At 71.0% G+C, this 85782-nt stretch carries 63 protein-coding genes and 3 pseudogenes (1 of these 66 cut by a window edge); 39 read left to right on the forward strand and 27 right to left on the reverse strand.

What is annotated here, in order from left to right:
* Positions 1 to 449: the end of a FecCD family ABC transporter permease gene (locus ACN6LB_RS15160; RefSeq protein ID WP_445026317.1), read on the forward strand. The gene continues 526 nt to the left of window position 1, outside the view; 449 of the gene's 975 nt are visible here — the last part of the coding sequence; its start codon lies beyond the left edge, outside the window; its stop codon occupies positions 447 to 449.
* On the forward strand, positions 446 to 1246 hold the full coding sequence (locus ACN6LB_RS15165) for an ABC transporter ATP-binding protein (protein ID WP_445026259.1): 801 nt from the start codon (positions 446 to 448) through the stop codon (positions 1244 to 1246). Before ACN6LB_RS15160 ends, ACN6LB_RS15165 begins: the two co-directional genes overlap by 4 nt.
* 121 nt (positions 1247 to 1367) lie before the next feature.
* On the opposite strand, the gene ACN6LB_RS15170 is transcribed toward ACN6LB_RS15165, so the two are convergent.
* The gene (locus ACN6LB_RS15170; RefSeq protein ID WP_445026260.1) at positions 1368 to 1667 is read right to left on the reverse strand and encodes a hypothetical protein; all 300 of its coding nucleotides are present in this window, start codon (positions 1665 to 1667) and stop codon (positions 1368 to 1370) included.
* A gap of 302 nt (positions 1668 to 1969) precedes the next feature.
* Here ACN6LB_RS15170 and ACN6LB_RS15175 point away from each other — a divergent pair, with 302 nt between their 5' ends.
* Positions 1970 to 3526, forward strand: a complete 1557-nt coding sequence (locus ACN6LB_RS15175; RefSeq protein ID WP_445026261.1) for a serine/threonine-protein kinase — start codon at positions 1970 to 1972, stop codon at positions 3524 to 3526.
* An 87-nt stretch (positions 3527 to 3613) separates the two neighbouring features.
* Here the strand turns inward: ACN6LB_RS15175 and ACN6LB_RS15180 are convergent, their stop codons facing one another.
* A complete protein-coding gene (locus ACN6LB_RS15180; protein ID WP_445026262.1) occupies positions 3614 to 5452 on the reverse strand; it encodes an RICIN domain-containing protein in 1839 nt (612 codons plus the stop codon).
* Between the two features lie 45 nt (positions 5453 to 5497).
* A pseudogene (locus ACN6LB_RS15185) lies at positions 5498 to 5788 on the reverse strand (cellulosome protein); the annotation flags it as partial.
* A 513-nt stretch (positions 5789 to 6301) separates the two neighbouring features.
* Between ACN6LB_RS15185 and ACN6LB_RS15190 the strand changes: the two are divergent.
* From ACN6LB_RS15190 to ACN6LB_RS15225, 8 genes are all read left to right on the forward strand, one after another.
* Positions 6302 to 7342: a LacI family DNA-binding transcriptional regulator gene (locus ACN6LB_RS15190; protein ID WP_445026263.1), complete on the forward strand. Its 1041-nt coding sequence runs from the start codon at positions 6302 to 6304 to the stop codon at positions 7340 to 7342.
* 161 nt (positions 7343 to 7503) lie between these two features.
* Positions 7504 to 8745: a sugar ABC transporter substrate-binding protein gene (locus ACN6LB_RS15195; protein ID WP_445026264.1), complete on the forward strand. Its 1242-nt coding sequence runs from the start codon at positions 7504 to 7506 to the stop codon at positions 8743 to 8745.
* A 10-nt stretch (positions 8746 to 8755) separates the two neighbouring features.
* Positions 8756 to 9739: a carbohydrate ABC transporter permease gene (locus tag ACN6LB_RS15200; RefSeq protein WP_445026265.1), complete on the forward strand. Its 984-nt coding sequence runs from the start codon at positions 8756 to 8758 to the stop codon at positions 9737 to 9739.
* On the forward strand, positions 9736 to 10584 hold the full coding sequence (locus ACN6LB_RS15205) for a carbohydrate ABC transporter permease (protein WP_445026266.1): 849 nt from the start codon (positions 9736 to 9738) through the stop codon (positions 10582 to 10584). The genes ACN6LB_RS15200 and ACN6LB_RS15205 overlap by 4 nt, the downstream gene beginning before the upstream one ends.
* Positions 10585 to 10637: 53 nt before the next feature.
* On the forward strand, positions 10638 to 12386 hold the full coding sequence (locus tag ACN6LB_RS15210) for an amylo-alpha-1,6-glucosidase (protein WP_445026267.1): 1749 nt from the start codon (positions 10638 to 10640) through the stop codon (positions 12384 to 12386).
* Positions 12387 to 12433: 47 nt separating this feature from the next.
* A complete protein-coding gene (locus ACN6LB_RS15215; protein WP_445026268.1) occupies positions 12434 to 13546 on the forward strand; it encodes an ABC transporter substrate-binding protein in 1113 nt (370 codons plus the stop codon).
* A gap of 348 nt (positions 13547 to 13894) precedes the next feature.
* A complete protein-coding gene (locus ACN6LB_RS15220) occupies positions 13895 to 14530 on the forward strand; it encodes a TetR/AcrR family transcriptional regulator (RefSeq protein ID WP_445026269.1) in 636 nt (211 codons plus the stop codon).
* A gap of 16 nt (positions 14531 to 14546) precedes the next feature.
* Positions 14547 to 15191, forward strand: coding sequence for a TetR/AcrR family transcriptional regulator (locus ACN6LB_RS15225; RefSeq protein ID WP_445026271.1), 645 nt, complete (start codon positions 14547 to 14549; stop codon positions 15189 to 15191).
* Between the two features lie 25 nt (positions 15192 to 15216).
* Here the strand turns inward: ACN6LB_RS15225 and ACN6LB_RS15230 are convergent, their stop codons facing one another.
* Entirely contained in the window at positions 15217 to 15999 is a 783-nt protein-coding gene (locus ACN6LB_RS15230; RefSeq protein ID WP_445026272.1) for an LmeA family phospholipid-binding protein, read from the reverse strand.
* Between the two features lie 84 nt (positions 16000 to 16083).
* Positions 16084 to 16728, reverse strand: a complete 645-nt coding sequence (locus ACN6LB_RS15235) for a TetR/AcrR family transcriptional regulator (protein WP_445026273.1) — start codon at positions 16726 to 16728, stop codon at positions 16084 to 16086.
* A gap of 172 nt (positions 16729 to 16900) precedes the next feature.
* Here ACN6LB_RS15235 and ACN6LB_RS15240 point away from each other — a divergent pair, with 172 nt between their 5' ends.
* The 3 genes from ACN6LB_RS15240 to ACN6LB_RS15250 all read left to right on the forward strand — a co-directional run bounded on the left by ACN6LB_RS15240 (position 16901) and on the right by ACN6LB_RS15250 (position 20894).
* Positions 16901 to 18523, forward strand: a complete 1623-nt coding sequence (locus ACN6LB_RS15240; RefSeq protein ID WP_445026274.1) for an MFS transporter — start codon at positions 16901 to 16903, stop codon at positions 18521 to 18523.
* Between the two features lie 320 nt (positions 18524 to 18843).
* Positions 18844 to 19065 carry a hypothetical protein gene (locus tag ACN6LB_RS15245; protein WP_445026276.1) on the forward strand — a complete coding sequence of 74 codons (222 nt, stop codon included), beginning with the start codon at positions 18844 to 18846 and terminating at the stop codon, positions 19063 to 19065.
* Between the two features lie 179 nt (positions 19066 to 19244).
* Positions 19245 to 20894, forward strand: coding sequence for an aKG-HExxH-type peptide beta-hydroxylase (locus tag ACN6LB_RS15250; protein ID WP_445026277.1), 1650 nt, complete (start codon positions 19245 to 19247; stop codon positions 20892 to 20894).
* A gap of 7 nt (positions 20895 to 20901) precedes the next feature.
* On the opposite strand, the gene fxsT is transcribed toward ACN6LB_RS15250, so the two are convergent.
* From fxsT to ACN6LB_RS15285, 7 genes are all read right to left on the reverse strand, one after another.
* Positions 20902 to 25182 (reverse strand): FxSxx-COOH system tetratricopeptide repeat protein, encoded by a 4281-nt coding sequence (gene fxsT, locus ACN6LB_RS15255; RefSeq protein ID WP_445026278.1) that lies wholly within the window; start codon positions 25180 to 25182, stop codon positions 20902 to 20904.
* Entirely contained in the window at positions 25179 to 26300 is a 1122-nt protein-coding gene (locus ACN6LB_RS15260; RefSeq protein ID WP_445026279.1) for an AAA family ATPase, read from the reverse strand. Before ACN6LB_RS15260 ends, fxsT begins: the two co-directional genes overlap by 4 nt.
* Positions 26297 to 27769: a VMAP-C domain-containing protein gene (locus tag ACN6LB_RS15265; protein ID WP_445026280.1), complete on the reverse strand. Its 1473-nt coding sequence runs from the start codon at positions 27767 to 27769 to the stop codon at positions 26297 to 26299. The genes ACN6LB_RS15260 and ACN6LB_RS15265 overlap by 4 nt, the downstream gene beginning before the upstream one ends.
* Positions 27766 to 28758: a trypsin-like peptidase domain-containing protein gene (locus ACN6LB_RS15270; protein ID WP_445026281.1), complete on the reverse strand. Its 993-nt coding sequence runs from the start codon at positions 28756 to 28758 to the stop codon at positions 27766 to 27768. Before ACN6LB_RS15270 ends, ACN6LB_RS15265 begins: the two co-directional genes overlap by 4 nt.
* Before the next feature lie 73 nt (positions 28759 to 28831).
* The gene (locus ACN6LB_RS15275) at positions 28832 to 29185 is read right to left on the reverse strand and encodes a CU044_2847 family protein (protein WP_445026283.1); all 354 of its coding nucleotides are present in this window, start codon (positions 29183 to 29185) and stop codon (positions 28832 to 28834) included.
* Between the two features lie 204 nt (positions 29186 to 29389).
* The gene (locus ACN6LB_RS15280; RefSeq protein ID WP_445026284.1) at positions 29390 to 29869 is read right to left on the reverse strand and encodes a hypothetical protein; all 480 of its coding nucleotides are present in this window, start codon (positions 29867 to 29869) and stop codon (positions 29390 to 29392) included.
* Positions 29870 to 30000: 131 nt separating this feature from the next.
* Positions 30001 to 31764 carry a DUF6055 domain-containing protein gene (locus ACN6LB_RS15285; RefSeq protein WP_445026285.1) on the reverse strand — a complete coding sequence of 588 codons (1764 nt, stop codon included), beginning with the start codon at positions 31762 to 31764 and terminating at the stop codon, positions 30001 to 30003.
* A gap of 307 nt (positions 31765 to 32071) precedes the next feature.
* Between ACN6LB_RS15285 and ACN6LB_RS15290 the strand changes: the two genes are divergently transcribed.
* From ACN6LB_RS15290 to ACN6LB_RS15330, 9 genes are all read left to right on the forward strand, one after another.
* Positions 32072 to 34630, forward strand: a complete 2559-nt coding sequence (locus tag ACN6LB_RS15290) for a beta-L-arabinofuranosidase domain-containing protein (protein ID WP_445026286.1) — start codon at positions 32072 to 32074, stop codon at positions 34628 to 34630.
* A gap of 3 nt (positions 34631 to 34633) precedes the next feature.
* Positions 34634 to 34894 (forward strand): hypothetical protein, encoded by a 261-nt coding sequence (locus ACN6LB_RS15295; protein WP_445026287.1) that lies wholly within the window; start codon positions 34634 to 34636, stop codon positions 34892 to 34894.
* A 42-nt stretch (positions 34895 to 34936) separates the two neighbouring features.
* Positions 34937 to 35500, forward strand: a complete 564-nt coding sequence (locus ACN6LB_RS15300; RefSeq protein ID WP_445026288.1) for an FABP family protein — start codon at positions 34937 to 34939, stop codon at positions 35498 to 35500.
* A gap of 9 nt (positions 35501 to 35509) precedes the next feature.
* Positions 35510 to 35869: a hypothetical protein gene (locus ACN6LB_RS15305; protein WP_445026289.1), complete on the forward strand. Its 360-nt coding sequence runs from the start codon at positions 35510 to 35512 to the stop codon at positions 35867 to 35869.
* Between the two features lie 129 nt (positions 35870 to 35998).
* The gene (locus tag ACN6LB_RS15310; protein ID WP_445026290.1) at positions 35999 to 39097 is read left to right on the forward strand and encodes a type I polyketide synthase; all 3099 of its coding nucleotides are present in this window, start codon (positions 35999 to 36001) and stop codon (positions 39095 to 39097) included.
* A 123-nt stretch (positions 39098 to 39220) separates the two neighbouring features.
* Positions 39221 to 42577, forward strand: a complete 3357-nt coding sequence (locus ACN6LB_RS15315) for an SDR family NAD(P)-dependent oxidoreductase (protein ID WP_445026291.1) — start codon at positions 39221 to 39223, stop codon at positions 42575 to 42577.
* A 211-nt stretch (positions 42578 to 42788) separates the two neighbouring features.
* Positions 42789 to 43673 carry a fructosamine kinase family protein gene (locus ACN6LB_RS15320; protein WP_445026292.1) on the forward strand — a complete coding sequence of 295 codons (885 nt, stop codon included), beginning with the start codon at positions 42789 to 42791 and terminating at the stop codon, positions 43671 to 43673.
* Positions 43674 to 43826: 153 nt separating this feature from the next.
* Complete coding sequence (locus tag ACN6LB_RS15325) at positions 43827 to 44612, forward strand: cyclase family protein (protein WP_445026293.1); 786 nt, start codon at positions 43827 to 43829, stop codon at positions 44610 to 44612.
* Between the two features lie 46 nt (positions 44613 to 44658).
* Positions 44659 to 46299: a thiamine pyrophosphate-binding protein gene (locus tag ACN6LB_RS15330; protein ID WP_445026294.1), complete on the forward strand. Its 1641-nt coding sequence runs from the start codon at positions 44659 to 44661 to the stop codon at positions 46297 to 46299.
* A 33-nt stretch (positions 46300 to 46332) separates the two neighbouring features.
* On the opposite strand, the gene ACN6LB_RS15335 is transcribed toward ACN6LB_RS15330, so the two are convergent.
* Positions 46333 to 47310 carry a helix-turn-helix domain-containing protein gene (locus ACN6LB_RS15335; protein WP_445026295.1) on the reverse strand — a complete coding sequence of 326 codons (978 nt, stop codon included), beginning with the start codon at positions 47308 to 47310 and terminating at the stop codon, positions 46333 to 46335.
* A 96-nt stretch (positions 47311 to 47406) separates the two neighbouring features.
* Between ACN6LB_RS15335 and ACN6LB_RS15340 the strand changes: the two genes are divergently transcribed.
* On the forward strand, positions 47407 to 48468 hold the full coding sequence (locus ACN6LB_RS15340) for a saccharopine dehydrogenase family protein (RefSeq protein WP_445026296.1): 1062 nt from the start codon (positions 47407 to 47409) through the stop codon (positions 48466 to 48468).
* A 65-nt stretch (positions 48469 to 48533) separates the two neighbouring features.
* Here the strand turns inward: ACN6LB_RS15340 and ACN6LB_RS15345 are convergent, their stop codons facing one another.
* Complete coding sequence (locus ACN6LB_RS15345; protein ID WP_356136227.1) at positions 48534 to 49025, reverse strand: peptidylprolyl isomerase; 492 nt, start codon at positions 49023 to 49025, stop codon at positions 48534 to 48536.
* A 184-nt stretch (positions 49026 to 49209) separates the two neighbouring features.
* On the opposite strand from ACN6LB_RS15345, the gene ACN6LB_RS15350 reads away from it, so the two are divergent.
* Positions 49210 to 50937, forward strand: a complete 1728-nt coding sequence (locus tag ACN6LB_RS15350; protein ID WP_445026297.1) for a hypothetical protein — start codon at positions 49210 to 49212, stop codon at positions 50935 to 50937.
* Positions 50938 to 51042: 105 nt separating this feature from the next.
* Here the strand turns inward: ACN6LB_RS15350 and ACN6LB_RS15355 are convergent, their stop codons facing one another.
* From ACN6LB_RS15355 to ACN6LB_RS15380, 6 genes and pseudogenes are all read right to left on the reverse strand, one after another.
* Positions 51043 to 51684, reverse strand: coding sequence for a cutinase family protein (locus ACN6LB_RS15355; RefSeq protein ID WP_445026298.1), 642 nt, complete (start codon positions 51682 to 51684; stop codon positions 51043 to 51045).
* Between the two features lie 134 nt (positions 51685 to 51818).
* Positions 51819 to 53039: a PucR family transcriptional regulator gene (locus ACN6LB_RS15360; protein WP_445026299.1), complete on the reverse strand. Its 1221-nt coding sequence runs from the start codon at positions 53037 to 53039 to the stop codon at positions 51819 to 51821.
* Positions 53040 to 53161: 122 nt separating this feature from the next.
* Entirely contained in the window at positions 53162 to 54106 is a 945-nt protein-coding gene (locus ACN6LB_RS15365) for an alpha/beta hydrolase (RefSeq protein ID WP_356136235.1), read from the reverse strand.
* Between the two features lie 22 nt (positions 54107 to 54128).
* Positions 54129 to 58154: a beta-ketoacyl synthase N-terminal-like domain-containing protein gene (locus ACN6LB_RS15370; RefSeq protein ID WP_445026300.1), complete on the reverse strand. Its 4026-nt coding sequence runs from the start codon at positions 58152 to 58154 to the stop codon at positions 54129 to 54131.
* Positions 58151 to 59955 (reverse strand): annotated as a pseudogene (locus ACN6LB_RS15375) (fatty acyl-AMP ligase). Before ACN6LB_RS15375 ends, ACN6LB_RS15370 begins: the two are co-directional and overlap by 4 nt.
* A gap of 38 nt (positions 59956 to 59993) precedes the next feature.
* The gene (locus tag ACN6LB_RS15380; protein WP_445026301.1) at positions 59994 to 61544 is read right to left on the reverse strand and encodes an acyl-CoA carboxylase subunit beta; all 1551 of its coding nucleotides are present in this window, start codon (positions 61542 to 61544) and stop codon (positions 59994 to 59996) included.
* Positions 61545 to 61870: 326 nt separating this feature from the next.
* Here ACN6LB_RS15380 and ACN6LB_RS15385 point away from each other — a divergent pair, with 326 nt between their 5' ends.
* The 4 genes from ACN6LB_RS15385 to ACN6LB_RS15400 all read left to right on the forward strand — a co-directional run bounded on the left by ACN6LB_RS15385 (position 61871) and on the right by ACN6LB_RS15400 (position 68375).
* On the forward strand, positions 61871 to 63943 hold the full coding sequence (locus ACN6LB_RS15385) for a DUF1996 domain-containing protein (protein WP_445026318.1): 2073 nt from the start codon (positions 61871 to 61873) through the stop codon (positions 63941 to 63943).
* A 110-nt stretch (positions 63944 to 64053) separates the two neighbouring features.
* Positions 64054 to 64434 carry a DoxX family protein gene (locus tag ACN6LB_RS15390; RefSeq protein ID WP_445026302.1) on the forward strand — a complete coding sequence of 127 codons (381 nt, stop codon included), beginning with the start codon at positions 64054 to 64056 and terminating at the stop codon, positions 64432 to 64434.
* A complete protein-coding gene (locus ACN6LB_RS15395) occupies positions 64431 to 64898 on the forward strand; it encodes a peroxiredoxin (RefSeq protein ID WP_445026303.1) in 468 nt (155 codons plus the stop codon). The genes ACN6LB_RS15390 and ACN6LB_RS15395 overlap by 4 nt, the downstream gene beginning before the upstream one ends.
* Before the next feature lie 93 nt (positions 64899 to 64991).
* A complete protein-coding gene (locus ACN6LB_RS15400; protein ID WP_445026304.1) occupies positions 64992 to 68375 on the forward strand; it encodes a pyruvate carboxylase in 3384 nt (1127 codons plus the stop codon).
* Between the two features lie 3 nt (positions 68376 to 68378).
* Here ACN6LB_RS15400 and ACN6LB_RS15405 read toward each other — a convergent pair whose 3' ends face one another.
* On the reverse strand, positions 68379 to 69599 hold the full coding sequence (locus tag ACN6LB_RS15405; RefSeq protein WP_445026305.1) for a saccharopine dehydrogenase family protein: 1221 nt from the start codon (positions 69597 to 69599) through the stop codon (positions 68379 to 68381).
* A gap of 128 nt (positions 69600 to 69727) precedes the next feature.
* On the opposite strand from ACN6LB_RS15405, the gene ACN6LB_RS15410 reads away from it, so the two are divergent.
* Positions 69728 to 70453: a TetR/AcrR family transcriptional regulator gene (locus ACN6LB_RS15410; protein ID WP_445026306.1), complete on the forward strand. Its 726-nt coding sequence runs from the start codon at positions 69728 to 69730 to the stop codon at positions 70451 to 70453.
* Here ACN6LB_RS15410 and ACN6LB_RS15415 read toward each other — a convergent pair.
* The 4 genes from ACN6LB_RS15415 to rpmG all read right to left on the reverse strand — a co-directional run bounded on the left by ACN6LB_RS15415 (position 70434) and on the right by rpmG (position 72016).
* Complete coding sequence (locus tag ACN6LB_RS15415) at positions 70434 to 71240, reverse strand: DUF4097 family beta strand repeat-containing protein (RefSeq protein WP_445026307.1); 807 nt, start codon at positions 71238 to 71240, stop codon at positions 70434 to 70436. The genes ACN6LB_RS15410 and ACN6LB_RS15415 overlap by 20 nt on opposite strands.
* Positions 71241 to 71383: 143 nt before the next feature.
* Positions 71384 to 71506 (reverse strand): type B 50S ribosomal protein L36, encoded by a 123-nt coding sequence (gene ykgO, locus ACN6LB_RS15420; RefSeq protein WP_356136258.1) that lies wholly within the window; start codon positions 71504 to 71506, stop codon positions 71384 to 71386.
* 37 nt (positions 71507 to 71543) lie between these two features.
* Positions 71544 to 71804 (reverse strand): type B 50S ribosomal protein L31, encoded by a 261-nt coding sequence (locus tag ACN6LB_RS15425; RefSeq protein WP_445026308.1) that lies wholly within the window; start codon positions 71802 to 71804, stop codon positions 71544 to 71546.
* 47 nt (positions 71805 to 71851) lie between these two features.
* Positions 71852 to 72016 carry a 50S ribosomal protein L33 gene (gene rpmG / locus ACN6LB_RS15430; RefSeq protein ID WP_356136262.1) on the reverse strand — a complete coding sequence of 55 codons (165 nt, stop codon included), beginning with the start codon at positions 72014 to 72016 and terminating at the stop codon, positions 71852 to 71854.
* A gap of 205 nt (positions 72017 to 72221) precedes the next feature.
* Between rpmG and ACN6LB_RS15435 the strand changes: the two genes are divergently transcribed.
* Positions 72222 to 72554: a putative quinol monooxygenase gene (locus tag ACN6LB_RS15435; RefSeq protein ID WP_445026309.1), complete on the forward strand. Its 333-nt coding sequence runs from the start codon at positions 72222 to 72224 to the stop codon at positions 72552 to 72554.
* A gap of 47 nt (positions 72555 to 72601) precedes the next feature.
* Here the strand turns inward: ACN6LB_RS15435 and ACN6LB_RS15440 are convergent, their stop codons facing one another.
* On the reverse strand, positions 72602 to 73507 hold the full coding sequence (locus ACN6LB_RS15440; protein ID WP_445026310.1) for a glycoside hydrolase family 16 protein: 906 nt from the start codon (positions 73505 to 73507) through the stop codon (positions 72602 to 72604).
* 291 nt (positions 73508 to 73798) lie between these two features.
* Here ACN6LB_RS15440 and ACN6LB_RS15445 point away from each other — a divergent pair, with 291 nt between their 5' ends.
* The gene (locus ACN6LB_RS15445; protein WP_445026311.1) at positions 73799 to 75217 is read left to right on the forward strand and encodes a cytochrome; all 1419 of its coding nucleotides are present in this window, start codon (positions 73799 to 73801) and stop codon (positions 75215 to 75217) included.
* A gap of 46 nt (positions 75218 to 75263) precedes the next feature.
* Here ACN6LB_RS15445 and ACN6LB_RS15450 read toward each other — a convergent pair whose 3' ends face one another.
* The gene (locus tag ACN6LB_RS15450; protein ID WP_445026312.1) at positions 75264 to 76538 is read right to left on the reverse strand and encodes an MFS transporter; all 1275 of its coding nucleotides are present in this window, start codon (positions 76536 to 76538) and stop codon (positions 75264 to 75266) included.
* Positions 76539 to 76716: 178 nt separating this feature from the next.
* Between ACN6LB_RS15450 and ACN6LB_RS15455 the strand changes: the two genes are divergently transcribed.
* From ACN6LB_RS15455 to ACN6LB_RS15485, 7 genes and pseudogenes are all read left to right on the forward strand, one after another.
* Entirely contained in the window at positions 76717 to 77670 is a 954-nt protein-coding gene (locus tag ACN6LB_RS15455) for a LysR family transcriptional regulator (RefSeq protein ID WP_445026313.1), read from the forward strand.
* Positions 77667 to 78257: pseudogene (locus ACN6LB_RS15460) on the forward strand (GNAT family N-acetyltransferase). The gene ACN6LB_RS15455 and the pseudogene ACN6LB_RS15460 overlap by 4 nt, the downstream one beginning before the upstream one ends.
* 151 nt (positions 78258 to 78408) lie before the next feature.
* Positions 78409 to 78657 carry an acyl carrier protein gene (locus ACN6LB_RS15465; RefSeq protein ID WP_356136276.1) on the forward strand — a complete coding sequence of 83 codons (249 nt, stop codon included), beginning with the start codon at positions 78409 to 78411 and terminating at the stop codon, positions 78655 to 78657.
* 42 nt (positions 78658 to 78699) lie between these two features.
* Complete coding sequence (locus ACN6LB_RS15470) at positions 78700 to 81381, forward strand: aldehyde dehydrogenase family protein (RefSeq protein ID WP_356136278.1); 2682 nt, start codon at positions 78700 to 78702, stop codon at positions 81379 to 81381.
* The gene (locus ACN6LB_RS15475; protein WP_445026314.1) at positions 81378 to 83108 is read left to right on the forward strand and encodes a thiamine pyrophosphate-binding protein; all 1731 of its coding nucleotides are present in this window, start codon (positions 81378 to 81380) and stop codon (positions 83106 to 83108) included. Before ACN6LB_RS15470 ends, ACN6LB_RS15475 begins: the two co-directional genes overlap by 4 nt.
* Positions 83109 to 83119: 11 nt before the next feature.
* Positions 83120 to 84391, forward strand: coding sequence for a beta-ketoacyl-ACP synthase II (gene fabF / locus ACN6LB_RS15480; RefSeq protein ID WP_445026315.1), 1272 nt, complete (start codon positions 83120 to 83122; stop codon positions 84389 to 84391).
* Positions 84381 to 85721 carry a condensation domain-containing protein gene (locus ACN6LB_RS15485; protein WP_445026316.1) on the forward strand — a complete coding sequence of 447 codons (1341 nt, stop codon included), beginning with the start codon at positions 84381 to 84383 and terminating at the stop codon, positions 85719 to 85721. Before fabF ends, ACN6LB_RS15485 begins: the two co-directional genes overlap by 11 nt.
* The last annotated feature ends 61 nt before the right edge of the window (positions 85722 to 85782 follow it).

Raw genomic sequence — 85782 nt, forward strand, 5'->3', positions numbered from 1 at the left:
TCGCCGGCGCCCAGTGGAGCCAACTGCCCACCGTCACGGTCGTCGTACTGGCGAGCACGATCCTGCTGACCCTGTTCGGACGGCGGCTCAACGCCCTGCTCGCCGGCGACGAGTCCGCCACCGCCCTCGGCGTGGACGTCAACCGGCTGCGGGCCATCCTGCTCGTCATCAGCGCCCTGCTCACCGGCACGGTCATCGCCGTAGCGGGCGGAGTGGGCTTCGTCGGCCTGATGATCCCCCACCTGGTCCGCCTGACCACCGGCGCCGACCACCGCAGGCTCATCCCGCTGACCGCGCTCCTGGGCGCCGTCTACCTCGTCCTCGTGGACCTCCTCTCCCGCACCCTCACCCGCCCCAACGAACTCCCGCTGGGCATCCTCACCGCCCTGCTCGGCGCCCCCTTCTTCCTGTGGCTGCTGCGCCGCAACAAGGGCCTGGACACCGTATGAAACTGACCGTGGACCAGCTCCACATCACCCTGGACCGCCGGCCGATCCTCCGCGAGGTGAACCTGGAGGCCGCCAAGGGCGACATCGTCGGTCTCGTGGGACCCAACGGCAGCGGCAAGTCCACCCTGCTGCGCACGGTCTACCGCTCACTGCGCCCCGCCGGGGGAGTGGTCAGGGTGGGCGGCGACGACGTATGGGAGCTCTCCACCCGCACTGCCGCCCGCCGCACCGCGGCCGTCCTCCAGGACTCCGGCACCACCACCGGTCTGACGGTGACCGAGATCGTCGCCCTCGGCCGCACCCCCCACCACGGTCTGCTGGGCCGGGACGGATCCGAGGACCGCGAGGCCGTCGCCGAGGCGGTGGCGCGCTGCGGTGTCACCCCCTTCGCGGACCGGGACTACGCCACGCTCTCCGGCGGCGAACGCCAACGCGTCCTGCTGGCCCGCGCCCTGGCCCAGCGTCCACAGCTGCTCGTACTGGACGAGCTGACCAACCACCTCGACATCCGTGCCCGGTTCGAGCTCCTGGACCTCATCCGCAGTACCGGCATCACCACCCTGGCGGTCCTGCACGACCTCGACCTCGCCGCCCGGCTCTGCGACCACCTCGTCGTGCTCCACGACGGTGAAGTCGTGGCGGCCGGACCGGTCCTGGAGGTCCTGACGCCGGGCCTCCTTTGCGACGTCTTCGGCGTCCGGGGCGAGACGGAACGCCACGCGGACGGCGTCATCCGCATCACCTATGCCGCCCAGCCCCTCGCCGACGCCCGGGGGCCCGAGCCGGTGGATCGGTGACGCACACGTTCGCGCACGTGTTGTTCGGCTCGTACTGGCAGGCCATCCGGACGCCTGAACTACAGCGAACTCGAGGCCGAAATCCTTCAGTTGATCGTCGGAGCCCCCGACGAGAGTGTCCCTACGTTTCGCGCAGGAGACGGTCGCTCGCCTGGTACGGCCGGAGCTGTTCCGCGATGCCGCCGAGGACGAACTCACCGCGGATGCCCGGGCGGCGCTCGTAGCTGCCTGCGCGAACATCCTGACGATCAGTGCCGCCGAGCTGCACGACAAGCTCGCGACGATCTACGACGGCATCCTGGGCGATGACGATCTGGACACCGGACTCCTCACCGTCATCAGGGCGTTGGCGCACTGGCACAGCTTCCTGGAGCAGAACCGGCGCGGGGAGCTCTACGAACTCGCCATCCGGCGCGCGCATCCGCCGACTGCTGGACCCCGGAGCGGGTCAGCAACGCCGGACGACCCTCTCCATGTAGCCCGCCGAGGGGCCACCGCCTGCACCGGCCGTTGTGATGGTCGGATGCGGCGACGACTCGGCTGTCCGCTCTCGCGACTAGGCGGTCAGCCGTGGCCGCCCAGCCCCGCGTCGCGGGCAGGACGGCCGGCGCGACGGCAGTCATGGGGGCTCTGTGAACTTCCTGCAGGTGCGCGGGACATGGTCGATATTCCGTGGGATAGTTCAGGTATCCAACATGGTGGCGAGGCAGCACGGGGGTGCGCATGGCCGACCGGTTCAAACCGCTTACCGCCGACGATCCGAGAAGTGTCGGCGGATACGACTTACGCGCCCGGCTCGGCGCCGGCGGCATGGGCCGCGTCTATCTGGCCTTCACCCCGGGCGGAAGGGCCCTCGCCGTCAAGGTCGTACGGCCCGACTACGCCGAGGACGACGAGTTCCGGCGCCGCTTCCGCAAGGAGATCGACGCCGCGCAGCGCGTCCAGGGCCTCTACACCGCACCCGTCGTGGACGCCGACAGCAAGGCGGCGTTGCCCTGGCTGGCCACCGCCTATGTCCCCGGGCCCTCCCTGCACCAGGCCGTCACCGAGCACGGCCCGTTCCCGCTGACCACGGTGTTCCGGCTCCTGGCGGGTGTCGCCGAAGGGCTCACCGCGATCCACGCCTGCGAGCTGATCCACCGGGACCTCAAGCCCGCCAACATCCTGCTCGCCGACGACGGTCCGCGGGTCATCGACTTCGGCATCGCGCACGCCGCCGACGCCACCACCCTCACCAGCACGCATGTACGTGTCGGCACACCCGCGTTCATGGCTCCCGAGCAGATCCGCGGACATTCCGCGAGCCCGGCCGTGGATGTGTTCGCCCTCGGCAACCTCGCGGTGTTCGCCGCGACGGGACGGACCGCTTTCGGCGAGGGAAACCCGGAGGCCATGTTCTTCCGGATCATCAACGAGGAGCCGGAGCTGGGCGGTTGCGATCCCGAGCTCCGCGCGGTCGTCGAGCGGTGCCTCGCCAAGGAGCCGGGCAAGCGGCCGTCCGTCGGCGAGGTCATGGAGTACGCACGTGAGCGGATCCAGGGCGAGACCGTGAGCCTCGCCGGGTCCTGGCTGCCGGACACCGTGGCGACCTCGCTCGCCGGGTACGGGACGGCCAAGTACACGAAGACCATTGAGACCAAGAAGGTGGCCAAGAAGGCAGAGGTCAGGAGAGAGCCGGGCGTCACCCGTAAGGCCGGCGACGCCAAGTCGCCCACAGGCGGCACCACGCCCCCTTCCGGGCAGGACAACTCGCTTCTCACCGGAATCGGTTGCCTGGCCGCCCTGCTGTTCATCGTCGTCGTCGCCATCGGCCCGCAGAAAGTCCTCGACTGGGTCAAGTCCGACGGCGAGCCGTCCGAATCGCCGGGCTACTCGGCCCCCAGCTACACACCGACGACGGATTACACATCCGGCACGGACACGGATACGGGCACGGACGACGAGTCCACCGAGGAGGACACGACCGACCCCGGCTGCGAGCAGGCGTCCCAGGCGATCTCCTCGAACAGCGACACCTTCGACGACGCGTCGTCCGCCTCGCTGAGCGCGCTGGCATCGAACCTCGACTCCGCCGCGGACGCGGCGGAGGACTCCGAGGTGGCCTCCACGATCCGAGCCCTCGCCAACGACAGCCGGACCCTGAGCGACAGCGCGGCAGGGGCGTACTCCGCGCGCGACCGCGGCGACTCCACTCAGCTCGACACCTACCAGGAGGCCTTCAGCGCCGGGGTCGACCAGTGGGAGAAGGACGCGGAGACCTACAAGTCCCTGTGCGAGTGACGACAACAGGCCCGGCCGACGAGCCGCTCCGTGCTCCCCGGTCGCGTCGGGGAACACGGAGCGGGAGCGCATAGCCGGAGCGGAAGCTCAGGCTTTGCCCTGGAGCCGCCAGATCTGGTTCTTCTTGGTGCCGAGTGCGCCCGCGGAGTCGCAGGTCCACTGGTGGATCAGGGCCCGCGGCTGGGTGGAGACGTCCGAGACGTCGACGCACTTGCCGCTGTGCACGGCCACGAGCTGGTAGTCGTGGCTGTTGCCGAGTGCGGTGACGGGGTTGAGGGTGAACATCTGGTTGGTGCCGCCGTTGCAGGTGTACTGGCCGACGGAGGCACCCTCGGCCGTGGAAGCGCCCGCGACATCAAGGCACTTGCCGCTGAGCTCGTTGACGACGGTGTAGGTGTTGGTGCGGCCCGAGACCGGCTTGAAGTCCAGCATCTGCTGGTAGCCGCCTTCGCAGTAGTACTGCTGGTACTGCGTGCCGTTGGCGGTGCTCAGGCCGGTGTCGTCCAGGCACTGCCCGCTGTTCTGGCTGACGGCGACCGTGGAGACGGCGGTGTTGGACGGCGGCAGGAGCGTGACGGTGTAGCCGTCCTTGGCGTTGGACCAGGGGATGGACAGCGAGGCCGCGTTGTTGCTGACCGTCAGAGTGGTGTCGGAGATGGTCTCCGGGCCGGTCACCGCGGCCCCGTTGTTGTACGGGACGCGCTGGACGACGGCACGCACCTTGCCGCTCTCCACCGTCGAAGTCGTGTTCAGGCCGGTGAGGTTGACGGTGACCGTGCCGGTGTTGCCACTGCTGCCGAGCAGGATCTTGGCGTTCTTCGCGGAGTTGTCCTTGGTGGCCAGGCCGTCGGTTCCGGTACCCGGGACCAGGTTGACGATGTTGCCGGTCTGCGAGCCGTAGTAGCGGTACATGAACCACTCGCCGAGCGGCACGTACTGGCCGGCGCTGTTCTTGGTCAGCAGATTGGCCTCGTAGTCGTGCAGGTTGGTGCCCGAAGCCCAGTTGCCGCGCAGGCCGTCCGCCCCGGCCCGCTCCAGACGGCCCATGAACCAGGCGCCACCACCGGGGGACTGCATGGACGCCGTGGCGTACTCGTTGATCTGGTACGGCCGGGAGTTGGTCAACCCGGCCGCGGCGAGGGTGGAGTCGGCGCGGCCCACGTCGGTGACCGGGTCGCCCGGCTCGTCGTGCCAACTCCAGATGTCCGGGGCGACGTTGTTGGCCTTGGCGTACGAAAGGAACGTCGTCCACCAGGAGTTGGAGGAGTTCGGCTGACCCGCGATGCTGGGCCCGACGATCAGCCGGCCCGGGAACGCGGCGCGGACCTTGGCGTAGAACCGCGACCACATCTGCAGGTACTGGGTCTGCGAGGCTCCCCAGAAGCCACTGCCGTCCGGCTCGTTCCACAGGTCCCACTGGACGGTCATGTTGTTGGCCTTGACGTCCCCTATGAGCTGGGTGACAAAGGCGTCGAACTGCGTCCAGTCACCGTTGTCGCCGGGCCAGCCCTGACTGGTGGTGCCGTCGGCACCCCACAGGTCGTGCGGCAGCAGCACGAACGTGCCGCCGAGCGCCGCGGTCCGCTTGTACTGCGCGAGGGTGGACTTCCAGCGGGTCTGGTAGTCGGCGAGGCTGGTGGCGTAGCCCCCGCTGTTGAGCTGGGCGCCGCCGGCCCGCATGAGGTGCCACTTGATGTCCTTGAAGAAGTGGTCCTGGGGCAGCGAGCCGTCCGGGGTCATCCCGTAGATCATGCCGGAGGCGTGGTACGTGGGAGCGCCTCCGGCGGTGGCGAAGTCCACGGTGACGCCGGTGTCGGCGGCGTGCGAGGCGGTGGCCGGCAGCAGGCTCGCCGCCAGGGCTGCCAGCAGGACGGCCGCTGTGGAGAGTGGGCGTGGTGAACGCAGGCGCATGTGCGGCTCTTTCATCAGGGGAAGGGAAGGGAGGGAGGCGGAGAGGGGGAGCTATATCCCCTACTTCTCAGCGAGCGGGGTGACGGCGATCCGGTCGATGACCGGCGCGTACGGCGACCGCTGTTCGTACTGGTTGTAGGTGTCGCCGTTGAAGTCGGGCAGCTCGTCCGCGGTGAACGTGAGCCGGTTGGTGCCCTTCTTCAGCGTGAGCGGGACGGTCAGGCCCCAGAAGTTGTTGCCGTGGAAGGTCGTCGGGAACAGCACCCTGCGGGCCGGCCCGCCTTTGACCGAGAGGTCGGCGTGGCGGGCGATCGGGTCGGGGTTGCAGTGGGTCGCGGGCGCCTGTTCGGCGAGCCGCGGTAGATGTCCGTCAGGTGGATGCAGATGTCCTTGCCGCCGGAGTCCACGAACGACGGCAGCGCCTCCAGGGCGTCCGCTCCCGGATGCTGAGGCCCGTCCTGTGCCTTCGTGCGGCGAGGCCGCTACGGCGGTGGCACCGGCGTCAGCTCTTGTGCTGCTGCGTCTGCGTCGCACTGAGGTCTCCGTGGGGTGATCCGTCTGTCCCTGAATCGAACCGATTCGATCACTTGCGAGCCGGTTGACCCCGATGCAGCGCGGCCCCGCTTGGGTAAACGAGACGGTGAATGGGGCTGTGTCGAACCGGTTCGCCGGAAGCTAGCACCCTTGGAAACGGGCCAGCAATACTTCCGACATCAATCGGGGGGCGGTTTCTTGTAAGCGTGCGCAAGGTATTGACAACCGTCGAAGGCGCTCCTACTTTCCCTTCATCGAACCGGTTCGACAACTGGCTCGAACAGCCGGATCGAGAGTGAACCGGTTCGACTCGGTCGATGAAGGAGTGCCGTGAACATCGGTGAGATCGCCAAGAGGGCCGGTGTCTCGCGGAGCACCGTGTCCTACGCCCTGAGCGGTAAGCGCTCGGTGTCGGAGGAGACCCGCCGCAAGATCCAGCGGGTCATCGACGAGCTGGGCTACCGGCCCAACGCGAGCGCGCGTGCCCTGGCCAACGGCCGGACCAGCACCCTCGGTCTGGTCTTCCCGCCGGCCGGCAACCACTACACCGGCATGCAACTCGACTTCATCGGCAGCGTGGTGGAGGCGGCCGCGACCTTCGACTACGACGTGCTGCTCTCGCCGAGTGGCGTGGACAGCGACCGCTCCTTCCAGCGGCTGCTGGCCGAGCGTCGGGTGGACGGAGCGATCCTCATGGAGATCAGGCTGCAGGACGACCGCGTCGACCACCTCGTCGCCGAGGACTTCCCCGCCGTCTGCATCGGCCGCACCGAACACCCGGACAACGACTGGTGGGTCGGCCTGGACCACACCGCGCTGGCGGCTGCCTGCGTTCACCACCTCGCCGACCTGGGCCACCGAAGGATCGCCTTCGTGAACCGGCCCGAGCACCTGCTGCACACCGGCTACGAGTCGGCGCACCGCGGGCTGGACGGCTTCACCAAAGCCGCGGCCGAACGCGGACTCACCGCACGGACGTACTGCTGCGGTGACGATGCTTCCTCGGGCCAGGCGTGTGTGGAACGGATCCTGCACGACGATCCGGCCACCACGGCGCTGGTCACGCTGAACGAGGCGGCCCTGGGCGGCATTTACCGGGGTCTGGCTGTGGCGGGCCGCCACGTTCCGCGCGACTTCTCCGTCACCGGCGTCGTGGCCGAGCGGTGGGCGGAGACGATGACTCCGCAGCTCACCGCGGCGGACGTGCCGGCGGAGGAGATGGGGCGCCTCGCCGTGGATCTGCTCGTCGAACGACTCGACCGTCCCGGGACGGCGCCTCGCCATCACCTGTTGGCTCCACCGATCTCCCTGCGCGCCAGCACCGGGCCCGGCCAGGCCCTCCCGAGCGCCGGTTGCGACGCGAACATCTGACCCCGAACCCCTCCCAGTTCTGCGGCCCGTCGTCCCCGCGGACGATCCGCCGCCCCTTCACCGGCCTGCCTCAGCCGGCCACCTGTCGACCGCTCCGTCGGCATGCGCTTGCCGACGCATTTCCCAACTCCCAACCTGCCGACATCACAAAGGAACGCGCCATGAACAGAGTTACCGGACGGCGGCTCACCGCCGTGGCCCTGACCGTCGTCGCCCTCGCCACCGGCACCACCGCCTGCTCGTCCGGCGGCAGCTCGTCCGCGAAGGGAGACGGCGACGGCACGTACACCGTCTGGGATCCCTACCCGCAGTTCGCCAAGGGTTCGGCCTGGGCGAAGCTGCTGGACGGCTGTGGGAGCAAGGCCGGCGTCAAGATCAAGCGGACCGCGTTCGACACCAGCGACCTGGCGAACAAGGCGCTGCTGGCGGCCCAGCAGAGCAACTCCCCGGACGTGCTCATCGTCGACAACCCCGTGGTGTCGACCCTCGCGGAAGCAGGGGTTCTCACCACGACCGCCGACAACAAGGTGGACACCTCGAAGGTCGACCCCAACCTGCTCGCCGCGGGCCAGTCGGGCGGAAAGACGTACGGAACGCCCATCGGCGCCAACACCCTGGCCCTCTACTACAACAAGAAGGTCCTCAAGGCCGCGGGCGTCGACATCGCCTCGGTCAAGGACTGGTCGTCCCTGACGGCGGCCCTGGAGAAGACCAAGAAGGCGGGCAAGAAGGGCATCACCTTCTCCGCGATAGGCACGGAGGAGGGCAGCTTCCAGTTCCTGCCCTGGTTCTGGGGTGCCGGCGCGAAGCTCACCCAACTCGACTCCTCCCAGGGCGAGTCGGCGCTGTCCCTCTGGACCGACTGGGTGAAGAAGGGCTACGCCCCCAACTCGGTGCTCAACAACACCCAGACCACCAGCTGGCAGGAGTTCGCGACCGGCGACTACGCCTTCGCGGAGAACGGCACCTGGCAGCTGGCCAACGCCGAGAAGGCGGGCCTCGACTACGGGGTCCTGCCCGTCCCGGCCTCGGGCGGGGGCAACGCCGCGGCTCCGACCGGCGGCGAGTTCGTCACCGTCCCGGTCCAGGGCGACACCGGCCGCTACACCACCACACAGAAGCTGGTGTCCTGCCTGACCAGCACGGAGAACCTCTACCCCACCGACACCACGCTCTCCTACGTGGCCCCCACGAGCGAGGTGCAGGACAAGCAGGCGGCGGCCGACGCCAAGCTGAAGCCATGGGTCGAAGCGGTGAAGGCGGCCAAGGGGCGCACCAGCGACGACCTCGGCACCAAATACCCCAAGATATCCGAGCAGATGTGGAAGGCCGTCCAGTCCGCCCTCAGCGGGGCGAAGTCCCCGAAGGACGCGCTCAGTTCGGCGCAGTCAGCGGCCAAGTGATGTGGGCCCGATGAAGACGACACACCCGCCGGACCGCCGGCCCGCGCTCGACGGGCGCGCGGCGGCCAGCGTGAACCCGCGCTCGACCCGCCCCACACCACGGCGTCGCCGCCCCACCTCCCAGCAGTGGGCCGCCTGGGGATTCCTCGCCCCGGTGACCATCTACCTCGCCCTCTTCTACGCCTATCCGCTCTACCGCAACCTCGACCTGAGCCTGCGCAACTACACCGTCCGCTCCTTCGTCCAGGGCGACGCACCCTTCACCGGCCTCGCCAACTACCGCACCGTCCTCGACGACCCCACCTTCGGCCCGGCGCTCACCCACACCGTGGTGTTCACCGCCGTCTGCCTGTTCTTCCAGTACGCCATCGGTCTGGCCCTCGCGGTCTTCTTCAACCAGCACTTCAGGCTCTCCGCGACCCTGCGCGCCCTGTTCCTGGTGCCGTGGCTGCTGCCGCTGATCGTGTCGGCCTCCACCTGGTCGTGGATGCTGAACAGCGACTCGGGCATCGTCAACGCCCTGCTGGGCGCGATCGGTGTCGACCCGGTGAACTGGCTGACATCACCGTCGTGGTCGCTGGCCTCGGTGATCATCGCCAATGTCTGGATCGGCGTCCCGTTCAACCTGGTCGTCCTGCACAGCGGTCTGCAGTCGATCCCCGCGAGCCTGTACGAGGCGGCGGCCCTCGACGGCGCGAACGCCTGGCGCCGCTTCTGGCACATCACCTTCCCGCTCCTGCGCCCGGTGTCCGCCATCACCCTCCTGCTGGGCCTGGTCTACACGCTCAAGGTCTTCGACATCATCTGGATCATGACCAAGGGCGGCCCGGCCGACGCGTCCACCACCTTCGCCACCTGGTCCTACCGGCTCGGCTTCGGCAACCTGCTGCCCGCCTTCGGCCCCGGTGCGGCCGTCGGGAACCTGCTCGTCGTCGCCGCGCTGGTCTTCGGCCTGGTGTATCTGAGGGTCCAGCGAAAGCAGTACGCCTCATGACCACCGCGACCGCACCCCGCCCGCGCGGGGGCCGCCGGAGCACCTGGTGGAAGACAGCCACGGGTCTCGTGCTCACCGGACTCATGCTCTTCCCGGTCTACTGGATGCTCAACGTGTCCTTCACCCGCGAGCAGGACATGCGCAAGAGCCCGCCGGAGCTGTTCCCCGTGCACGGCACACTGGAAGGCTACCGGGCCGTCCTGGACCAGCAGTTGCCCTACCTCGGAACCAGCCTGGTGATCGGTGTGGGCACGGTCGTGCTGACCGTGGCACTCGCCGCGCCGGCCGGCTACGCACTCGCCAAACTGCGCCCCCGGGGCGGCGGCCTGCTCAGCTTCCTCTTCCTGGTCGCACAGATGATCCCCGGCATCATCATGGCGATGGGCTTCTACGCCATCTACCTCAGCCTCGGCCTGCTCCAGTCCGTGCCCGGCCTGATCGTCGCGGACTCCACCCTGGCCGTCCCCTTCGCGGTCCTGATCTTCACCGCGTTCATGTCCGGCATCCCCGGTGAGCTGATCCAGGCCGCCCAGATGGACGGGGCAAGGGCCCTGCGCACGTTCTGGTCCATCGTCCTGCCCATGAGCCGCAACGCCATCGTCACGGTCTCGCTGTTCGCGTTCCTGTGGTCCTGGTCCGACTTCGTCTTCGCCAGCACCCTCGCCAACGGCGGCGCACACGAGCCGATCACCCTCGGCATCTACCACTACATCGGCAACAACAACCAGGAGTGGAACGCCATCATGGCCACCGCCGTCGTGGCCTCGCTGCCCGCCACGGTCATCCTCGTCCTCGCCCAGCGCTACGTCGCCGCCGGCGTGAGCGCCGGAGCCGTGAAGGACTGACCACCTCCTGGCAGACCACCGGCGACCCCTGCTCAAGAAACGAGTAACTCTGCATGACCGAAGTCCGATCCGGTCCGGCCTTCTCCGTCCACGACATCCCGTTCAGCACCCACGGATCCTGGTTCGGCATCTCCCCGGTGCTGGCGGAGAAGACGTACGCCGAAGATCTCCACCTCGTCTCCCACCAGAACGGCATGCACGCCGCCCTGCGCCTCGTCCCCCTCGACCCCACGACGGGCGAGCGGATCGAGACCCGCGTGACGGCGACCCCGAGCCTGCTCAGCTGGACCCACGCGAGCGGGCGCATCGACCTCGCCTACGAGTCGCCGCAGACGGTTCGTCTGCGCGGCACCGAAACAGGCCTGCGGGTCACCGCGGCAGCGCACACCCTGACACCCTTCACCGGCACGTACTTCTTCCACGACCCGGTGGACGGGGCTCACGTGTTCACCTCGTACGAGACCGGGCGCCGCTACCGGCTCACCGTCCGGTCCGGCGTCGTGCGCGAGGTCCGCGGCAGTCAGGCCCTGGGCGCCGCGGAGCGCGGCCTCACGGTCACCGCGGATGCGGACGGCATCTGGGAGGCCGCCGTCGAGGAGCTCGACAGCGCGCGTCGGCCCGCCACCTCCTCGGCGACGTTCGACGAGGTCGTGGCCGCGGCGGAGGGTGCCTTCGGCGCCTTCGCCGACGCGGTGGCCCCCTGGCGCTCCGCCGCCACCCCGGCCGCCGAACTCGCCGCGTACGTCCTGTGGTCGGCGACGGTCGGCCCGGCGGGCCTGGTCACGCGGCCCGCGGTACTGATGTCCAAGCACTGGATGGACAAGGTCTGGAGCTGGGACCACTGCTTCAACGCGCTCGCCCTGGCGCCGGGAGTGCCCGCGCTGGCCTGGGACCAGTTCTCGCTGCCGTTCGACCACCAGGACGAGAGCGGAGCCCTGCCCGACTCGGTGACCCACTCGGAGGTCCTGTACAACTTCGTGAAGCCGCCCATCCATGGGTGGGCCCTGGCCCGCCTGCGCGGACGTCTCAGTGAACCCCTCGACCGCGCCGAACTCACCGAGGTCTACGACAGGCTGCGGCGCTGGACGGACTTCTGGCTCACCGCGCGCCGGGCACCGGACGCCGCTCTGCCCCACTATCAGCACGGCAACGACAGCGGCTGGGACAACGCCACCACCTTCGACCCCGAACGCGTGGTCGTCACCGCCGACCTTGCCGCGTTCCTCGTCCTGCAACTGCGCGAACTCGCCGCGCTGGCAGGGGAACTGGGGCTCGCCGACGACGCGCGGAAGTGGACCCGCGGCGCGGAGGAGGCCCAGGCGGCCATGCTCGACGAACTCTGGACGGGGGACCGGTTCGTCACCCGGGGCGCCGACAGCGGTGAGACCTGGGGCAGTTCCAGCCTGCTCGACCTCATGCCGATCGCGCTGGGCGAGCATCTGCCCGAGAGCGTCGCCAAGACCCTGGCCGCCCGGATCGAGACGCACCTGACTCTGTACGGACTGGCCACCGAGCTGCCCACCTCACCGCACTACCGCCCCGACGGCTACTGGCGCGGTCCGATCTGGGCACCCGCCACGGTCCTGATCGAGGACGGCCTGCGACGTGGCGGTCACGAGAGGCTTGCGGACGAGATCAGCGCCCGCTTTCGCGGACTGTGCGAGTCCCACGGCTTCGCGGAGAACTTCGACGCCCTGACCGGTACGGGGCTGCGCGACCGCGCCTACACCTGGACCGCCGCCAGCTATCTTCTTCTGGCCGAAGCGCACGAACTCCGGCACACGGCGACCGGGCACATGTGAGGGCCGCGCCCGGTGCCGTGTTCGTCGACACAGGGAGACTCCGACGCATGAACGCGCCACCATCGCGACGTGGGGCGGAACGCTCCGAGGGATCAGCCGTCCGGATCGGCGCTCTGGTTCCGCTGACTCCGCCGGGCTGGGTCGAGGCGGGCCGGCACCTGCTCGCCGGACTCGAACTGGCCGTGGGTGAAGTCAACGGGGCCGGCGGGATCGACGGACGACCGCTGGAGTTGGTGGTCCGAGACACCGCGGCCGATCCGCGGAGGGCGGCGGCGGCCGTGGACGAACTGGCCGGTCTGGGCGTGGCGGCCCTGGCAGGTGAGTATCACAGCGTCGTCGCTCGCGCCGCCGCCGCGCGGGCCGACGCTCTCGGCCTGCCGTTCCTGTGCTCGTCAGCGGTTCTCGACGCGCTCACCGAGAAGCCGACGGAATGGGTCGCGCGCCTCCCCCCGGCGCAGTCGCACGGCTGGCAGATCTACGCGGACTTCCTCCTCGGCGCGGGCCACAGCCGTATCGCCGTGGCAACCCAGCCGAGTGTGTACTGGGCGTCAGGAATCCGCATCCTTCGGGACCACCTCGCCCCGCGCGGCGGCACCGTGATCGAACTCGACGCGCGGGCACTCGCCCCCGCGGCGGTGTGCGACGAACTTGTCGAAAACCGCGCGACGGCCCTCCTGCTGTTGGTCGGCTTCCCGGAGCCTGCCGTGTCGATCGTCAAGTCCGTCCGCCGCGACCGGCGCCTCGCCGACATCATGATCGGTGCTCCGGCCGGGCAGCCGGAGTTCGCCGAGTGGTCGACGTCGCTGGGCGAGGACAGCGCCGCGATCCCGTTCCTGCGCTACCTGCCCGAGCGCCTCGGCCCACTCGGCGCACGGGTCGAGACGGCTCTGCGCGAGCGGCTGGCCGAAGCGCCGTCCTTCGTCGCGTTCGAGGGCTACGACACGGTCGCGGTCCTCGCCGACCTGCTGCGTTCCCACGGCTCGGATCGGACGCGCATCGCCGAGTCCTGGCCACGCGTGGCAGTCGAAGGCACCCGCGGGCAGATCCGGTTCTCCCGCACGCCAGGCATCAATGTGTGGCAGTGGGCCTGGGCGCCCACCCAAGTCGTGGACCGGGATCCGGCACGCCCCGACCGCTTCCGGGTCCTCCACGTCGGCTGAGCTCGACGCAGGCGTCGGGCATCGTGTTCGTGGTCCGCGCCGTTCTCACGCAGAGGTCCGTGCGGCGCGGCGTTCGGCGCCCAGGCGGGCGTAGTGGTCGATGAGTTCCGGGGGCCTGTTCGCTGGGGAGATCCTGATGGGCCGTCCTGGCGTCCGTGACGCCGACTGCGGTGACGCGGGTTTTGGACATGGCGTCCTCCAAGCACATAGCCGTAATGATGAAATCATCAATCCCGACTACTGCATCGTCAACGCCTGAGTCGAGTTCGGTGATGAATTCATCAGATGTGTACTGATTGATTCATCAGAACTGTGGCGGCGAGGGCTCTCGTGAGTAGACTCGCGCGTATGTCGACGTCAGCCCCACCCGGCAACCGTTTCGAACGGCGCCGCGCCGAGACCCGCCAGGCGCTCGTTCGCTCGGCCCGGCAGATCCTGGCCGAGACCGGGGACACCAGCGCCAGCATCCAGGCCATCGCGGAGCGCGCCGATGTCGGCTTCGGCTCCTTCTACAACCACTTCGAATCGAAGGCGGAGCTGTTCGACGCGGCGGTCGCGGACGCCCTCGAAGAGCTCGGGCAGACCTTCGACGAGCATCTGCGGAGCATCGACGATCCGGCGGAACTCGTCGCGGCGGGCTTTCGCCTCAGCGCGCGCCTGGCCGATTCCCGGCCCGAGCTGATGCAGGTGCTGCGCCACCGCGGCCTCGGCCACATCCACTCCGACTCGGGCCTGGCCGTGCGCGCCGCGCGTGACTTGGAGGTCGGCATCGCCTCAGGCCGTTTCGCCATGGCAGACCCGGCCATTGCCGTGACCGCCCTGGGCGGCTCCCTGCTGGCGTTGGTGGAGCTGCGTTTCGCCCGCCCGGATCTCGCGGGGGACGAGGCAGCCGCGAACCTGGCCGAGATGCTGCTGCGCATGCTGGGCGTCCCCGCGGAGGACGCCCGTGACGTCGCGCGGCGCCCGCTGCCCGACCTCGACTGACAAGGTGCTGACCGCCGTGCCCAAGCCTGTCGTCCGCGAACCGCTGCGAAGCAACTCGCGCTCCAACCGTGTCCGCATCCTCGCCGCCGCCCGGCAGGAGCTGGGCCGGAACCCCGACGTGACCCTGGAGGAGATCGCACGGGCCGCCGGTGTGGTCCGGCGTACGCTCTTCGGGCACTTCCCGGGGCGCGCGGCCTTGCTGGACGCCCTCGCCGAGGAGGCTTCCGAGGCACTGCGCGGCATCGCGGTCCGGGCGCCCGCCCCCGAGGAGACACCGCCGCACGCCCTGGCCCGCTTCGTCCTGTCGATCTGGCCCGTCGGGGACCGCTACCGGCTGCTCCTCGCGCTCGCCCGCCAGGACCTGGGCACGGAACGGGTGTCCGAAATCCTCGCCCCGGCCCGCAACGAGGCCACCGCCATCCTTGAGCGAGGGCAGGGCGCGGGCGTGTTTCACGACCACCTGCCGGCACCGGTGCTCAGCGCCGCCCTGGAAGCCCTGACCTTGTCGCTGCTGGAGAGCGTCAACGCGGGGACCTGGGAGGACGACGGGACGCGGACCGCGGTCGCCACGCTGGTCGCGGCGGGCGTGGCGGAGCAGTCGGCGACCGGGATCGTCAAGGACGTCGCGGCGGAGATGCGGGCCGGGACCTCCGACGGCTGATTGCTTCCCCGGCATTTCCCGCGAGTCACGCGGCCGACGGACCCGGGCGGAAGGTGACCTGCTCACCGGTGAAGCGCGCGTTGATGCCCTTCCCGGTGGTGGCGACCGACCTCAGCTGCAGTCCCTGGGGGATGTTGCGCAGCGGGAGGGGTTCTTCCAGGGCCTTGTCGAGCAGCGCCTCCACGGGAGGGATCAGTTCGCCCTGGGTGGCGCGGACGTCCGTGAAGGCGATGCGATTGCCGCCGGCTGCCGAGACCACGGTGCTCACGCTCACGTCGCCGACCAGCGGCAGACTGACGCGCACGTCGATCCGGCCCGGCCCGTCACCCTGCGAGACCTTCAGGCCGAGCGCCTTCGACACGTCCTCGTACGACAGGAAGGCGGTCGCGGCGACACTGCGCGCGTGAGCCTCCTCGGCGCTCCCCGAAGTCTTCAGTCCGTCGATTCCGACGGTCAGTGTCGTCACCGGCAGCGGTCGGGCCGTTCCGCTCGCCGGGATGTCATGCGCGGTGATGTCGACGTGCCGCAGACTGCCCCTGGCCAACTGTGTCAGTACGGGAAAGCCGCTGACGTGCACCGAAGGCCGCTCAGGAGTCCCCATGCCCTCCTGAAACGCCTCGGCCGTACGGCTCTGTGCGCGGGCGGCGGCAACGCGGTCGACGACGACGGTACCCACCAGCAACGCCACCAGGGACGCCGCGGCGACGATCCTGCGCCGCCTCCGGGGGGTCGGGGAGCTCACGTACACAGCGGGGTCGCCGTAGTACGGCTCGCCCACGTGCTCCTGGTGATGCCGGGACTGGTACATGGCTTTCCTCTCGGGAAGTGATCTCCGGCCGGGCGATCGCGGCGCCGAGCCGGTCTTGGAGGGGGCTTTCGAGGCGTCGAGGCGCTATCGACGGCTGAGTCGACGGACCCGCGTGACAGCGAGGTCGGTGTCAGCGCCCACCGCGATCAGGGCGGCGGCCGCGGCGCGTGTGCCGTCGTCGTGCCAGGTCCCGGCGTTCACGCATGCCAGGAGGGCCAGCAGATGCCCTTCCAGCGCCCGGGCGAGCGGCCCGGGCGGGACGCCGGTCCGGAAGACGCCCTGGCGCTGCCCCCGCTCGATGATCGCGGTCGCCATGTCACGGGCCGGGGCGAGGACTTCGTTCACGCGTTCCGTCCCCAGGTCCTGGCGCGCGAGCGTCAGCAGCGTGCGATAGCGACCGCCCACGGGCCACAGGGCCAGGACGAAACGCGCCATGGCGGTGACGGGATCCGCATCGATATCCGCATCCGCATCGGCATCGGAGACCGTGACGCCCGCCAGCGCCCGTCGCAGTGCCCCCGCGGCCTCCGCGACAAGCCCCTCGACCAGCGCGGACCGGCCGGCGAAGTGGTCGTAGACGGTACGGCGCACCACGCCGGCTGCCTCCGCGATGTGACCGAGGCTGCTGTCGGGGTCGCGGCCGAGTTCCTGTTCCGCCGCTTCGAGGATGCGGGCGCGGGTGAGCTGCGCCTGACGGCGCCCGCCGCCGGTGAGGCGTGGATCGGTCATGTCGTGCCTCCGGTCGGCGGTCGCAGGACGCCTCGATACTTGCACATGGATGGGCAATAAACTACTCTGCACATCGTTGGGCAAATAGAGCCCGCTGGGCTGCGGTCGCACTCGCCCGGTCCCTGCCGCCCAGCCCCCTCCGACCTCGCCGCCACGCCCTGAGGAGCTTTTGATGCCGCTCTTTGCAAACACACCCGCCGAGAAGATGGCCGGGCCCTATCCGCGGCGCTGGTGGGCTCTGCTGGTGCTCTGCCTCAGCCTGCTGATCGTCGTCATGGCGAACACTTCGCTGATCGTGGCGGCTCCGGACATGACGAAGGACCTCGGCCTGTCCAGCAGTGACCTGCAGTGGGTCATCGACGGCTACACCGTCCCGTACGCCGCGCTGATGCTGGTGCTGGGCTCGATCGGCGACAAGTACAGCCGGCGCGGCGCGCTGATCCTGGGTCTGCTGATCTTCGCGGGCGGCTCGGTGATGGGCGGGCTGGTGGAGGAGACCGGCCTGGTCATCGCCGCCCGCGCGATCATGGGTGTCGGCGCCGCCGTCGTCATGCCGGCCACCCTGTCCCTGCTCGTCGCGATGTTCCCGAGGGCCGAGCGCGCCAAGGCCATCACCGCCTGGAGCGCCACCTCCGGTCTCGCCATCGCCGCAGGACCGCTGGCCGCCGGATGGCTGCTGGAGAGCCACGCCTGGGGCTCGACCTTCCTGATGAACGCCCCCATCGCGATCGTCGGCGTCGTCGGCGCACTGCTCCTGGTGCCGCCGTCGAAGGCGGCGAAGATGGGCGCCATCGACTACGTCGGCGGTCTGCTCTCGATCGTCACCGTCGCGAGCCTGGTCTACGCGATCATCGAGGGACCGCACTTCGGCTGGGGAACCGGCCCGATCACCGCGGCCGTGGTCGCCGCCGTCGGCCTGCCGGCCTTCGTCGCCTGGGAGCTGCGCCACCCCCACCCCATGCTGAACGTGCGCAAGTTCGGCGAGCGCCCCTTCAGTGGCTCCATGCTCGCGGTGCTGTTCTTCTTCTTCGGCACCTTCGGCTCGATCTACTACTCCACCCAGTTCCTGCAGTTCGTCCTCGGCTACAACGCGCTGGACACCGGCGTACGACTGCTGCCGCTGGCCGGAGCCGTCTTCGTCGGCGCCGCGGTGACCGGGCGGGTCGCCCCGAAACTGGGCGTGAAGCTGGTGGTGGGAACCGGCATGGTGACCGGCACCGCAGGGGTCTTCCTGCTGACGCTGATCGAGTCGGGCTCGACCTACACCGACTTCCTGGCGCCCCTGCTGCTGCTCGGCTTCGCGATCGGCCTGAGCCTGTCCCCGGCCACCGACACCATCATGGGCTCCTTCCCCGAGTCGGAGCTGGGCGTCGGCGGCGGCGCCAACGACACCGCGCTGGAACTCGGCGCCTCCCTGGGTATCGCCATCCTCGGTTCGCTCCTCGCCACGTCCTACAAGGACAAGCTGACCGCACTGGTCGGCGACCACCTCCCGGCCGCCGCGACGGACACGGCCAAGGACTCGGTGGGCGGCGGTCTCGCCGTCGCCGAACAGGTCGCGACGACTCCCGGCGGCGGACCGCAGCAGGCCCAGACCCTGATAGACGCCGTGCACGAGTCCTTCGCCCACGCCATCGCCCACACCAGCCTCATCGGCGGCATCGTCATGGCCGCCGGAACCGTGGTCGTCCTGCTGGTCCTACCGGGCCGCAAGACCGCCGACACGCCCCCTCAGGAGGAACCGGCGCCAGCGGACGACGACCGGGACGAGGCGTACGCCGACTCCGTTCAGTGATCCGCTCCGGACTGCTGGGAATGCTGCCCGACCTCGTTCGACGGGGCCGGGCAGCGGCGCCGGGCCGAACTCGCTGCTGTCGAGCGGCGGCAGGGCGACGCAAGCGCGGCGCAGGGGAGACCGGGCGCCGGCAGGCCTGCTGGTCGTCGACACGGAACAGTGAGGCAAGACCAGTCGGGCTCTTGGCTGTCCGGCAGCCGGGGCTCACCCTGCGGGGCCGCCCTGCGCGGGAGCGCGTGCGGAAATGATCCCGGGGACACGCCGGGGCCTTCTCCGTGCGGGGCTTCCCTGGCGGGGGGCGTTTCGGCCACCATGGTGGCATGGCGGACTGGGCGGACACGACCGACGAACTCACGTCGGATCTCATTGATTTGTCGGGCGTTTCTCTGGGCAGCCTGGGCGAGGTGGACGGTCTGTCCGAGGCGCGCGCAGCCTTGCACGGGCGACTGGCTCATGTTTCCGCCCCATTGTGCGAGAGCGGTATGGCCGCGCTGTGCGGAATCGGGCCGTGGGCGGGATCCGCACATGGCCGTGACAGTTGATCAGATCTGAGCACTACCGACTGACGGTGCCGATGATCGGCGCCGTAGCCCGTGGAGAGGTGACGGACTCCGTTCTTGCACTGTTGGATTCGGCTCGACGCAGTCGGTTGTTGCTGGCTCTGACGTCCATCCTGGACTCCGCTGGAAAGGAACCGGACGAGGGACGCTCGCGTGGCCAGGTGCCCGTTACGGGCCCGAATGCGTCCTGGGCGCTGCTCGGCGCCGTCCACCGGACCCAACCGGCGGCGGTGGAAGGGGTCCTGAGCGACCCGGCCGTGGGAGCCTGGACCTTTCCCCTGCTGCGCCATCTGCTGGGTGCGACGACTGTCACCTCGGATGCTCCGCAAGGCGACCGGGCGGCCTTGCTCGGTGCGCTCGCCGCGGCCACCGCGGTGAGGGCGAGGATGCGGTGCTCGCTCCGGATTCCGGCGCACAGGGGGCGACTGTGGCTGCCCTCGCTGGGGCTGGTCGGGACGGTGGCCCGGGGTGAGTGGCCGGTCGTGTCGCTGGAGTGTGGCCCGTCCGGCGCCCTGGTCTTCGGGGACACCGGCTCGGTGCGGCTGCCGGACGACCTGTCCCGCCCTGCTGATGGCTGGTCGCCCCTGTGGAGGATCGACACCCCGGAGCCCGGGGTCGGCGGTCCGGTGGGAGCGGCGTTGGACCACCTGTCGCCGTACCGGGACTTCCGTTCCCGGCGCGATCCGGACCCGCTGCCCGCGGCGGCGCTCCGGGACTGGCAGGAGCTGGTCCGGGCCACCTATGAGTTGCTGCACCAGGAACACCCGGTTGTCCACCGCATGGTGACGGGGAGCGTCCGGAGTCTGGTTCCGGTGGAGGGACCCAGCCTCCTGCGTCCGGTGAGCGCATCGGCTCCGGACGCCCAGGGCTGCGTGACGGTGTCCCGCGCGAGTGATGCGCCGGCCTTCGCCGCCACGCTGATCCACGAGGCAAGGCATCAACTCCTCACCGCGTTGGCCGACTTGGTTCCCTTGATCGTCTCGCCCCAGGACGGCCCGCAAGCCACGTATTTCGCTCCGTGGCGTGAGGATCCCCGCCCGCTGCGGGGGCTTTTGTACGGTGCCCACGCCTTCGCCGGGGTGACCTCCTTCTGGCGTGAGCGGCGCCGGGTGGAGCCCGGAGACCGTGCCGACTTCGAATTCGCCTTTCACCGATGGCAGTTGCAGGCCGCCCTGGCGACTCTCCGTAACGCCACCGGCTTGACGGTCGCCGGCGGCCACGTCGTCTCCGCGCTGGCACAGTCGGCCCGCGAGTGGTGGGTGGACCCGGTGTCCGGGCCGTCCTTCCGCCTTGCTGCGCTGTGTCAACGCGACGTGTGGGCTACATGGCGGGCTGCCAACTTGGCTGTGGACCGGGTAGCCGCCGACGACCTCGGTCTGCGCTGGGCGACCGGCCGACCGCCGCCCAGCCCGCTGCCCGCCGCCCGTGTGGCCCCGGGCCGTCGGGCTTCGCCGCCGGGCGACGCACGCATCTGGCTGGCCCGGCTGTGGTGTACCGACCGTGACGCCTTCGACCAAGTGCGTGCCGATCTTGAACGCGGCTGTGCCCATCCCCTGGGCATCGCCGGCGCGACCCCGGCGGATGCGGCCTTGGTGGGCGGCGATGCCGGGGACGCACTGGAGGGTTACCGGGATCAGTACCGAGACGACCCGGCGCGATCGCATGCGTGGATCGGGGCAGGGCTCGCGGTCGAACGGTCCTCGATGCTCGTGGAGCGCCCGGAACTCGTCCTGGCGCTCCACGAGGCGCTGCTACGAAGGGGCGTGGCGTCGCCCGGGCCCGAGGACCTGGCCGAGTGGCTGGTCAGATGAGTGGGGGTCAGATGCTCAGCAGGTCGATGTCGCGATTGGCGCGCATCGAACTCATCGCATCCCTGGTGGCCTGGTGGTCGGGCCCCAGCACCGTGCGGTAGGCGGCAAGTGCCGTGTTGTAGAGGCCTGTTGCTTCGGTGGTCTCCCCGAGGGCTTTGAGGTCGTACGACAGGTTGAGCGTGATCGCCAGGGTCGCCGGGTGGTTCTCGCCCCGGCGCTCGGCGCTCACGCGCTGCAGCGTCCGATCCAGCTCGCAGGCCTGTCGGATCTCACCGAGTTCGGAAAGGTCACTGGCGAGATTGGTTCGGGCCAGTAGCGTCCGTGGATGGTTCGCGTCGAGGCATCTGCTGAGTCCGTTCACGGCCTCCTCGTCGAGCTCGTGGGCTTCGTTGACCTGGCCGAGCAGGCGCAGGGGCACCGCGAGATTGACCGCGGCGGCGTAGCTGTGCGGATGTTCCTCACCCAGAAGACGACGGCAGCGTGCCAGAGTTTGCCGACCGAGTTCGACAGCCGCCGTCAGGTCGTTGGCGTGGCGTAGATCGGTGGCGTGGTTGAGTGCGGCGCGTACGTTCTCCAGCGACTCGTCCGCCGACCTTCTGCGGAGCACCTCCAGCACTTTCGAGGAGAGTTCCAGTGCGCCTTGGTGGTCGCCGACCTTGCGCCTGGTGACCGAGAGCTCTCGGGACACCCAGATCGTGAGCGAATGCTCCTCGCCCAGCATCCCGAGCATGAGGTCCCGCAGCCTCTCCTGGCCCTCCAGGGCTTCCTGATAGCGGCCGAGCTCCTGGAGGTCGATGTAGAGGGAGTGCAGGCTGTTGAGGGTCTGGAGGTGGTCGTCACCGATCACTTCGACTCGGCGCTCGTAGATCTCCTCGTCGAGCCGGTACGCCTCTTCGAAGTCGCCGGCAAGACGCAGGCTGACCGCGTAGTTGTGCGCGGTCTGCAGCGTGCCGACATCGTCCGCACCGTACTCGCGAAGCGTCGTCTCGTAAGCCTGCTGATCCAGCTCGCGGGCGCGGTAGAAGTCGCCCCGCAGCCGGAGCAGGATCGCCAGCACGCTCAGGGCACGTTGCGTGGCCTCATCGCGTTCGCCCAGGACCCGACGGCAGCGTGTGACCAGTTCGGATTGGAGGCTGTAGGCCTCGGCGTAGCGGTTCTGCCAGCGCAACGCCAGGGCCCGGACCTGGTCCGCCGAAATCACGTGCTCGTGGTCGTCACCGAGCAGCCGTCGCCACATGCCCGCCGCTTCCTCGGCGACCGGCAGCGCCTCGGCGTAGTCGCTGCGGGCGAGCAGGAACCTGGTTTCGTTCAGGACGAGTTCCCGTACCCAGGGGTCCTCGCATTCGACCATCCGGGAGGCGCGGGCATGGGGCAGCAGGGCCGAATAGCGAGGCCATTCCGAAGAACGCTGCGGGTTCCTGGGGTCGGCGTTGGCCAGGATCTCGTGGGCACAGTGCCGCATTTCCGCGCGCTCGTGGCCGTTCATCTGCTCGATGAGGACGCGTTGCACCAGGCGATGGACCTGGATGGTGGACCTGCGGTGGTCGAGGCGGGCGAGAGCGTACCGCCCGACCTCACGAACGGCTCGGGCGAGCTTGATCGGGTCGTCCAGGGCCGCGCGCAGGGCGGAGGGGGCGGCGACGCCTCGTACTGCCGAGAAGAAGTCCCAGTCGATCGGCTCGGGGGCGAAGAAGGCGCAGACCTGGAGCAGTTGGAGGGCGGCGGGGTGGTCCTCGCGGAGTCGGTCGAGGGAGACGTTCCAGGCCGCCGCGACGGGAAGGTCGTAGTCGGCGGGCGGGTCCACACGCAGCAGGTCGGTGTATTTGGTCTCGAAGAGGTCCAAGTACTGATGGACCGGCATGCCCGTCTCGGCCAGCCATACGGCGGCCTGCTCCACGGCGAGCGGCAGGTCGCCCAGCGCGTCGGCCAGTCGGTCGGCGGCATCCTCGGCGATCTCCGGGCTGCGCCGCTTGATCAGGGTGATGCTCTCTTCACGTGCAAACACATCGACCTCAAGTGAACTGGCCAGACTCGACCATTGGGAGTTGCGCGACGTGACCATGACCCGTCCTGGTCCGTCCTTGGGGAAGAACTGCCGTACCTCATGGGGGTTTTCCGCGTTGTCGAAGACCAGCAGCCAGTTCGCGTACGGCTCGCCGACGCGCAGAGCCTCCAGGACCGCGGGGACGGCCGCGCGGTCGGCGCCGGCCCGCAGCCCCATCTGGTCTCCCAGTTCGATGAGCGACTGGACGATCAGGTTGGTCTGTTCGGCGGGAATCCACCAGATGAGCTGGTAGTCCTTGCTGCTTCGATACACGTACTCGATGGCGATCTGCGACTTGCCGACGCCGCCCATGCCATGCAGGGCTTCGGGCAGCACGGCGGTGGTGACGCCGGTGGCGAGTCGCTGTCGCAGTTGCGTGAGCAGATCCTCGCGGCCGGTGAAGTTCCGGTTGCGCTGGGGCACGTTCCCCCACAGCCGCGGAGGTGGGGCGGCGGGCTGCGATGGGGTCGACACGGAGCCTCCTGGGGATAGGAGCGGGGACGAAGTGGCGCAAACCGTAGCGGATCGTTCGTCATCTGTCGCTCTGGGAGCCGGAGATGACGGGAGGAGGGTCTGCCCTGGCTCGTGGAGCAGCCGCTTGAGTTGGACGGCGCGCTTCAGATAGGGCCCGGACAAGGCGCACAGGGCTGCGTGGAGGGGGCGTACGAATGGCCGGGTCCGGTCGTCGACCGGTGGATCCGCCGCGTCGGCGCGCCAGTTGACGAGAAGGTCCCCGCCGGGCATTGAGGATGCCAGACGCGGGGCAAGATGGTTCGAGACCTGCCGCAGCACACCCATCGTCTCGGCCCGGGTGCCGAGCCCCAGCAGTTCCTCGCGCACCCCGTCGGCGAAGTCGAACGAAACCTGATCGACGGCCTCTACGCTTTCCACGGCGCCGTCGTCGGTGCGTTGCAGGAGGCCGAACAGCATGATCTCGGCGAGGTTCCAGGCCTGCGCACCGGGCATCGAGTGCTGTATCAGCCGCATGACCGGAAGGTTGAGCGGTGCCGCGGCAAGCCGGCGTGCCAGCGCGAACGCGGTCGGAGAGGCTGTCGCGATGAATCGGGCCACCGCCTCTTGTGCCGGACTGCTGGTGTTTCCGGGGGCGAGCCCGGTCTTGAGGCTCCGGGCTTCCGGACTCGGGGCGGGGCGGGTGGTGAGGGAGTAGAGCGACGTGTGCGCTCCGAGGTCACGCCCCCGGCCGGCGAGCAGGACGGCCGTGTCGTGGCGGCCACCGGGAGAAGCGACGAGTCGAGCCCAACGCCCGAGCGAGCGCGGAGTCAGTTCCAGTATCGGGACTGGCACGGCTCTGCCCGAGCGTGAAGGCGGCGGAGTGCTGAGCCCCGAGACGGAGTTGCCGGTGCGCAGTAATCGGAAGAGCCGGTTGGGCACTGCCGCCTGCGGAACGCTCAGACGAGCCCGGACGGCGCTGGGCACGGTGAACTCCCAGAGCTCCTGCGGCAGCAGACTGAGTACGGCGGTGGGGCTCGCCCGAGCGGTGGTGTAGAGGAAGGCCGCAGCATCGTCGTCACGCCAGGCGGAGGCCATGCCGTCGGTGACGACCAGCACCAGGCAGTCCGGTCCCGGTTGGAGGCGACCTCGGCGGCCGATGGCGTCCCCCCGACGGCGCGCCGCCGGACCTGCCGCCGCGATGTCGAGACGGGACGTCCAGATCTTGCGGAAGGCGGCCGTGTGCTCCATCAACGCCTGGAGCATGCGGACGACGTCCTGCCACAGGGCCATCGACGGGCTGTCGTCCACGATCAGCCAGAGGTCGAGCCGACGCTCGTCGATGGGACGGCGCACCGGGAGCCACAATCCGTCGGACGCCGCCTGCTCGGCGGTTTGCTCCTCGTCCATCTCCCAGGTGTTGGGAGCGGGGCGACGAAGACGGAGGGGTCTGAGCGCCCGCCCCAGTGCGAGGCTGCCGGGAAGTTGCTCGGGGGTCGGCCAAGTGCCGCTCCCCGCCTGTCCCTCCCCGGGGTCCCGGCCTGCTTGTCCCGGGCCGACGGTTGAACCGGGCCGGCGGCCCGGCTCGGCGTTCGGCGGGCCGATGGGCACGAGGGGCATGGCGTCGACGTGTCGCCAGACCGTGTCGCCGTTCGGTCCAGGCGGTGGCGCCTCCTCGCAAGGACGTGGACCGGGGGAGGGGGAGGCCGCGTCCTGGCAGGCGGCGAGGTACATCGCGTCCATCAGTTCCAGCCAGGACGGGAGCGAGGCGGGGTCGTCCGTGGGCCCGGTCACGGCGGCGTCATTCCGGGCCCCGTCCCGTCGAGCCGGTGCCATACCGTTTCGGCGAGTTCCAGCAGGGACCCGTCATGGCCGCCGGTGCTCTTGGATGTCGCCAGGTAGAGCGAGTTGAGCAGTTGGTCGATGGCGAGGCCGCCGCGCTCCCGGCTACGCTCGAGGAACCGTGCGATGAGGTCGCCGCCGAGCTGCCGGGTCGTCTCGTCGCCGAAGTGCGCGGCGAGCATGTCGGCGAGATCGTCCTGGCTGGGATCGGGGATCGTGAGCACAAGGCATCGGCGCAGAAAGGCAGGCGGGAACTCGCGTTCGCTGTTGGACGTCATGACGACCAAAGGGAAGGCCCGGCAGGTGACCCTGCCCCCGGTGATCTCCGCCTCGCGTTCGGGGTCGTCGGTCAGTACGCGTACGACGGGATTCCGACGCCGGGCCCTCAGCAGCTCCGGGATGGTGAAGAACCCCTCTTCGAAGACGCTGAGAAGGTCGTTGGCGAGGTCGAGGTCGCTCTTGTCCAGCTCGTCGATGAGCAGGACGCGCGGTTCCTCGTGGGGCAGCAACGCGGTACCCAGTGCGCCGAGTTGTATGTAGTCGCCCAATCCGGGTGGGACGGGGCGCTCCTCGGGACCTTCGTCGCCGGCTGCCGCCCGCAGTGCCGCCGTGTCCTGGACGCGGCCGATCGCGTCGTATTCGTAGAGTCCTCGCTGGAGCGTGGAGCGACTGGTGATGTGCCACCGCAGGACGCGGCCCAGACGTAACTCGCGGCTGATCCGGTACGCGAGGCTGGATTTGCCGGTGCCGGGGCGTCCGCTCACCAGAAGTGGACGGCGCAGCAGCAAGGCCGCGTTGACCAAATCGGCCTCGTTGCGGGTGAATTCGGAGAGCCTTCTGGAGGGGTGGTGGTAGGTGCCCAGTCGGCGCACGGTCTCCGCCTCGTCGTCGGGCGGCCTCGGCAGGGCCGGCCCGCCGTCGAACCGCCGCCAGGGCGGTGGCGGGGGCAGCTGCTCACCCAGGGTGGTGCCGTGCAGCGGCTCTCCGGTGCCGCGATAGATCCACCAGCGGGGCCATGGGCCGTCGTCCGGTCCCGCAGCCGATGTCGGGGCGCCGTCGGAAGGAGTCATGTGTTCCTTTCTTCGCCCGATCGTCCGTGGCCGGGACCGTCGCTGTCACTGGGGGCGACGGGGAGTCGGTTCGGGTCGTCCCACAGCAGAGCGATATGACGGCCCACCACGAGGTCGCCTTCAGAATCTCCGTCCCTGGAGGTGATGCGCAACGTCTTGACCACGCCTGGGAATCGCCGTGGATCGTTGCTCCTCAACACCTCGCGCAACGCGGCGCGAAAGGCTGGATCCCTGCCTCCCCGCCGGTCCCAGACGACCACCGGAACCCCGGCTATCAGGGCTTCACCCAGCTCGTTCGTGTCGCTGGGTGGGCTGCTCAGCACGACCACCGCGGGTGGCGGATCGGAGAGCAGGTGTGCGACGCCGTCTTCCGGAAACCAGTGGACTCGTCCCGCGCGGCCCTCCGAAAAGGCATCCCATCTGTTTCCCCAGCAGCCGTGCAGATCACGCCGTTCGAGTCGGTCGAGACTGCGCACGACGACGGGGTGACGTTCTCCCAGCACGGCGCCGGTGCCGCGGAGGGCGCATTTGCACCAGCGTTCGACTCGCAGGTGCAGGAGTTCCCAGGGCAGTACGAACTCAATGGCGAGTTCGGACTTGACGCAATAGGCCCATTCGCTCTCGGCCTCGCGGATCAGGTTGCGCACCTCTCGCTCCGCCTGGTCGAGCTCGATGCGCCGATCGGCGCCCCGCAGCTGCCCGCCGGGATGCACACGCCACCAGTGGGAAAGGATCGTCAGGCTCGCCACGCCGCAGTCGAGGAGGGGCCTCAGCCGGATGATCAGGTAGTCCGTGGGGCTCCATACGTCCGTATCGTCGACAGACAGCCTCGCGGCGGCCAGCGGCCCGGCCTCGTCGTCGGCCGACGGGTGCGGGTCGTGGACATCGGCCCAGTCGATGATCGCCAACTGACGCTCACCGTCGGCGGCGAAGGCCAGTCGGCGCAGGAGCTGAAAGCAGGGCAGTGACTTGCCGGGACGGGCATTGAGGGTCGCCGCGTGCAGAAAGGCGGCCCAGGGTTCGGTGCATTGGGCAGGCGGCACGACATGCGGTCGCTCCTGAAGGAACTCCGCGTACCACTGACGGAGGTTGGGCACCCTTACCCCGTCCAGCAGGCGAAAGAGCTCTTCCCACTCCTCCGGGCTGAGGAGATCGACCTCCCAGACGGCGGCGGCCACCTTCAGATCCCTAACGGCCACGGTGTCGCCGTCGATCACCTCCAGTGCCTCCACGAGCGGGGTCAGCCCGCCGGGCCGTCTGCACAGGCCGTCCATCAGCCGGACCAGCACTCCTCGCTGCGAGGTGGCGACCGGGGTTTCCATGACCGCACCCGGTTCCAGGCTGAACTTGTGCATCAGCAGACGCAATGTGGCCGGGTCGTCCAGACAGCTCACGCGCTGCGCCGCGTCGACCAGATACTTCGGTAGTCCCCGGTGCGCGGTGTCCGCCGTGGACCCCTGACCTGTCATCCACCGCCCCCCGATCGCTGCTCGCCCGTACAGCAGATGCGGTCAAGTATTTCCAATGCGTTGTGTGCTGACACCGAACCGCCGCCCAGGTTCAGCACGGCTGCACGCAGGATCGGACAGCCCTCGTGATGGTCGGTGCAGGTCTGGACAACGGCCTGCAGCTGTTGGCGGGGGAAAGCGTGGTCGGGGATGTTGCGGCGGACGGCGGCGGGGAGCGCGGAGCGCAGAGCGCGCCCGGAGTCGTAGCCGATCTGCGGGACGTCCAGCAGGGCGTCGGCGAGCTCGTACTGGTGTTCCAGCGGTGGGGGAGTGCAGGGCCGGGGGCCAGGGGGACGAACGGCGCCGACCAGCGGTGGCCACAGGTGCAGGGCGACTTCCACGGGCAGCATCCAGGCGACCTTGGTGGATCGGTCGGTGTGGGCCGCCGTGATGAGGCCGATGACCCGCTGCCGGGCCGGGTCCCAGACGGCCGCGCCGCTGAAGCCGTGCTCGACCAGGGCGCCGGTGGCACGCAGCCCGTCGAGCTGAACCCAGTCGGGGCAGGGCCCGCCGCCTCCCGTCAGCCGGGCGGTGGCGATGAGCCCGGCCGGGACTCCGCGCGGATAGCCGATGACGGCAACGCGCTGCCCGCTCGGGTGGTCGCACTGGGCAAGGGGCAACGGGCCGCACCCGCGGGGGAGTTGAGGGTGCTGGGCATCGAGGGCCAGAACGGCGAAGTCGGCGCCGGGCATGCAGTCGGCGCCGGGCACGGGACGGTCGTACGCGGGCGCCGGGGACCAGCTGTCCGGGAGCAGTCGGGCCGTGGCGGACCACGCGCGTCCGGGGAGGTCGACGAGTAGTTGCCCGGAGGGGCCTCCGATCGCGGCCGTGACGACATGGGCGCAGGTCAGTACGTGGACTGTGGCCCCTTCAGGGGCGACCAGGACCCCCGCCCCCCATAATGCGCCGTCCGGAGACAGCACCCGAACCTGACCTCGTTCCGGCCCCACCGCGATCGTCTCCCCGGAGCGTCCCGCATGTCCCCCGCACCCGCAGGTACGTCCAGTGTACGAGCGGGATCCGCTATTCAGGGAGGTCTGTCGGCGGCTGCGGGGACACGGTCGGGCCGTGCCAGACCATGGAGACCGTGAGATGCCCTTCGGCTTCCGTGCGGGCGATGACAGCCCCTGCTTCCGCGTTGAACCGCACGCCGAATTCGACGGTGACTTCCTGCGGCGGACGGGGCAGATCGATCAGTCGGCTGAGCGTGGTTTGTGCGACGCTCCGGATTCGGTCCAGCCCTGCCTCCAGAGAGCCGGTCGCTTCCCGGACGGCGTCGCCCACTCGCGAGACGGAGACGACTCCGGGCTCGTCGTCGCCGATCTCGACAATGGCCTCGCCGCCGTCCTCCGTTCGAAACCTGATCAACTGAACCATGGGACTCCCCCTCTGCTCACGACCGCACTTGACTCAGCACGCGCCGGCGTTCGCCGTCAGGCCGCCCTGGGCAACGGGGCCCAGTAGCGTGAAGGCTGCCCCAACGGGGTTCGACGGACACGAACCGGGACGAAGGTGTGCACCGGACGTACGGAGGCAGAATGAACTGCGTCCGTACGCAACTACCCTCAAGCGAGGGCTGATTCAGTTCCTGCGGTAGATGAGAGCGAAGTCGTGCTCCCACGGGCCGCCGTCGAGGTCGCCTGTTTCCCAGGCGCCGGTGATGGTGTGCGAGTCCCTGCTGAACGTGCCGACGAAGCGCTGCCGGAAGGCCAGAGGGGTGAAGTCGGGGGACTCCCGCGTGAGCGTCCATACGCCGTTGGTGAGGGTCATCGCATACAGGCGGGCCACACCGCGGGAGTCGTAGTAGTGCTGCGTGTACGCGCCGGTCTCCAGGTCGGTGCCGACGAGCGTCAGGCTGTCGGGTGCTTCGGGGACCGGAATCTCGGTGCGCTGCAGCAGAAACTGCCCGTCCAGGGTCCACGCGAACCGGCTGCTCACCCTTGGGCCGTCGCCGGTCGTGCCGGACGGTGCCGGCGGGTTGCCGGGAAAGTGCGCCTCCACGCTCCACTCACCGACGAAGACGTCCAGACGTGCCAACGCCTCAGCTCTGTTACCGGTCATGGCGATCACTCCGCTCGCAGGTGGCGGTCCTCGTTCCTTCACTACGAATACAGACTGCGACGAGCGGGCGGAGTCATCGCCGCCCGGTGGTCACCGCCGAACACCCGAAGAGCCGTGCCGGCGGTGATCACTCAGATCGTGATCGCGAGCTCCTGGTCCGTGAAAGCGCCGTACGACGGATTGATGTCGCTCTCGCCGCCCCGGCCGTCACAGCCCCGGTCGGGGTTGAACATCAGATACGTTCCGGACGAGCAGGTGATCCAGCTCTCGGCGTCCCCGCCGAGGACGAGGTTGCCGGACAGACGGGCGCCGCCCTGCACGATCGCGCTGTCCTTGACCACGACGTTGTCGCTGATCGTGGCGCCGGAGTTGACCCACGACAGGCCCTCCACGCGCACGTTGCCCGTCAGGGTCGAGGAGCCGAAGACGGCCGCGCGCGGCCCGACGTACACGGACGCGGCCACGTTGGCGCTGTTGTCGACCCAGCCGCCGCCGTTGGAGTGCCAGTGACCGCCGCCGGTCGCGGCCGGCTTCTGGTAGCCGGGCTCGTAGCCGGACGGGGTGGCCCCGCTGATCCGGAACTCGTACGGGTAGCGGTAGTTCTTGGTGAACCCGTCCAGGTATCCGTAGTGGTGCACGCTGCTCGGCGTGCCGGTGACGACGAGGTACACATCCTTCTCGCCGGAGCGGGTCTGGAAGCTGATCTGACCGTCGGGGCCTGCGGAGACGGCGCCGTAGCGGGGTGTGCCGCCGCTGCTCACGGCGACGAACCCGTACGACCAACCGGACCCGGCCGACGCATTGGCATGCCCCTTAAAATGCAGCTTGATCAGTGCCCCGTCGCTCGACGGCACCAGCTTGATCTTGTTGTAGCCGTAGTCCGAGGGCGCGAGCGCGTCCGGGATCGCGTAGTGACCGGCGGACTGGTTCACGGCGTTCACCGGGACGCCGTTGTAGGCGTTGATGAAGCCCGCGCCGTACACGTTGTTGACGAACGGCATGAAGTGGGAACGGTTGGAGTAGTCGAGGGTGACCTGGTGCTGGGCGTACTCGGCGATACGGGTGTTGAGTTGAGACTGCGTCAGGTTGTTGATGCGCCGGTAGGTCTCCAGCGGGTGCTCGGTGTTCTTCGCCTGGTTCCAGATGTTGTTGAAGGTCTGGATCCCGCCGTACTTGTCGACGAGGTACTGCATGAGCATCCAGTTGCCGTAGTGGTGGCGACTGGAGGAGTACGCCAGGTTCTCGGTTCGCAGGAACCGGGTCAGGTCGCCCGCGCCGCCGTCGGGGTACACCTGCATCGCCATGTACTCGGCGCCGGTCTCCCAGAAGGTTCCGGCCGAGGGGTCGGTCAGGCCCGCGTCGCCGCCCTTGCCGAGGAAGGTGTAGTTCTGGAAGACATGGCCGAGTTCGTGGGCCAGACCCCAGGAGCCGGGCTGCGCCGCGGCCGGCGCGATGTTGATGACGCCGACCCTGCCGTCGGCCGAACCGCCGGTGGCCCAGGCGTCGAGCTCGGTGCGGTTCCAGGTCCGGGTGATGATCACGTCGATCTTGTACTGGGAGAGCAACCCGGTCTCCGGCGTGAACTTCATGGTGTTCACGTAGAAGGCGTACAGGTTCTCCAGCTGGCTGAGGATGTTGTCCGGATCGAACCGGTAGTCGGCCGGGGCGGACTTGGGATCGGTGCCCGACTTCTCGCCCCACAGCAGGACGAAGTCGGCCGATTCCCTGGTGCGGTTCTGCGTCCAGGCAACCTCGCCGGTCGCCGCCCAACTGGGCGGAATGTACACGCTCTTCGCCGCAGCGACGGCCGGTGCCGTCTGCGCCGCGGGCAGGTGCGGCCGTGCGGACGCGGGCACCACGGCCAGGGCCGCGCCCAGCGCCCAGACCGCCAACACGACGCAGAGGCGACGTGTACACGTCAATAATGAATGTCCAAGGGTCTCCATGGCGGGGGGTCTCCGTTCGACGAAACGGCTCTGCCCCGCCTCTCCTGGCGGAGCCGCGCCATGGTGCCATGGGAGCGCTCCCGCAACCAGCCTTCGCGGTCTCTCCCGTGTCATTGACATCAGCAGTCAGTCCTCTACCGTAGATCTCCGCACAGCATGTCGCACAGCATTCGATATATCGAACGGACCTGGAACACCACCCAGTGGGGCGGGGAACGGGACTCTCCGCCCGACGCCACGACATGCGGAGGACTTCGTGACCCCACCCCTCGGCAGACGCTCCTTCCTCACCGCGGGAGGCGCGGCCGCGGCGGCGGCCCTGACCGTGACGGACGGCCCCGCGGCCCACGCGGCCGCAGCACCGCCCGCCGAAAGGCCCCGCCAACTCGCCACTCGCGTCAAGGCGTTCCCGCTGACCGCGGTCTCCCTGCTCGCCGGACCGTTCAAGGACAACCAGAGCCGCAACACCGCCTATCTGCGCTTCGTCGACATCGACCGGCTGCTGCACACCTTCCGCCTGAACGTTGGCCTGCCCAGCACCGCCCAGCCCTGCGGCGGTTGGGAGGGCCCGGACGTCGAACTGCGCGGGCACTCCACCGGCCACCTCCTGTCCGGACTCGCCCTCACATACGCCGACACCGGCGACACCGCGCTGCGTGACAAGGGCCGTCGACTGGTCGCAGCCCTGGCCGCGTGCCAGAACGCGTCCCCCTCGGCGGGCTTCGGCAAGGGCTACCTGTCGGCCTTCCCGGAGAGCTTCTTCGACCGGCTGGAGGCGGGCACGGGCGTCTGGGCCCCCTACTACACCCTGCACAAGATCATGGCGGGCCTGGTGGACCAGTACCGGCTGGCCGGGAACGACCAGGCCCTCGACGTGGCCCTGCGCAAGGCGGAGTGGGTCAACCAGCGGACCGCCAAGCTGAGTTACGAGCAGATGCAGCGCGTACTGGAGACCGAGTTCGGCGGCATGAACGACGTGTTCGCCGACCTGCACGCCGTCACCGGTGACACCCTCTGGCTGGGCGTGGCCGAACGCTTCACCCACGCCCGCGTCTTCGACCCCCTGGCCGCGGGAGAGGACCGGCTCGCCGGACTGCACGCCAACACCCAGATCCCGAAGATGGTCGGGGCGATACGGCTGTGGGAGGAGGGCCTGCCCGACCGCTACCGCACCATCGGCCGGAACTTCTGGCAGATCGTCACCGACCACCACTCGTACGTCATCGGCGGCAACAGCAACGGCGAGGCCTTCCACGAACCCGACGTCATAGCAGGCCAGTTGTCGAACGGAACCTGCGAGAACTGCAACAGCTACAACATGCTCAAGCTGACCCGGCTGCTGCACTTCCAGGCCCCGGAACGCACCGACCTCCTCGACTACTACGAGCGCACACTGTTCAACCAGATGCTCGGCGAGCAGGACCCGGACTCCGCGCACGGCTTCGACATCTACTACACCGGCCTCGGCCCCGGCTCGTTCAAGCAGCAGCCCTCCTTCATGGGCACGGATCCGAACGCCTACTCCACCGACTACGACAACTTCTCCTGCGACCACGGCAGCGGCATGGAGACGCAGGCGAAGTTCGCCGACACGATCTACACCCACGACGACCAGCGGCTCCTGGTCAACCTGTTCATCCCGTCCGAGGTCCGCTGGCAGGAGAAGAACATCACCTGGCGGCAGACCACGAACCTGCCCGACGCCTCCTCGACCGTGCTCACGGTCACCGCCGGAGGCGCCGCCCACCAACTGCTGGTCCGCATCCCGGCCTGGGCTTCCGGAGCCGGCGTCACGCTCAACGGCCGGGCGCTGCCGAACCGCCCGGCGGCGGGCAGTTGGCTGACCCTCGACCGCACCTGGCGTCGCGGCGACCGCGTCGAGGTCACCCTCCCGATGCGCACGACCGTGGAGGCCACCCCCGACGACCCGGACGTGAAGGCCGTACTGCACGGCCCGGTGGTGCTCGCCGGAGCGTACGGCGACACGGCGAACCCGTGGATGCCCCGCCTGGACACCTCCACCATCCGGCAGGCGTCGTCCAGTCCGCTCCGGTTCACCGCGACGGCCGACGGCGAGACGGTCACGCTGCTGCCCATCTCCCGCGTCCACCACCAGTACTACGACGTCTACTGGCTGACCGGCCAACCCCCGTCCGCGCCACCGGAGTTCGCCGTCTGGCACCGCTTCGACGAGACCTCCGGGACGACGGCCGCCGACGCCACCGGCAACGGCAAGGCCGCGACCCTGGCGGGTGGTGCCTCCTGGACCCAGGGACGCACCGGGGGAGCCGTGGCCCTGGACGGGAAGGACGGTCATGTCGCCCTCGCCGAGGACCTGTTGGCGGGCGCGTCCGCCTACTCGGTGGCGACCTGGGTGAAGCTGGCAGGCCAACCGGACGGCTGGAGCCGGGTCTTCGACTTCGGCACCGGCGTCAGCGCCAACATGTTCCTGACCCCCCTCAGCGACGCGGGCACCCTGCGGTACGCGATCACCGCGGGCGGCGGCGGAGCGGAGCAGCGCATCGACGCGGACCCGCTGCCCACGGACCGCTGGGTCCATGTGGCCGTGACCTACGCGGCGGGCACCGCCGTGCTGTACGTCGACGGCCAGGAAGCGGGCCGCAACAGCGCGGTCACCGTCGAACCACGCTACTTCGGCAACCACATCCGGGCCGCGTACATCGGCAGGTCCCAGTACGCGGACCCGTACCTGAAGGCGGCGGTCGACGACTTCCGCGTCTACGGCAGGGGACTGAGCGCGGACGAGGTCACGGCCCTGGCCAAGGCCGCCGCCGTACGCGCTAAGGGAGCCTGACCGGTGGCGGCAGACACGGTCGCCTTCGAGCTCGACGGGTCCCCGGCCGCCGCGGCCGAGACCGGTACCGCGCCGAGGACCGGACCGGCACGTGAGCGGCTCTTCGACGAGGGATGGCACGACCGGAGCGGCCGCCACACCTGGCACGGACAGGCGCTCGCGGTCCTGCGCCCTGCGAAGCAGCCGCGCCGCCTCACTCTCACCGCGAAGGCCCCCGGCCTGCGCTCGGCCACGCTCACCCTGCTGATGAAGGAGGCGACCTAGGCTGGCCCAGCCGGTACCGGCCCCGACCCAGGAGCGCACATCATGTTCGACCCCGCCCCGAAGCACCCGTACCCCGATGCCCTGCGGCCCGACGAAGCTCCGGCGCCGCACGCACTGCTGGCACCCCTGGTCGGGCTTGTCGGCACCTGGGTCGGCCGGGGACGCGGCGAATACCCCACCCTCGCCGAGGAGTTCGAGTACGCGCAGGAGATCAGCTTCCGTCACGACGGGCGTCCCTTTCTCCAGTACGAGTCGCGCGCCTGGCTGCTCGACGCGGACGGCGCCCCGCTACGGCCGTCGGCTCGGGAGAGCGGCTGGTGGCGGCTGCAGCCCGAGGGGCGGGTGGAGGCGCTGATCATCCAGCCCACCGGTATCGCGGAGATCCTGGTCGGCCGTGCCGTCGCCGGCACGGCCGACCTCACCACCCGCGAGGTGGCTCTCACGCCCACGGCCAAGGAGGTCACCGCCACCCGCCGCCGCTACACCCTGACCGACCAGGACACGCTCGGCTTCGTCCACGACCTGGCCGCGGTGGGTCAGCCACTGCAGCACCACCTCTCGGCGCAGCTCCGACGCGAGAACGGAAGCGAGGGCGCTCCTCGATAGGGTCGGCGGGTGACAAAACCAGTGCTGCGCGCGAAGACCTGGAGCGGGGACACCTTCGAGGACCCCTCCGAGGAGGCCCTTTTCGACCTGCTCAGCGAGATGAACCTGAGGCACCGCTTCGTGATCGTGGATCGTCTCGACAGGCTGCCGATGGACCAGCACTACATTCAGGTCTACCTCAACGACGACATGAGCTGCCGGGTGGAGTATCGCGAAGGCGGCGCCGACCGGCACTTCCAGGCCCTGGTGCCGGGCCCCTTCGACATGTCGGGACACGAGATCGTTGCCGGCGTACTGAACGACTGGGCTCATGACCGGCCGCGATGGCGGCAGGCACTGCCGTGGGTCCCCTGGGCCCCGACGGACTGACCGGGCCACCGCGCGTTAGCCGGACTCGAACCGGATGAGCTCGCCCGGGCCCGGGGTGGGTCTGTCCTGTTCCGGTCTGTTCCGGTGAGCGGAATGATCAACGGGCGGGGAAGACCGTACCGTTGAGCAGTGGACCTTGTTCGAGAAGAGTTGTTCCGGCCCCTGGTGGCGTTGCTGTCCGAGCATCCGGCGGACCGCCCGGCGTTCACGGACTCCCACCGCACGATGACCTACGGGGAGATCCTGCTCGCCAGCGGGCAGCACGCCGCAGGACTGGGTGTGGGCCGGGGCGAGCGGGTCCTCATCCATGTGGGCAGTCGTGTGGAGTTCGTCGTCCACGCCCTCGCGGTTCTTCGCTCGGCGGCCGTCGGTGTACCGGTGAGTGTGCGCTCGACCGAGGCGGAACTCGCCTACTACGCCGACGATTCCGGGGCGACGCTGCTCATCACCGAGGCCCGGCACGCGGCGATGGCGGAGCGGCTGCGCGAGCGACGGCCACAGCTGCGCGTGCTGATCGTCGAGGACGGCCCGACCGCCGCGTCCGGCCCGCCACGTGACGACCTCGGTATCGACGAGCCGGCCTGGCTGCTCTACACCTCCGGCACCACCGGCCCGCAGAAGGCAGTCGTGACCACCCAGCGCGCGATGCTCTGGTCGGCGGCCGCCTGCTACGGCCCCATGCTCGGACTGTCCGAACAGGACACGATCGTCTGGCCGTTGCCGCTGCACCACTGCTTCGCACTGTCGTTCGCGATCGTCGGAACGGTGGCGATCGGCGCGCATACGAGGATCGTCGACGGCGATCCGACGGCGTCACTCGCCGAGCATCCCGGCTGCGTCCTTGCCGGCGTACCCGCCACCTATCTCCAACTCGCCCACCAGGCACCGGACGTGGATGTCCCGCCACGGTTGTGCGTCACGGCGGGCGCGCCCTGCACCGCGGCGACGCGCGCCGCGGTCCTGGAACTGTTCGGCACGCCACTGCTCGACTGCTACGGCGCCACCGAGACCAGCGGAAAGATCGCCGTCCAACTGCCGGGCGAGACAGGCCTGACACCCGTGCACGGAGTCGAAGTCCGGGTCGTGGACGGCGAGATCCTGGTCCGCACACCGGGACTCATGCTCGGCTACCACGGGCAGCCCGCCTCCTCGGCCGACGACGGCTGGTACCGGACCGGCGACGCGGGGCGGCTCGACGACGGTCGGCTCACCGTCGCCGGCCGGCTCGACGACGTGATCATCTGCGGCGGCCAGAACGTCCACCCGCTGGAGGTGGAAGCCGTGGTCGCGGAGTCGCCCTCGGTGCGCGACGTACTCGTGGTCGGCCGGCCCGACGAACTGGCCGGCGAGGTCCCGGTGGCGTTCGTCGTCCCGGAAGCGGACGGCTACGACCCCGAGGAACTGCGCCGGCTGTGCCTGCGCCGGCTGAGCCTCTACAAGGTGCCGGTGGAATTCCGGCAGGTCGAGACGATTCCCCGTACGTCCTCGGGAAAGCCCCTGCGCCGAGCCATGGCGGAACAGGCGGCCGGGCGACGTGAGTTGAGCCGGGCGGCGCTGGAAGACCTCGTACGCGAGGAGATCGCTGCGCTGTGCGACGACCATGGCGATGGCATCGGTGAGGGCGGGGGCGGGGGCGGGGGCGAGGTCGATGACGGCGGTGACAGGTGGCGCGATCGCGCCTTCACGGACCTGGGCCTGTCGTCCCTGGGCGGCGTGCAGCTGCGACGCCGGATCGCCGTACGCACCGGCCTCGCCCTGCCGCACTCGCTCGTCTACGACTTCCCGACCCCCGGTGAACTGATCGGCGCACTCGCCCGGATGATGTCAGAGCCCCTACCCGAGGCCGTACCCGAAGCGCGGGCGCCGCGCCCGCCCGCCCCCGAGCCGATCGCCATCGTGGCGATGGCATGCCGGTACCCGGGTGGTGTCGGGTCGCCGGACGATCTCTGGCGGCTGGTCTCCGACGGTGTCGACGCGACGGGGGATTTCCCTGCCGACCGGGGCTGGGACCTGGACAACCTGTACGACCCCGACCCGGACCGGATCGGCGGCTCCACGACCCGGCGTGGCGGCTTCCTGTACGACGCGGCCGACTTCGACGCCGGGATGTTCCGCATCTCGCCGAGCGAGGCACTCGCCACCGACCCACAGCAGCGCCTGCTGCTGGAGACGTCCTGGGAACTCTTCGAACGCGCGGGTATCGACACCACGACCCTGCGCGGCGCGGACTCAGGTACTGGGGCCGGCAGCGGCGCGGGTGTGTTCATCGGTGTCATGAACGAGGACTACGCGAGCCGGTTCGAGTCGCATGAGCTGGAAGGGCGGCTGGGCATCGGGTCGTCGCACGCCGTCGCGTCCGGGCGGATCTCCTACACGTTCGGTCTCACCGGCCCCGCCGTCACCGTCGACACCGCCTGCTCGTCGTCGTTGGTCGCCCTGCACTGGGCGGCGAAGGCACTGCGCACGGGTGAATGCTCTCTCGCGGTGGCCGGTGGCGCGACGGTGATGTCCACGCCGAGGACCTTCCTGGCGTTCAGCAGGCAGCGCGGCCTGTCGCCGGACGGCCGCTGCCGGTCGTACGCGGCGGACGCCGACGGCACCGCCTGGTCGGAGGGGGTCGGGCTGGTACTGCTGGAACGGCTCGGCGACGCCCGTCGCAACGGTCACCCGGTGCTCGCGGTGCTGCGCGGTTCGGCGATGAACGCCGACGGCGCGTCCAACGGGCTCACCGCGCCCAGCGGACGCGCGCAGCGCGAGGTGATCCGATCGGCGCTCGCGGATGCCGGCTTGTCCCCGGCGGACGTCGACGCGGTCGACGGACACGGAACGGCCACGCCACTGGGTGACCCGATCGAGGCGGAAGCGCTGCTGGCGACCTACGGCCAGGGCCGGGACCAGGACCGGCCGCTGTGGCTCGGATCGGTGAAGTCCAACCTCGGGCACACCCAGGCGGCGGCGGGCGTGGCCGGCGTGATCAAAATGGTCGAGGCGATGCGGCACGGCCAGTTGCCACCCTCGCTGCACGCCGACAAGCCGAGCCCGCGCATCGACTGGTCGGCCGGCCGGGTGGCACTCCTCGCGACGGGCCGGCCGTGGCCCGGGGCCGACCGGACGCGACGCGCGGCCGTCTCCTCGTTCGGGATCGGCGGCACCAACGCACACGTGATCATCGAGGAGGCCCCGCCCGAGGACCCGGACCCGCGCCGTGCGTTCCTCGCCCCGCCCTAGCTGCTCAGCGGCGCCGACGGCCCCGCACTGCGGGCCGTTGCCGCCGCGCTCCTTGAGGCGCCGGACGACATCGATGTCGGCTACACGCTGGCGGCGGGGCGTACGGCACTCGGTCACCGGGCCATGGTCGCGGCCGGCGACCGAGCCGCCCTGCGTGCGCTGGCGGCCGGTGAACGCGCCGGGGCGGTGGTGCCGGCCGACGCGCGCCTCGCGCTTCTGTTCAGCGGTCAGGGTACCCAACGGGCGGGAATGGGGAAGCAGTTGGCGCAGGCGTTCCCCGTGTTCGCCGAAGCCTTCGACCAGGCGTGTCAGGCGCTCGGCGGTCCGGTGCGTGAGCTGGTCTTCGGCGGCGAACCGCTGGATCGCACCGACCACGCGCAGGCCGCCCTGTTCGCGTTCGAAGTCGCGCTGTACCGGCTGCTGGAGTCCTGGGACATGCGGCCGGACGTGCTCGTCGGGCATTCGATCGGTGAGATCGCCGCCGCGCACGTCTCCGGTGTGCTGTCGCTGGACGATGCGGCGACGCTCGTCGCCGCCCGCGGCCGGTTGATGGCGGAGCTGCCCGCCGGCGGCGTCATGATCGCGGTGACGGCCACAGAGGCCGAGGTCTCGCCGCTGGTGGCCGAGGCCGCCGACCGGGTCTCGATCGCGGCGGTCAACGGCACGCACGCCGTGGTGGTGTCCGGCGAAGCGACCGCTGCGACCGCCATCGCCGAACGGTTCGGCCGCAGCACCCCGCTGCGCGTCAGCCACGCGTTCCACTCGGCGCTGATGGAACCCATGCTCGACACGTTCCGCGAAGTCGCCGAGAGCCTGACCTACCGGCGCCCCGAGATCCCGTTGGTGTGCGGGCTGACGGGCAGGGTCTCCGAGGAGATGTGCTCGGCCGAGTACTGGGTACGGCACGCACGGCACACCGTGCGCTTCGCGGACGCGCTGTCCACCCTCGCCGAATCCGGCGTGACCACCTGTCTTGAGGTCGGCCCGGACGCCGTGCTCAGCCGCGCCGCGGCCGGAATGCTTCCGCATCCCGAGGGCCTTCCCGCGGCGGTGCCGGCGACGCGCGCCGGGCACGACGAGGTCGAGACGCTGCTCGCGGCGGTCGGCGCCGTGCACACCGCCGGGATCTCCGTCGACTGGCGATCCGTGCTCGCGGGCAGCGGCGCCCGGCTGTTCCCGCTGCCCACCTATCCCTTCCAGCGCAGCCGTTACTGGCTCGATCCACCGCAGCCGGGCGGCGGCGGTCTCGGCCACGCCCTGCTCGGACCCGCCCTCGTCGCCCCCGACTCGCCGCGGATCGTGCACGGTGGCGCGATCGCCGTCCGCGCCCACGGCTGGCTGGCCGACCATGTCGTCGGCGACTCGGCCCTGGTCCCCGCGACGGCGTTCGTCGACATCGCGTTGCACGCCGGTACGGGAGCCGGTGTCGACGAGCTGACCATCGAGGCGCCGTTGCGGCTGGCCCCCAACGACAACACCCAACTCCAGGTGGTCGTCGACGGGCAGCGCATCGACGTCTACGCCAAGCAGCGAGGGGCCGAGCAGTGGACGCGGCACGCGTCGGGCCGGTTGCGGCCGCCCTGTCCGGCACCTGAGCGATACCGCGGCGAGTGGCCGCCCGCCGATGCCGCACAAGTCGATGTGGCACAGCGCTACGACACCTTCGCGTACGGACCCGCGTTCCGTGCGGTGACCGCCCTGTGGAGCCGAGGCGACGAAGTGTTCGCCGAAGTCGCTCTGCCCGACGGCGTCGCCGGCAGGTTCGGGCTGCACCCCGTGCTGCTCGACGCGGCCGTCCACGCGGCCGCGCTGGCCGAAGGTCCGGCCGGCGGGGCACGGGTGCCCTTCGTGTGGAACGGCGTCGAGCTGTACGCACCGGGCACGAGAAGCGCACGGATCCGGTGTGTGCGCACCGGTCCCGACACCATCGGCGTCGACATCTTCGACGACACCGGCGAGCCGGTCGCCACAGTGGCCTCGATGTTCACCAGGCCGATGGCACCGCAGGACACCATGCTCTTCCGCCCGCAATGGATCCCGGTAGCGGCCGTACCCGCCACCGGCGAGACGACGATCGTCAAGATCGCCGGGGACCGGAGCGCCAACGAAGACGGAGTCGAGGTCCGGTCCCTGACGACACGCGCGCTGCAAGCACTGCACACCTGGCAACGACAGGGGCAGGCATCGGGCGGCCGACTCGTCGTCGTCACCCGGAACGCCACCACCCCCGACCCGGACCTCGCGGCCGCCGCCGCGGCCGGCCTGGTGAGCGCCGCCGCCGCCGAACACCCGGAGCGGATCACTCTGGTCGACCTGGACACCGACCTTCCGGCGGAGCGCGTGCTGGACCTCGTAGGCGGCAACCCCGAACCACAACTGGCCATCCGGGACGGCGTACCGCACGCCCTGCGGATCCGGCGTGCGGCGCCGAGCGACACCCGGCCCATCGACCCGGCCGGGACCGTCCTGATCACCGGCGGAACCGGCGTGCTCGGCGCTCTGCTCGCCCGGCATCTCGTCCACGAGCACGGCATCCGACACCTCCTCCTGGTCAGTCGGCGCGGCCCGGCGGCGCCGAACGCGGAGCACCTGCGGACGGAGCTGTCCGAACTGGGCGCCGACGTGCGGATCGTCGCCGCCGACGTGGCCGACCGCTCCGCGGTGCAGGGGCTGATCGCAGCGTGCGACCCGCCCCTGACGGCGGTCGTGCACACCGCGGCCGTGCTCGACGACGGCGTGCTCGCCACCCAGACACCGGCCCGCCTGGACACCGTACTGAGGCCCAAGGCCGATGCGGCCTGGGTGCTGCACGAGGCCACCGCGCACCTTCCGTTGTCGGCGTTCGTGCTCTACTCCTCCGTCGCCGGCATCTTCGGCAAGGCAGGACAGGCCAACTACGGTGCGGCCAACCGGTTCCTGGACGCACTGGCCGGTCATCGCCGTGCGCTCGGACTGCCGGCGGTGTCACTGGCCTGGGGGTTGTGGGAGCCGGGCGGAGGTCTCGGCGAGCAGATCTCCGACCTTGCCAGGCGGCGCATCAACGCGTCCGGCATCGCCGGTCTCAGCGCGGAGCAGGGACTCGCACTGTTCGACGCCGCGCTCGGCTCGGCCGAACCGGTGCTGGTGCCCGTCCTGTTCGACCCGACCGCGGCAGCGCTGCCGCCGATCGTCGGCGGCCTCGTACGCAACCACCTGGCGCCGACCCGGCAGAGCTGGCCCGCGCAGATGTCGGAACCGGAGCTGCGCGACCTGCTGCGGGCCGAGGTCGCCGCCGTGCTCGGCCAACCGGACCCGGCGGCGCTGCCCGACGACAAACCGTTCACCGACCTCGGCTTCGACTCGCTGGCCGTGATCCAGGTCCGCAACCGACTCGACCAGCTCACCGGGCTCGACCTGTCGGCGAGGCTTCTGTTCGACAAGCCGACGGTCGGCGAACTCGCCGCTCATCTTCACGATGCGTTGTTCGGCCGGGAGAACTGAGCGGTACAAGCGACCGGTTCCGATGGCTGGTTCGGGACTCCCGGACCGGTCATCCGAGCGCTACGACGCGCACCGCGTCCGGGGTCCCTGGACGCCGGCCCGCTCCCGGTGATGGACTGCGAGGCACGATCGAGGGATGCGACGAGGTACCGGCCATGAACGACACCAGGACGCACCGCCCGCTCGCCCAGGTGCGCGAGCGCCTCGACACATGACTGCCCCACCGGCCGCCGACGAGAGCGAGAGCGCGGGCACCGCGGCGGCCCGCCTCACCGGGCGCCCCGTGACGGGCGAGCGCCCACTGTCCGGGACTCTCGCCGAAGTCACCCTGGACGACGGTCGGTCGGTGATGGTCAAGCGCGGTGACGACCCCGGTGCGGTGCGGGCCGAGGTGGCAGGACTTCGCTGGCTGGCCGACGCCGGCACCGTTCGGGTTCCTGCGGTGCACGGCCATGACGGGCGCTGGCTCGTGATCGACCGGGTCCCACCCGGCCGACCGAGCGCCCGGGCGGCGGCGCGGTTCGGACACGACCTGGCAGCCCTGCATGCCACGGGCGCACCCGCGTTCGGCGCCCCGCCGCCCGGCGGCACGGAGGACGCGTACATCGGACGCGCTCGCATGCGCAACGTCCCCGTCCGCACGCACTGGCCGAGCTGGTACGCCGAGCATCGGGTACTGCCCTACCTGCGTCGGGCGGTGGACGGCGGCACGGTGCGCCACGCCGAGGCCGCCGTGGTCGAGCGCGTCTGCGAGCGACTGCCGGAGCTGGCGGGCCCCGCGGAGCCGCCCGCCCGGCTCCACGGCGACCTGTGGAACGGCAACGTGCTGTGGGGCGCCGACGGGCATACCTGGCTGATCGACCCGGCCGCGCACGGCGGGCACCGGGAGACCGATCTGGCGATGCTTCAACTGTTCGGCTGCCCGCACCTGGAGGCGGTACGGGACGGCTACCAGGACGCGGCGCCGCTCGCCGACGGCTGGCCGGACCGCATCGGAGTGCACCAGCTCTTCCCGCTGCTGGTGCACGCCGTGCTGTTCGGCCGCGGCTACGCCGAACAGGCCGTCGCGGCGGCCCGGTCGGCCCTGGCGGGGTGACCCGCCGCGCAGGAATCCGGTGCGGTCGATGCCCGACCGAGTCTTCACAGGGACACCGGCCCGCGTCAGCATCTTTCTGGGTCCGCGGCATCCATCCGGATCCGATCCCGCGGATCGCCCGACAGCTTCACCGTCGTCGTTTCAGGAGGCCCCGTGCCCGAACCGTCCGTCCTCGCCGCTCTGGTGTCCGCGTTGCGGGGTGGGGCCATCGAAGTCGTCGACCTCACGTCCCCGCTGTCGTCGTCCACACCGGTGATTCAACTGCCCGCCGACTTCGGCCAGACCGCGGTGTTCGAACTGGAGGAGATCAGCAGGTACGACGACCGGGGTCCGGCCTGGTACTGGAACAACTTCCGCAGCGGTGAACACACCGGCACCCACTTCGACGCACCGAACCACTGGGTCACCGGGAAGGACCTCGCCGATGTCGCGTCGGTGCCGGCGCGCCGGCTGATCGCACCGGCGGTCGTGCTGGACTTCACCGCCGAGGCCGAGCAGGACCCCGATTTCCTGGTCGAGGTGGACCATGTGAAGGCGTGGGAGGCGGCGAACGGGCCGCTGCCCGACGGCGGTTGGCTGCTGCTGCGCACCGGCTGGGACGCCCGCTCGGACACGCAGGAGGAGTTCCTCAACGCCGACGAGAACGGCCCGCACACACCCGGTCTGTCCGCGGAATGCGCCCGCTGGGTGGCAAAGGAGTCACCGGTGCTCGGCCTCGGTGTCGAGACCGTGGGCACCGACGCCGGACGTGCGCACGCGTTCGACCCGGTCTTCCCGTGTCACTCCTACCTCATGGGCAGCGACAAGTACGGGCTGACCCAGTTGCGGAACCTGGCCGCGTTGCCGGCGACCGGGTCGGTCGTCATCGCGGGACCGCTGCCCATCGTCACGGGATCGGGGTCCCCGGCGCGGGTGCTCGCTCTGGTGGAGCGCTCATGAAGCTCCCTGACATCCGCAAGGACCTGAAGCTTCTGACGGTCCGCTCATGAAGGTCGCCGAAGCCGTCGGCCGGGCCCTGCATGCCGCCGGCGTCGACCACGTGTTCGGCGTGGTGGGTTCGGGCAACTTCCATCTGACCAACGCCATGGTCGCGGCCGGCGCACGGTTCGTCGCCGCGCCGCCCTCGTGGCGCGCGGCGACGATGGCCGACGCCTACGCCCGCACCAGCGGCAAAGTGGCCGCGCTGAGTGTGCATCAGGGACCCGGTCTGACCAATGCCGTCACCGGTGTCGCCGAGGCGGCCAAGAGCCGAACGCCGCTCCTTGTGCTGGCTGCGGAGGTGACCCGGCCCACGTCCAATTTCTACGTCGACCAGGAGGCGCTGGCCCACGCGGTGGGCGCCGTCACGGCGCGCGTGACCTCGGCGGAGAACGCCGTCGAGCAGGCCTGCGCCGCAGTCGGACGGGCCCTGCACGAACGCCGCACCGTGCTGCTCAACATGCCCCTCGAAGTGCAGGCCCTGGAGGTCCCGGACGATGCGTCGGCCCTGGCCGCGCCCCCGCCCGAGCGGGCCGCGGTCGAGCCGACGGCGGCCGACGTGGCGGCGCTGGCGCAGGTCCTGGAGCGCTCCCGGCGGCCGGTCTTCGTGGCCGGCCGGGGATCCCGCGGGCCGGGCTGCCGCGCGGCCCTCACGGCCCTCGCCGAGCGCTACGGCGCGCTGCTCGCGACGTCGGCCGTCGCGCGCGGGCTCTTCCGAGGCGACCCCTGGTCGCTCGACGTTTCGGGAGGCTTCGCCTCCCCGCTCGCGGCCGAGCTGATCTCGGCGGCGGATGTGATCGTGGGCTGGGGCTGCGCGCTGAACATGTGGACGACGCGGCACGGCCGGCTCATCGGCCCTCGGACGACGGTCGTCCAGGTCGACGACGACGCGTCGGCACTCGGGACGCACCGGGACGTGCACCTCGGCGTCACCGGGGACGTACGCCTCACCGCGCGGCGCGTGCTGGAAGCGGGCGCCGGGCGACAGGAGGGCTACCGGACGGCCGAGCGCGCCGCGGCCATCGCCGCACGTGTGCGCCTGCGCGACGTGCCGTACGAGGACATGAGCAGCCGTGAGCGCATCGACCCGCGGACGCTGACCATCGCGCTCGACGACATCCTTCCCGCCGAGCGGGTGATCGGTGTGGACTCCGGCAACTTCATGGGCTATCCGAGCACGTACCTGTCGGTGCCGGACCACCACGGCTTCTGTTTCACCCAGGCGTTCCAGTCGATCGGTCTGGGGCTGGCGACCGCGATCGGCGCGGCGCTGGCACGGCCGGACCGGCTTCCCGTGGCCGCGCTCGGTGACGGCGGTGCGCTGATGAGCGCGGCCGAACTGGACACGGTACGGCGGCTCGGGCTGCCGATGGTGGTCGTCGTGTACAACGACGACGCCTACGGAGCGGAGGTGCACCACTTCGGGCCCGAGGGACACGCGCTCGACACGGTCAGGTTCCCGCCGACGGACATCGCCGCCGTCGCGCGAGGGTACGGATTCGAGGGCGTGACCGTGCGCACGATCGCCGACCTGAAGGCCGTGCAGGACTGGCTGACCGGTCCGCGGTCCGCGCCTCTGCTCGTCGACGCCAAGGTGGCCGGCGACCGTGGTTCCTGGTGGCTGGAGGAGGCGTTCCGAGGCCACTGAGCGCGCCCGACCGGACGGCCTGCCGGCCCTCGGTCAGATGGCCACCCGCACCGCGTCGGAGCGCTCGTGGAACTTCCGCCGGTAGATGGTGGGTGACACACCGACGATGCGGGCGAAGTGGGCCCGCAGACCGGCCGAGCCGCCGAACCCGCAGGTGTCGGCGATCCATTCGACCGGCCGGTCGCTGGTCTCCAGGAACTGCTGGGCCCGGCGCACCCGTTGCTGCAGCAGCCAGCGCAGCGGCGACATCCCGAGGGCCTCGGCGAACCGGCGCTCGACGGTCCGCACGCTGACATTGGCCTGGGCGGCCAGGTCGGCGGTGGTCAGCGGCATGTGCAGCTGCTCACCCGCCCACTCCAGCATGGGGGCCAGCCAGTCGTCGCGGACCACGGGCGAGGCCGGGCGGTGGTATTGGGCCTGCCAGCCGTCCCGGTGCGGCGGGGTGACCAGCCGGCGGGCCAGTTCGGCGGCCACCGCGGACCCGTGGTCGATCCGCACCACGTGCAGGCAGGCGTCGATCCCGGCGACCGTCCCCGCGGAGGTGATCACGTCGGTGTCCTCCACGTAGAGCACGGACGGGTCGACGCGGACGGCGGGATAGCGGCGGCTCAGCTCCTCGGCGTGCAGCCAGTGAGTGGTGGCCCGGCGCCCGTCGAGCACTCCGGCGGCGGCCAGGACGAAGGCGCCGGAACAGATGGACAGGATCCGGATCCCGCGTTCGTACGCCTCGCGAACGAGGTCCACCAGCTCCGCCGGCGGGTCCTCGTGCACGTTCTCGCAGGCCGGGATGACAAGGGTGTCCGTCGATTCCGGATCCCAGCCCTGGCCGACCGGAGCGAGGGAGAAGCCCGGGCTCAGCCGTACCTGCGCGCTGCCGACCGGGACCACCGAGAACCGGTACCAGGGATCTGCGAGGTGCGGCCGGTCGACGCCGAAGATCTGGCAGGGGACGGCTGCTTCGAATATCGGCATGTCGTCGGTGACGGCCATGACGACGTGATGGGCGCGCATGACGCGAATCTAGCGCAGGTTGACGTTGTCGACCGTGGTCATCGGCGGCCCCGCACAGCATGATCGTAAGCAGTTGAAACGGCTTGAGGAGATCTGATGACGAAGACCGACGACCGACCCGACCGCGGCTCCGTGAAGCCGGTTGTCGCCGTGTTCGGCGCCTACGGGCACACCGCCCGCTTTGTGACGGCGGAGCTGGTGAAGCGCGGTTGGACACCGGTGCTGTCCGGGCGGGACGCGGGGAAGCTGGCGGCCGCGGCCGCCGCCCACCCCGGTGTGGAGTCGAGGGTCGCCTCGGTCGACGACCCGGCCTCGCTCGACCGCGCGCTCGCCGGCGCGGCGCTGGTGATCAACTGCGCCGGGCCGTTCGGCGAGACCGCGCCGGCGCTGGTCGAGGCCGCGCTGCGGGCGGGAATCCACTACCTGGACGTCACCGGCGAGACCCTGGTCGCGTCCAGCACCTTCGACACCTACCAGGACGACGCCCGGGTGAAGGAGGCGGGCATCGTGGTGGCGCCGGTGATGGCGTTCTACGGCGCGCTCGGCGACCTGCTCGCCACCGTCGCGATCGGTGACTGGCCGGCGGCCGACGAGATCTCGGTCGCGGTGGCCCTGGACAGCTGGCACCCCACCCGGGGAACGCTGCTGGCCGGCGAACGCAGGGCCGGGCGCCGGGTGGTCCACTCGGACCACCAGCTGCGGGTCGTCGCGGGCGACGTGCCGCAGCCGCGGGGGACCTGGACCTTCCCCGCCTCGTTCGGAACCCAGGACGTGGTGGGGGAGTTCTCGACCACCGATGTGATCACCATCTCCCGGCATCTGGACCCCGAGCGGATCAGCACCTTCCTGAACACCACCCCGCTGAAGGACCTCAGCGGCCCGGAGACCAGGGCTCCGCAGGCGGTGGATGCCGACGGCCGATCGGCCCAGGTGTTCCTGGTCGAGGTCGTCGTCCGGCGGGGGGACGAGGAGCGGCGGGTGGCGGTGCACGGCCGTGACATCTACGCCTTCACGGCGCCGATCGTGGTGGAGGCCGCCGAACGGATCCTGGACGGCCGCGGCCGGGCCACCGGCGTCGTCACCGCCGGGCAGATCTTCGATGCCGAGGACTTCCTGCGCTCGCTGCCGATGGACGGGCTGTCGCTGGGCAACGCGTGACCTGGGACCGCACGGGACGGCGGGGGACCACCCGGCGGCGGGACTCTCGTCCCGCCGCCGGACGATCAGACGGTGCCGCTGTCCTCGATGACGATCTTCTTGGAGGTGGCGCCGGAGCGGCTGCCGAATCCCTCGATCGCCTTGACGACGTCCATGCCCTCGACGACCTCACCGAAGACCACGTGCTTGTTGTCCAGCCAGTCGGTGACGATCGTCGTGATGAAGAACTGCGAGCCGTTGGTGTTCGGGCCCGCGTTGGCCATGCTCAGCTGACCCGGCTTGGTGTGCTTGAGCTGGAAGTTCTCATCCGCGAACTTCTCACCGTAGATGCTCTTGCCGCCCGTGCCGTTCTGCCTGGTGAAGTCGCCACCCTGCAGCATGAAGTCGGGGATGACCCGGTGGAACGGCGACCCCTTGAAGCCGAAACCGTGCGCGCCGGTCGCGAGCTCACGGAAGTTCCGGGCAGTCTTCGGGACGACGTCGTCGAACAGCTTGAACTCGATGCGGCCGAGCGGCTCGCCGTCCGCGGACACGTCGAAGAAGACGTTCTCACTCATTGCTCTGCTCCTTGTGGTTCGAAGGTTCGCATCGAGCATAGGAGACAGTTTGTCGATCACCGATTCGACGGCACACGACATACCGTCGGCCGAGTGCGTCACCGGTGACAAACGGCACACCGGAATCTGCGTTCCTGTCAGCACTGCCTGAGCGTAGGACGGGGGCGGTCCTACCGTCCGGGGCATGGACATGAGACGCAGCAGAGGAAGAACGTGGCGCAGCGCCGCGCTGGCGGTGCTGCTGACCACGGGGACGCTCACAGCAGCGGCCCCCGGCGCCGGGGCGGCCGGTGCGCGGACCGAGACGCCGGTGGCATCGGCGTCCGCGGGCGTCGGCGTACGTGAGTCGGTGGTGCGGGTGAAGGTGCCGTTGCCACGATCGGCCGGGGCGCGTCCGGACTCGTGCGACTGGCTGTCGTACCTGCGCTACCGCGCCGCCGACGGGCCGGACGCCTCGGCCGATGCCGACCGGATCCTCGTCGCCCAGCCGGGCATCCTGGAGGGTGCAGGGGCGTTCGACAGCGTCGCCCGCAACACCGTGGCCCGCGCCGCCGAGCAGGGGCAGCACATCGAGTTCTGGGCCCTCGACCGGCGCTCCAACTGTCTGGAGGACCGCACCGGCATCGCCTCCGGCGACCAGCACACGGCCGTCGACTACTACTACCGGGGCAAAGAGGTCGAGGGCCGCACCTTCGCCGGATACGCCGCCGACGGGCGACTGGGGTGGATGGCGAGGCTCGGCGTCGAGCAGACCGTGCGGGACCAGTACGACCTGCTCGCCGCCGAGTTGCCCGACCAGGGTCTGCGCGAACGGAAGGTACTGTGCGGCGGGCACTCGCTGGGCGGGGTGATCACCGGGTACTTCGCCGCCGCGGACTTCGACGGCGACCGCGCCACCACGGCGGACGCCGGATACAACCAGTGCGCCGGCTACTTCGCCCTCGACACCACCGTCTCCACATCACTGGCCGACCTGAGCGGCAGCATGCCTGACGGCATCGGCATGCCCGACGTCGGCCTCGGCTACGCGGCCGTGCAGGCGGGGCTCGACAGCGGGGCGCTCCCGCGCGCGCTGTCCGCGCCCGTGCTCCTCAACCCGGAGACCATGACCCTGCTCGCCATCGCCGGCCTCGGAGCCCTCCAGGACCCCGGCGCCGAGGCCGACCTGCCCCGCTACCTGCCCTCCGACGCCAACATCGACGGCACCAATCGCTTCCTGTTCTCCAAGGACACCACCACCTTCCTCGCCGGCTCACCCACGGTGAAGGACTTCCGGCTCACCAACGCGGCGGTGCTCGGGGCGCTGATGGACGACAACTCCGTACCCCTGGCGTTCCTGCAGAGCAGCGTCGGCTTCTTCGACGGCGGGCCGCTCGCGGACAAGAACTTCCCTGCCGCCAACGGGAGTTCACAGCAGCCCGGGCTGTTCGGCACCGCGTACAAGGCCATCCCCGACCGGCCGCACGGGCCGCTCTACACCTGGCGCGACTACGACCGCGTCGGCGCCCCCGACGACCCCGTTCACCGGTCGGCCGACGGCACCCCGTTCACCGCCGCCGGCAAGGAGGTCACCGACCTCCAGGAGCTGGCCCGCAGTCTGGCCGTGCAGCCGCTGGACTTCACCGAGCAGTACTTCCCGACCAAGCTGGTCACCGACCTTGAACTGGCCGGCTCACCCCAGGTGAAGAAGCTCGTCGTCCATCCCGACGGGCTCACCGCCCGTCCGACGGTCACGGTGCTCGCGGGTGACGGACTGCTGGCCGGCCGGATTCCGTCCGACCTGCACCCTGTGGTCGCCGACGGCTACCAGCACCTCGACGTGCTGACCGCGGCGCCCGCGCAGAACAACGGCCGCCCCGAGCCGGTCTCCACCACCCTCGCGGACTTCGCCCGGGCGCCGGCTCGGTCCTAGCCGTACATCCTCGCCCGCACGTGTTGAGTGACAGGCGAGAGGAGCCCGGGAGGATCCCCCCCGGGCTCCTGCCGTGCCGCGCGCTCCCGTTCGTGCCGGTACGGATCAGGCCCGGCCCGCGGCGAAGACGGCCGCCGCGTCGGCGTCGGCGGTGTAGCCGAGGTGCGCGAGCACATCACCCCCGCCGCTCTCGCAGATGGGGTCGCCCTTGGCACAGAAGTCGATCGTGCGGCTCTGGTAGACGCCCGTGACGCTCTTGCCGAGGGCTCGGATCGGGTTGCCGAACAGCAGCACCGCGGCGACTCTCGGCTCGACCGCGCCGGGAATGGTCGCCACGATGGGGCTGCCGACCACGGCGCCCGCGCTGCTGATACCCACCGAGTTGTCGACCACGTTCGCGCCCTGCGAATAGCCCACGAGAACGAAACGCTGATTCGGGCAAGCCGCCGCCTGGCGGTCGACGTGGTTCACCAGATCCGCGTTTCCCTGCGCGGCCGATGTCAGGGAAAGGTCCGCGGGGTAGTTCACCGCATAGCTGGACAGGGTTTTGCCCGTCAGTTTCTTCTGCAGTGCGGAAAAGACCGGGTCGCCGACGATGGCGCCGAGCGTGCCCGGCTCGAAGGTGCCGCGGGCCGCGACCACATCGATGTCCGTGCAGGTGGCGGCCGACGCCATGGGCGCCGAGAGGGTGGCGAGTCCGGCGCCGCCGGCCAGCGAGAGCGCGGCGAGACATAAGCGGATACGCATGGGGATCCTCCGCGTTCGGGGCGCATGAAGCGCCTGCGAAAAAGGACGGTCCCAAACGTATGGGCATTCTCTGACGGAGTGTTATGCCGGGGATTATGGAAACGCCTCGTATTTTTGTTCCCGGGTGAGTCGCCCTAGTTCCCGCAATTCCGCAGTTCCCCGACGCGCAGCGCGAGGATGAGGTCGAGGCGGGCGCCGGGATCGTGCAGGGTGTCGCCGAAGAGCTTCTCCAGCTGGCGCAGGCGATAGCGGACCGTCTGCGGGTGGATGTGCAGGCGGGCGGCGACGTCCGGCACGTTGCTGCCACTGAGCAGCCAGGCCAGCAGTGTCTCGGCGAGCCGGACGCGCTGCCCCGCCGAGGCCGTGTCGAGCGGGGCCAGGACGCGTGCCTCCAACTGGGCGAGCAAGGGCTCGTCGCCGTACAGCAGCAGCGTGGACAGATGGTCGGCGCAGCGCACCACGTTCTGGCGTGGCAGGATTCCGCGGCCCATCAGCCCGAGGGCGCGGACGGCCCAGCGCAGCGACTGCCCGGCGTCGGTGAGCGGGACCGTCGGACCGATCGCGGCGGGGCGGCCGCGCAGCGCGAGTGTGAACGCCCGGCCGCCGAAGCGGCCGGAGCCTTCGGGGTCGGGCACCAGCATGCGCGGCGGCCGTGACTTCATGTCCACCAGAGCGCCGGCGGCCGCCAGCGGTCTGTCCTCCTCCTGCCGGTCCGGGGGTGCGGCGAGCGCCACCACGGCGACCTGTCGTGGCACCGGCCACCGCGCGCTGTGCGCCAGGCCGTGAACGGCCTCCGGGGACACCGGCCCCTCGTCGAGGAGCAGGTCCAGCAGGCGTCTGCGGCGCCGTTCCAGCTCGTCCGCGCTGCGCAGCTGGGCCTCCGCGTAGCCGGCCGCGGCGGCCTCCGCGACCTCGTGCACGGTCCGGAACGCGAGCTCGCCCAGCGCGGTAACGGCCGTCGAGTCCAGCCCGAGTTCCTCCGCCGTACGCCCCATCAGCCGCCACGCGTGCATCCCGCCGACCCGGAGCGCGGACTGCAGCGCGTCCAGGCTGCGGCCTTCCAGGGCTTCCCCGCGGCCGAGTTCGTGGTACGTCGCGGCGATGGCGTCCCCGTGCTCGCGCGGGTCCGCGATGTGATCGACGAACAGGGTCAGGGCCTGCACCACCCCGGCCCGCAGGTTCCTGCCGAACACCCCGTCGGAAGGGCGCGCGTACTCGGGAACCTGGCGGCGGACCTCCGCCTCCACCTCGTCGGAGACGGCGTCGAGCCGGGCGCGCAACAGTTCGGCCAGCGCGGGCGGCACCGGCGTGGCCTCGGGGCCGTCCGGTACGCCGTGCGGGGCGGGGACCGCCATCGCGGACACTCCTTTCACCCGGAAGCGGCTCGCCCGCGCGCTGTTGCCCGTGGGACGAGCGGGATGTCCCGGGTTGGACGAACGGCCCCTCTGCTCCGTTCCGTGCCCCGACGGCACCGACATCACTCCGGCAGGCCCAGCGCATGGGCGAGCATCGGCCACGACGCGGTGAACTCCGGCTTCCAGTAGGCCCAGCTGTGTCCTCCTCCTGCGTAGTAGTGGGTGGTGGCCGGGATGTCCAGACGCGCGAGCGTGCCGGTGAAGCTGTGGGCGGACGGCCACAGGGCGCTCTCCAGCGCCTCGGGCAGCGGATCTCCGCTGCCGCCGGCCAGTCCGCTGCCGTTGGAGACGTACAGGGCGGTGCCCCGCAATCCGGCGGCGCGGGCCCGCGGGTTGAAGTCCCGCCAGGTGGCGAAGTCCAGGAGCGGATGGCCCCACAGGGAGCGGGGCGACAGACTCTCGCGGGCCACGATGGCGTCCACGATGGCGGGGACTGCAGGCGCGGTGGTGTCGAGGACCCCGCTGTAGGAGGCCGCGGCGGCGAACCCGCCCGGGTGGCGGGCCGCGTGCGCCATGGCGCCGTAGCCACCGGTGGAGACCCCGGCGACCGCCCGGACCGCGGAGGCCCGGTAGTCCCGGGCGAGCACCGCCGGGACCTCCTGGACCTGGAAGGTCTCGTAGTCGGGGCCGCCGCGCCAGGCGCTGGGAATGCCGGTGGGACCCGCGTCGGGCATCGCCACGATCAGGTCGCGGCCCTCGGTGAACGCCTCGATGTCCGTCTCCCGGGTCCACGAGGTGTAGTCGTCGTGGGCACCGTGCAGCAGGTACAGAACCGGATAGGTCCGCCCGGCCTGCGTGCCGAAGCCCGAGGGCAGGATGAGTCGGACGGGTGCGCTGCGGCCCAGAGCGGCGGAGGAGACGGACACGTCCAGGGTGCGCGGTCCGAGGCGGGTCGCCGCCCGGGCACGGCCGGCGGCGACCGTCGTGCCGAACAGGACGGCCGCACCGGCGGTGGCCGCCGCTTTGACGACGGTGCGCCGGGACACGGGGGCGGGGCGGTCGGGCATGGCGGCTCCTCGGGGGTCCGGTTCAGGGTGTCCGCTCGGCGAGCACCCGGTTCAGATGGGCGGCGATCGTGTCGACGTGCGGCGGATCGAGCAGCGACAGATGGTGCCCGGCGACCGGCACGACCTCCAGGCGCGGGCACACCTCGTCCCAGCCCAGCGCCTCGTCGTCCCGCTCGTACGCCGCGTCGCGCACGGTGTGCGGAGCCGGTTCGGTGGCCCGGTAGAGGATCACGCGGCCGTCGTGGCGCGCCGGGCGGTGCTCCTCGCCGGTCCTCAGGTCCAGATAGGAGGCCCGCTGGTGCTCCAGCGCGGCGGGCGGCACATCGGCGGCCTCGCGCAGGGCCCGCAGTACGGTGTCGATGCGGTCGCGGTCGTCGTCCGTGGCCACGAGGTCGTCGTACGGCAACTCCAGCCGGACACCGTAGGTTTCGGCGACGTGGCGGGCGAAGCCCTTGAAGTGGGCGCGAATCCGGTCGGCCCGCGTCAGGTCCGGCTGCGGGAGCGGGCGTACGGAGTCGATGAGCACCACCAGCTCCACCGTGCGCCCGGCGGCCGTCAGTTGTCGCGCGGTCTCCTGGGCCACGAACCCGCCGAAGGACCAACCACCCAGCAGACAGGGCCCGTTGGGGTGCTCGGCGGTGATCTCCTCGGCGTGGCGCCGCGCTTTGTCGGCCACGGTGCGGGCCTCCTCGATGCGCTCCAGCCCGTACACCGGCCGGCCCTCCGTGAGCCGTTCGGCCAGCGGACGGTAGACGGTGGTCGGTCCGCCGGCTGCGTGGAAGAGGAACAGCGGGGGCCGGGAGCCGGTGGTGCGCAGGGCCCGCAGGAGCGAGGTGTCGAGTGCCCGATGCGGTGGCAGAGCCTGCCGGATGCGGGTGGCCGCCTCCTCGACGGTGGCGGCGCCGAGCAGGTCGCGCAGGGGCAGGTCGATGCCGAACTCCCGCTCCACGGCCGTACGGATGCGGACGGCCATCAGCGAGTCCAGGCCGAGGTCGGCAGGTGAGGCGCTGGGGGTGATGCGGGCCGGCGGATGGCCGGTGACGGCGGCGATGTGGTGGCTCAGCCGGGCGATCACCGAGGATGTCCCCTCCGCCACCGGCACGTCGGCGCCCGCCGGGAGGGACGCGGGTGGCGCGGCCGCCGGTCGGCTCCTGCCGCCGGTGTCCGTCCGGCCGTCCGTCCACCAGTGCCGCACGTGCCGCCAGCGCGGCGCGGGCAGGTCGATGACGCGGCCGGCCGGGAGCGGCAGGCGCTGCCCCGCGGCGAACAGGGCGCCCAACCGTGCGGCGAACGCGGCGCTGCCGTCCTCGTCGCGGCGCAGCGTGGCAAGAGCGAGGGCGCCGGGCGCGGTGTCCGTGACGGCGCCCGTCAGCACCGGATGCGGTGAGATCTCGACGAACGCGGTGTGGCCGTCGGCTGCGGCGGCCGCGACGGACCGGTCCAGCCGCACCGGCCGTCGTAGATTGGCGGCCCAGTGGGCGGCGTCGAACGCGCAGTCGCCGCGCGGGTCGTCGAGGACGGTGGAGTAGACGGGGACGCGCGGTCGACTGCCCCGGATGTCGCCCAGCGCCTCGGTGAGCGCCGGCAGCAGTGTGTCGACCTGAGGAGAGTGCCCGGCACCGACGACCCGCATGGCCCGGGCGACCCGGCCCTGTCCGGTCAGTGCGCCGACGATCCGGGCCACCGCCTCCTCGTCCCCGGTGACGACCTTCTGCCGGGGCGAGGAGTGCACGGCGACATGGACGCCCGGGAAGTCCCGTTCCAGGGAGCCCAGTTCGGTGTCGTCCAGGTCGACGGCAGCCATCGCGCCCCCGCGCAGCCCGCTCAGCAACCTGGCCCGTACGGCGATGACGCGGGCCCCGTCCGCTACATCCAGGGCGCCTGCGCAGACGGCGGCGGCCACCTCCCCCATGGAGTGACCGATCACGGCGACGGGTTCGACGCCGTACGAGCGCCACAGGTCCGCAAGCGCCAACTGCAGCCCGAACAGCACAGGTTGGGCGACCTCAAGGCGGTCCAGGCCGGACCAGGACGACAGATGGTCGTACAGCGAGAGGCCGCACTCCGCGGCGAGCTGGGGGTCGAGCTTCTCCACGGCGGCGGCGAACGCGGGTTCCTCGGCCAGCAGCCGGCGCCCCATGCCGGCCCACTGGCTGCCGTACCCGGAGAAGACCCACACCGTGCCGCGCCCGACGAGGTCGCGGTCGCCGGTCGCGACCCGGGCGTCCCGGCGTCCCGCCGCCAACGCGTCCAGCACGTCGGCCAGTTCGCCCCCACCGGGACTGATGACGGCGGCCCGCACGGGTCCGCGACGGACACGCCCGGCCAGTGTGCGCGCCACGTCGGCGGGGTGTGCGGCGCCGCCCCCGGGCGTCCGCAGCCATGCGGTGAGTCGGGCCGCGGTGTCGCGGACCCGCTCGGCGTCGACATCGGACAGGAGGTGGAGGCGGGCGGGCGGCTCGTCGGCGGGGGCGAGCACGGGGCGCTGCCATTCCTCAAGGACGGCATGGGCGTTGGTGCCGCCGAAGCCGAACGCGGAGACCCCCGCGGTGGCCGTGCCGCCGTAGCGGGGCCACGGCTCGGGCTCGGTCACCACGCGCAGCCGGGCGTCGCCGAGCGTGCCGCCGCCGTCGGTGCAGTGCAGGGACGGCGGGATGCTGTCGTGGTGCAGGGCGAGCACCGTCTTCACCAGGCCCGCGATGCCCGCGGCGGACTCCAGGTGGCCGAGGTTGCCCTTGACGGAGCCCAGCAGCAACGGCTGGTCCGGGTCGCGGCCCCGGCCGAGTACCGCGCCGAGCGCGCCGGCCTCGATCGGGTCCCCGAGAGGGGTGCCGGTGCCGTGCGCCTCGACGAAGTCGACGTGCCCCGGAGCGAGCCCGGCCCGCGCGTAGGCCATCTCCAACAGGGCTTGCTGGGCAGCCGGGTTGGGTGCCATGAGACCGGCGGAACGGCCGTCGGAGTTGACGGCGGTGGAGCGGATCACGGCGAGAACGCGGTCGCCGTCCCGCTCCGCGTCGGACAGCCGCTTCAGCAGGACGGCCGCGCACCCTTCACCGCGCCCGATGCCGTCGGCCGCCGCCGAGAACGGCTTGCACCGCCCGTCCGGCGCGAGGGCACCCGCCCGCCCGAACGCGACACCGATGGTGGGCGACAGCAACAGGTTCACCCCGGCCGCGACGGCGGTGTCGCTCTCGCCCGTGCGCAGGCTCACACAGGCGTGGTGCACGGCGACCAGCGAGGACGAGCAGGCGGTGTCGACAGCCATGCTCGGCCCGCGGGTGTCCAGGACGTACGCCAGCCGTCCCGCGGTGACGCTCAACGCCGCGCCGGCCGGGGCCCAGGGGTCCACGGCGGCCGGGTCGGCGCCGGTGAGCTGGCCGTACTCCGGGGCGGAGACGCCGACGAAGACACCGGTGGAGGTGCCCGCGAGCGACCCGGCGCGGACGGCGGCGTGGTCGAGCGTCTCGTGGACGACCTCCAGCAGGATCCGCTGCTGGGGATCCATCACCGCGGCCTCGCGCGGTGTGATGCGGAAGAACTCGGCGTCGAACCCGGCGATGTCGTCCAGGTAGCCGCCGTACGGGGGCGCGTCGGTGGGCGGGAAGGCGGTGAAGTCCCGCCACCGGTCCTCCGGCACACGCCGGATCGCGTCGTCCCCCTCACTCAGCAGCCGCCAGTAGTCGGCCGGGCCGTGCACCGCGCCGGGCAGCCGGCACCCGACGCCGATGACGGCGACGGGCTCGCCGGGCGGTACGGGTCCCCGGGCGGTCGGCGCGCCGACCGGCCCGGTCGCCGTCTGCTCGTCCGCCGCGGCGCACAGGCGAGCCACCAGCGCCTCCCCGGTGGGTGACTCCCACAGCAGCGTCGACGGCAGCTCACGGCCCGCGATCCGGGACAACTCCCCGGCCAGGGCGACCGCGTCCCGCGAGGACATGCCGAGGTCCGCGAACGACAGGTCCATCGGGACGTCCTCGGCGGCCGTGCCGCTCCACGCGGCCACCCGCTCGGCGATCAGGCGGCGCACCGCGGCCTCTTCGTCGGCCCTCATCCCGTGGCACCCGGCGTGCTGCCCGCCGTCGCCGCACGGCCGCGCGGCGCGGCGGACGGCGCGAAGGCACCCTCGAGGTACCGCGTACGGGTCAGCGCCCGCGACACCTTGCCGCTGGAGGTACGCGGAACGGTCCCCGGCGCGACGAGGACGACGTCGGCGAGCCGCAGCCCGTGCCGGGCGGAGACGGCGCCGCGCACCGCACGGGCCACGGCCGGCGCGTCGAGGTCGCGAAGGCGCACCGTCCGCGCGTGCTCCGCCACGACCACGACCCGTTCGTCCGCGCGGCCGGGCACAGCGAAGGCGGCGAGCCGGTCGCGGCGCACGGCCGGGTGCGCGTCCTGGGCTGTGGCCTCGACGTCCTGGGGGTAGTGGTTGCGGCCGTCGACGATGATGAGGTCCTTCAGGCGCCCGGTGACGATGAGCTGTCCGTCCAGCACCGTGCCCAGGTCGCCGGTGCGCAGCCAGCCGCCCGGTGCGGCCGAGCCGTCGGCGAACAGGGCGCCGAACACCTGCTGTTCGCGCCCCTCCCGCTGCCAGTAACCACGGCCGACATTGGGCCCCTGCACCCAGATCTCGCCGACCTCTCCCTCGGACAAAAGGGTGCGGTGCACGGGATCGGCGACGCGGACCCGCTGGCCGACCGGGGATCCGCAGCCGGCCAGCAGCACGGCCCCCGGGTCCTCGGGCCGCGCGGGCAGGGCTTTGCCTGCGGCGAGGGCGCCGCGGTCGAGGGCGAACCGGCGGAGCGGCCGGCCGGGCCGTGCGGCGCTGACGAAGACGGTGGCCTCGGCGAGCCCGTACGACGGGCAGTGGGTGTCGGGCGCCAGCCCCTGCGCGGCGAAGGCGGCGTGGAAGTGTCGGCCGTGCCGGGACGGACCGGCTCGCTGCCGTTGATCAGCGCGGTGACACCGTCGAGCCTGAGGTCGCTCTTCTGGCCTGCGGTGACGGCGGAGGCGCAGTAGTCGTAGGCGAAGTTGGGGGCCGCGCTCACGGCGCGCGGATGCGCGGCGAGCAGCCGCAGCCAGCGCACCGGCTCGTGCAGGAAGGCGGCCGGGTCCATGAGCGCGGACAGGAGACCGCCGACGACGGGGGCGGCGACGCTGAGAACGAGCCCCATGTCGTGGTACAGCGGCAGCCAGCCCACGCATGTCACGGGATGTGCGGCGGCGCAGTAGGCGGTCAGCGCCTGGCGGGCGTTGGCGACGACGTTGGCGTGGGTGATCTCCACGCCCGCCGGGGCGCGGGTCGAACCCGAGGTGTACTGCAGGTAGGCGGTCGCCGCCGCGTCCGGTGCGACCGGGGCCCATTCCCCGGCGGCGGAGTCGGGCACCTGGTCCGCGGCGAGGACGCGCATCGACGCGCCCCCACTGCCGGCCCGTTCGCAGAACTCCCGTACCTCGGGCAGGGCACGGCTGGTGGTGATGACGGCCGCGGGCCGCGCGTCGGCCAGGACGCCCGCGAGCCGGTCCGCGTGCCCGGGCAGGGCGGGCGGAGACAGCGGTACGGCGATCCGCCCGGCGGCCAGCACCGCGAGGAACCCGGTGATGTACTGCGTGCCTTGCGGACACAGCAGCGCGACCCGCGCCCCGGGTGCGGTCTCCTCGGCGAGGCGGGCCGCGAGGGCTCGCACCCGCAGGTCCAGGCGTCGCCAGGTGAGGGTGCGGTGGACGCCGCGCGAGTGCGGTGCGGGGTGCTCGACGAAGGTGAACGCCCGGCGGTCGGGGGCGGTTTCGGCCCAGTGCCGTACGTACTGGGGCAGGGTCCGGCACGCGGGCGTGAGCGGGGGGCGGCTGTCCATCGGGCGGGGCTCCTCACGTCGCGGGATCGACTGGTGGATCAGAGCGGGATGTTGCCGTGCCGGCGCTGCGGCATGGGCGCGCGTTTGCCGCGCAGCGCACGCAGGGCACGGCAGATGTGGGCGCGGGTGTCGTGGGGTGCGATGACGGCGTCGACATAGCCGCGTTCGGCGGCGAGGTAGGGCGTGCCGTGGGTGTCCTCGTAGGCGGCGACGAGACGGACACGCAGTGCCTCGGGGTCGTCGGCCGCGGCGAGTTCGCGCCGGTGCAGGACGCTCACGGCACCCTCGGCGCCCATGACGGCTATCCGGGCGGTGGGCCAGGCCAGGTTGACGTCCGCGCCGAGATGCTTGGAGCCCATCACCGCGTACCCGCCGCCGTACGCCTTGCGCACCACCACCGTGACCTTGGGGACGGTCGCCTCGGCGTACGCGTACAGCAGTTTGGCGCCGCGCCGGATGATGCCGGCCCGTTCCTGGCTGACCCCGGAGAGGTAACCCGGCACGTCGGCGAAGGTCAGCAGCGGAATGCCGAACGCGTCGCAGAACCGTACGAAGCGCGCGGCCTTCTCGGAGGCGTCGATGTCCAGGACGCCGGCCGCGTGCAGCGGCTGGTTGGCGACCACGCCGACCGAGCGGCCTTCGACGCGGGCCAGGGCGCAGATGATGTTCGGCGCGAACAGCTCCTGCACGTCCAGCAGTTCACCGTCGTCGACCACCGCGCGCAGGATGTCCCGCATGTCGTAGGCCTGGCCCGGCCGGTCCGGGACGAGCTCGTCGAGCAGCTCCCCGGCCGGTGCGGGCGAGGGCGCGTACTCCGGGGGCCGCTCCAGGTTGTTGGCCGGGAGGTAGGACAGCAGTTCGCGTACGGTGTCGAGCGCGTCCTCCTCGTCGGCTGCCAGGAAGTGGGCGTTGCCGTTGACGGCGGTGCTGGTGCGGGCGCCGCCCAGCTCCTCGGCGGTGGTGCGCTCGCCGGTGACCGACTCGATGACGTCGGGGCCGGTGACGAACATGTGCGAGGCGCGGTCCACCATCACCGTGAAGTCGGTGATCGCCGGTGAGTAGGCGGCCCCGCCCGCGCACGGGCCCAGAATGACCGAGATCTGCGGAATGACCCCGGACGCCTGTACGTTGCGGCGCACCAGCTCGGCGTAGAGGGCGAGGGAGGTGACGCCTTCCTGGATGCGGGCGCCGCCGGAGTCGTTGAGCCCGACGACCGGGCAGCCGGTCTTGAGGGCGAGGTCCATCAGGGCGACGGTCTTCTCGCCGAAAGCCTCGCCCATGCTGCCGCCGAAGACCGTGGAGTCCTGTGCGAACACGCAGACCGGGCGCCCGTCGACGGTGCCGTACCCGCTGACCACTCCGTCGCCGTAGGGACGGCGGGCGCCGTCCCCGGTGGGCCGCGCCCGCACGAACAGGCCGGTCTCGGTGAACGAGCCCTTGTCCAGCAGCCGTTCGATCCGTTCACGGGCGCCGAACGTGCCGCGCCCATGTGGCCGGCCCGGGGCCAGCGCCTCCTCCCGGCGGTGTGCCAGGCCGGAGATGCGTGCAGCGGTGTGCCCCGGACCGGGTGTTGTCGCCTCGTTGCTCACAACCACCTCCGAAGTGGCTTTCGAATATGGCAGCGAGGCGGTGGCGACCGGGCGGATCGGTGTTCTGTGTGGGGGAGTTGAGTCCTCAAGGACGGGGTTTCATCCCCGGGTGACAAGGGACCGCCGGACGGCGAGGCGGCACGGGTTGCCTACGAGGTTTCTGTGAATTCACGGGGTGCTTGAACGCTTCGGAGGTCCCGTCCGTATAGGGCCGGGGGATTTCCATGCCCGAGCCGACGACGAGGCGCAGGAGTACTTCCGTGAGACGCAACACACGCAGACGCCCGACGGGCGCACGACGTGCGACTTCTCTGGCAGTCGCGATGATGCTGGGCGGAGGTGGGCTGGTGGCGGTGAACGTCTACGCCTCGGCCTCCGAGAACGGCTCGGGCGGCGAGTCGGCACGGACGTCGGACGGCCGTGTCCTCGCTGCCGGAGCGGCCACCATCTACTGCCCGGACATCGGAACCGAACTGACGGATGTGCCGGACGCGGCGAGGGCGGACGTCGACAAGGAACTCGCCCAGCTGGACGGGCAGATCGCCGACGCCTACCAGCGGCTGCAGAACTCGGCGCAGGCCGTCCAGCAGGACTCCGGCTTCGCCGACGACGCGATCATGAACCCGCTGAAGGAGAAGCGGGCCGCGACGATCGACCGGATCGCGACCGCCATCGACCGCGTGGGGGACCGGCCCGAGGGGCTTGACTCGCTGGCGGGCTGTGAGCTGCGCGATTCCGGGAACCGGAGCGGTGACGGCCAGGACGGCAGTGGTCAGGACGGGAACGGCGACGGCCAGGACGCGAACGGTCAGGACGGCAACGACCAGGGCCAGGGCGGCGACGACGGTCAGAACGGCAACGGTCAGAACGGCAACGGTCAGAACGGCAACGGAGCCCAAGGTGGCAACGGGCCCGTCGCCGCGGACTTCGCGGACATCACCACGGTCCAGCCCAACGTGCAGAACCCGCGCCCCGGGGCGGACGCCTCCCGTGGTTCGTTCACCACCAGCTGCGGAGTGAACGCCAACGGCCTGTTCAATTCCGACAACGTGATCGTGGCCCCCGGAGTCACCAACGGCGCCCACCACTTCCACGACTACGTCGGAAACCAGTCCAACAACGCCTTCGCCAGTGACGACGACCTGGCGAACGCCGACACCACCTGCGAGAACGAGGGCGACAAGTCGACGTACTACTGGCCCGTCCTGCGCCTGCAGAACGGCACCCAGGAGCAGGACGCGGGCGCTCCCGGCGGCGGCACCGAGGGCAACGCCGGTGAGATCGTCACGCCGAAGCAGGTCACGCTGACCTTCGTGGGAAATCCGCGCGACAAGGTCACCGCCATGCCCCGGCTGCTGCGGATCATCACCGGTGACGCCAAGGCGTTCGTCAACGGCACCGCCAACGCGAACGCCTCCTGGAGCTGCACCGGGTTCGAGGACCGGCAGCTGAAGGACAAGTACCCGATCTGCCCCGACGGCAGTGACGTGGTCCGCTCCTTCAAGTTCCAGAGCTGCTGGGACGGCCAGAACATCGACAGCGCCAACCACCGTACGCACGTGGCGTTCGCCGACGCCGAGGGCAACTGCGCGGGCGGTTTCCGGGCGATCCCGCAGCTCGTGCAGCGCATCGTCTACGACGTCGACGCGCCGAGCCTGCAGGACGGCGGCCGGACGTCCCCGCTGTTCGCGGTCGACGCCTTCCCCGAGCAGTTGCACAAGCCGGTCACGGACCACGGCGACTTCATCAACGTCTTCGACGAGGACCTGATGCAGTCGATGGTGGACTGCATCAACAGCGGCAAGCAGTGCGACTCGAAGGACGGGGCGGGCTCCGGTTCGGGTTCCGGTTCCGGTGATGACGAGCCGCAGGAGACGCCCACACCGACTCCTGCCGCCCCGTCCGAGGGCAGCGGGAACGGCGACCAGGGCGGGAACGGCGACCAGGGCGGGAACGGCGACCAGGGCGACACCGGTGGCAAGGACACGCCGGAGCCCTCCACCGAGGTCCCGAGCACCGACGCGCCGAACACGGACACGCCGAACACGGACGCGCCGAACACCGAGGAACCGAACACCGAGGAACCGAGCGGCGATACGCCGTCCGACGACGCGCCGAGCACCGAACCGGCAGAGGTCGGCACGCCCACCGGCCGTGACGAACAGCCCAAGGTCTATACGACGTCATCGGCCTCGTCCGCGCCCGCCTCCCTGTCCTCGCAGAGCACCGCGGTGGCCGCCGACGGGAACGCCCCGTCCGCCGACGGAAGCACCGAACCGCAGGCGGTCACCGGCGGGCTCGCCGACACGGGAACGAATCTGTGGCCGGCCGCGGCCGGAGGGACTCTCCTCATCGCCGGAGCCGTGCTCCTGCTCCGTATCAGGCGCAGAGCGGTATGACCCATAAGCGCGGATAGGGCGCTCGCGGACGTCGATCCGGCACGGTGCACCTGCCCCCACTGCTCCTACCGTCCAGTAATATCGCGCGGCAGGCCACCAGAGGAGGCACCGTGTCCGGGTCCCAACGCTCACCCCTACTGCTCGCCGGCTTGCTGGCAGCGGCAGGCGTCGGTCATCTCGTGTCACCCCGCCAGTTCGACGCGACCATCCCGCGCGCCCTGCCGGGGAAGCCACGAACATGGACGTACGCCAGCGGGGCGGTCGAGCTGGCGCTGGCGGCGGGGGTGGCGCTGCCGCGCACGCGCCGTGTCGCCGCGCTGGCCGCGGCGGGCTTCTTCGTCGGGGTGTTCCCCGCCAACGTGCAGATGGCCGTGGACTGGCGTCACCGGCCCGCTGTGCAGCGGGCCGCGGCCCTGGGGAGGCTGCCGTTGCAGGTCCCGCTCGTGCTGTGGGCGCGCGGCGTCGCCAAGAGCGGGGAGGGCCGGTCATGACGAACCGTGTGGACGTGGGCGACAAGGTCGAGGACTTCGCGCTGCCGGACGAGAGCGGCACGACGCGGCAGCTGTCCGAACTGCTCGGCGACGGACCGGTGGTGCTGTTCTTCTACCCGGCCGCCATGACAGCCGGCTGCACCGCCGAGGCATGCCACTTCCGCGATCTGGCCGCGGAGTTCGCCGCGGCCGGTGGGCGGCCGGTGGGGATCAGCGGTGATCCGGTCGACCGCCAGCAGGAGTTCGCCGGACGCCACACCCTCGGATTCCCGCTGCTGTCGGACACCGACGGGACGGTCCGCGAGCGCTTCGGGGTCAAGCGAGGATTCTCGATGGCACCCACAAAACGCGTCACGTTCGTCATAGCCGAGGACCGCACGGTCCTGGAGGTCGTCCGCAGCGAACTGCGGATGAGCGCACACGCCGACCGAGCCCTCACCGCGCTCCGCGCCCACCGGGGCTGACGCAAGAAGACGGGCTCCCTGGTGTAGACAGGGCATCAGTCACGAGGGCGCGCGTGGGGCGCGTACGTCGCGAACGGCAGGAAGGGACTGTGCATGTTCCGGAAGGTACTTGTCGCCAACCGTGGGGAGATCGCCGTTCGCGCGTTCCGCGCCGCCTATGAACTGGGCGCGGGAACGGCGGCGGTGTTCCCCCATGAGGATCGCGGCTCGCTGCATCGTCTCAAGGCCGACGAGGCCTACGAGATCGGTCTCCGGGGGCACCCGGTGCGCGCCTACCTGTCGGTCGAGGAGATCGTGGGTGCGGCCCGCCGGGCCGGGGCGGACGCCGTGTACCCCGGGTACGGCTTCCTGTCGGAGAACCCAGAGCTGGCCCAGGCCTGCTCGGAGGCCGGAATCACCTTCATCGGCCCCACCGCCGAGGTCCTGGAGCTGACCGGCAACAAGGCCCGCGCGATCGCCGCGGCCCGTGCGGCGGGCGTACCGGTCCTCGGGTCGTCGCAGCCGTCCACCGACCTGGACGAACTGGTGACGGCTGCGGACGAGATCGGCTTCCCGCTGTTCGTGAAGGCGGTCGCGGGTGGCGGTGGACGCGGGATGCGCCGGGTGGACGACCCCGCGCAACTGCGCGAGTCCATCGAGGCGGCGTCCCGGGAGGCAGAGTCCGCGTTCGGCGACGCCACGGTGTTCCTGGAGAAGGCGGTCATCGACCCCCGCCACATCGAGGTGCAGATCCTCGCCGACGGCCAGGGCAACGTCATCCACCTCTACGAGCGGGACTGCTCGGTGCAGCGACGCCACCAGAAGGTCGTCGAGCTGGCCCCGGCGCCCAACCTCGACCCGGCGCTCCGGGACCGCATGTGCGCCGACGCGGTCAACTTCGCCCGCACCATCGGCTACCGCAACGCCGGCACCGTCGAGTTCCTGCTCGACCGCGACGGCAACCACGTCTTCATCGAGATGAACCCGCGCATCCAGGTCGAGCACACCGTGACCGAGGAGGTCACCGACGTCGACCTCGTCCAGGCACAGCTCCGCATCGCCGCAGGCGAGAGCCTCGCCGACCTCGGGCTCTCGCAGGACCGGGTCTACCTGCGCGGTGCCGCACTCCAGTGCCGGATCACCAGCGAGAACCCGGCCAACGGCTTCCGCCCGGACACCGGCACCATCAGCGCGTACCGCTCGCCGGGCGGCTCCGGCATCCGGCTGGACGGCGGCGTCGCGTTCGCCGGCTCCGAGATCGGCGCCCACTTCGACTCGATGCTGGTGAAGCTGACCTGCCGGGGCCGGGACTTCCCCACCGCGGTGCGGCGGGCCCGGCGTGCGGTGGCCGAGTTCCGGATCCGCGGTGTGGCCACGAACATCCCCTTCCTGCAGGCGGTCCTCGACGACCCGGACTTCCAGGAGGGCCGGGTCACCACCTCGTTCATCGAGGAACGCCCGCATCTGCTGACCGCGCGCCACTCCGCCGACCGCGGCACCAGGCTGCTCACCTACCTCGCCGACGTCACGGTCAACAAGCCGAACGGCGAGCGCCCGCACCTGCTCGACCCCACGACGAAACTCCCGGCTGTCCCGGACGGCGTACCGCCCGCCGGGTCGAAGCAACAGCTGACCGAGCTGGGCCCGGAGGGCTTCGCGCGCCGGCTTCGGGAGTCGTCCCAGGTGGCCGTCACCGACACCACCTTCCGCGACGCCCACCAGTCCCTGCTGGCCACGCGAGTGAGGACGAAGGACCTGCTGGCCGTCGCCCCGGCCGTGGCCCGGACACTTCCACAGCTGCTGTCGCTGGAGTGCTGGGGCGGTGCCACCTACGACGTGGCCTTGCGGTTCCTCGCCGAGGACCCGTGGGACCGGCTCGCCCGGCTGCGCGAGGCGGTGCCGAACATCTGCCTCCAGATGCTGCTGCGCGGCCGCAACACGGTCGGATACACCCCCTACCCGACCGAGGTCACCACGGCCTTCGTCGAGGAGGCCACCCGGACCGGTATCGACATCTTCCGCATCTTCGACGCGCTCAACGACGTCGGCCAGATGCGGCCCGCGATCGACGCCGTACGCGAGACCGGGACGGCCGTCGCCGAGGTGGCCCTGTGCTACACCTCCGACCTGTCCGACCCGGCCGAGAAGCTCTACACCCTCGACTACTACCTCCGGCTCGCCGAGCAGATCGTCGACGCCGGGGCACACATCCTGGCGATCAAGGACATGGCCGGGCTGCTGCGCGCACCTGCCGCCGAGAAGCTGGTGACCGCGCTGCGCAGGGAGTTCGACCTCCCGGTGCACCTGCACACCCACGACACGGCCGGTGGTCAGCTGGCCACCTACCTCGCAGCGATCAACGCGGGCGCGGACGCGGTGGACGGAGCCGTCGCCTCGATGGCCGGCACCACCTCGCAGCCCTCGCTGTCGGCGATCGTCGCCGCCACCGACCACTCCCCGCGGCCCACCGGACTGAGCCTGCGGGCGGTCGGCGACCTCGAACCGTACTGGGAGATCGTCCGCAGGATCTACGCTCCCTTCGAGGCCGGACTCGCCTCGCCCACCGGGCGCGTGTACGACCACGAGATCCCGGGCGGCCAGCTCTCCAACCTGCGGGTCCAGGCCCGCTCGCTGGGCCTCGGCGACCGGTTCGAGGACATCGAGGCGATGTACGCGGCGGCCGACCGGATCCTCGGCCGCCTGGTCAAGGTCACCCCCTCGTCGAAGGTGGTCGGCGACCTCGCCCTGCACCTCGTCGGCGCGGGCGTCTCGCCCGAACAGTTCGCGGCCGAACCCGGTTCGTACGACATCCCGGACTCCGTGATCGGCTTCCTGCGCGGCGAGCTGGGCGATCCGCCCGGCGGCTGGCCGGAGCCGTTCCGCAGCAAGGCCCTCCGGGGTCGGGCCGCGCCCAAGCCGGTCGTCGAACTGTCCCCAGAGGAACGCGACGGGCTCGACAAGGACCGGCGCGCCACCCTGAACCGGCTGCTGTTCCCCGGCCCGGCCAAGGAGTTCGAGACCCACCGCGACGCCTACGGTGACACCGGCGTCCTGCCGAGCAAGGACTTCTTCTACGGTCTGCGGCCGGGGGAGGAGCACGAGGTGGACCTCGAACCCGGCGTGCGGCTGCTCATCGCGCTGGAGGCGATCGGCGAGGCCGACGAGCGCGGCATGCGCACCGTGATGGCCACGCTCAACGGCCAGCTCCGGCCGATCCAGGTACGGGACCGCTCGGTCGCCTCGGACCTGCCGGCCGCGGAGAAGGCCGACAAGTCCGACCCGAAGCAGGTCGCCGCGCCGTTCGCCGGGGTGGTGACGCTGTCGGTGGCACCGGGCGACCGCGTCGAGGCGGGCGCGACCATCGCGACGATCGAGGCGATGAAGATGGAGGCGGCGATCACCGCACCGGTCGCCGGAGCGGTGGACCGGCTGGCCATCAACGCCGTTCAGCAGGTCGAGGCGGGCGATCTTTTGATGGTGATCGCCCAGACCTCCTGACGGTCACTGCTCGCGGATGCCCCACGGGGAGCCGTACGCGGTGAGCAGGTCCAGGAAGGGGCGGGCGGGGAAGGCCTCCGGGCCGAGGACGCCCGCCCCCGTCCAGACGCCTGTGGCCAGGAGTTCCAGGGCGACGACGGGGTTGATGGCGGTCTGCCACACGACCGCCTGGGAGCCGTACTCCGCCATCGACCACTGGTTGTCGACCACGTGGTAGAGGTAGACCTCGCGCGGTGCGCCGTCCTTGGTGCCGCGCACCCAGGTGCCCGCGCAGGTCTTGCCGTGCATGCGCTCACCCAGGGTCGCCGGGTCGGGCAGACAGGCGGCCACGACGTCGCGGGGCGACACCGCGACCGGGCCCGCCGCGCTCGGCACGGTCACCGGGTCGGTGCGGTCCAGGCCCAGCAGATGCAGCGTCCGGAGGGTCTGGATGAACTCCTCGCCCAGGCCGTACTTGAAGGTCACGCGGCGTGCGTCGACCCAGCGCGGCACGAGCAGCACCTCCTCGTGCTCCACGTTCACGCACTCGACCGGGCCGATGCCCTCGGGGAAGTCGAACACCTCCGGCTCGCTGAAGGGCGCGGTGGTGAACCAGCCGCGGTCCGCCTCGTAGACCACCGGCGGGTTGAGGCACTCCTCGATGGTGGTCCAGATGCTGAAGGACGGAGCGAAGTCGTAACCGTCGACGGTCAGGTTCGCACCGTCGCGGATGCCGATCTCCTCGATCTCGTCGAAGAGTTCGTCGGCCGCGTACCGTGCGAAGACGTCGGAGAGCCCCGGCTCCACCCCCATGCCGACCAGCGCGAGCGCCCCCTCCTTCTCCCAGTCGGCGGCCTGCGCGAACTGCGCGTCACCGAGCATCACCCCGCACTCCTCGTACGGCCGCTCGGGGTGCGGGCGCGACAGCGACATCGCCATGTCGAGGTAGGTGGCACCGGCGGCGAACGCCGCCTGGAAGAGCGGCATCACGAAGCGCGGGTCGGTGGCGTTGAGCAGCACGTCGCACCGGTGCCGCGTCAGCAGCTCCGTCACCGCCGCCTGGTCGGAGGCATCGACGCGCGCGGCACGGAACCGGCCGCCGTCGTCCGCGAGCGCGGCGACCGCGGCCTCGGCCCGGCTCAGGTCGTAGTCGGCGACGACCATCTCGTCGAAGAACGGGCGGCGGGCCGCGATCCGGGTGATCGCGGTGCCCACACCGCCGGCGCCCACAAGCAGCACACGCATGACACGCACTTCCTCTCCTCGGGGTCAGGGCGGGCCCGCGTGGACCGGCGCCCCTGCCGGCAGATACAACGCCGCGCGCCGGGATAAGGTCAATGGCGTTGGCATAAGGGTAGGGGCGAGGAGACGCGGTGCCGAAAGCGGTGGTTCCCGAGGAGAAGCGGCGCCGACGACGTCCCACCAAGAGCGGCACCGTGCTGTCCGAGCAGCTGATCGTCGAGACCGCGCTGCGGATGCTGCGCGAGCACGGCAGCGCCGGACTCACCGCCCGCCGCCTGGGCCTGGCCCTGGACGCCGACCCCAGCACCCTCTACCGGTACTTCCGCGGCATGGACGACCTGACGCTCGCCATCGGCGACGCCCTGATCGGCCAGGCGCTGCACGGCTGGCGGCCCACAGGGGAGTGGCGGGCGGACCTGCGCGCCCTCGGGCTGCGCATCCACGCCGTGTACGTCGCGCATCCGCAGGCGGCGCTGCTCACCGCCAACCGGGTCACCGGCCGGGCGCACGAGCTCGCGGCCGACGAGGCCATCCTCGACGTGCTGCGCACCGCGGGCTTCCCGCTGCCGGACACGGTGCGGATCTACCAGGCCTTCATCGACCAGACCCTGGCCTTCGCCGCGCTCGACGCCGCCTCACTCGCCCTGCCGCGCGAAAGCCTCAGCGCCGACGAGGACATGTGGCGCTCGACGTATGCCCGCCTTCCCCGCACCACCCACCCCCGGATCGCCGAGGCGGCGCCCCTGCTGGCCGCCCGCATGGTCGACAGCGCCTATCCCACCGCGCTGGAGATGCTGCTGGACAGCGCTGCCGCACAGCGGGAGCTGCTGCGCGAGGCTACTCGCGGATCGCGGTGACGTCGCCGTTGACGGTGCTGAGGGTCATGGTGCGGTGTACCGCTTCGGAGGTGCGGACGTCGGTCGAGGCGCGACCGTTGCCGGTGGTTGCCCTCACCCGGTAGGCGGCGGCGTCGTGCGGCACGGTGACCCGGACCGAGCCATTGGTGGTGGCCGCGGTGACCCGGTCAGGGGAGGTCGCGCAGCCGAGCACGACATCGCCGTTCACCGTCTCGGCGTGCAGTCCCGCGCTGCGCAGGGTGTCCGCGCGGATCGAGCCGTTGCGGGTCGTCAGCCGGGCCGCGCGTGCGCCGTCGCCCGAGCGGGTCACCGTCACGTCGCCGTTCACAGTCGCCAATTCCAGGGCGGCGGAGACTCCGGCGACGTCGATGCCGGCGTTGCGGGCGGAGACGGAGACTGAGGTCCCGGCGGGGATGTCGACTTCGGGCATACGGGGGCACGGTCGGCCGTCGCCGTCGCCGTCGCCGTCGCCGTCGCTTTTGCCTTTGTCGTCCGTCCGGCACGACAGGTCCAGGACCCAGGTGCGGTCCTGGTGGGACCAGTGGGTACGGATGTGCCGGTCGGCGACGACCCGGTCGCCGTCGGCGGGACGCAGTCGCACCCCGTTGTCGGTGGTGATGACCAGCCGCGTCCCCCGCGAGGGCGCGGGCTCCGCGCCGGCCGCCCGTAAGCCGTCACCGTTGCTGCTGTTGCCGCCGTGGTCCGCTCCGCCGCACGCTCCCGCCAGGGGGAGGGCTGCCAGCGCGGCGGCCAGGGCCCAGGCGCGCGTCACACTCCTTGTGTCCATGCCCCGTCGGTTTCCCCGGAGTCGGCCGTCCATGGCCTCGGGCAGTGGACAGGTCGGGACGGCAGCCGGTTGCCCACCCATGCCTCGGGCCCCCGTGATCCACGGGGCCCCGAAGCCGTCGTACGCCTGGGACGTGCGTGTCGTCAGCCCTGACGGGCCTTGAAACGCGGGTCCTTCTTGTTGATGACGAAGGTCACGCCACGCCGTCGGACCACCTGGGCCCCCGGCTTGGACTTCAACGCGCGCAGGGAATTGCGTACCTTCATGGTGCTGTTCTCCTTCTGCCCGGGCGCGAGCCCGCTGTCAGTGGCGGGCGGTGGCCGCGCGGCCGTAGCGGCGCTCGAAGCGCTCGACTCGGCCGGCCGTGTCCAGGACCCGCGAGGTCCCCGTGTAGAACGGGTGGCTCGCCGACGAGATCTCGACGTCGATCAGCGGGTAGGTGTTGCCGTCCTCCCACTCGATCGTCCTGGCCGAGTCGGCGGTCGACTGCGTGAGGAACGTGACGTCGGCGGCGCGGTCACGGAAGACGACCGGACGGGATGCGGGGTGGATACGGGACTTCATGGGGTGTCCTTCCTGGTGACGGCTCGGCTGGTGACGGCGTACCCGGGTCAGCGTGTCTCCCGGAACGGGACGTGCTGTCCGGCCACCGCGTCGTACTTGCGCAGGACGAGCCGGTCGGGGTCGTTGCGACGGTTCTTGCGCGTCACATAGGTGACGCCGGTTCCGGCCGTCGACCGGAGTGTGACGACGGGGCGTGCGGTGCTGCGTGCCATGAGGTTCTCCTTCCACCCGACACACCTCGGAATATTGACCAAGGCATGTCAACCACATGCGGTGTAACAGCGGCCCCGGCCCTCGCATTCCCGCCTTCCCGACCTCGTGTGCACCCGTCCGTCCGAACGCCGTGTGGACACGGCCTGACGCTCACGACAAGGTCGTGGAGAGCAGTGCGAGTGCGATGAGCCGACAAGGAGACCGATGATCTTCATCACCGCGAAATTCCGGGTCCTGCCCGAGCACGCCGACCGTTGGCCGGAGATCACCGAAGCGTTCACTCGCGCGACGCGCGCCGAGCCGGGCTGCCTGTGGTTCGAGTGGTCCCGCAGCCTCGACGACCCGAACGATTACGTCCTGGTGGAGGCCTTCCGCGACGGCGAGGCGGGCGGTGCGCACGTCCGGTCCGCTCACTTCAAGGAAGCGCAGCAGACCCTGCCGCCGCACCTCGCCGGGACGCCGCGCATCGTCAACATGGAGGTGCCGCAGGAGGACTGGTCCCTCCTCGGGGAGATGGCAGTGCCGGAGCGGGGCTGAGAGCGGTACGAAAGCGGGGCTCGGCGCCGTCCGAGCCGCCCCCTGGGTCACTTCCAGTCGTACGCGTACGCCGCGACCCAGGTGACGTCGAGCTGGGCGCTGCTGCCCGGGGCCGCGCCGGGCCCCTCCAGGGCGCTCTCGTTCTGCAGCACCCAGGACAGGGGGTGGTCCGGCACGCCGCGGGTGTCGTGTCCGGTCTCCCGGCCGTCCACGAAGAACCGCACTTCGCCCGGCGTCCACTCGGTCGAGACGGTGTGCCACTGCGTCCAGTCGTCGCTTCCCGGGAAGTAACCCTGCTTGCCTCCGCCGCACGGATGGTGGAAGGCGGTGAGGGAGCCGGTCCACTCGCCCTCGGGGTGGTCCATCTCGCAGCCCTCGCCGTAGTGCAGCCAGGCGGACTTGTAGCCCGGAGCGACCTTCGTCACCTTGATGCGGGCGCTGTACTTGCCGTACTTCATCTGCATGACGGCGCGCGGCACGAGCGCCGCGGCGTGCACGGGGCCGCCGTCGTCGGGCCGCCACATCCGGATGTGCATCCGCCCGTCGCCGTTCTCCGCGGGCCCCACGCTCACGGTGTCCTCCGGGTGGTAGACGCCCACGACGTCCCGGCCCCGGTCGTTCGCCGTGTCGCGCCAACCGGTCGGGTACGCCCACCAGTTGTCGCGGTACGAGCCGCTCAGGCCCGCGCAGTACGCGGCGGAGGTGTCGACACGGTGCTCGCAGTCGCTGAACGCGCCCACGGGCACCCGGTCCCCGTTGAAGTCCTCCGCGAGGACCTGCCAGAAGGGTCCGCAGTCGCCGTGGGGCAGTTCGGTGTCGGTGGTGTGGCAGGCGTCCGCCGACCGCGGTGCCCCGTCGGCACGGGGGATGCCGAGGAGGGCGGCCAGGAGCAGCAGGCCGAGAGGTATGAGCAGGGCGCGTCCGCGGTGGCCGGGCGCTGCGTGTGAACCCATCGGACGGCTCCTCCGATCCTCGGCATACCGGTCTCCGCGGCCTTCTCCGGGTCTCCGCCGGGTCTTCTCCGCGGTCTTCTCCGAGCCTTTCCCGCGAAGCAGCATCCTCGCCGCCCGGCGGGCACGGCGCCATCCCCGCAACGGCACTCGTAGCGGACCGTCGTACTCCGCGCCCCCGTGGCTACTCGCGGGTTCGTCCTGAGGTAGGGTCCCCCCAATTCGTAGTCACCGACCGACAGTGCGCCGGTACGGGGAGTGTCGGTACGGGGAGTATCGGAGGGCGGCAAGGCGATGGAATCCCAGCTGGGTGGCGGCGGTTCGGCGGAGCTGGGCGACATACGGGACGACACTCCTTTGGAGGCGTTGAACCCGGAACCGTTGCTGACCCGCGACTACGAGACGCGCCCCGCGCTCGTCTACGAGCGGCTGCGGCAGCGGCACGGCGCGGTCGCGCCGGTCGATCTGCTGGGCACCCCCGCCTGGTTGGTGCTGGGCTACCGCGAGGCACTCCAGGTGCTCCAGGACGACGAGGGCTGGCCGAAGGGGCTGGAGAACTGGCGGGCCCGTTCGGAGGGCCGGGTGCCGGCCGACTGGCCGCTGGGTCCGTCCCTGGAGGTCAACCACGTGCTGATCCAGGGCGGTTCGGGTTACGGGCGGCTGCGGGCGGCCTGGGATGTGGCACTCAAGCCGTTCCAGGACCCGCGCCACCCCCAGGCGAAGCGGCTGAAGACGGCCGTGACCGCCTACGCCGACGAGCTGATCACCCTGGTGGGACAGGGGGGCGGCACAGGTGTGGCGGACCTGTCGGCGCAGTTCTCCCGGCCACTGCCGCTCATGGCGGCCAGCCACCTGCTCGGCTTCCCCGGCTCCCAGGGCGACGACGCGCTGATGGACATGTGGCGGGTGCTCGACGCGGGGCCGGACGCGGAGACCGCGCTGGAGCGGCTGCTCGCGACGCTGGCGGAACTCGGGGCGGCGAAGCAGCGGAAGCCGGGGGACGACTTCCCCTCCTACCTGCTGGCCGCGCATCCCGGTCTCTCGCTGGACGAGTTGGCCCGTGAGCTGTTCATGCTGCTGGGCATGACCTCCGACCACGTCGGCATCCTCATCTCCAACACCGTGGTCGAGGTGATCTCGGGTGACGGCGGCGTGCGGGCCAGCCTGTCCGCGGGGATGCTCCGGGAGACCATGAACCGCGCCGTCATGCGCAAGCCGCCGCTGGTGAACTTCGTGCCGCGCTTCGCCGCCGAGGACACCCCGCTCGGCAACTACCTGATCCGGGCGGGCGACCCCGTCTGGGTCTCCTCCGCCGCCGCGCACGCCGACCCGCTCTTCGCCGACCATGTGGCGCCGAGCACCACGATCAGCACCCGGGCGCACCTGTCCTGGGGCGCGGGCCGCCGCCAGTGCCCGGCCCCGGCACGCGAACTCGCGTCGACGGTCGCCGCGGTGGGCGTGGGGCGGCTGTTCGAGCGGTTCTCCCATCTGGACCTCGCCCTCCCCGTCGACCAACTGCCGTGGCGCTCCTCCCCGTTCATGCGCGGGCTGCGCTCCCTGCCCGTACGGTACGAACTCGCCTCGACACCCGCCCCGTTGACGGCGACCGGCCCCCGACCGGCCGCCCCCGGCACGGACTTGCCGGACCCGGTCTCCCGCCGGCGTTCCTCGCTGTGGCGCTACCTGACCGGACTGGTCCGGGCGGGCCGCTGACGCCCGGCGGCGATCTCGCCGGAGGCGGTTTCGGTGTCGCCCGTGCTCAGCGGCGGCGGGCGAGGACGGCCACGCCCGCGAGCAGGATGAGGAGCATCCCGGTGAACCAGGTCATGGCGGTGGTGGCGGTCACGGTGAGAGTGGCGAGGCCGAGGCCGAGGGCCGGGATGATCAGCCCGAGGTAGGAGAGGAAGAACAGCCCGGCGAGCGCCTCGCCGCGCTTGGCCGGTGCGGCCATCGCGACGACGGTCCCCACGGCCGCCTTGAACAGCACCCCGGCTCCGATGCCGGCGACGACGCCGCCGACCAGGAACGTCGCGAGGTCGGCGGTGTGCATGCCGATCACGACAGTGACGACACCGGTGGCCTGGGCGAGCAGGCCCAGGGCCCGCTTCGCCGGGGCGGGCAACCGGTTGGTCAGCGTCTGGGCGAGGGCCGCGCCGCCGAAGACCGCGAACACGATGCCACCGGCCAGCGCGCGGGAGGGGTGGTGCAGCGTGCCGGCGACGAAGCCCGGGGCGATCGAGGTGAAGAGCCCGAACACCGCGAACGAGGCGAAGCCGGCCGCCGCCGCGGCGAGGTAACCGGCGCGGTCGCCGTGGTCGGTACTGATGCGCTGCGGCCGGTAGGCGGGCCGGACCAGCCGCTCCTCGACCGTCTCGGGAACGAAGGCGAGGGCGACCATGCTCACCAGCAGCAGGACGGCGAACACGAGATACGGCGTACGCAGCGGTGCGTGCACGAACTGCGCCAGGAACCCGGCGATCAGCGGGCCCACCCCGAGGCCGCCGATGTTGGCCGCGGTGGAGACCATCTCGAAGCGCTGTCCCGAGGCGCCGGGCCGGTGCGCGGTGTGCAGTTCGTGCAGGTGCGCGGTGGCGGTCGCGGTGACCATCCCGACACCGAGCCCGGTGATCAGCCGCGCGGCCAGCAGCACCGGCAGCGCCGAGCTGGTCAGGAACAGCGCGGCGGCGACCAGCTCCAGCGCCAGTGCGGGCACGAGGACCCGCTTGCGGCCGACCCAGTCGGAGACATGCCCGGCCAGCAGCAGGCTGATCACCACGCCGACGGCGTAGACGGCGAACACGACGGTGACCATGAACGTGGAGAACCCGTCCCGCGCCATGTACAGCGGATACAGCGGAGTGGGCACGGTGGAGAACGCCATCGCGACCAGGAACGCCAGGGCGACCAGCCAGAAGCCGACGCCATGACGGCGCGAGCCGGAATCGGTCGTAGAGGCCGTAGAGGCGGACCCTGACTCGATCCGCGAGTCGCCGCCGGTGGTGAGGAGAAGACGCGAGGGCGTCGACGTGGTCATGGCACTGCTCCGATCCGATGGAACGGTGAGGACGGGTGGATGGGCGGAAAGTCGGTGGACGGGAGGCGGTCCGGTAGTGGGCCGCAGCGGTCTTGCTCGTGCCACTCTGCGCTCCGCCGGCCATCGCGTCCAACGAACATTTACGCTCACTTCGATCGCGATCTGCGATAGTTGTGGCGTGGAGCTCCGTCATCTCGAGTACTTCGTGGCCGTCGCCGAAGAGCAGAACTTCACGCGCGCGGCGACCCGTCTGCACATCGTCCAGTCCGCGGTCTCCGCGGCGGTCAAGGCCCTGGAGCGCGAACTGGGCGCGCAGCTGCTGGACCGCAATTCCCGGCGGGTGCTGCTCACCGACGCCGGTGCGGCACTGCTGCCCAGGGCACGGATCGCGCTCGACGCGGCCCGTGATGCCGCCGACGCCGTCGCCGAGGTGCGCGGTGGGCTACGTGGCACCCTGCGCCTGGGCACCATGACCTCGGTCGGGCTCCTCGACCTGCCCGCGCTGCTCGGCGAGTACCACCGCCGCCACCCCGGCGTGCTGCTGCGGGCGGGCCCCACGCCCTCCGGATCACAAGGGCATCTCGACGCCCTTGCCGAACGGCGGCTGGACCTGGCGTTCGTCTCGCTGCCCGGGCCCCGCCCTCCCGGCATCGAGCTCACCCGTCTGACCGGCTCGGTGATCGACCTCGTCGTCCCGGACGGCCACCCCTTCGCCGGACGCGACTCCGTCCCCATCGGTGAGCTCGCCGGCCTGGACTTCATCGACTTCCCGGTCGGCTACGGCAACCGCGCCGTAGTCGACCGCGCGTTCGCCGCGGCCGGGGTGCCGCGCCATGTCACCCTCCAGATCGACGACATCGGCACCGGTGCCGAGTACGTCCGGCACGGACTGGGCATCGCGCTCTTGCCCCGGTTCGTCCTCGGTGGGGCGGACGGCATCACCGTGCTGCCGGTGACGGGCGCCGACCTTGACTGGCCGCTCCAGCTGGCCACTTCGGCCGACCGGGCGCCCGGCGCCGCCGCCCGCGCGTTCATCGCCCTGGTTCGCGAGCGGTCGTGGCGGGTCCGGGACACAGGGCCACGGGCGCCGGGCGACCGGCGCCGGGAAGGATGTGGCACGATCCCGGAATGATCTCCGGCTCGCCCGTACCCCCCGTCGTACCCGCAGGCCGGATGGCCGGTATGGAACAGCCGGCGCTCGGTCTCGCTGGAGGACTGGAACTGCGGCCGTGGCGTGCGAGCGACGCCGATGTCCTGGTGGCGGCCGGTCAGGATCCCGCGATTCGGCTCTGGAACCTTCTGCATGTGGACTCTCCGCAGGACGCCCGCCGAAGGATCGCGCGCATGCACTTGCGATGGCAGGCCTAGGCGGGGGCGATCTGGGCCATCGCCCGCCCCGGCGGAGGCGAAGCCCTGGGACTGATCGGGTGGGGGGACCTCGACCTCAGGAGCGGCAGCGCCGAGATCGTCTACTGGGTACTGCCCGCGGCGCGCGGCGGCGGTGTCGTCGTCGGGGCCACCCGGCGTCTGAGCCGGTGGGCACTGGACGACCTCGGCCTGCACCGGCTCCGGCTGTGCCACTCGGTGGCGAACCCGGCGTCCTGCCGGGTCGCGGCCAAGGCCGGTTACACCCTCGAAGGCACCATGCGCGGCGCACTGCTGCACGCCGACGGCTGGCACGACCAGCATCTGCACGCCCTGATCCAGGGCGATTTCTGAGGCTTCCGCCCGGCTTCTCCCGTCGCGATCGCGTGGGCACAAGAACGGTCCATGAACGATTGACTCGCGCTTGAGGTGCTCCCTCTAGCGTCCGAAGGGCGCTGGGCCGCTCCGGGGTGCCGTCCGGGTGGCATTCACTTCAGGAGGAGCCATGACGAAAGAGCAGATCGTCGAGGACGTGAAGAACATTCTCGGTGAAATGGTGTGCGTGACGCCGGAGCAGGTGGCGGAAGAAATGTCCTTGATCGCCGATCTGAAGGCCGATTCCCTGCTGAAGTTCGAGCTGTTTCTCGCGCTGGACGACCACTTCGACATCTCGCTCCCGAAAAAGGACCTGTCCGAGAGCGCGGAGACGGTCTCGGACGTGATCGCGTACGTGGAAAAGAGCCTGTCCGCCTGATCCGGGCGCCTGAATTCGTATCAAAGCGGAGGTGTTTTCTACGTGCTCGTCAGCCACAACGATGAAAGTCGCTCGTGGGACCGGATCCGAAGCGATTGCGGAAGCATGGCGCGTGCGCTGCGTCAACGTGGCATACGTGATTCCGACCGGGTCCTGATATCGGCGACCAATTCCACGGCCTCAGTGCTGGCAACGTTCGCGCTGATGGAGATCGGCGTCTCCGTGGGCCTGGTGGACCGCGGTGTCACACCGGGCCAGTTCGCGCGCCTCGTGCAGGAGGCAGGGGCCAGTTTCTTCGTCTCCGACCACGAGAAGTCGGTGCCCGCGTTCGAGCGGCTCGACGCCGACTGGATTCCGCTGAGCGAGATCGAGGCCGAGACGGAGCAGGCGCCCGCGGGCGAGCCGGCCGAGCTGTCGCTCGACCGGTGGGCACAGCGTCAGGACGCGCTGATCGTGTGGACGTCCGGCAGCCTCGGCCGGCCCAAGGGCGTGGTGCGGACCGGCAGTTCGGTGCTCGCCAACGTGGCCCGCACCCAGCAGCGGATGCGGTACACCGAGAAGGACGTGCTGCTTCCGCTGCTCCCGTTCACCCACCAGTACGGCCTGTCCATACTGCTGCTGTGGTGGCAGGCGAAGGCCGGTCTGGTCCTGCGGCCGAGCCGCCGCACCGATGTCGCCCTGGAGGCCATCGCCGACCTGGGCGTCACCGTGGTGGACGCGGTGCCCGCCGTGTACGAGGGCCTGCTGCGCATGCTCGACCGCGGCCGGATCGACGCCGCGCGGCTGGAGTCGGTGCGCATGTGGTGCGTAGGCGGCGAACCCCTGCAGGACGACCTGCGGCAGCGCTTCGCCGACCGGCTCGGCCGTCCGCTGCTCGACGGCTACGGCAGCTCCGAGGCGGGCAACATCGCGCTGGCCGCCCCCGACAACCCGGTGTACTGCGGCCTCCCCCTGGACGGCGTGACGGTGAGCGTCGTGGACGACGAGGACCGGCCCGTCCCGGCCGGGGACGTCGGCGAGGTCGTGATCCACACGCCCGACCTCATGGTGGGCACACTGGAACCCGGCGGTCGCGTCCGCGAGACCCACCGCGCCGCCTACCGCACCCAGGACCTGGGCTTCCTCGACGCGGACGGCAACGTACGCGTTCTCGGCCGCAAGGCCGCCGTGCACCGCTTCGGCAATACCCTCTACCCCGACGCGATCACCGCGAAGGCGAGCGCCTGCGGCAGGCCGGTGCGCGTCATCCCGGTGGAGAACGGGCGGTTCGGCACCGAGCTGGTGTACGTGGTCGCCGATCCCGAGGAGCGCCCGGCCGCCCAGTGGCGCAAGACGTTCGCCGAACTGGTCGCCGAGTTCGAGCAGCCCAACAAGGTGCTCGTCGTACCGGAGTTCCCCGCCCACACCAACGGCAAGACCAACCTCACCGCACTGCGCCACATGGCACAGGCCGCCCAGAAGGGCAGGGCGGGCGCAGCGGACAAGTCCGAGAGCGAGCCGAAGGCGGGCGCGGCTCCGGGCACCGGCGGTTCGGCGATCCCCTTCGGCGACCGGATCACCGTGCTCCAGGACGTGGCCCGGCTGCTCAGTGAGCGCAGGTCCGAAGTCCTCGCCATCCTCACCGAGGTCAGCAACCACCGGACCGCGGTGGACGAGATCGACGCCTCCCTGGAGGCCCTCGACGGCGCGGTCGCCGAAGTCGCCCGCTACAGCCCCCCGCCGGTCAGGCAGATCAGCGTGCTGATGCCGTCCAACATCCCGCTGTACGGCTACATCCTGTACCTCCTCATCCCGAGCCTCTACAGCCAGAAGCTGGTCTTCCGGCCCTCCCGGATGATCGAGGCACAGACCCGCAAGCTGCACGAACTGCTCAGTGCCGTGCACGGTCTGCCGATCACGCTGGACGCCAGCGGGCAGCGCGAGTTCATGGCCGAGTCCGGTGCCACCTCCGACGTACTGGTCTTCACCGGCTCGTACGACAACGCCGAGTCGATCCGGGCCGAGCTGCCGCGCAACACGCTGTTCTGCTTCTTCGGACAGGGCATCAACCCCGTCGTCGTGGGCCCGGACGCGCAGTTGAGCAGCGCGGTCGACGGTCTGATGAAGGTGCGCATGCTCAACTCCGGCCAGGACTGCTTCGGTCCGGACGTGGTGTTCGTGCACACGTCGGTCAGCGCCCAGTTCTGCAATCTGCTGTGCCGGCGCGTCGACGCGCTGCGCCACGGCACACCCGACGACGCGTCGGCCGACTACAGCTCGATGTTCTACGAGGAGGCGTTCGAGTCGACACTCGAATACCTGCGCACCAAGCGGGAGTTCCTCGCGGCCGGCGGCCGGATCGACTTCATGGACCGCCATCTGCGGCCGACTGTGCTGATCCACCCGACCGACACCACGTTCCTGCCGCCCGAGCTGTTCGCACCCGTCTTCAACGTGGTGCCGTTCTCCTCGGCGGAGTGGTTGCACACCGTGCTGAAGCACCCCTACTACGCCGAACGCTCCATGGCCGCCTCGGTGTTCGGAAGGATGCCCGAGACCGTCGCAGTGCTGCGTGACCGGCACATGGTGAGCACCGACGAGACCCTGGTCGAGATCGAGGACGGCAACAAGCCGTTCGGCGGTCGCGGCATCCGCGCGAACTACGTGGCCCTGGGCAAGGAACGGCACGCCGAGCCGATGCTGCTGTCCAAGGCCATCGCCGACTACCTGCCGAAGGCGTCATGAGCGGGAGCGAGGACACGTCGGCGGCGGCAGCCTGGGCCACCGCGGCCGCGGTCCTGTCCGCATCCGGCGTGCACACCGTGTTCGGTCTGCCTGGCGACGACATGAACGCCCTGGCGGCGCTCCACGAGGCCGGCATCCGCTTCGTCCTCTGCCGCGACCAGCGCAACGCGGTGTTCATGGCCACCGGTTGGGCGATGCAGTCCGGCGAGGTCGCCGTCGCCGTGGTGGGCAAGGGCCCCGCGGTGACCAACACGGTCACCGGGCTGCTGGAGGCGTCCGCGTCGGCGGCGCCGGTGGTGCTGCTCAGCGGCGGCACGCCCGCGCAGCACCGCGGCAGCGGGGCGTTCCAGGAACTCGACCAACTGGCCGTGGTCGCCCCCCTGGTGAAGTACGCCGCGCGCGTCGAACACCCCGACCGGCTGGTGCCCACGCTGCAGCGTGCCCTGCTGATCGCCCGGCACGAACACGGCCCGGTCTACGTGGAGTTGCCCGAGCAGCTGCTCGCCGAGGGCGGCAAGGTGACGCAGGGTGCCGTGGCGGCGCCGACCGTGGCCGAGACGCCGTACGAGATCACCGTCCCGGCCGATTCCGCCGCCCTGCGCACGCTGCGCGGCGCGCGGCGGCCGATCGTGCTGGTCGGCGGCGGTATGCGGCACCGCAACGGAGGGGGCTCGGTCGAGCGGTTCGCCGAGCGCATCGGTGCCGCGGTGGCCTGTACGGCGTCCGGTCGCGGCGCGGTCGACGAGTCGTCGCCGCTGTTCTGCGGACTGTCCGGCCTCTACACCCCCAAGGAAGCGGTGCGGCTCTGGGCGGACACCGACTGTGTGGTGGCGCTGGGCAGCAGGCTGGAGGAGACGGCCACGTTCCAGTGGCCCGAGGGCATCGGCCGGGACGTCCCGGTCGTCCAGGTGAACCTGGCGGCCGCCGACTTCGCCACCGACCGGCAGGGACCGAAGGTGCTCGCCGACGCGGGCGCGACCGTCGACTCCTGGCTGGCGCACCTGCGGCAGGAGGACACGGCGGACCCGGCATGGGCCGCGACCGTCCGCGAGGTGAACGCCGAGATCCACACCGCGAACCGGGAGTGGCTCAAGGAGCTGGCGCACTCCCCGGACCTGCACATCGCGGAGGTACTGCGGGCACTGGACGCGGAGTTGCCCGCCGACCGCGTGCTGGTGCAGGAGAACGGCCTGCAGGACATGTGGTCGTATCGGTTCCCGCTCTACTCCTGTGCCTCGGGGGCGGGTTCGATCGTGCCCTCCGAGCAGACCAGCCTGGGCTTCGGTGCCGCTGCCGCGCTCGGCGTCAAACTGGCCGCGCCCCAGCGGCCGGTGGTGGCCTTCGTCGGTGACGGCGCCTTCGCCATGGCCGCCGCCGACCTGCCGACCGCGGTCCGCTACGGCGGCGGACTGCTCTACGTCGTGCTGCGCAACGGCGGCTACGGCTGGCTGCAGGTCCAACTCGACCAGCGCGAAAGCCCGTTGCCGGACCACGCCTTCGTCGACCCCGAGGCCGTAGGGGTGCAGGCGCCGCAGCTCGTGGGACTGCACCAGGTGACCGTGGCCGACAAGGCGTCACTCGCGGCCGATGTGGCACGGGCCTGGGAGAAGTGCGCGGCCGGGAACGTGGTCGTGCTCAACGTGCCCGTACGGCTGTCGGACGCCCTGTTCGGCGCGGACGTCGCGGGCGGAGATTTCCCCGTGCTCGGGGAACCGGGCGGGGAGTGAGGGAGAGCGGGTTGTCCATAGTTGCCACGGGGACGCGGCGGAAGGTGGTGGTCACCGGCTGGGGGGCCGTCACCCCGCTCGGCCCCTCCGTCGACCGCACCTGGACCGCACTGACCGCCGGAAGGAGCGGCATCGCCACGCTCACCGGCCTCGACACCACCGGCCTGGCCACCGATTTCGGCGGCGAGGTCGAGGACTTCGACGTCGCGCAGTACCTGAAGCCCCAGCAGGCCCGCCGTATGGACGCCTACGCGCAGTACGCCTTCGCGGCAGCCGCCGAGGCGATGGCCCAGGCCGAACTCACCCTGGACGAGGCGGAAGGGCAGCGCACCGGCGTACTGATCGGCACGGGCTACGGCCCCACCGAGTCGGTCGCCCGGCACGTCTCCGTCCTGACCGAGAAAGGCCCGCAGCGCGTGAGCCCCTTCGCCCAGATCACCGGGGCGATGGACAGCGCGGCCTGCGAGATCAGCTTCCACTTCGGGGTGACCGGCCCCACCCGGGCGCTCAGTACGGCCTGCGCGTCCGGGGCGGACGCGATCGGGGAGGCGGCGCGCTGGATCCGGCACGGCGTGCTCGACATGGCCGTCGCGGGCGGCGCCGAGCACATCCTGACCCGCCTCGACTACGCCACCAGCGGCAACGCCCAGGCCCTGTCCACCCGCAACGACGCGCCCGAGGAGGCCTCCCGGCCGTTCGACACCGACCGCGACGGCTTCGTGATGAGCGCGGGCGCCGGCGTCCTGGTCCTGGAGTCCGAGGAACACGCCCACGCCCGCGGCGCACGGATCCTGGCCGAGGTCGCGGGCTACGCGTCCACCTCGGACGCCCACCACTGGACGGCCCCGCACCCCGAGGGCCGCAGCGTCCGGGCCGCGATGAGCGGCGCGCTCGCCGACGCGGGACTGCACCCGACGGACGTCGACTACATCAACGCGCACGGCACCTCCACCAAGGCCAACGACCGGGCCGAGCTGGACGCCGTGCGCGCGGTCTTCGGCGCGCACGCGGAGCGGATCCCCATCAGCTCGACCAAATCCATGACCGGCCACATGATCGGAGCCGCGGGAGCGGTGGAGGCGATCGTCGCCGGGCTGGCCATCAACCACGGCGTCGTGCCCCCGACGATCAACTGCCACCGGCCGATGGACGAGAAGCTGAACTTCGTGCCGCACCACGCGCAGGAGCACCGGGTCGACGTGGTCATGAGCAATTCCTTCGGATTCGGCGGTCACAACGCCGTTCTCGTCCTACGCGCTGGGGAGTCCCGTCGTGCCCACTGAGTACGAAGACCTGCCGGCCTACGGAATGCCCGTGCGCAGTCTCGCCGGCGGCGAGGTGGACAGCGACGGCTACCTGCGCAGGAATCCGGCGGAGCCGGTGTGGAACCTGCTGCGGGTGCAGGGTCCGCTGGACGCCGCTCGGCTCGCCGCGGCCGTCGAGCGGGTCTCCCTCGCCACCGACGTGCTCCACCTGCGGCTGCGCTCCACCGACCGCGGACCCCGCCTGGTCCAACGGGAGCCCGCGCCCCTGAAGTTGGAGATCCGCGACGTCGAGTCGCCGGTCGTCGACGGCAGACTGGCCAAGGAGGTGGCGCTCGACCTCGCACCCCTGCTGTTCGACAAGATCGATCTGCGCCACGAGCCCGCCGGCCGCGTCTGCCTCGTCCGCGGCGCGCACGGCGGAGAACAGCTGCTGGCACTGTCCTTCGACCATTCCCTGCTCGACGGGTGGTCGCTCGGCCTGCTCACCCGCGCCCTCGCCGGTGCCTACCGGACGGGCGACTACACGCCCCGAGGGCGCGGCTTCGCCGACTTCGTGCGCGCGCTGCCCGCTCAGGCGGAGAGGGAGCGGAGCCTGTCCGAGTGGAGCGGACTGCTCGAGGGACATCCCCTTCCCGGCCCGCCGCTGCATCTGCCCGGAGGCCGGTCCAAGTGGCCCGAACCCTTCGAGATCAACGGCTACTTCGACCGGTCGCTGCCGCCGCGGGTGCCCGCCGACCTGACCGCCGCGGTCGTGCACACCGGCCTCACCCGGGCGCAGCTGCTCTCCGCCGCGACCGCCCTCGCGACGGGTCTGTTCGCCGAGGGACCGCAGCCGGTGCTCAGTCTGCGGCACGGACACGCGCGGCCGGAGGACGTCCTGGTCGTCGGACCGCTCGTGGAGCCGTACGTCATGCTGCCGCCGAGCCCGGAGCCCGCCGCGGTGGCGGACTGGCTGATCGCGCACGCCCGGACCAACGAGGAGCTCCCGCCGACGTACGGCCGTTCGATCCGCGACGTCGCGCCGCTGGCCCCCCGCAATGTGGCCCTCAACATCATTCCCCCCGCCCGCCCGCTGGCCTTCGACGGTGAGACCAGGGCGACTTCGGCGTCGCGGGACTTCCTCGCCCCGCTGTGGGAGGGGGACCGGCCGGTGGTCCCGTCGACGGCGGCGATGTGGATCAACTACTACATGGACCAGCCCGGCACGGTCGAGGTCAGTCTCACCTACGACACCGAGGTCATGCCCGAGCCGCAGCGGCTGATGGATGCCGTGGCGGAGGTGGTCGCCGCCACCGCGCACGAGCCGGACCTCGGCGTGGGGGCGCTGCGCGTCCGGCTGGGCGCGTAGGCGGGCGGACACGGCGGCGGGGGGGGGGGGGGGGGGGGGGGGGGGGGGGGGGGGGGGGGGG

Source organism: Streptomyces sp. SAS_270, assembly GCF_052543295.1.

Coding starts and splice junctions, on each gene's coding strand:
- ACN6LB_RS15220 (WP_445026269.1), top strand. CDS start 13,895: ATGTCGACGTCAGCCCCACCCGGCAACCGTTTCGAACGGCGCCGCGCC.
- ACN6LB_RS15370 (WP_445026300.1), bottom strand. CDS start 58,154: ATGAGGGCCGACGAAGAGGCCGCGGTGCGCCGCCTGATCGCCGAGCGG.
- ACN6LB_RS15240 (WP_445026274.1), top strand. CDS start 16,901: ATGCCGCTCTTTGCAAACACACCCGCCGAGAAGATGGCCGGGCCCTAT.
- ACN6LB_RS15340 (WP_445026296.1), top strand. CDS start 47,407: ATGACGAAGACCGACGACCGACCCGACCGCGGCTCCGTGAAGCCGGTT.
- ACN6LB_RS15435 (WP_445026309.1), top strand. CDS start 72,222: ATGATCTTCATCACCGCGAAATTCCGGGTCCTGCCCGAGCACGCCGAC.
- ykgO (WP_356136258.1), bottom strand. CDS start 71,506: ATGAAGGTACGCAATTCCCTGCGCGCGTTGAAGTCCAAGCCGGGGGCC.
- ACN6LB_RS15355 (WP_445026298.1), bottom strand. CDS start 51,684: ATGCGTATCCGCTTATGTCTCGCCGCGCTCTCGCTGGCCGGCGGCGCC.
- ACN6LB_RS15425 (WP_445026308.1), bottom strand. CDS start 71,804: ATGAAGTCCCGTATCCACCCCGCATCCCGTCCGGTCGTCTTCCGTGAC.
- ACN6LB_RS15415 (WP_445026307.1), bottom strand. CDS start 71,240: ATGGACACAAGGAGTGTGACGCGCGCCTGGGCCCTGGCCGCCGCGCTG.
- ACN6LB_RS15440 (WP_445026310.1), bottom strand. CDS start 73,507: ATGGGTTCACACGCAGCGCCCGGCCACCGCGGACGCGCCCTGCTCATA.
- ACN6LB_RS15385 (WP_445026318.1), top strand. CDS start 61,871: ATGCTGGGCGGAGGTGGGCTGGTGGCGGTGAACGTCTACGCCTCGGCC.
- ACN6LB_RS15200 (WP_445026265.1), top strand. CDS start 8,756: ATGAAGACGACACACCCGCCGGACCGCCGGCCCGCGCTCGACGGGCGC.
- ACN6LB_RS15465 (WP_356136276.1), top strand. CDS start 78,409: ATGACGAAAGAGCAGATCGTCGAGGACGTGAAGAACATTCTCGGTGAA.
- ACN6LB_RS15345 (WP_356136227.1), bottom strand. CDS start 49,025: ATGAGTGAGAACGTCTTCTTCGACGTGTCCGCGGACGGCGAGCCGCTC.
- ACN6LB_RS15405 (WP_445026305.1), bottom strand. CDS start 69,599: ATGCGTGTGCTGCTTGTGGGCGCCGGCGGTGTGGGCACCGCGATCACC.
- ACN6LB_RS15180 (WP_445026262.1), bottom strand. CDS start 5,452: ATGAAAGAGCCGCACATGCGCCTGCGTTCACCACGCCCACTCTCCACA.
- ACN6LB_RS15195 (WP_445026264.1), top strand. CDS start 7,504: ATGAACAGAGTTACCGGACGGCGGCTCACCGCCGTGGCCCTGACCGTC.
- ACN6LB_RS15275 (WP_445026283.1), bottom strand. CDS start 29,185: ATGGTTCAGTTGATCAGGTTTCGAACGGAGGACGGCGGCGAGGCCATT.
- ACN6LB_RS15260 (WP_445026279.1), bottom strand. CDS start 26,300: ATGACTCCTTCCGACGGCGCCCCGACATCGGCTGCGGGACCGGACGAC.
- ACN6LB_RS15280 (WP_445026284.1), bottom strand. CDS start 29,869: ATGACCGGTAACAGAGCTGAGGCGTTGGCACGTCTGGACGTCTTCGTC.
- ACN6LB_RS15360 (WP_445026299.1), bottom strand. CDS start 53,039: ATGGCGGTCCCCGCCCCGCACGGCGTACCGGACGGCCCCGAGGCCACG.
- ACN6LB_RS15320 (WP_445026292.1), top strand. CDS start 42,789: ATGACTGCCCCACCGGCCGCCGACGAGAGCGAGAGCGCGGGCACCGCG.
- ACN6LB_RS15265 (WP_445026280.1), bottom strand. CDS start 27,769: ATGACAGGTCAGGGGTCCACGGCGGACACCGCGCACCGGGGACTACCG.
- ACN6LB_RS15300 (WP_445026288.1), top strand. CDS start 34,937: ATGTTCGACCCCGCCCCGAAGCACCCGTACCCCGATGCCCTGCGGCCC.
- ACN6LB_RS15245 (WP_445026276.1), top strand. CDS start 18,844: ATGGCGGACTGGGCGGACACGACCGACGAACTCACGTCGGATCTCATT.
- ACN6LB_RS15475 (WP_445026314.1), top strand. CDS start 81,378: ATGAGCGGGAGCGAGGACACGTCGGCGGCGGCAGCCTGGGCCACCGCG.
- ACN6LB_RS15235 (WP_445026273.1), bottom strand. CDS start 16,728: ATGACCGATCCACGCCTCACCGGCGGCGGGCGCCGTCAGGCGCAGCTC.
- ACN6LB_RS15395 (WP_445026303.1), top strand. CDS start 64,431: ATGACGAACCGTGTGGACGTGGGCGACAAGGTCGAGGACTTCGCGCTG.
- ACN6LB_RS15205 (WP_445026266.1), top strand. CDS start 9,736: ATGACCACCGCGACCGCACCCCGCCCGCGCGGGGGCCGCCGGAGCACC.
- ACN6LB_RS15170 (WP_445026260.1), bottom strand. CDS start 1,667: ATGCGCGCGCCGGATGGCGAGTTCGTAGAGCTCCCCGCGCCGGTTCTG.
- rpmG (WP_356136262.1), bottom strand. CDS start 72,016: ATGGCACGCAGCACCGCACGCCCCGTCGTCACACTCCGGTCGACGGCC.
- ACN6LB_RS15330 (WP_445026294.1), top strand. CDS start 44,659: ATGAAGGTCGCCGAAGCCGTCGGCCGGGCCCTGCATGCCGCCGGCGTC.
- ACN6LB_RS15315 (WP_445026291.1), top strand. CDS start 39,221: ATGGTCGCGGCCGGCGACCGAGCCGCCCTGCGTGCGCTGGCGGCCGGT.
- ACN6LB_RS15165 (WP_445026259.1), top strand. CDS start 446: ATGAAACTGACCGTGGACCAGCTCCACATCACCCTGGACCGCCGGCCG.
- ACN6LB_RS15400 (WP_445026304.1), top strand. CDS start 64,992: ATGTTCCGGAAGGTACTTGTCGCCAACCGTGGGGAGATCGCCGTTCGC.
- ACN6LB_RS15175 (WP_445026261.1), top strand. CDS start 1,970: ATGGCCGACCGGTTCAAACCGCTTACCGCCGACGATCCGAGAAGTGTC.
- ACN6LB_RS15210 (WP_445026267.1), top strand. CDS start 10,638: ATGACCGAAGTCCGATCCGGTCCGGCCTTCTCCGTCCACGACATCCCG.
- ACN6LB_RS15335 (WP_445026295.1), bottom strand. CDS start 47,310: ATGCGCGCCCATCACGTCGTCATGGCCGTCACCGACGACATGCCGATA.
- ACN6LB_RS15350 (WP_445026297.1), top strand. CDS start 49,210: ATGGACATGAGACGCAGCAGAGGAAGAACGTGGCGCAGCGCCGCGCTG.
- ACN6LB_RS15365 (WP_356136235.1), bottom strand. CDS start 54,106: ATGCCCGACCGCCCCGCCCCCGTGTCCCGGCGCACCGTCGTCAAAGCG.
- ACN6LB_RS15215 (WP_445026268.1), top strand. CDS start 12,434: ATGAACGCGCCACCATCGCGACGTGGGGCGGAACGCTCCGAGGGATCA.
- ACN6LB_RS15230 (WP_445026272.1), bottom strand. CDS start 15,999: ATGTACCAGTCCCGGCATCACCAGGAGCACGTGGGCGAGCCGTACTAC.
- ACN6LB_RS15445 (WP_445026311.1), top strand. CDS start 73,799: ATGGAATCCCAGCTGGGTGGCGGCGGTTCGGCGGAGCTGGGCGACATA.
- ACN6LB_RS15450 (WP_445026312.1), bottom strand. CDS start 76,538: ATGACCACGTCGACGCCCTCGCGTCTTCTCCTCACCACCGGCGGCGAC.